The organism is Mobilisporobacter senegalensis (assembly GCF_003752155.1).
Lineage (GTDB): Bacteria > Bacillota > Clostridia > Lachnospirales > Lachnospiraceae > Mobilisporobacter > Mobilisporobacter senegalensis.
On record NZ_RJVG01000003.1, the window covers coordinates 57,672 to 173,014 of the forward strand.

The 115,343-nt window shown below is 33.0% G+C and carries 124 protein-coding genes, 1 pseudogene and 1 riboswitch (2 of these 126 cut by a window edge); of the genes and pseudogenes, 82 read left to right on the plus strand and 43 right to left on the minus strand.

Annotated elements, in window-relative coordinates; all coding sequences use genetic code 11:
- The 6 genes from dhaM to EDD66_RS05600 all read left to right on the plus strand — a co-directional run.
- Positions 1-33, plus strand: the final stretch of a protein-coding gene (gene dhaM / locus EDD66_RS05575) for a dihydroxyacetone kinase phosphoryl donor subunit DhaM (protein WP_123608584.1). It extends 360 nt beyond the left edge of the window; 33 of the gene's 393 nt are visible here — the last part of the coding sequence; the start codon falls outside the window, past its left edge; its stop codon occupies positions 31-33.
- A gap of 233 nt (positions 34-266) precedes the next feature.
- Positions 267-443 (plus strand): BhlA/UviB family holin-like peptide, encoded by a 177-nt coding sequence (locus EDD66_RS05580; RefSeq protein ID WP_123608585.1) that lies wholly within the window; start codon positions 267-269, stop codon positions 441-443.
- A 101-nt stretch (positions 444-544) separates the two neighbouring features.
- Positions 545-1,141 (plus strand): accessory gene regulator ArgB-like protein, encoded by a 597-nt coding sequence (locus EDD66_RS05585; protein ID WP_170164261.1) that lies wholly within the window; start codon positions 545-547, stop codon positions 1,139-1,141.
- Between the two features lie 43 nt (positions 1,142-1,184).
- Positions 1,185-1,895 (plus strand): LytR/AlgR family response regulator transcription factor, encoded by a 711-nt coding sequence (locus tag EDD66_RS05590; RefSeq protein ID WP_123608587.1) that lies wholly within the window; start codon positions 1,185-1,187, stop codon positions 1,893-1,895.
- On the plus strand, positions 1,895-3,199 hold the full coding sequence (locus EDD66_RS05595) for a sensor histidine kinase (RefSeq protein ID WP_123608588.1): 1,305 nt from the start codon (positions 1,895-1,897) through the stop codon (positions 3,197-3,199). Before EDD66_RS05590 ends, EDD66_RS05595 begins: the two co-directional genes overlap by 1 nt.
- A gap of 143 nt (positions 3,200-3,342) precedes the next feature.
- The gene (locus EDD66_RS05600; protein ID WP_123608589.1) at positions 3,343-3,495 is read left to right on the plus strand and encodes an AgrD family cyclic lactone autoinducer peptide; all 153 of its coding nucleotides are present in this window, start codon (positions 3,343-3,345) and stop codon (positions 3,493-3,495) included.
- 48 nt (positions 3,496-3,543) lie between these two features.
- Here EDD66_RS05600 and EDD66_RS05605 read toward each other — a convergent pair whose 3' ends face one another.
- Positions 3,544-3,816, minus strand: coding sequence for a hypothetical protein (locus EDD66_RS05605; RefSeq protein ID WP_123608590.1), 273 nt, complete (start codon positions 3,814-3,816; stop codon positions 3,544-3,546).
- 93 nt (positions 3,817-3,909) lie between these two features.
- Positions 3,910-4,410 (minus strand): RNA polymerase sigma factor, encoded by a 501-nt coding sequence (locus tag EDD66_RS05610; protein WP_123608591.1) that lies wholly within the window; start codon positions 4,408-4,410, stop codon positions 3,910-3,912.
- 369 nt (positions 4,411-4,779) lie between these two features.
- Between EDD66_RS05610 and EDD66_RS05615 the strand changes: the two genes are divergently transcribed.
- The 19 genes from EDD66_RS05615 (at position 4,780) to EDD66_RS05705 (ending at position 22,462) form a co-directional block, all read left to right on the plus strand.
- A complete protein-coding gene (locus EDD66_RS05615) occupies positions 4,780-5,097 on the plus strand; it encodes an ArsR/SmtB family transcription factor (protein ID WP_123608592.1) in 318 nt (105 codons plus the stop codon).
- Positions 5,088-6,737: an FAD-dependent oxidoreductase gene (locus EDD66_RS05620; protein ID WP_123608593.1), complete on the plus strand. Its 1,650-nt coding sequence runs from the start codon at positions 5,088-5,090 to the stop codon at positions 6,735-6,737. The genes EDD66_RS05615 and EDD66_RS05620 overlap by 10 nt, the downstream gene beginning before the upstream one ends.
- A 149-nt stretch (positions 6,738-6,886) precedes the next feature.
- Positions 6,887-7,234: an ArsR/SmtB family transcription factor gene (locus tag EDD66_RS05625; protein ID WP_123608594.1), complete on the plus strand. Its 348-nt coding sequence runs from the start codon at positions 6,887-6,889 to the stop codon at positions 7,232-7,234.
- Positions 7,235-7,247: 13 nt separating this feature from the next.
- Entirely contained in the window at positions 7,248-8,303 is a 1,056-nt protein-coding gene (gene arsB, locus EDD66_RS05630; protein ID WP_123608595.1) for an ACR3 family arsenite efflux transporter, read from the plus strand.
- A 105-nt stretch (positions 8,304-8,408) separates the two neighbouring features.
- Positions 8,409-8,801, plus strand: coding sequence for an arsenite efflux transporter metallochaperone ArsD (gene arsD / locus EDD66_RS05635; RefSeq protein WP_123608596.1), 393 nt, complete (start codon positions 8,409-8,411; stop codon positions 8,799-8,801).
- A 34-nt stretch (positions 8,802-8,835) separates the two neighbouring features.
- Complete coding sequence (gene arsA / locus EDD66_RS05640; RefSeq protein WP_123608912.1) at positions 8,836-10,596, plus strand: arsenical pump-driving ATPase; 1,761 nt, start codon at positions 8,836-8,838, stop codon at positions 10,594-10,596.
- A gap of 304 nt (positions 10,597-10,900) precedes the next feature.
- Positions 10,901-11,161, plus strand: coding sequence for a DUF4321 domain-containing protein (locus EDD66_RS05645; RefSeq protein ID WP_123608913.1), 261 nt, complete (start codon positions 10,901-10,903; stop codon positions 11,159-11,161).
- A gap of 75 nt (positions 11,162-11,236) precedes the next feature.
- A complete protein-coding gene (gene radC / locus EDD66_RS05650; RefSeq protein WP_243115308.1) occupies positions 11,237-11,941 on the plus strand; it encodes a RadC family protein in 705 nt (234 codons plus the stop codon).
- Between the two features lie 101 nt (positions 11,942-12,042).
- Complete coding sequence (gene mreB / locus EDD66_RS05655) at positions 12,043-13,077, plus strand: rod shape-determining protein (RefSeq protein WP_123608597.1); 1,035 nt, start codon at positions 12,043-12,045, stop codon at positions 13,075-13,077.
- A 1-nt stretch (position 13,078) separates the two neighbouring features.
- On the plus strand, positions 13,079-13,948 hold the full coding sequence (mreC, locus tag EDD66_RS05660; protein ID WP_123608598.1) for a rod shape-determining protein MreC: 870 nt from the start codon (positions 13,079-13,081) through the stop codon (positions 13,946-13,948).
- Positions 13,949-13,964: 16 nt separating this feature from the next.
- A complete protein-coding gene (mreD, locus tag EDD66_RS05665) occupies positions 13,965-14,471 on the plus strand; it encodes a rod shape-determining protein MreD (RefSeq protein WP_243115309.1) in 507 nt (168 codons plus the stop codon).
- Positions 14,472-14,473: 2 nt separating this feature from the next.
- Positions 14,474-17,320: a penicillin-binding transpeptidase domain-containing protein gene (locus EDD66_RS05670; RefSeq protein WP_123608600.1), complete on the plus strand. Its 2,847-nt coding sequence runs from the start codon at positions 14,474-14,476 to the stop codon at positions 17,318-17,320.
- 131 nt (positions 17,321-17,451) lie between these two features.
- Positions 17,452-18,117 carry a septum site-determining protein MinC gene (gene minC / locus EDD66_RS05675; RefSeq protein WP_123608601.1) on the plus strand — a complete coding sequence of 222 codons (666 nt, stop codon included), beginning with the start codon at positions 17,452-17,454 and terminating at the stop codon, positions 18,115-18,117.
- A 102-nt stretch (positions 18,118-18,219) separates the two neighbouring features.
- Positions 18,220-19,008: a septum site-determining protein MinD gene (gene minD / locus EDD66_RS05680; protein ID WP_123608602.1), complete on the plus strand. Its 789-nt coding sequence runs from the start codon at positions 18,220-18,222 to the stop codon at positions 19,006-19,008.
- Between the two features lie 17 nt (positions 19,009-19,025).
- Entirely contained in the window at positions 19,026-19,298 is a 273-nt protein-coding gene (gene minE, locus EDD66_RS05685; protein ID WP_123608603.1) for a cell division topological specificity factor MinE, read from the plus strand.
- Positions 19,299-19,310: 12 nt separating this feature from the next.
- Complete coding sequence (locus EDD66_RS05690) at positions 19,311-20,432, plus strand: FtsW/RodA/SpoVE family cell cycle protein (RefSeq protein WP_123608604.1); 1,122 nt, start codon at positions 19,311-19,313, stop codon at positions 20,430-20,432.
- 5 nt (positions 20,433-20,437) lie between these two features.
- Positions 20,438-20,836, plus strand: coding sequence for a methylglyoxal synthase (locus EDD66_RS05695; RefSeq protein ID WP_123608605.1), 399 nt, complete (start codon positions 20,438-20,440; stop codon positions 20,834-20,836).
- Positions 20,837-20,853: 17 nt separating this feature from the next.
- Positions 20,854-21,822, plus strand: a complete 969-nt coding sequence (locus EDD66_RS05700) for a D-alanyl-D-alanine carboxypeptidase family protein (RefSeq protein ID WP_170164262.1) — start codon at positions 20,854-20,856, stop codon at positions 21,820-21,822.
- A 220-nt stretch (positions 21,823-22,042) separates the two neighbouring features.
- Positions 22,043-22,462: a twitching motility protein PilT gene (locus EDD66_RS05705; RefSeq protein WP_207667755.1), complete on the plus strand. Its 420-nt coding sequence runs from the start codon at positions 22,043-22,045 to the stop codon at positions 22,460-22,462.
- 187 nt (positions 22,463-22,649) lie between these two features.
- On the opposite strand, the gene EDD66_RS05710 is transcribed toward EDD66_RS05705, so the two are convergent.
- Positions 22,650-22,850 carry a DUF378 domain-containing protein gene (locus tag EDD66_RS05710; protein ID WP_123608608.1) on the minus strand — a complete coding sequence of 67 codons (201 nt, stop codon included), beginning with the start codon at positions 22,848-22,850 and terminating at the stop codon, positions 22,650-22,652.
- Between the two features lie 150 nt (positions 22,851-23,000).
- Here EDD66_RS05710 and EDD66_RS05715 point away from each other — a divergent pair, with 150 nt between their 5' ends.
- The 12 genes from EDD66_RS05715 (at position 23,001) to EDD66_RS05770 (ending at position 34,616) form a co-directional block, all read left to right on the plus strand.
- Positions 23,001-24,410: an HlyD family efflux transporter periplasmic adaptor subunit gene (locus tag EDD66_RS05715; protein ID WP_123608609.1), complete on the plus strand. Its 1,410-nt coding sequence runs from the start codon at positions 23,001-23,003 to the stop codon at positions 24,408-24,410.
- Between the two features lie 97 nt (positions 24,411-24,507).
- The gene (locus EDD66_RS05720) at positions 24,508-25,200 is read left to right on the plus strand and encodes a YggS family pyridoxal phosphate-dependent enzyme (RefSeq protein WP_123608610.1); all 693 of its coding nucleotides are present in this window, start codon (positions 24,508-24,510) and stop codon (positions 25,198-25,200) included.
- A gap of 70 nt (positions 25,201-25,270) precedes the next feature.
- The gene (gene sepF, locus EDD66_RS05725) at positions 25,271-25,855 is read left to right on the plus strand and encodes a cell division protein SepF (protein WP_123608611.1); all 585 of its coding nucleotides are present in this window, start codon (positions 25,271-25,273) and stop codon (positions 25,853-25,855) included.
- A 24-nt stretch (positions 25,856-25,879) separates the two neighbouring features.
- A complete protein-coding gene (locus EDD66_RS19000; RefSeq protein ID WP_123608612.1) occupies positions 25,880-26,140 on the plus strand; it encodes a YggT family protein in 261 nt (86 codons plus the stop codon).
- Between the two features lie 21 nt (positions 26,141-26,161).
- Complete coding sequence (locus EDD66_RS05735; RefSeq protein ID WP_123608613.1) at positions 26,162-26,923, plus strand: YlmH family RNA-binding protein; 762 nt, start codon at positions 26,162-26,164, stop codon at positions 26,921-26,923.
- Positions 26,924-26,934: 11 nt separating this feature from the next.
- Positions 26,935-27,630, plus strand: a complete 696-nt coding sequence (locus EDD66_RS05740; protein WP_123608614.1) for a DivIVA domain-containing protein — start codon at positions 26,935-26,937, stop codon at positions 27,628-27,630.
- A 26-nt stretch (positions 27,631-27,656) separates the two neighbouring features.
- Positions 27,657-28,745: a 3-dehydroquinate synthase gene (gene aroB / locus EDD66_RS05745; protein ID WP_123608615.1), complete on the plus strand. Its 1,089-nt coding sequence runs from the start codon at positions 27,657-27,659 to the stop codon at positions 28,743-28,745.
- Between the two features lie 91 nt (positions 28,746-28,836).
- Positions 28,837-29,340: a signal peptidase II gene (lspA, locus tag EDD66_RS05750; RefSeq protein WP_123608616.1), complete on the plus strand. Its 504-nt coding sequence runs from the start codon at positions 28,837-28,839 to the stop codon at positions 29,338-29,340.
- Positions 29,333-30,256: an RluA family pseudouridine synthase gene (locus EDD66_RS05755; RefSeq protein WP_123608617.1), complete on the plus strand. Its 924-nt coding sequence runs from the start codon at positions 29,333-29,335 to the stop codon at positions 30,254-30,256. Before lspA ends, EDD66_RS05755 begins: the two co-directional genes overlap by 8 nt.
- A 66-nt stretch (positions 30,257-30,322) precedes the next feature.
- Entirely contained in the window at positions 30,323-31,582 is a 1,260-nt protein-coding gene (locus EDD66_RS05760) for an ATP-binding protein (protein WP_123608618.1), read from the plus strand.
- Positions 31,583-31,784: 202 nt separating this feature from the next.
- A complete protein-coding gene (locus EDD66_RS05765) occupies positions 31,785-32,150 on the plus strand; it encodes a BlaI/MecI/CopY family transcriptional regulator (protein WP_243115310.1) in 366 nt (121 codons plus the stop codon).
- 543 nt (positions 32,151-32,693) lie between these two features.
- The gene (locus EDD66_RS05770; protein WP_123608619.1) at positions 32,694-34,616 is read left to right on the plus strand and encodes an endonuclease MutS2; all 1,923 of its coding nucleotides are present in this window, start codon (positions 32,694-32,696) and stop codon (positions 34,614-34,616) included.
- 133 nt (positions 34,617-34,749) lie between these two features.
- On the opposite strand, the gene EDD66_RS05775 is transcribed toward EDD66_RS05770, so the two are convergent.
- Positions 34,750-35,565, minus strand: coding sequence for a LysM peptidoglycan-binding domain-containing protein (locus tag EDD66_RS05775; RefSeq protein ID WP_123608620.1), 816 nt, complete (start codon positions 35,563-35,565; stop codon positions 34,750-34,752).
- Between the two features lie 506 nt (positions 35,566-36,071).
- Here EDD66_RS05775 and EDD66_RS05780 point away from each other — a divergent pair.
- The 21 genes from EDD66_RS05780 to EDD66_RS05880 all read left to right on the plus strand — a co-directional run bounded on the left by EDD66_RS05780 (position 36,072) and on the right by EDD66_RS05880 (position 52,414).
- Positions 36,072-36,893 (plus strand): metallophosphoesterase, encoded by an 822-nt coding sequence (locus EDD66_RS05780; protein ID WP_243115311.1) that lies wholly within the window; start codon positions 36,072-36,074, stop codon positions 36,891-36,893.
- A 68-nt stretch (positions 36,894-36,961) separates the two neighbouring features.
- Positions 36,962-37,405, plus strand: a complete 444-nt coding sequence (locus EDD66_RS05785; RefSeq protein WP_123608621.1) for a L,D-transpeptidase — start codon at positions 36,962-36,964, stop codon at positions 37,403-37,405.
- Positions 37,406-37,463: 58 nt separating this feature from the next.
- Positions 37,464-37,937 carry a low molecular weight protein-tyrosine-phosphatase gene (locus EDD66_RS05790; RefSeq protein ID WP_123608622.1) on the plus strand — a complete coding sequence of 158 codons (474 nt, stop codon included), beginning with the start codon at positions 37,464-37,466 and terminating at the stop codon, positions 37,935-37,937.
- 214 nt (positions 37,938-38,151) lie between these two features.
- The gene (locus EDD66_RS05795; RefSeq protein WP_123608623.1) at positions 38,152-38,637 is read left to right on the plus strand and encodes a GNAT family N-acetyltransferase; all 486 of its coding nucleotides are present in this window, start codon (positions 38,152-38,154) and stop codon (positions 38,635-38,637) included.
- Between the two features lie 69 nt (positions 38,638-38,706).
- A complete protein-coding gene (locus tag EDD66_RS05800; RefSeq protein WP_123608624.1) occupies positions 38,707-39,303 on the plus strand; it encodes a type IV toxin-antitoxin system AbiEi family antitoxin domain-containing protein in 597 nt (198 codons plus the stop codon).
- Between the two features lie 62 nt (positions 39,304-39,365).
- A complete protein-coding gene (locus tag EDD66_RS05805) occupies positions 39,366-40,136 on the plus strand; it encodes an Imm63 family immunity protein (RefSeq protein ID WP_123608625.1) in 771 nt (256 codons plus the stop codon).
- Positions 40,137-40,233: 97 nt separating this feature from the next.
- Positions 40,234-40,596 carry a BlaI/MecI/CopY family transcriptional regulator gene (locus tag EDD66_RS05810; protein WP_123608626.1) on the plus strand — a complete coding sequence of 121 codons (363 nt, stop codon included), beginning with the start codon at positions 40,234-40,236 and terminating at the stop codon, positions 40,594-40,596.
- Between the two features lies 1 nt (position 40,597).
- Positions 40,598-42,640, plus strand: a complete 2,043-nt coding sequence (gene mreC, locus EDD66_RS05815; protein ID WP_123608627.1) for a rod shape-determining protein MreC — start codon at positions 40,598-40,600, stop codon at positions 42,638-42,640.
- A gap of 116 nt (positions 42,641-42,756) precedes the next feature.
- Positions 42,757-42,984, plus strand: a complete 228-nt coding sequence (locus tag EDD66_RS05820; RefSeq protein WP_123608628.1) for a hypothetical protein — start codon at positions 42,757-42,759, stop codon at positions 42,982-42,984.
- Positions 42,985-42,988: 4 nt separating this feature from the next.
- The gene (locus tag EDD66_RS05825; protein WP_123608629.1) at positions 42,989-43,273 is read left to right on the plus strand and encodes a DALR anticodon-binding domain-containing protein; all 285 of its coding nucleotides are present in this window, start codon (positions 42,989-42,991) and stop codon (positions 43,271-43,273) included.
- 529 nt (positions 43,274-43,802) lie between these two features.
- Positions 43,803-45,476 carry a 2-oxoacid:acceptor oxidoreductase subunit alpha gene (locus EDD66_RS05830; protein ID WP_123608630.1) on the plus strand — a complete coding sequence of 558 codons (1,674 nt, stop codon included), beginning with the start codon at positions 43,803-43,805 and terminating at the stop codon, positions 45,474-45,476.
- Positions 45,469-46,320, plus strand: a complete 852-nt coding sequence (locus EDD66_RS05835; protein WP_123608631.1) for a 2-oxoacid:ferredoxin oxidoreductase subunit beta — start codon at positions 45,469-45,471, stop codon at positions 46,318-46,320. Before EDD66_RS05830 ends, EDD66_RS05835 begins: the two co-directional genes overlap by 8 nt.
- A gap of 206 nt (positions 46,321-46,526) precedes the next feature.
- Positions 46,527-46,943 (plus strand): nucleoside-diphosphate kinase, encoded by a 417-nt coding sequence (locus EDD66_RS05840; RefSeq protein WP_123608632.1) that lies wholly within the window; start codon positions 46,527-46,529, stop codon positions 46,941-46,943.
- A 307-nt stretch (positions 46,944-47,250) separates the two neighbouring features.
- Positions 47,251-47,931 (plus strand): DUF4176 domain-containing protein, encoded by a 681-nt coding sequence (locus EDD66_RS05845; protein ID WP_123608633.1) that lies wholly within the window; start codon positions 47,251-47,253, stop codon positions 47,929-47,931.
- A gap of 5 nt (positions 47,932-47,936) precedes the next feature.
- Entirely contained in the window at positions 47,937-48,254 is a 318-nt protein-coding gene (locus EDD66_RS05850; protein WP_123608634.1) for a hypothetical protein, read from the plus strand.
- Positions 48,255-48,258: 4 nt separating this feature from the next.
- Positions 48,259-48,471: a hypothetical protein gene (locus EDD66_RS05855; RefSeq protein WP_123608635.1), complete on the plus strand. Its 213-nt coding sequence runs from the start codon at positions 48,259-48,261 to the stop codon at positions 48,469-48,471.
- Between the two features lie 35 nt (positions 48,472-48,506).
- Positions 48,507-50,075: a hypothetical protein gene (locus EDD66_RS18580; RefSeq protein ID WP_207667756.1), complete on the plus strand. Its 1,569-nt coding sequence runs from the start codon at positions 48,507-48,509 to the stop codon at positions 50,073-50,075.
- 13 nt (positions 50,076-50,088) lie between these two features.
- The gene (locus EDD66_RS05865) at positions 50,089-50,535 is read left to right on the plus strand and encodes a hypothetical protein (RefSeq protein WP_123608636.1); all 447 of its coding nucleotides are present in this window, start codon (positions 50,089-50,091) and stop codon (positions 50,533-50,535) included.
- A gap of 429 nt (positions 50,536-50,964) precedes the next feature.
- Positions 50,965-51,483, plus strand: a complete 519-nt coding sequence (locus EDD66_RS05870) for a hypothetical protein (RefSeq protein WP_123608637.1) — start codon at positions 50,965-50,967, stop codon at positions 51,481-51,483.
- A 160-nt stretch (positions 51,484-51,643) separates the two neighbouring features.
- A complete protein-coding gene (locus EDD66_RS05875) occupies positions 51,644-51,907 on the plus strand; it encodes a hypothetical protein (RefSeq protein WP_123608638.1) in 264 nt (87 codons plus the stop codon).
- Between the two features lie 261 nt (positions 51,908-52,168).
- On the plus strand, positions 52,169-52,414 hold the full coding sequence (locus EDD66_RS05880) for an Imm59 family immunity protein (protein WP_123608639.1): 246 nt from the start codon (positions 52,169-52,171) through the stop codon (positions 52,412-52,414).
- Between the two features lie 311 nt (positions 52,415-52,725).
- Here EDD66_RS05880 and EDD66_RS05885 read toward each other — a convergent pair whose 3' ends face one another.
- The gene (locus tag EDD66_RS05885; protein ID WP_170164263.1) at positions 52,726-54,732 is read right to left on the minus strand and encodes a carbohydrate-binding protein; all 2,007 of its coding nucleotides are present in this window, start codon (positions 54,730-54,732) and stop codon (positions 52,726-52,728) included.
- 634 nt (positions 54,733-55,366) lie between these two features.
- Between EDD66_RS05885 and EDD66_RS05890 the strand changes: the two genes are divergently transcribed.
- The 20 genes and pseudogenes from EDD66_RS05890 (at position 55,367) to EDD66_RS05990 (ending at position 73,045) form a co-directional block, all read left to right on the plus strand.
- Entirely contained in the window at positions 55,367-56,341 is a 975-nt protein-coding gene (locus EDD66_RS05890; RefSeq protein ID WP_123608641.1) for a DUF2971 domain-containing protein, read from the plus strand.
- Positions 56,342-56,708: 367 nt separating this feature from the next.
- On the plus strand, positions 56,709-58,232 hold the full coding sequence (locus EDD66_RS05895; protein WP_123608642.1) for a Y-family DNA polymerase: 1,524 nt from the start codon (positions 56,709-56,711) through the stop codon (positions 58,230-58,232).
- The gene (locus EDD66_RS05900; RefSeq protein WP_123608643.1) at positions 58,229-58,657 is read left to right on the plus strand and encodes a hypothetical protein; all 429 of its coding nucleotides are present in this window, start codon (positions 58,229-58,231) and stop codon (positions 58,655-58,657) included. Before EDD66_RS05895 ends, EDD66_RS05900 begins: the two co-directional genes overlap by 4 nt.
- 88 nt (positions 58,658-58,745) lie before the next feature.
- Positions 58,746-59,093 (plus strand): cupin domain-containing protein, encoded by a 348-nt coding sequence (locus tag EDD66_RS05905; protein WP_123608644.1) that lies wholly within the window; start codon positions 58,746-58,748, stop codon positions 59,091-59,093.
- A 181-nt stretch (positions 59,094-59,274) separates the two neighbouring features.
- On the plus strand, positions 59,275-59,583 hold the full coding sequence (locus tag EDD66_RS05910) for an MGMT family protein (protein ID WP_123608645.1): 309 nt from the start codon (positions 59,275-59,277) through the stop codon (positions 59,581-59,583).
- A 34-nt stretch (positions 59,584-59,617) separates the two neighbouring features.
- Entirely contained in the window at positions 59,618-59,935 is a 318-nt protein-coding gene (locus tag EDD66_RS05915) for a hypothetical protein (protein ID WP_123608646.1), read from the plus strand.
- Between the two features lie 462 nt (positions 59,936-60,397).
- Entirely contained in the window at positions 60,398-61,858 is a 1,461-nt protein-coding gene (locus EDD66_RS05920; RefSeq protein WP_123608647.1) for a HEPN domain-containing protein, read from the plus strand.
- Between the two features lie 432 nt (positions 61,859-62,290).
- Positions 62,291-62,536 (plus strand): hypothetical protein, encoded by a 246-nt coding sequence (locus tag EDD66_RS05930; RefSeq protein ID WP_123608649.1) that lies wholly within the window; start codon positions 62,291-62,293, stop codon positions 62,534-62,536.
- Between the two features lie 384 nt (positions 62,537-62,920).
- Positions 62,921-64,183: a HEPN/Toprim-associated domain-containing protein gene (locus tag EDD66_RS05935; protein WP_123608650.1), complete on the plus strand. Its 1,263-nt coding sequence runs from the start codon at positions 62,921-62,923 to the stop codon at positions 64,181-64,183.
- Between the two features lie 336 nt (positions 64,184-64,519).
- On the plus strand, positions 64,520-65,659 hold the full coding sequence (locus tag EDD66_RS05940; RefSeq protein ID WP_123608651.1) for an RNA-directed DNA polymerase: 1,140 nt from the start codon (positions 64,520-64,522) through the stop codon (positions 65,657-65,659).
- Positions 65,660-66,294: 635 nt separating this feature from the next.
- A complete protein-coding gene (locus EDD66_RS05945) occupies positions 66,295-66,972 on the plus strand; it encodes a DUF4176 domain-containing protein (protein WP_123608652.1) in 678 nt (225 codons plus the stop codon).
- 78 nt (positions 66,973-67,050) lie between these two features.
- Positions 67,051-67,290 (plus strand): hypothetical protein, encoded by a 240-nt coding sequence (locus EDD66_RS05950; RefSeq protein ID WP_123608653.1) that lies wholly within the window; start codon positions 67,051-67,053, stop codon positions 67,288-67,290.
- Positions 67,291-67,296: 6 nt separating this feature from the next.
- A complete protein-coding gene (locus EDD66_RS05955) occupies positions 67,297-67,509 on the plus strand; it encodes a hypothetical protein (protein ID WP_123608654.1) in 213 nt (70 codons plus the stop codon).
- A 37-nt stretch (positions 67,510-67,546) separates the two neighbouring features.
- Positions 67,547-69,361 (plus strand): hypothetical protein, encoded by a 1,815-nt coding sequence (locus EDD66_RS05960; RefSeq protein ID WP_123608655.1) that lies wholly within the window; start codon positions 67,547-67,549, stop codon positions 69,359-69,361.
- 15 nt (positions 69,362-69,376) lie between these two features.
- Entirely contained in the window at positions 69,377-69,643 is a 267-nt protein-coding gene (locus EDD66_RS05965; protein WP_123608656.1) for a hypothetical protein, read from the plus strand.
- Between the two features lie 46 nt (positions 69,644-69,689).
- A complete protein-coding gene (locus EDD66_RS05970; protein WP_123608657.1) occupies positions 69,690-70,376 on the plus strand; it encodes a hypothetical protein in 687 nt (228 codons plus the stop codon).
- Between the two features lie 548 nt (positions 70,377-70,924).
- Entirely contained in the window at positions 70,925-71,524 is a 600-nt protein-coding gene (locus EDD66_RS05975; protein ID WP_170164264.1) for a hypothetical protein, read from the plus strand.
- Positions 71,525-71,633: 109 nt separating this feature from the next.
- Positions 71,634-72,110: pseudogene (locus EDD66_RS19050) on the plus strand (transposase); the annotation flags it as partial.
- Between the two features lie 416 nt (positions 72,111-72,526).
- A complete protein-coding gene (locus tag EDD66_RS05985) occupies positions 72,527-72,778 on the plus strand; it encodes a hypothetical protein (RefSeq protein ID WP_123608660.1) in 252 nt (83 codons plus the stop codon).
- 129 nt (positions 72,779-72,907) lie between these two features.
- Positions 72,908-73,045, plus strand: coding sequence for an MGMT family protein (locus EDD66_RS05990; RefSeq protein ID WP_330510872.1), 138 nt, complete (start codon positions 72,908-72,910; stop codon positions 73,043-73,045).
- Positions 73,046-74,076: 1,031 nt separating this feature from the next.
- Here EDD66_RS05990 and EDD66_RS05995 read toward each other — a convergent pair.
- The 7 genes from EDD66_RS05995 to EDD66_RS06025 form a co-directional block, all read right to left on the minus strand.
- The gene (locus tag EDD66_RS05995; protein ID WP_123608661.1) at positions 74,077-75,258 is read right to left on the minus strand and encodes a cation:proton antiporter; all 1,182 of its coding nucleotides are present in this window, start codon (positions 75,256-75,258) and stop codon (positions 74,077-74,079) included.
- A 109-nt stretch (positions 75,259-75,367) separates the two neighbouring features.
- Positions 75,368-75,443, minus strand: a riboswitch (Fluoride riboswitch).
- A 74-nt stretch (positions 75,444-75,517) separates the two neighbouring features.
- Positions 75,518-75,697, minus strand: coding sequence for a small, acid-soluble spore protein, alpha/beta type (locus EDD66_RS06000; protein WP_123608662.1), 180 nt, complete (start codon positions 75,695-75,697; stop codon positions 75,518-75,520).
- Positions 75,698-75,856: 159 nt separating this feature from the next.
- Positions 75,857-76,594 carry a radical SAM protein gene (locus EDD66_RS06005; protein WP_330510874.1) on the minus strand — a complete coding sequence of 246 codons (738 nt, stop codon included), beginning with the start codon at positions 76,592-76,594 and terminating at the stop codon, positions 75,857-75,859.
- A gap of 113 nt (positions 76,595-76,707) precedes the next feature.
- Positions 76,708-77,232, minus strand: a complete 525-nt coding sequence (locus EDD66_RS06010) for a hypothetical protein (protein WP_123608663.1) — start codon at positions 77,230-77,232, stop codon at positions 76,708-76,710.
- Positions 77,233-77,258: 26 nt separating this feature from the next.
- Positions 77,259-77,657 (minus strand): hypothetical protein, encoded by a 399-nt coding sequence (locus EDD66_RS06015; RefSeq protein WP_123608664.1) that lies wholly within the window; start codon positions 77,655-77,657, stop codon positions 77,259-77,261.
- Between the two features lie 217 nt (positions 77,658-77,874).
- Entirely contained in the window at positions 77,875-79,908 is a 2,034-nt protein-coding gene (locus EDD66_RS06020) for a glycoside hydrolase family 10 protein (RefSeq protein ID WP_123608665.1), read from the minus strand.
- Positions 79,909-80,109: 201 nt separating this feature from the next.
- A complete protein-coding gene (locus EDD66_RS06025) occupies positions 80,110-82,752 on the minus strand; it encodes an N-acetylmuramoyl-L-alanine amidase (protein ID WP_123608666.1) in 2,643 nt (880 codons plus the stop codon).
- A gap of 209 nt (positions 82,753-82,961) precedes the next feature.
- On the opposite strand from EDD66_RS06025, the gene EDD66_RS06030 reads away from it, so the two are divergent.
- Entirely contained in the window at positions 82,962-84,011 is a 1,050-nt protein-coding gene (locus EDD66_RS06030; RefSeq protein ID WP_123608667.1) for a tyrosine-type recombinase/integrase, read from the plus strand.
- A gap of 95 nt (positions 84,012-84,106) precedes the next feature.
- Here EDD66_RS06030 and EDD66_RS06035 read toward each other — a convergent pair whose 3' ends face one another.
- From EDD66_RS06035 to EDD66_RS06120, 17 genes are all read right to left on the minus strand, one after another.
- Complete coding sequence (locus tag EDD66_RS06035) at positions 84,107-84,967, minus strand: metallophosphoesterase family protein (RefSeq protein WP_123608668.1); 861 nt, start codon at positions 84,965-84,967, stop codon at positions 84,107-84,109.
- Positions 84,958-85,359: a hypothetical protein gene (locus EDD66_RS06040; protein WP_123608669.1), complete on the minus strand. Its 402-nt coding sequence runs from the start codon at positions 85,357-85,359 to the stop codon at positions 84,958-84,960. The genes EDD66_RS06035 and EDD66_RS06040 overlap by 10 nt, the downstream gene beginning before the upstream one ends.
- A gap of 55 nt (positions 85,360-85,414) precedes the next feature.
- Entirely contained in the window at positions 85,415-86,380 is a 966-nt protein-coding gene (locus tag EDD66_RS06045) for a helix-turn-helix transcriptional regulator (protein ID WP_123608670.1), read from the minus strand.
- A gap of 93 nt (positions 86,381-86,473) precedes the next feature.
- Complete coding sequence (locus EDD66_RS18680) at positions 86,474-87,655, minus strand: GNAT family N-acetyltransferase (RefSeq protein WP_243115312.1); 1,182 nt, start codon at positions 87,653-87,655, stop codon at positions 86,474-86,476.
- 129 nt (positions 87,656-87,784) lie between these two features.
- Positions 87,785-88,594, minus strand: coding sequence for a nitroreductase family protein (locus EDD66_RS06060; RefSeq protein ID WP_123608671.1), 810 nt, complete (start codon positions 88,592-88,594; stop codon positions 87,785-87,787).
- A 63-nt stretch (positions 88,595-88,657) separates the two neighbouring features.
- On the minus strand, positions 88,658-89,065 hold the full coding sequence (locus EDD66_RS06065; RefSeq protein ID WP_123608672.1) for a DUF6608 family protein: 408 nt from the start codon (positions 89,063-89,065) through the stop codon (positions 88,658-88,660).
- A complete protein-coding gene (locus tag EDD66_RS06070; protein ID WP_123608673.1) occupies positions 89,062-89,757 on the minus strand; it encodes a leucine-rich repeat domain-containing protein in 696 nt (231 codons plus the stop codon). Before EDD66_RS06070 ends, EDD66_RS06065 begins: the two co-directional genes overlap by 4 nt.
- Positions 89,758-89,891: 134 nt before the next feature.
- Positions 89,892-90,452 carry an N-acetyltransferase gene (locus EDD66_RS06075; RefSeq protein ID WP_123608674.1) on the minus strand — a complete coding sequence of 187 codons (561 nt, stop codon included), beginning with the start codon at positions 90,450-90,452 and terminating at the stop codon, positions 89,892-89,894.
- A gap of 146 nt (positions 90,453-90,598) precedes the next feature.
- The gene (locus tag EDD66_RS06080; RefSeq protein WP_207667757.1) at positions 90,599-90,865 is read right to left on the minus strand and encodes a hypothetical protein; all 267 of its coding nucleotides are present in this window, start codon (positions 90,863-90,865) and stop codon (positions 90,599-90,601) included.
- Between the two features lie 60 nt (positions 90,866-90,925).
- Positions 90,926-91,258 carry a DUF1801 domain-containing protein gene (locus EDD66_RS06085; protein ID WP_123608675.1) on the minus strand — a complete coding sequence of 111 codons (333 nt, stop codon included), beginning with the start codon at positions 91,256-91,258 and terminating at the stop codon, positions 90,926-90,928.
- Between the two features lie 83 nt (positions 91,259-91,341).
- Positions 91,342-92,115, minus strand: coding sequence for an aminoglycoside adenylyltransferase domain-containing protein (locus EDD66_RS06090; protein WP_123608676.1), 774 nt, complete (start codon positions 92,113-92,115; stop codon positions 91,342-91,344).
- Positions 92,116-92,430: 315 nt separating this feature from the next.
- A complete protein-coding gene (locus tag EDD66_RS19005; protein WP_408632102.1) occupies positions 92,431-92,508 on the minus strand; it encodes a hypothetical protein in 78 nt (25 codons plus the stop codon).
- Positions 92,509-92,723: 215 nt separating this feature from the next.
- Positions 92,724-92,924: a hypothetical protein gene (locus EDD66_RS06100; RefSeq protein WP_123608677.1), complete on the minus strand. Its 201-nt coding sequence runs from the start codon at positions 92,922-92,924 to the stop codon at positions 92,724-92,726.
- A 107-nt stretch (positions 92,925-93,031) separates the two neighbouring features.
- Positions 93,032-93,406: a nuclear transport factor 2 family protein gene (locus EDD66_RS06105; RefSeq protein ID WP_123608678.1), complete on the minus strand. Its 375-nt coding sequence runs from the start codon at positions 93,404-93,406 to the stop codon at positions 93,032-93,034.
- 25 nt (positions 93,407-93,431) lie between these two features.
- Entirely contained in the window at positions 93,432-93,722 is a 291-nt protein-coding gene (locus EDD66_RS06110) for a VOC family protein (RefSeq protein ID WP_207667758.1), read from the minus strand.
- A gap of 157 nt (positions 93,723-93,879) precedes the next feature.
- A complete protein-coding gene (gene proB / locus EDD66_RS06115; protein WP_123608679.1) occupies positions 93,880-94,677 on the minus strand; it encodes a glutamate 5-kinase in 798 nt (265 codons plus the stop codon).
- A 5-nt stretch (positions 94,678-94,682) separates the two neighbouring features.
- Positions 94,683-94,889 carry a YbaK/EbsC family protein gene (locus tag EDD66_RS06120; protein ID WP_123608680.1) on the minus strand — a complete coding sequence of 69 codons (207 nt, stop codon included), beginning with the start codon at positions 94,887-94,889 and terminating at the stop codon, positions 94,683-94,685.
- Between the two features lie 122 nt (positions 94,890-95,011).
- On the opposite strand from EDD66_RS06120, the gene EDD66_RS06125 reads away from it, so the two are divergent.
- Entirely contained in the window at positions 95,012-95,902 is an 891-nt protein-coding gene (locus EDD66_RS06125) for a LysR family transcriptional regulator (protein ID WP_123608681.1), read from the plus strand.
- Positions 95,903-95,943: 41 nt separating this feature from the next.
- On the opposite strand, the gene EDD66_RS06130 is transcribed toward EDD66_RS06125, so the two are convergent.
- The 3 genes from EDD66_RS06130 to EDD66_RS06140 form a co-directional block, all read right to left on the minus strand.
- On the minus strand, positions 95,944-96,915 hold the full coding sequence (locus tag EDD66_RS06130; RefSeq protein ID WP_123608682.1) for a sigma factor regulator N-terminal domain-containing protein: 972 nt from the start codon (positions 96,913-96,915) through the stop codon (positions 95,944-95,946).
- Positions 96,912-97,403, minus strand: a complete 492-nt coding sequence (locus EDD66_RS06135) for an RNA polymerase sigma factor (protein ID WP_123608683.1) — start codon at positions 97,401-97,403, stop codon at positions 96,912-96,914. The genes EDD66_RS06130 and EDD66_RS06135 overlap by 4 nt, the downstream gene beginning before the upstream one ends.
- A 195-nt stretch (positions 97,404-97,598) precedes the next feature.
- Entirely contained in the window at positions 97,599-99,392 is a 1,794-nt protein-coding gene (locus tag EDD66_RS06140) for a glycoside hydrolase family 2 protein (protein ID WP_123608684.1), read from the minus strand.
- 196 nt (positions 99,393-99,588) lie between these two features.
- Between EDD66_RS06140 and EDD66_RS06145 the strand changes: the two genes are divergently transcribed.
- On the plus strand, positions 99,589-99,960 hold the full coding sequence (locus EDD66_RS06145; protein WP_123608685.1) for a hypothetical protein: 372 nt from the start codon (positions 99,589-99,591) through the stop codon (positions 99,958-99,960).
- A 190-nt stretch (positions 99,961-100,150) separates the two neighbouring features.
- On the plus strand, positions 100,151-100,465 hold the full coding sequence (locus tag EDD66_RS06150) for a hypothetical protein (RefSeq protein WP_123608686.1): 315 nt from the start codon (positions 100,151-100,153) through the stop codon (positions 100,463-100,465).
- Between the two features lie 60 nt (positions 100,466-100,525).
- Here the strand turns inward: EDD66_RS06150 and wecB are convergent, their stop codons facing one another.
- The 11 genes in view from wecB to EDD66_RS18855 are tightly spaced (at most 57 nt apart) and all read right to left on the minus strand, a layout consistent with a single transcriptional unit that may run on beyond the window.
- Complete coding sequence (gene wecB / locus EDD66_RS06155; protein ID WP_123608919.1) at positions 100,526-101,653, minus strand: non-hydrolyzing UDP-N-acetylglucosamine 2-epimerase; 1,128 nt, start codon at positions 101,651-101,653, stop codon at positions 100,526-100,528.
- Positions 101,654-101,675: 22 nt separating this feature from the next.
- Positions 101,676-102,785, minus strand: a complete 1,110-nt coding sequence (locus tag EDD66_RS06160; RefSeq protein ID WP_123608687.1) for a capsular polysaccharide biosynthesis protein CapF — start codon at positions 102,783-102,785, stop codon at positions 101,676-101,678.
- A gap of 2 nt (positions 102,786-102,787) precedes the next feature.
- Positions 102,788-103,801: a polysaccharide biosynthesis protein gene (locus EDD66_RS06165; RefSeq protein ID WP_123608688.1), complete on the minus strand. Its 1,014-nt coding sequence runs from the start codon at positions 103,799-103,801 to the stop codon at positions 102,788-102,790.
- 12 nt (positions 103,802-103,813) lie between these two features.
- Positions 103,814-105,310, minus strand: coding sequence for an oligosaccharide flippase family protein (locus EDD66_RS06170; RefSeq protein WP_148053928.1), 1,497 nt, complete (start codon positions 105,308-105,310; stop codon positions 103,814-103,816).
- A gap of 35 nt (positions 105,311-105,345) precedes the next feature.
- Positions 105,346-107,409 (minus strand): LicD family protein, encoded by a 2,064-nt coding sequence (locus EDD66_RS06175; RefSeq protein WP_123608690.1) that lies wholly within the window; start codon positions 107,407-107,409, stop codon positions 105,346-105,348.
- A 29-nt stretch (positions 107,410-107,438) separates the two neighbouring features.
- Entirely contained in the window at positions 107,439-108,596 is a 1,158-nt protein-coding gene (locus EDD66_RS06180) for a glycosyltransferase family 4 protein (protein ID WP_123608691.1), read from the minus strand.
- Positions 108,597-108,624: 28 nt separating this feature from the next.
- Entirely contained in the window at positions 108,625-109,683 is a 1,059-nt protein-coding gene (locus EDD66_RS06185; RefSeq protein ID WP_123608692.1) for an EpsG family protein, read from the minus strand.
- Positions 109,684-109,702: 19 nt separating this feature from the next.
- On the minus strand, positions 109,703-110,983 hold the full coding sequence (locus tag EDD66_RS06190; RefSeq protein ID WP_123608693.1) for a glycosyltransferase family protein: 1,281 nt from the start codon (positions 110,981-110,983) through the stop codon (positions 109,703-109,705).
- Positions 110,984-111,040: 57 nt separating this feature from the next.
- On the minus strand, positions 111,041-111,907 hold the full coding sequence (locus tag EDD66_RS06195) for an NAD-dependent epimerase/dehydratase family protein (RefSeq protein WP_123608694.1): 867 nt from the start codon (positions 111,905-111,907) through the stop codon (positions 111,041-111,043).
- Positions 111,904-114,009: an NAD(P)-dependent oxidoreductase gene (locus EDD66_RS06200; RefSeq protein WP_123608695.1), complete on the minus strand. Its 2,106-nt coding sequence runs from the start codon at positions 114,007-114,009 to the stop codon at positions 111,904-111,906. Before EDD66_RS06200 ends, EDD66_RS06195 begins: the two co-directional genes overlap by 4 nt.
- A protein-coding gene (locus tag EDD66_RS18855; protein ID WP_330510883.1) for an aldolase/citrate lyase family protein crosses the window boundary here: on the minus strand, positions 114,006-115,343 show its 3' portion. 111 nt of this gene lie beyond the right edge of the window; 1,338 of the gene's 1,449 nt are visible here — the last part of the coding sequence; the start codon falls outside the window, past its right edge; it ends in the stop codon at positions 114,006-114,008. The genes EDD66_RS06200 and EDD66_RS18855 overlap by 4 nt, the downstream gene beginning before the upstream one ends.

Consider the following 115,343-nt stretch of genomic DNA (forward strand, 5'->3'; position numbering starts at 1 on the left):
AAAGATTTAAAATTAGGAAAGATATCAGAATAAATAATATAAGTACTTTCAGGTGACAATTTGTATAAATTTGTCACCTGTTTTCTTGTTAATTGTTAATAATAGGGTTTCGTTTTCAATGTTTTCAGGGATGTATAAGTAGAAAGAAAAATAAGGAGGTGATTTAAATGATGATCTGATGAAACAGTACAAAAACTTATAGGTGTTTTCTTATTTCGTGAATTAGTTTAGTTGATAATTAAAAAATGGTAGAAAGGATGGTTTAAATGGAACAAATTTTAATAGAAGCCGTATCAAACCAGGGCATCTGGGTGGTTCTATCCGTATTTTTAATTGTTTATATTATAAAAAGGAATGAAGTAAAAGAAAAAGAGTATCAAACTAAACTATCTAATCTCGAAAAGAAGTATAATAGACTGAAAGAAATAAGAAAAAACAGATAGTTGATAGGTTTTCTAATATTTGACAATTCACCATTTCTATAGTATTCTTGAAGTAGATTATGTCCATTGATCCATGGAGTATATTGAAGGGGGAATTGTTAATGATTAGTGATTTATCGGTAAAAGTAACGGATGTACTGTTGAGCAATCGAATCATAGAAAAACAAGATGAGGACATATATAAATACGGATTAGAATTATTAATGTCAACTGTGATTAATCTTACATGTATTATATTTATTGGTTGTATGTTTGGTAAATTCATTCAGACGACAATATTCATTTTAGAATATTGTTTTATTAGAAGATATGCAGGAGGTTACCATGCCGACACACATGGAAGATGTATCGCTGCATTTAGTATTTTATATTTTCTCATGCTTGGAATAACAGAGATGTTTCATATTAATGAGGCGAATCTCATCTTAATACTTGCCAGCATAGTAAGTAATATAATTGTGTTTCAATTATCACCAGTGGCTGATCAGAATAAACCTCTAGAAGATCATGAGATAAAGCGTAATTCTTTAATGAGCAAACGATTAGTAATAATAAGCCTTGTAATCAATATTATATTATATCTATTTTTTAAAAATGAATATAGCCTCGTACTTTTTGCATTATATGCTCAAGTTTGGGTTGGTGCTGTTGTATTAGTTGGTTATATAAAGAACAGATATATAACAAAATTATTATAACAAATACTTCGTGCGATAAAGCAACAAAGGCAGGTGACCCATTTTGATAACTGTTGTAATATGCGATGATGAGCAAGCTTTTATTAACAGGATGAAAGAATATATAAAACGCTTTAGTGAAGAAAACAAAGAGGAATTTTCCGTTAGAGAATTCACGAGTGGACAGACACTTCTTAATTCGTATAATGCGAATTTTCAAATTATTTTTCTAGATATAAAGATGCCAGAACTTGATGGAATTGAAACAGCAAAAAGAATCAGACAAATGGATTCTAATGTCATCATTATATTTCTTACTTCTCTCGTTAAATATGTTTTAGCAGGTTACAGTGTTAATGCTGCAAACTATTTGATAAAACCTCTTGAATATAAAAAATTTAAGATTGAGATGGAGAAGGCAGTAATCAAGGCAGTAAGTATAAAGAATGGCTACATAACAGTAAAAAATGACAAGGGATTTTTTAAGATTTATCTGTCCACTCTAAAATATATTGAAACATATCAACGTAATACTATGATTCATACAACGAAAGAAGATATTATCAGTTATAAAAAAATGCAAGATCATGAGAAAGATCTGGAAGGGTATCCATTTGTTCGATGTCACACAAGTTATATTGTAAATATGCAGTACATCGAAAGTGTAGTGGGTAATGATCTTACCTTATCCTCAGGTGAAATCATCCCAATTAGTAAGCAAAAGAAGAAAGATTTGATGCAGAATCTTGCTGAATATCTAGGGAGTGAATTATAATGGTGAATATGAATGTTACAGATTTGTTGATTACGATTATTGAAACTTTAATAATGGAATATTTGTTATTTGACAGATCAATAAAGCATGACAAAAAATCCTGGCTGAATATAATCATATATTGTTTTTTTATGGCTACATGCATTCGCATTATAACGATTTTTCAAGTAACTGTTCCATTGAAGGTAATAATAATTCTTTTTTTAATTACATTTATAGGGTCAAAGGCAAATAAGAGAACATTAAAAAGTGGCGCATTATTAGGTACAATTTTTATGATAACAAATAGTATGTGTGAAATATTTGCTACAGGAATAATACACTTCATAACAAATTTTGAACAAAATCTGTCTGCTCCAACCATATATCATTTAATGGCGGTTGTTATTGCGAAATTAACGTTATTAATTATTATTATGATTTTAACAAAATTTCTTGATAAGACGATACATAATATTATTTATGGAAACTGGATGATAATAATTTTACCCAATCTATTAAACCTGACCTTTTCTATAATAATTGGATATCGTATTTATTATACAAAATATATTGAAAGAGTAGAAACTGCAATTTTGTTATTTATTATATTCATGATTTTGGTATCTACTTTGTGTTTTATTGTGACATCTGAGTATTATGTGCAGATGAAAGAAATCGAACATAAGAATAAGGTGAATATGGCACAGATTAAGTTACAATATGAATATTTCCGTAATAAGCAGGAAGATGATCTGAAATTAAGAGAATTATATCATGATATGAAAAACCATTTATTGGTGCTGCAAAATAATCTGGAAAATGACCAAAAACAGAATTACATTAAAAGTATTTTAAAAGAAGTTAAAGTTATTGATAGTTACATAGATACAGGTAATGATTTTTTAAATAGTATTATTAATGAAAAATATAAAGAAGCAACTGCAAAAGGAATTGATTTTAATGTCCAGATAGATTTTTCTGAAATCTCTTTTATGGCACCTATGGATATCTGCACTATATTTAGTAATGCATTAGATAACGCTATTGAAGCTTGTGAAAAAAATAATAACCTTGAGCAGAAAGTTATGAGTGTAAAGGCAAGAAAAATAAGAAATTTTTTGACTATAACTTTTGAAAATAGCAGTACAGAAAATCTTATGATGGAAAATGATGAAATTATATCTACAAAGCAAGATAAACTTTATCATGGCTTTGGCTTAAAAAATATTAGAAAAATTGTAGAAAAGTATCAAGGAGAATGTAAGATTAAAAAAGATTTGGAACAATTTATTTTATACTTGGTGATTCCGTGCTCTGTTTAAAGTAAAAAGATTCCAAATGCGCAATATAGCTGGCTAATTAAGCAATTAATATTGCTTGTATTAATAAACAATGTAATATTAATATGTACATGTACATATTATATAGAAACATAAAATATCTGAAGACATAGGGAGGTAGTGATATGAATAAGTTAACACAGCTTGGCTTACAAGCTGTAAGTAAAGCATCATTAGAAATCGCTGTTAGTTCTACTAGTAAATGTATGATTTTTATGCACCAACCTAAAGTAAGTCAGAGTTTAAAGAGACAGCTGGAAGAAAAGAAGAATAACTAATTTACAAAATTACAAAATAAATACTCCGGTACAATTGTACCGGAGTATTTATTTTTTTCTATTATTGTAAGGTGTGAGATTCATATTGTGCAGAGTATTAAATCTTTTCGCGAAATTTTCAATTGCAAATTCTTCAGGGATTTCTTCTAAGCCATCTAACCTGTCTAATGATTTAACAGAGTGACATATTTCTGTTGTATTAATGTCTTTATATTCTTTACAGATTTCATACTCTAAAATATTCATCAGCTTTTTCTTTAGAAAACGATTTGCCTTCTTTAAGTCAAGATAGGCTTGTGATTTTTGAACGCTATTTTCCATTATTATGTTCCTCCTATAGATACATCTACTTAACTATAAAAAAGGTAACATAATATTTAAAAAATCTTAAGATTTCCTTAAAATAAGTATGAATTATTTATATATCAAAGATTTGCGTAGTTTTTTTAAAATCCTGGACATTCTCATCTTACAGGCGCCGATCTGGATATTTTCTTCAAGTGCTAATTCTTCATAAGTATAACCTTCAATATAATGTTTATATAAGTAATTAAATTCTGACTCGGATAAAACCTCCTTATAGTCAGCATATGTAATGAAGTCGTATTGATCATGCTGTCCCAATTCCTGAACTTCTGAAAGGACTAGTTCCACTTGCTTATTATCTGTTTTACGGACTCTGCTATTTAATTTAAGAGCTTTAAACCTGGCAGTTTTATATATCCATCCTCGATAATTTTCATGTTCTATAAGAATGTCTATTTTTTTATAGGCTTCAAAAAATGTTTCTTGTAAGATATCTTCCAGAACACGGCTATCATTTGTTAATCGTCTTACATATCGAAAGATTTCTTCATACATTTCTAAAAATACTTTATTAAAAAAATCGTCTAACTCATATTTGGTATAATTCACTATAATCACACTTTCTACTTAAGAACATGAAGTTTCGAATCTTTTCAACTAGTTACATTTATGTAAGGTATTACCAATTATTTATAGTGATAGATTACATCAGTTCAATAGTATTCACAATGGGATATGCTTACTTAGGATATTAAAATGCCTATTTGATATATAATTGGAAATATTTGAAATATAGTGCTAAGTGTCGTAGTTTTTTATTAGAATTAAATAAGTTATTTGAAAAATACTAAGTAAAATAGGAGTATCTTAAGAGATATGTTAAATATATGTAAACACATTGACACTTATCTATATGAGGTTTATACTAAGATATAGATAAATATCTATATCTTAGATATGAAAGGAGTGAATCAGGAAATGTACAAAGGATATGTACTAATATTTAAGGCTTTATCAGATGAAACAAGATTAAAGATAGTTGAAATGCTATCTTGTGGTGAAATGTGTGCATGTGATTTGCTAGAATCATTTCAAATCACCCAACCAACATTATCCTACCATATGAAGATCTTAACTGAGTGTGGATTAGTGAATGGCAGAAAAGAAGGCTCCTGGATGAGATATAGTACTAATATGAAATCAGTTGAATCCATAAAAGAATTTTGGGAGCGGATAACAACGGAACATGAAAATTGTATATGTAAAACCTCTAAGGAGATGGGTAAATGCGATTAGTAATTATTGGTGCAGTAGCAGCTGGTACATCGGCTGCAGCGAAAGCAAGAAGAAATAATGAAGAAGCTGAGATAGTAATATACGAGAAAGATAACTTTATATCATATTCAGGATGCGGTATGCCATATGCCATAGGAGGAGAAGTGGATAGTGATGACTTGACTCCAAGAGATTCAGAATTTTTTAAAAGGAAGTATAACATCCATATATTAACATTACATGAGGTAACTTCTTTAAACTCCAAGAATAAAACTTTAGAGATCAAGAATTTGTCAACGGGTGAATTATTCACAGACACATATGATAAATTAATAATTGCCACTGGTGCCAGTGCTATTATCCCGCCAATAAAAGGAGCAGATGGGAAACATGTTTTTTCCTTAAGGAATATCAATGATATGAATAAGATCAAAGAACATATTCAAGTGCACCAGCCTAAAACAGCGGCTATTGCAGGAACTGGATTTATCGGATTAGAAGTATGTGAGAATCTAAAGAAACTTGGAATCAGGGTCACATTAATTGAAAAACTGCCTCAGGTTACACCTGGACTGGATAGTGATATGGCAGTTTATGTGAAAGATTATCTCATTAAGAATGACATTGTAGTTATTACTGATGCCTCTGTAAAAGAGATTACGCAAAATAGCGTAATCTTATCTGATGAGAGAGAAGTTCAGGCAGATATGATCCTTCTGTCTACTGGAGTACGCCCAAATACAGAATTAGCAAAGATGGCAGGAATAGAATTGGGAATTGCTGATGCTATTAAAGTGGATGAAACAATGAGAACAAATATTGAAGATATCTACGCATGTGGTGATTGTATTGAACATTATCATGTAGTTACAGGAAAAAGGGTCTATCGTCCATTAGGATCCACAGCCAATAAAACGGGAAGAATTGCAGGAGACTGCATAACAGGTGGAAATCTTAAGTTTCGTGGGATTTTAGGAACCGGTATCTTCAAAATTTTTGATATGGTAGTGGCCCAGACAGGTCTATCGGAAAAAGAAGCAAAAGAATCAGGTTATGATGTTGCCGTCTGCCATAATATAAAGCCAAATAAAGCTATGTATATGGGCGGGAAAGAAATGGTGATTAAAGGAATTGCAGATAAGAAGAGCGGAAGGCTCCTGGGAGCTCAAATTATTGGTTATGAGGGTGTGGATAAAAGGATTGATGTCTTTGTAACTGCAATAACATTTAAAGGGAAAGCAGATGATTTATTCCACTTGGATTTAGCATATGCACCTCCGTTTTCTACAGCGAAAGATCCAGTGATGTATACAGGAATGATTCTGGATAATGCAATATATGGAGCTCAGCCTTTAATAACAGCAATGGAGTTAAATGAATTAATAGAATCAGGGAAGGATTATACTCTAATTGATGCAAGAGCAAATTCCCAATATGAAAAAGAGCATGTTGAAACAGCCACTAATATACCACATGAAAAACTTAGGGAATCAATAAAAGATCTAGATAAGGAAGTCATTGCAGTTACTTACTGCAATAAAGGAGTTACTGGCAATGCAGCTCAAAATATCTTACGAAACCATGGTTTTAAGAAAGTATTTAATCTGTCTGGCGGACAGAGACAATTTATGAAAATAAAAGATAAAAAACCTGATATGTAACCTATAAAATATCTTTGCATAATATATGAATATATGCTCATATGCTTATATATTTATATCTCTATACAAATATATGCCCATCTAATATCTAATCTGTAAAAAGTGAAATATAAATATAATATAGATTAGATAGTAAGTGGGGTGGATTCATGACTGAGATCTTTAAAGCTCTGTCTGAAGAAAGCAGATTAAGAATACTGTCTTTACTAATGGATAAGGAAATGTGTGTATGTGAGCTAGAGGTTTGTTTAAAGATGACACAATCCAATGCATCAAGGCATCTGATGGTTTTGAAAAAATCCGGTATTCTTGAAAGCTGTAAGAAGGCACAATGGGCTTATTTTCGTATCAGTGATAAGTTCAAAGAAGAACATAGACATCTATGGGAATATTTAAAGATACATTTAAAAGAGCTAAGAACATATGAAAGAGATAATATGGAGAGAGAGAAGTATAAAGGGATTGATATTTGTTCATATATGAATGAACAACGTTAAGGAGAGAATAAAAATGAGTAATGATAACACACCGGGGATAGGATTTTTTTCAAAGTATTTAACTATTTGGGTAGCGGTTTGTATGATAATAGGTGTATTAATTGGTAAGTTCATGCCATTTATACCAGATTTTTTTGACCAGTTTGAATATGCCAATGTATCCATACCTACAGCAATACTTATATGGGTCATGATCTACCCAATGATGATGAAAGTAGATTTTCAAAGTATTAAGGATGTTCGTAAGAATCCAAAAGGATTATATGTAACATGGATTACAAATTGGATAATCAAACCTTTTACAATGTATGGAATTGCAGCAGCTTTCTTCTATGTAATTTTTAAAGGTCTTATTCCAGCAGAATTAGCAAAAGATTATTTAGCAGGAGCAGTTTTACTTGGAGCCGCTCCATGTACTGCCATGGTATTTGTATGGAGCCAATTAACAAAAGGGAATCCAGCATATACAATCGTTCAGGTGGCGACTAACGATCTTATTATTTTAATTGCATTTGTACCTATCGTTAAATTTTTACTGGGGGTAAGTGATGTATCTGTACCATGGGACACTTTGATTTTATCTGTGATTCTATTTGTTGTAATTCCATTAGCAGGAGGTATTATTACCAGGATGGTTATTACAAAAAATAAAGGTATTGAATACTTTGAAAAACAATTTCTGCCAAGATTTGATAGTGCTACAACAGTAGGATTGTTATTAATGTTAGTGCTGCTGTTTTCCTTTCAGGGAGAAGTAATATTAGGAAATCCTGTACATATTCTTCTCATTGCGGTACCATTAACGATTCAGACTATATTAATATTCTTTGTAGCTTATTTTACTTCAAGAATATTAAATTTACCTCATGATATTGCTGCTCCGGCAGGCATGATCGGGGCTTCTAATTTCTTTGAATTAGCAGTAGCAGTAGCAATTGCATTATTTGGCATGGAGTCACCTGCGGCGCTGGCAACAACGGTAGGTGTGTTAACAGAAGTTCCTATTATGTTACTTCTTGTTAAAATAGCAAATAATACAAAGAATTGGTTTCCCAACATAACAAAATAAGGAATCAGAATTAATCTTGGGATTCCATTGTTCTGTTTAATATGTAATATTTTAACTTATTAAATATCAGTATTAAAATCATAATAAAATGAATGGAGAGATAGTATGAAGAAAATGCAGATTTTTGAACCGGCCATGTGTTGTTCCACGGGAATTTGCGGAGTGGGTGTTGATCCTGAACTTTTAAGGATTTCTACAGTATTAAATACTTTAGAAAAGAATGGCATAAAAGTGGACCGCTTTAACCTTTCAAATGCACCTGATGAATTTATAAAAAATCAGACAATCAATAAATTTATTAATGAGAAAGGTGTGGAAGAATTACCAGCCATTATGGTTGATGATGAAATAGTACTTACGGGCAGATATCCTAAGAATGAAGAATTTGTAAAAATACTTGAACTCCCGGCAAATCTTCTTGCCATACAACCTAAAAGGGTCAGAGCAACAATTAGAAAATCAAGAGGTTGTGGCTGTTCAGGTGGGGATTGTTGTTAATGTGTTACGTGGGTATAGAGAGGATAATGAAATTATGAATAGTAAATCAGCTGGAAATTTATTTTATTTTGAACCAAAGGAACGAAATCTCACCAAATATCTTTTCTATACAGGAAAAGGGGGAGTGGGTAAGACTTCAGCTGCATGTGCAACCGCAGTTCATCTTGCTGACAATGGATATAAGGTATTTTTAATAAGTACAGACCCGGCTTCTAATCTACAGGATGTTTTTGAAACAGAACTTGATAATAAAGGAGTTTTTATTAAAGAAATTCCAAATCTTATGGTCGCCAATCTTGATCCGATTCAAGCGGCAGCAGAGTATAGGGAAAGTGTGATTGAACCATACAGGGGGAAATTACCTGATTCTGTCATCAATAATATGGAAGAACAGCTTTCGGGTTCGTGTACCGTTGAGATAGCTGCATTTAATGAATTCTCTAAGTTTATTACAGATAAAAAGGTGTATGATGAATTTGATCATATTATATTTGATACGGCTCCAACCGGTCATACTTTAAGAATGTTACAGCTTCCTTCTGCCTGGAGTAACTTTATTAGTGAAAATACTCATGGAGCTTCCTGCCTTGGACAGCTCGCAGGATTAGAGGATAAGAAAGAGATATATAAGAAAGCAGTGGAAACCTTGGCGGATGGAACTTTAACTACATTAATATTAGTTTCACGTCCAGAAATGACACCACTAAAAGAAGCATATAGAGCATCAAAAGAGTTAGAAGAGATTGGGGTTAAAAATCAATGGATGATTATTAATGGAATATTAACATCCTTTGATGACCCTGTTTCAGAAGGTTTATATAAGAAACAAAGAAAAGCATTAGAAGATATGCCGGAGGAATTAAAACGTTTGGAAACTTATATTATTCCTTTGCGGGCATATAATGTAACAGGAATTAAAAATGTAAAAGCATTCCTTACGGAAGATAATTATATTGCTGCAGATGATAAACTGCACACAGATAATTTATTTAATCTTCAGAATATAATCGATGATTTCATTACTACAGAGAAGAAAGTAATATTTACCATGGGAAAAGGAGGGGTTGGAAAAACGACCATTGCAGCAGCAATTGCCCTTGGGTTAGCAGCGAAAGGGAAAAAAGTACATTTAGCAACGACCGATCCGGCTGCCCATCTGAAATTTGTAATAAAAGAAAATAATAACATAACTATGAGCCATATTGATGAACAGGAAGAACTTAAGAAATACCAGGAGGAAGTTCTTTCAAAAGCCAAAGAGTCTATGTCACAAGAAGATATAGAATATGTAGAAGAAGATTTACGTTCGCCATGTACTCAGGAGATTGCAGTCTTTCGTGCATTTGCCGAAATCGTAGATAAGGCGGATGATAGGATTGTAGTGATAGATACAGCGCCTACAGGACATACATTATTACTTCTTGATTCAACTCAGAGCTATCATAAAGAAATTGAACGATCCTCCGGAGTCATACCTGAAGCTGTGAAGAAATTATTACCAAGACTTCGCAATGAGGAAGAGACACAAGTAATTATAGTAACCCTTCCAGAAGCAACTCCTGTCTATGAAGCGATGCGTTTAGAAGAAGATCTGACGCGGGCTGGAATTCATACAAAATGGTGGGTGATTAATTCTTCCCTGTATCAGACGAACACTTCTAATAAATTATTGGCTTCAAAAGCAAGTAATGAAATCAAATGGATGAATACTGTAGATAAACATTCTAATAGTAAATTTGCGGTTATTTCCTGGAGTGAGGAGGAAATCAAAGGAGATAAATTACTAAGGCTATAATATTGAATTCAAGTATATATTAACAGATTCAGATATTCAACAACCTCCAAATTGATCAAAGAGAACTACCATTTGGAGGTTGTTTTAATTATAAGTTCTTATAATATAGTAATAGCCTAAGAACAATAACTATTCATACATTCCATTGTGTTTCGGTTTCATTTGACTACAAAATAGTGTATAATTTTTTTGGTTTTAGTGTGTATACAAATAATAGTAGTTATGTTAAAATGTAGGTTGGAAAGTTACTATCAGATAAATAGGGGCGTTTACTTGATAAACCGGAGGTAATTAAATGGGAAGAATGAGTAGAACAAACGGTAAAAATACCTGGGCGTTATTCTTGCTAATACTTGCAGGCATTGTATTAGGTGGTTTTATAGGCTATCTTGCAAAAGACTTTTCCTATCTGTCATGGTTAAACTATGGACAAAAATTTGGCCTTAGTGAACCATTTGTTTTGAATTTAGGAATATTAGTTATTACTTTTGGCATTAATATTAAAATTACCATGGCAAGTATCATTGGCGTAATTATTTCGATCATTGTATATCGTACAATATAAGAAGTGTTACAAACTTATTCATAGTAAGTAAAATCATGGGGGATTTTGCTTAGGGAGAATGAATAAGGAGAAAACGTGAATAATAAGTATTTAACAGTCAAAGAATTACCAATGTCAGAAAGACCTTACGAAAAATGTGAAAAATATGGTGCTTGTTCTTTATCCGATGCAGAACTTTTGGCTGCTATCATTAAGACAGGTTCTAAAAATGTAAGGTCTATTGATTTAGCCCACCACATATTGAATTATTCGAAAGCCAATAAGGGACTTATTGGTCTTAATTATATGTCTATGAATGAGTTCATGAGTATCAAAGGAATTGGGAAAGTAAAAGCAATTCAAATGTTATGTATTGCCGAATTAACGAAGCGGATGGCAAAAGCAACCAATCAGGCAGGTCTGAAATTACTAAGTCCCGGTGCAGTTGCTGATTACTATATGCAGGATATGAGGCATATGACAAGAGAACAAATTCTTATTGTTTTTATTGATTCAAAGAGCAAAGTTCTTGGTGATATGGTTATTTCTTCAGGTACCGTCAATTCTTCTATTGTTGCTCCGAGGGAAGTTTTCTTAAATGCATTAAGGCATTGTGCAACTTATATTATAATGCTGCACAATCATCCCAGTGGTGACCCAACCCCTAGTAAAGAAGATGTTATTACAACAAAGAGGATAAAAGAAGCAGGTATATTAATTGGAATTAAGCTTATGGATCACATTATAATTGGTGATAATAAATATATAAGCTTAAAAGAGCAGGGAATTCTGGATACTTAGGCTTCATTGAAAGAAATCTTTGAATCTTGATCTGAGACTCAGATGGACATGCAGGTATGCTTCTTGAGCATGATCACAAAATTGAAAGGAGTTTTTATTTAATGGTTAAAAAAGCTTTGGGCATAGATTTGGGTACTAGTACCATTAAAATATATAAAAAAGGGGAAGGAGTAATATTAGATGAACGTAATATTATAGCGATTGCCAACAAAAAAGATATTATCGCAGTTGGTAATGATGCGTTTGATATGTATGAAAAAGCACCATCCAATATTAATGTTACCTACCCTGTAAAAAGTGGTGTTATAGCTGATATAGCAAATATGCAATCTTTATTGAACCATCTTTTAAGAAAAATAGGCCAAGGATCAAAAATTAGCGGAATGTCATATATTATCGCTGTTCCCACGGACATTACGGAAGTGGAGAAAAGAGCATTTTATGATCTGATTGCCAATTCCAGTGCAAAAGCAAAATCAATTTTAGTAGTTGAAAAACCTGTAGCAGATGCATTAGGTGTCGGATTAGACGTTACCAATGCCAGAGGTGTCATGACTGTAAATATTGGTGCGGATACTACGGAGATATCTATTATTTCCCTTGGTGGAATCGTTTTAAGTAAACTTATACCTGTTGGAGGGAATAAGTTGGATGAATCTATCAGACAGTATGTCAAGAAGAAATACAATCTTATTATTGGCGATAAAACAGCCGAGGTCATTAAGAAAGAATTAGCAAATGCAACTCCAGGTGATGAAAATACAATCAAAGCTTTCGGACGAAATGTTGTTCGCGGGTTACCAAGCCAGATGGATATAAGTTCAGCCATGGTTTATGAATCAATTAAAGAATACCTTTATACAATCATAGACAGTATAAAAATAATTTTAGAAAGAACACCACCAGAAATCTCTTCCGACATTATAGATACAGGCATATATATTACAGGAGGTTCTGCTAATATAAAAAACTTAGAAACTTTAATTAACAAAGAAACGGAGCTGCCAGTAAATATTTGCAAAGATGCAAGTAATTCTGTTGTTTTAGGTCTTGGAAGAATCATGGAAGAAGCTTCCCTATCGATGCTGGCAAATGATATCAGGCAAAGCACATATTCCACAAAGACGAGGGATTAAAATGAAACGAAGAACTAGAATTTCTATTGAACCAAAATATATTTTAGCAAGCTGCACCGCTTTGTGTCTTGTTATAATTTTGGTTTCGTTCAAGTACAGTGATGGACTTGGACCAATAAAAACTTCAGTTGGTACTGTACTTTCCCCAATGCAAAAAGGTATCAATTCCATTGGAAGATATATTTCTGATCGGGTTGATGACTTGAAGAATATTCAAAGTTTACAATCAGAGAATAAGAAACTGAAAGAAGAGCTAAGTACAATTTCCTATGAGAATAAAATATTGCAGCAAGATAAATATGAACTTGAAAATCTTCGAAATTTATATCAGTTAGATCAAAAATATGCAAGTTATCCTAAAGTAGCAGCAAGAGTTATCAGCAAAGAGACGAATAACTGGTATAATACATTTTTAATTGATAAGGGAACGGAAGATGGACTGGCTGTTGATATGAATGTACTTGCAGGAAACGGACTTGTGGGTATCATAACGGAAGCAGGAAAAAACTATTCCAGAGTACGTTCTATTATAGATGATAGTAGTAATGTAAGTGGAATGTTCTTAAAGACTTCGGATACTTGTATCGTAACAGGCAGTCTGAAATTAATAGACAGTGGCTTAATTCAGGTAAGCCATATTTCAAAAGATGCAGACGTTAAGGATGGTTATGAGATTGTAACTTCTAACATTAGTGATAAATATTTACAGGGTATTCTAATAGGATACATCAGTGATATCACTGTAGATGCTAATAATATGACAAAGTCAGGTTATTTAACGCCGGCAGTAAATTTTAATCGATTGGATACTGTATTAATTATTACTGAATTAAAAGAAAATACAGAAGAATTGAAAGAAATGATGAAATAATGAAAGGGTTTTGCGTATGAAACGTTTTGGCATCATGCTAATTATTATAATACTATGTTTTTTATTACAGAGTACTTTTTTTCAAGCATTGGCCCTTGCAGATGTTGTTCCTAATTTATTATTGATTATAACAGTTGCCGTTGGATATATGAGAGGACGCAAAGAAGGACTGGTCATTGGTTTAATATGCGGCCTTCTTTCTGATTTTGTATATAGTGATGTAATTGGAGTATGTGCTTTAATTTACATGGTCATTGGATATTTAAACGGTATTTTTAATATGCTGTTTTTTAGAGATGTGCTTACGATTCCTATTTTATTAATAGGGGTAAGTGATCTTGTTTACAATTTTATGTATTATGTTATGGAATTTTTATTAAGAAGCAGACTTAATCTGTTTTTCTATTTTAGAAGAATCATGATTCCTGAATTAGTTTATACTGTTTTAGTTTCTGTTTTGCTCTATAAGTTATTACATAATTTGAATGCCTTTCTTGAGCGCAGGGAAAATAAGGAGGTATAATATTGCTTGATAATTTTTTAGAAGGATTAAAACGAATTATAAAATCCAGATTAATGCCAGTTTCTATCATCTATTTTTTGTTATTCTTTACGATCATATATCAATTATTTCATTTACAGATTGTAAATGGTGATGAGTACAATAATGAGATGGAACTAAAAACTGAGATTAAGAGAGATCTTAAAAGTACAAGAGGGAATATACGGGATAGAACCGGTAAACTTTTAGCCTATAACGAACTTTCTTACACTGTAACATTAGAAGATATCGGTGAACTCCAGACCAATGAGGAAAAAAATGCAATGATCTATGATCTGATTCAGATCATAGAGAAGCACGGGGATACGATTGCCTATGATTTCCCTTTGGCATTTAATAAAAACGATGAAATTGAATTTACAGTAGATAAAAATGAAGAACTAAGATTTAAAAAAGATATTTATTATCATTCTAAAATAGAAGAATTAACGACAGAAGAAAAAAATGCAACTGCAAAGGAAGTTTATGATTATCTAAGAGGCTTCACTGATATAAGAAGTATGTTTGATATTACAGAGGAATATACAGATGAAGAAGCATTAAAGATAATGACGGTCCGATATGCTCAATTTATGAACACTTATCGTAAATATCTTCCAATTACTGTTGCGATGAATGTTGATGATAAGACAGTTGCTGCAGTCAAAGAGAATAGTGAAAAGTTACCAGGGGTTGATATTTTGCAGGAAACCCATAGAGTATATGCAGACAGTAAATATTTTGCCCATATATTAGGTTACACAGGATTAATTACTCAGGAAGCTTTGGATGAAATCAAATCCAACGGACAGGAAGATAATTATACTTTAACGGATCAGGTGGGTAAATCTGGTATTGAAAAAGAATATGAATCCTATTTACATGGGTTAAAAGGTTATGAGACCGTAACCGTAAATGAATCCAATCGGGTTCTTGAAGTAAAAGATACAGTGGAACCAGTTGCTGGTAATGATATTTATCTGACTATTGATAGTGACTTGCAAAAAACAACATATGATTTGCTGGAGAAACAAATAGCAGGAATCCTTGTGTCTAAGATCACGAATAGTACTAATGTTGGAAGTAAAGGAGTTAGTGCAGCAGATATTTTGATCCCTATTTATGATGTTTATTTTGCTCTGATCAATAATAATGTAATCGATATTAATTCCTTCAGCCAAAATGATGCAACGGCTTTAGAAAAGAGCGTGCACCAAAAATTCCTCAATGAACAAAAAAATGTTTTCCGGCAACTAGATTCTATCATGGCACTGAATAGCAAAACATTGAATATTTCAGTTTCTGATGAAATGGAAGGATATTTAACGTATATATTTGATTTATTGCAAAAAAAAGGGATTTTAATAAAAGACAGTATTGAAACAACTGATGAGAAGTATCTTGATTATAAGGGGAATAAAATCAGTTTAAGTGAATTTCTTCAACATGCTTTATCAAAGAACTGGATTGATTTAAATAAGTTAGATATTGACGAAAAATATTATAGCACTGATGAATTATATGGTAAATTAATGGAGTACACTGATAAAATATTAACTGATGATGGCGAATTCAACAAAAAAATCTATCGTTCTTTAGTATATTCGTACAAATTATCTGGAACTGAAATTTGTCTTTTATTATTTGACCAAGGTGTGTTAAAATATAATGAGGATGAAATTGCCAATTTACAGAATGGTAATATTTCCTCCTATAGTTTTTTAATAGATAAAATCAAAAAATTAAAAATTACTCCGGCTCAACTTGCATTGGAACCATGTTCAGGATCAGCTGTAATTACGGATACTAAGACTGGTGATGTGCTGGCTCTGGTTTCTTATCCATCTTATGATAATAACAAGTTAGCCAATACAGTTGATTCAAAGTATTATAACAAATTGTTTGATGATAAGGCATATCCTATGTTGAATAGACCGCTCCAGTCAAAGACAGCACCAGGGTCTACCTTTAAGATGGTATCAGCTACCGCAGGATTAGAAGAAGGGGTTATTTCACCAGGGGAAAAGATCATAGATAAAGGTGTTTTTGAAAAATTGTCCCATAGCCCTAAATGCTGGGTATATCCAAATAATCATGGTGCTGTTGATACAATTCATGCATTGGAAGTTTCCTGCAACTATTTCTTTTATGAAGTAGGTTATCGTTTAAGTATTACACCTACCGGCAAATTTGATAGTACCCTTGGTCTTGAGAAATTACAAAAATATGCTACTATGTATGGTTTTGATGCTCCATCAGGCTTGGAATTATCAGAATATAGTCCCCAGATTTCCGGAGAAGATTCTGTTCGTTCTGCCATTGGTCAAGGTACAAACAACTATACACCTGCTCAACTGGCCAGATATGTAACAACAATTGCCAATAGTGGAACTGCTTATAATTTAACACTTTTAGATAAAATCATGGACGTTGATGGTAAAACAGTTCTTAACAACAAAGCTACTGTTTATAATAAGCTGGATTTAAAAGCTTCTACCTGGGAGCAGCTTCATAAAGGTATGTTTGAAGTAGTGAATGGGCAGCAAAGTTCTATTGACCACTTATTTAAGAATCTGAATGTACAGGTGGCAGGGAAGACTGGTACGGCCCAGCAAAGTACTTTGCATCCAAATCATGCCTTGTTTGTATCCTACGCTCCTTTCGAGAAACCTGAGATTTCAGTGGTAACAACTATTCCTAATGGTTATGCATCAGGGAATGCGGCAGATTTTGCAAGTAAGATATATAAATATTATTTTAAAGCAGATGGGTATGAAGAACTCTTAGAAAAGGGAGTAACAGAAATTGAAAATACTCAGACAGGTGACTAATTACCTAGTTAAATGATTCTTAAGTACTATTATAATATATTTGATAGGTGAGTGTGAAAGGGTATCTTTCATACTCGGCTATTGTTCTAAAAATGGATAGACCATTCATTCTCGGAACTTGGAGGACTAATATGAATAATTCAGTTGTAATAAAGGCATATAATGGTGGAATCGTTGCAGTTTTAGATCCAGATTTAAGTTTTGAAGATTTAAAAGTGGAAATTGCATCAAAATTTAAAGCTTCCGCTAAATTCTTTAATAATGCACAGATGGCCATTAGTTTTGAAGGCAGGACTTTGTCAGATGAAGAAAAAATTGAAATTTTAGGTATCATATCAGAGAATTCAGACTTGCATATTGTATGCATTGTTGAGGATGATCCGGATAAAGATAAACAATTCCAAAAAAGCATTAACGAAAAATTAATGGAATTGAATACGAACACTGGACAATTTTATAAAGGAAATTTAAGATCAGGACAAGTTTTAGAAGTAGAAACAAGCATAATTATCATCGGCGATGTAAATCCAGGAGCAAAAGTAGTTTCTAAAGGCAATATTATAATATTGGGGTCATTAAAAGGTAATGTTTTTGCTGGTGCTACGGGAAATGAAAAATCATTTGTAGTAGCACTGGATATGAATCCTGTACAGATAAGAATTGCTGATGTAATTGCCAGAGCTCCGGACAAGCCGGTGAAAAATTCGGTAAAAGAGACCAAAATTGCATTTGTTGAAGATGGAAATATTTATATCGAACCTCTTGACAAGAATGTTATTGGAGAATTAACTCTATAAAATATTATTTATTTCAAAATTGATTTGCATTATAAGCGGTTAAAATTTGATACCAAGTATTAGATTAATATAAAAACAGAAATTAAGTTTGGAGGAAATGCAATGGGAGAAGTAATAGTTATTACATCCGGTAAGGGTGGAGTTGGAAAAACAACCACTACAGCAAATGTGGGAACAGGATTAGCAAAGCTTGATAAAAAAGTTGTGCTAATTGATACTGATATAGGACTTAGAAATCTTGATGTTGTAATGGGCCTGGAAAACCGTATTGTCTACAACTTAGTAGATGTTATAGAAGGTAATTGCAGAATTAAACAGGCTTTAATTAAAGATAAAAGATATCCTAATCTTTATCTGCTGCCATCAGCACAGACAAGAGATAAAACTGCAGTAACACCAGAGCAGATGAAAAAATTAGCAGATGAGCTAAGAGGTGAATTTGATTACATACTTATGGACTGCCCTGCTGGTATTGAACAAGGGTTTAAAAATGCAATTGCTGGAGCTGACAGGGCTTTAGTAGTAACAACACCAGAAGTATCCGCTGTTCGCGATGCGGACAGAATTATCGGATTGTTAGAAGCAAATGAAATTAAACAAACCTATTTAATTGTAAATAGACTAAGAAATGATATGGTTAAACGTGGCGATATGATGTCAAGTGATGATGTTGTAGAAATTTTAGCTGTTGATTTAATCGGTGTGGTCCCAGATGATGAGAATATCGTTATCTCTACGAATCAAGGTGAACCTCTGGTAGGTAATGAATCTCTTGCTGGACAAGCTTACATGAACATTTGCCGTAGAATTTTAGGAGAAGAAGTACCTTTCCTTGATTTAAATGGTAAAGCGGGTCTATTTGCAAGACTTTCAAGTTTATTCAAAAAATAATAGGGAGGAAAGTAATAATGGGTTTTTCAGATTTCTTTAAGAAAAAAACTTCTAGCAATGTAGCAAAGGACAGGTTAAAACTGGTTTTAGTATCTGATAGAGCAAATTGTTCTCCTGAAATTATGGAACAAATGAAAAATGACATTATTAATGTTATCTCAAAGTATGTAGAGATTGATACAGACGGATTAGATATTAAAATCACACAAACAGAGTCTGAAGGAAATAATGGTACTGTACCTGCATTATTTGCTAATATACCAATTAAAGACCTTAAGGCTCATAAATAAGGATGATAATTAATGTTTAATTTTAAGCAGTATAATTGGAAAAATTTTAATTTTCCGCTAGTTACAATTATATTGATACTCAGTGTGATCAGTGTAATTATGGTAGGTTTCGTCGAAGGAGATTCTAAATCCCTGAAACATATCCTGGGTATTATTTTCGGTATATTCCTTATGTTGGGAGTAGCTTTAGTTGATTACCATTTTTTATGTAGATTGATGTGGGTTTTCTATGGGATTAACCTTATATTATTGTTATTGGTTAAATTCAGCCCATTAGGGAAAGAACAATTTTCGTCGAAACGATGGTTAGATTTAAAGGTATTTGATCTTCAACCTTCTGAATTAACAAAAATCTTTATGATTATATTTTTAGCCCAGCTTTTTACCATAATGCGTGAAAAATTGGATAAAGTCTCAACAGCAGTTATTGCTTTGATTTTAATGGGAATTCCAACTTTTCTTATTTTAATTCAGACCAATTTATCAACGAGTTTGGTTTTAATGTTTATCTTTCTAGTTATGATATATACAGCTGGATTGGACTATAAGATTATAATTCCGACTCTGGCTGTTGGCATTCCTGTTTCTGTGGCAATGTTATGGTATATACAACAGCCATTTCAAAAGATTTTACAGCCATATCAGCAACGAAGAGTTTTGTCTATTCTGCATCCAGAACTTTATCCGGATGCTATGTATCAACAGAACAATTCAGTACAAGCCATAGGTTCGGGTCAATTATATGGTAAGTTATTATTTGATAATGGAACTGAAATTCGAGGCAGTAAATATGTAGCAGTTGCAGAAAGTGATTTTATATTTTCTGTAATAGGAGAGGAACTGGGATTTATAGGTAGTTGTCTTGTCATCGGCTTATTAGTGCTTTTGGTAATTCAATGTATTAATACAGCAAGAAGAGCCAATGATTATACAGGAATGTTAGTTGCGGTAGGGTTATCTTCCATGTTCGCATTTCAGGTATTTGTAAATATTGGTGTTGCCACTTCGATTTTACCTAATACCGGACTTCCACTACCTTTTTTAAGTTATGGTCTAAGTTCTTTAATGAGTAGTATGATGGGGATTGGTTTGATTTTAAATATTGGTTTACAAAGAAAAAATTACAGGAGGTAGAGACTATGAATATCGGAATGATTGCACATGATGCAAAAAAGAAATTAATGCAAAACTTTTGTATTGCATATCGAGCAATTTTGAGTAAAAATGAAGTTTATGCAACAGGTACAACTGGAAGATTAATAGAAGAAGTAACTAATTTAAATGTTCACAAATATCTTGCAGGACATTTAGGCGGTGAACAGCAGTTAGGCGCTCAGATTGAACATAATCAGATTGACCTGGTTATCTTTTTAAGGGATCCACTAACTCAAAAATCACATGAACCAGATGTTAATAATGTAGTACATTTATGTGATATGCATAATATTCCATTAGCAACTAATTTAGCAACTGCTGAATTATTGATTAAAGCGTTGGACCGTGGTGATTTAGACTGGAGAGAAATATTTAAATCATAGTTAAGGGGGATTCTAGTTTGAAGAAAAGAGTTTTGTGTGTATTGCTCACAATAACCTTACTTACAGGATGTTCAAATTCTTCTGATGCAATCATCCCTTATGAAGATAGTTTAAACCTTCATCAGAATAATTTAGTGAATCTTAGCAATATTCAAAGAGGAGATTTATTTGCAAAGGATTTAACAGTAATTTCTAAGGATTTCAATAGTCCCAAGGATAATAATTTAAATTCTCTTTCTTCATTATTAATTAATGTTACGGATCAGGAAACGATATATTCTAATAATGTGCACGAAAGACTATATCCAGCAAGTATTACAAAAATAGCAACTGCACTTGTTGTATTAAAGCATGCAGACCTTACGGAAACAGTGACAATCAGTAAGAATGCAAGTAATATAACAGAGGCAGGTGCTAAATTATGTGGTTTTAAAGAAGGAGATCAAATCGTATTAAAAGATTTGCTTACTTCTTTATTAGTTTATTCAGGAAATGACGCAGGGATAGCTATTGCAGAACATGTTGCAGGGAGCGTATCTGCATTTGCTGATATGATGAACGAAGAGGTCAGGAAGATCGGTGCGGTTCATACGAATTTTTTGAATCCACATGGATTACATGATGATGATCATTATACGACTGGATATGATCTATATTTAATTTTTAATGAATTGTTACAATATCAGGAGTTTTTGGATATAATTAAGTTAGGGGAATATACTCTTACTTATAAAGATAATTCGGGAAAAGAAGTAAAAAAGGAATTCTCCAGTACAGATAGATACTTAACGGGTGCTGCAAATGTACCAAAAGGGATTACGGTACTTGGAGGAAAAACAGGAACAACATTTAAAGCGGGTTCTTGTCTTATTCTTGCCAGTAAGGACAAAGACGATAAAGTATATATATCTTTAGTATTAAAAGCAGATAGCAGTGATAACTTGTTTTATCAGATGACATATCTACTGGAGCTAATCTCTAAATAGGAAATGAATTTATCTGTTCATACATAGCAGTTTGTTTAAAAATGTTTATTCAATTGCAATGTGGTAACTGGAAAGCATAAAAGTATAGTTTACATTTGGATATTTTGCCGAATCTATCCAAATATCTATTGAATATTAGTATTATATATACTATAATTAATTCATAGCTATAATAATTTTATGCATATAATACAATATAATTCCTAAGGAGGAGATTACAATGGTTCAGATTATTGCAGGTCAAAAAGGCAAAGGGAAAACAAAAATCTTAATCAACAAAGTTAATGATGAGGTAAGATCATCGACGGGTAGTATTGTGTATCTTGACAAAAGTAATAAGCATATGTATGAATTAAGCAATAAGATCAGACTAATCAATGTGCGTGATTTTTTAATTAATAACTATAGTGAATTTTTGGGTTTTATATGCGGGATTATTTCACAGGACAGAGATTTAGAGAGAGTTTATTTGGATAGTTTTTTAAGAATAGCTAATATTGAAGAAAGTGACATAGGAAATGTATTAGGGAAACTAACAAAGATTTCTGAACAATTTAGTATTGATTTTGTAATTAGTATTTCAGTCGATCCTGAAAATCTTCCGGAAGAATATAAAGATAAAGTTATAGTATCTCTATAATATATATGGCTCTTTTGCAAGTGATGGGTGTAAGTTGGATCACACCATATCTCTTGTAAAAGAGTCGTTTTAATATTTGTCTTTATAAGGCTTCGTGGCAGAGCCATGAACATGTGAAACCCCCAGGCTTATTATATGAGTCTGGGGATTCTTTTTACTGGAAATTCAATTTAATTTAAACTATAAACTAATCATTATTTGATAATCTACCAAAATAACTTATTGCATAGAGACCTGCGATACCTACAATGCCATATATAATCCTGGATACTGCAGTCATATCTCCAAAAATCATTCTTACTAGGTCAAATCCAAAGAAACCGATTAAACCCCAATTCACAGCTCCAATTACAACTAGTATTAATGCGATATAATCTACTGTTTTCAATTCATTACCTCCTTTGGTTTCTTATAATATTATTGACTTAAATTATATTATTATTCATTTAGGGGTTTAAAATTATGAAAAAAATAAGTATAATATTAATAGTATGAATACAATGTACGTATTTTCAATTACTTAAGGAGGACTTAAGTTGTGAAGCACAGAAACTATCAATCGAGAAAAGTTGTGAAATATAAAAGACCAGTAAATCTTAATATTGGAGTTATCATATTTGGCATAATTTTTTTATATATAGTAATAAATGTAATTATTTATTTAAATAAAGAGCATTTGTCTATTTATGAAGTGTCAGAGAATAATATTGCTGATGATAATATCTGCAAAGGAATCATTATCAGGGATGAAACTGTCTATAATACTGAAAATGCAGGATATGTAAATTTTTATATTAGAGAAGGTGAACGTGTTGCTAAAAATTCATTAGTATATACCATAGACGAAAGCGGAGAACTTTTTGATACACTTTCAGCCAGCGAAGATATGGACAAGTTGTCAAATGAGGAGAATGATAAGATTAAAAATAGTATTACATCTTTTCAAAAAACATATTCCAATGATACATTTAGTAATGTTTACAATTTGAAATATGATGTGGACAATATTTTATATGAAGCTACAAATTTTAACATGATCAAGAATCTGGATTCAATATCTTCAGACAATTCGTTTTTTCATAAATTTAAAATAAATAAGAGTGGAGTCATTTCATATTCTATTGATTCAATGGAAGGTTTAACTGCTGATGAAGTCAAGAAAGATACCTTTTCCAATGAAGCGTATAAAAGAGTCCAGTTAAGAACCGATGAACTTATTGAAAGGAACAGTCCGGTATTTAAGTTAGTTACAGATGAAAAGTGGTCTATAGTAATTTCTTTAACCAGGGAACAATATTCCCGTATCAAAGAAAAAGACAGAATTAAAGTAACATTTATTAAAAATGATCTGTCTACAGTAGCTAATATTGAATCATATAAAAAGGGAGATTCTTATTTTGCCAGGTTAGATTTAGATAATTATATGATTCGTTTTTTAAACGACAGGTATATTGATATTGAACTAACGATTAATTCAGCATCCGGTCTAAAAATACCAAAAACCTCAATTATTGAGAAAGAATTTTATAAAATACCTATCGATTACTTCACAACTGGTGGAGATTCCAATAAAAATGGACTTATTAAAGAAGTATACAGTGAGAATGGTGAATTAGAATTCAAGTTCTTTCCAACAGAAATTTATTATGAAGACGAAGAATATGGTTATGTAGATACACTGCTCACCCTGGAAGATGGGACGAAATTGGAACAAAATGATTATCTCCATAATGAGAAGAATGGAGAACGTTATCAGATTAGTGAAGTTGCTACTTTAGAAGGAGTTTATAACGTAAATAAAGGTTATGCAGTATTTCGCAGAATTGAGAAAGAATATGAAAATAAAGAATATTGCATTGTTAAGAAGGATACCTTATATGGCCTTTCTGTTTATGATCACATTGTCTTAAATGGGGATATGATTGAAGAACAATCCATTATATATTAAATCATGATAGTACATATTTTTTAGGTATATCGCATCATAGATAAAATATGAATAAAAAGTATAATTATAGTAAGTCTTAGAAAGGAAGTATTTTAGAATGCTAAGGGAGAATTTAGCTCTGGTTGAAGAGAAAATACAAGCAGCATGTAATAGAGCTTTAAGGAATAGAGAGGATGTTACATTAATTGCGGTTAGTAAAACCAAACCTGTCTCAATGATTCAGGAAGTCATTAATCTTGGTATCACTCATTTTGGCGAGAATAAAGTGCAGGAATTGTGTGAAAAGACGGAAGAGATCAAGGAATCATTAAACTGGCATCTTATTGGCCATCTCCAAAGAAATAAAGTTAAGTATATCATTGATAAAGCTTGTTTGATTCATTCTGTAGATTCGTTAAGACTTGCAGTAGCAATCCAGGAAGAGGCTCTGAAAAAGAATGTGATAGTGCCAATTCTCATTGAAGTAAATATTGCAAAAGAAGATACTAAATTTGGAGTAGCAGAAGAAGAAGTTCAGGAATTAGTCTTAGAGATTTCTAAGCTTTCCAATGTAAGAATTAAAGGATTAATGACCATAGCTCCTTTTGTGGAAAACCCGGAAGAAAACAGAGTTTATTTTAGGAAATTAAGACAATTATTAGTTGACATCAAAAGTAAAAACATTGATAATGTTGATATGAAGGTTCTTTCCATGGGCATGACCAATGATTATGAAGTTGCAATTGAAGAAGGAGCAACGATGGTTCGTGTGGGAACCGGAATCTTTGGAGAAAGAAATTATACTATTTAAGATTAAAAGTTTTCGTAAAATATAGTTTAAGAATCATAAGATTGAAAGATAATGGATAGGAGATAAGTATATGGCAAGTATAATAAAGAATTTTTTGGGTTTTATAAAATTAGGCGATGATGATGATGATTATGAAGATTATGTAAGTGAATTCGAAGAAAAAGAGGCAGAAAGATTAGAAAGGCTGCAAGCTGCAGAACTGAAGAAGCAAGAACGTGTAGAAAGAACAGAAAGAAAATATCAAAGACAAGAACTTAATGAAACTGATGAAAAAACACCAATTTCTCCAAAGAAAGAAAGGGGAACACGTATGGAAAGAACATCAACGAATAAGATCATACCTATTCGGAAAACACCATTAGGACTTGAAGTTTGTATTATGAAACCAACATCTTTTGATGATTCACAGGATATCTGTGATGTACTTTTGAACGGAAGAGCTGCCGTTGTTAATTTGGAAGGCTTTGATCCGGGAGAGGCCCAAAGAATCATGGATTTCATCTCTGGCGCTGTATATGCCATCAGCGGTAAATTGCATCAAATTTCAAAATATATCTTTATCTTTTCACCAGATAATGTAGACATCTCCGGTGATTACCTGGATTTAGTGCCTGAAGAAGGTTTTGGAGTACCTACCATTAATAAAGATTTCTAATAGAATTCGAAAGGTTGAGAATTTATGGATATTGTAATAATAAATTCCTTATATATTTTTTGTGTGGTGTTAGAAGGTATATTGTTTTTATATATTCTGTCTACATGGATTAGAATCAGTCCTAAGATTCAGGGGATATTCAACATACTTCTGGATCCTTTACTGGATCCAATCAGATATTTATTGAAGCATTCAATTTTTCAGGTAAGAAATTATGATTTATCACCTATTATTGGATTTCTCGTACTGTCTTACTTGCAGGAATTCTTTTATGCTTTAAGATAATAACAGTTTAGGAGAGTCCATATGCAATTAGACAGGCAAGATGATTTATTTTGTAAGAGATTACTTGAGCTAGCTAATATTTCTTACCAAAAAGGAATCTGTACATATACTGATTTTTTAAATCTTAATGATATAAATCTTTTTTTTAATATAAGATCAGAATTACCGCCAATTCAGACTATACTTTTTGGTGGATACCAGGATTCAGAAAGAAAAATTTTATGTTTTTATGATGAAAACTCTTTTTCTAAACCGGAGTTTCCAATTGATTGTATTTATATAAAACCAATTCATTCAAAATTCAGTGATAATTTAAACCATCGGGATTTTCTTGGAGCCTTAACTCATCTTGGTTTAGACCGTAGTAAATTAGGAGATATCTTAATTGATGAGAACCAATGTTATCTTTTTTGCAATAATCGCATCAGTCAATTTATTGCAGATCAATTAAATATGATCAAGCATACCAATGTATCATGTGAAATTGTAGATTTTAAAGAGGTAAATTATACTCCGAATTTTGTTACTATTACAGGAACAGTCCCATCAATCCGATTAGATGCGATTTTATCTGTTGCATTTAAAACATCAAGAAGCAGCTTAAGCGGCTTGATTTCTGGTGGTAAAGTATATGTGAACTCTAAACTGGTTCTTTCAAACAGCTATATGTTAAAAGAAGGGGATGTAGTATCTCTTAGAGGTCACGGCAAATTTTTATTTAAAGAAATAAACAATCAGACAAAAAAAGGGCGATTTTATATTACCCTTTTAAAATATGCTTAGGAGGAGATATTATGTTGACACCCATAGAAATTCAAGGAAAAGTTTTTAAATCTGGAATTGGATATGACAAAAAAGACGTGGATTCTTTTGTTAGAGAGTTATTACATAATTATGAAGTTCTTTATAAAGAAAATGTAGAGCTTCAAGATAAGATAGCTATTTTAAATGATGGGATTACACATTATAAGACGATTGAGAATACTCTTCAAAAAGCACTTGTATTAGCGGAAAAGGCTGCGGAAGAAACAAAACAGACGGCAAACCAAAAGGCTCATTCTATTGAAAAAGAGGCACATTTGCAAGCTAATTTAATCACAGCAGAAGCCAAAAATGAATTAAATAGAATTCATTTAAAAACAATAGAATTAGTTCAGCAATATAATAGATATAAGATTCAGTTTGAAAAGTTAGCTGAAACACAAATGGAACTTTTAAATTCCAATGGATTTAATATTGATATTGGAAATCTAGACGTAATGCTGGAGAAAGGTATTGCCAATTTAAATGATTATTCAAAGAAAGAATCTGATTTAGTAGAAAAGATGGATAAGGCAATTGATGAAAATGAATTAATGGAAGACACCGTAAGTGAGAAGGAAGAACCAGAAGAAAACAAAGAACTGGATGGTAAGGAATCAAAAGAAAATGATTTCAGGGTAGATCTGGGAGCAGATGATGGTTTTGATTTTTTAGATTTAGAAGATTAGTAAAGTATGACTAAAGGAGAAATTAGATGACTCAGGTTTTAACGGTTAATTATGATGAGAAACCAATATACGACATTCGATTAGAAGACAATTATGACAACTTGCTCCAAATCTTTGACAGAGTGCCTATTTCCAATAGGAAAGTATGTATTGTTACAGATACGAATGTTGGAAAATATTATCTTGATACTGTAAAACAGATATTATATAAGGATGGGGCAAAAGTAGAAACTTTTACATTCCCTGCAGGGGAAGAGAACAAGACACTAAATACTGTAAAAGATTTGTATGAACATTTAATTCTGTCAGGATTTGATCGAAAGGATTTATTAGTTGCACTGGGCGGAGGAGTTGTAGGTGATCTGACTGGATATGCCGCTGCAACGTATCTAAGAGGTATCTCATTTATCCAACTGCCAACGTCACTTCTTTCCATGGTGGATAGCAGCATTGGTGGAAAAACCGGAGTGGATTTTGACTCCTACAAAAATATGGTTGGGGCTTTTCATCAGCCGGGAGGGGTATATATTAATTTAAATACCTTAAAATCTTTAAGTGACAAACAATTTTTCTCCGGTCTTGGAGAGATTATTAAGCATGGCTTAATCAAGGATAGAGAATATTTTGAATGGTTAAAAACCAATCGTTTAAAAATAGAACAGAAAGATATTAAAACTTTGCAAGAAATGGTTTATCGCAGCTGTGTTATTAAAAGGGATGTAGTGGAAAAAGATTTTAGGGAAAGTGGAGAAAGAGCCTTACTTAATTTTGGACATACTATAGGTCATTCCATAGAAAAATTAATGGATTTCCAACTTTTCCACGGAGAATGCGTAGCCATAGGTATGGTTGCGGCTGCCTATCTCTCTTATAAAAGAGGGAATGTGTCTAAAGAAGATTTTGAAGATATCGTTCAAACTATAAAAGGATTTAATCTTCCTTCAAAAATTACAGGTATTTCTAAAGAAGAAATTCTTAGGGTGGCAAAGTCCGATAAAAAAATGAACGCCGGTAAAATTAATTTTATATTATTAGAAGAAATAGGAAAAGCTGTAATTGACAGCAGTGTTACAGATGAAGAGATTCTGGAGACGCTGGATTATATTATTTATTAAAGCAAGTGTAAAAGAAAGCACTTTCACACTTGAAATATGCGCTGGATAAAATCAGGCCAGCTTGATTTTATTTGGCTTTGGAGGACGATTTATGAAAAAATTTCTTGCTTTAATCTGGGTTATTGTTTTAGTGATTATAGATCAATATACAAAATTTCTTGCAAAGACAAATCTTGAGAATCAGGACTCAATTGCTATTATAAAAGGTGTATTTGAATTACATTATCTTGAGAATACGGGCGCAGCATTTGGAATGCTACAGGACCAGATACTATTATTTGTAATTATTACAATTATCACAATACTTATGATCTTATACTTATATTCAAGGATACCATATGAGAAACATTTTACTCCTTTAAGATATATATTAATATTTATTATTGCAGGGGCCATTGGTAATTGTATTGATCGTGTAGTTAACAGATATGTTGTAGATTTCTTATATTTTAAGCTGATTGATTTCCCAATTTTTAATGTGGCTGATTGTTATGTTTCAATATCGGCTGTTTTACTTATAATATTATTCTTGTTTCATTATAAAGAAGAAGACCTGGAATTCTTAAACTTAAAAAAGGTTGATAAACATGAGTGATCAGATTATTGATATATTGGTCGGGGAAGAGAATAATGGACTTAGAATCGATAAGTTCTTATCCATACAGGATATTGATTTATCCCGTTCCTATATTCAAAAACTAATGAAAGAGGAATCAGTCATTGTAAATTCAGTACCTGTAAAAGCCAGTTATAAGGTAACTACAGGAGATATGGTGGTTATTACTGTTCCTGAACCTACAGAAATGAAAATTGAACCTGAAAATATACCGTTAGATATTGTTTATGAAGATATGGATATTATTATAATTAATAAAGCAAAAGGTATGGTCGTCCACCCGGCGGCAGGACATTATTCAGGAACCATAGTAAATGCTCTTCTATATCATTGCAAGGAAGAATTATCCGGGATAAACGGTGTTTTAAGACCTGGTATCGTACATCGAATTGATATGAATACAACAGGTTTAATTGTTGTATGTAAAAATGATAAAGCTCATGCCTTTATAGCTGAGCAGTTAAAAGAACATTCCATTACGAGGCGATATAATGCATTAGTATATAACTCTTTTAAAGAAGAGGAGGGAACTGTGGAGGCTTCTATTGCCAGACATCCTATTGACCGTAAAAAGATGGCGATTACTACACATGGAGGTAAGAGAGCAGTTACTCATTATAAAGTACTTGAAAATTTCAGTTCTAAATATGCATATATTGAATGTACCCTTGAGACCGGCCGTACTCACCAGATTCGCGTGCATATGGCAAGTATTCATCATCCATTACTAGGTGATGATGTTTATGGTGTGGCGAAGGATCCTTTTAAACTGGAGGGACAGGCGTTGCATGCGAGAGTATTGGGATTTATCCATCCAACTACGAAAGAATATATTGAATTTGAAGCACCACTTCCTGAGTATTTTACAGGACTGATATCTAAACTTAGAAAATAAAGTGAACGTGTTACAGCCAGTAGTGATCAAATAAAACTAGTGAATCATATGGAGTTGTAGATTGGAATGAAAAGAAAATTAATTGATAAATTAATTGAATGGAAAGATAAAGGGAAGGATAGCAGATTAAAACCTGTTCTTATTACGGGTTCCAGAGGGGTAGGAAAGACATACCTTTCTTTTGATTTTGGAAAAAGTTTTTTTAAAGATATAATCTATATTAATTTTGAACGTGATAGTAAATTAGCAGCTTTATTTCATGAAAAAGATCCAGATGGAATTCTTGATAATATATCAGAATATTTTCAGAAACCAGTTAGTAAAGATACTACCATATTAATTCTTGATGAAATTGGAATTTGCGACCATGCAATTCAATTTATTGTTCAATTAAAAGATCGTAAAGTACCAGTTAATATAATCGCTACAAGCAGCAAACCATTAGAATATATAGAATATGGGCAGGAATTAAAAAAATGTGTGGAGCAGTTAATTTTATATCCATTTGACTTTGAAGAATATTTATGGGCGACAGGATATGAATGGTATTCAGATATAATCAGGGAACATTATATAAGCAATAAGAAAATTCCAGATATTGTCCATAAAGAACTCCTTGATATTTTTGAACAATATTTGATAGTTGGTGGTATGCCGCGGGCAATTAATGAGTATATTAACACAGAAGCTTTTATTAATATATCAGAACAGCATAACTCCATTTTAGAAGGCTTTTATTCCGATGCAGAAAATCTTATGAATGAAAATTTACATATTAAAGTAAAAAATATATTCGCCACCATGGATATGCAGATATCTAAAAAGAATAAAAAATTCCAATACAAATTAATTCGTAAAGGCGCTACAAAAAATCTGTATATGGATGGGATTGACTTTATGAATGCTTCCAATATGACCATCAAAGTCCAAAAAATTGATTCTGATCAGTTTAAATTATATCTGTGTGATGTAGGTCTGCAATTATCTATGATAAAAAAAGGTTCCATAAAGACAGATCAATTGGAGGCAAGAAAAGGATTGATTGAAAATTATATAGCACAAAATTTAATTTCAGGTCATAGAGAAATTTACTTTTGGGAATCTAATGCCCAGGCGAAAATTGATTTTATAATAAAAGATTGTCTAAATGTAATGCCAATAGAAGTGAGTACTGATAATAATACCCGTTCTAAAAGTTTAAGTATAATTAAGAATACATATGATATTCAGAAAAGTATTAAAATATCTACCAATAATTTTGATTTGAAAAATAATATAAAATATGTACCACTTTATGCAGTCTTTTGCATTAATGAAAATATATAATAATATTCTGATGAAAACAAATGGAAAAATATGTATTGACAATCCCTTTCTATTAATGTAGAATTGATTCGAGAGAGTAATCTACAATGGTAGACTATTCTTTTTGCTTGATAAAAATTATGCGATTTTTCGCTTTATTATATAGATTTATACATTCTACAGCTGTAGTCTTGGCTAATTATATTTATGAGGTGGAACAAAAATGAATGAAATTCATATTCACGAGGGCGAACTTAATATTATGGAACTCTTATGGTCTAATAAAGTACTGGCTGCAAAAGATATTGCGAAAATCATTAAAGAATATATTGGTTGGGAGAAAAATACAACATATACGGTCATTAAACGTTTGATAGATAAAGGTGCGATAAAAAGAGAAAATCCAGGTTTTTTATGTAAAGCAGCCATATCTAAACGAACAATTCAAAATACGGAAACAAACGCATTGATAACAAGGTATTATAATGGTTCTTTAAATAAATTTCTCACAGAGTATCTCAAAAATCAAAGATTGACTGTAAGTGAAATTCTGGAATTAGAGAGGATTATAAGTGAGCAGAAACATTAATAGGTTGACAATTTGATTCTGTCATGTATAATGAAAGAATAAAAAGTGAAATGAGGTAAATGTATGTTAAGTGTATCTGTAATGGAGATTGCAACTAAATAGTTGTAAAAGGGAAAGATTTTTCATGCTATAGGTCTACCCTTTTATGGTCATTTATATTTTAAATGCCCGCTTGTTTCTGCCTTACAGATTGCTTTATTACGTTTCGACTATAGGTCTTATATTATTGTATTATGATGGACTATTTAGAAAGTATGACTGTTTTGGTCATACTTTTTTTATTATCATTTTGGATGAAGTTCAATTATTTCTGACTTATAGAGGAAGCTTATAGACTTTGATTTATTATGGAATTTTATCTGAAAGCCTTTGATTCCAATGAATAGGTCCACGGAAGTAATTTAGCATAAATTATGGCTGAAACTTTCGTGGATTTTTATATCTGGCGATTAAATATGAATTGCAATCTTTTATTAGATTTAAATATCCAGTAAAAATATAAAACGATGAAATATAAAGATGTATTGTGAAAGAGGTATAAAAATGGATTATATTAATGAAATGTTAGAATTTAAAAAGATAAAAGAACAACTGAAAGAATATACAGTGACAATGAAGGCAAAAGATAAATTTGATGAATTAGTACCAATTATGAATGAGAGCGAACTTCGTGGGAAAATGAAAGATACCAGTGAAGCAAGATTATTGCTTGATGCCCAAGGGGCACCACCCTTATCAAAAGTGAATAATATCAGAGAATGTGTCATGAGTGCAAATAGAGGAGAACTTTTATCCATAGATGAATTAGAAAATGTAAAGCAGTTTGCTACCGGATGCAATCGAATTATACGTTACCTTAATAAATGGGAAGAAGGGAATCTTACCATATCAGAATATGGTAAAGGTATGATGGACTTAGAATTAATTAAAGATGAGATCGAACGATGTATACGAAATGGCAGAATAGATGATTATGCATCTAAAGAATTAAAAGAAATCCGCAAGAAAATTGGGACTCAATCGACTAATATTCGATTAAAATTAGAGAATATGTTAAAAAGCAAGAAAGAGTATTTTTCAGAGAGCTTTGTGTCAAATCGTAACGGACATTTTACTCTGCCGGTTAAGAAAGAGTATAAACATCAGGTAAGCGGCAGTGTCATTGATGTATCATCCTCAGGAGCAACCTACTTTATTGAACCAGGCACCGTGGCTAAAATCAAAGAGGAATTAAATGAACTAACGATTATAGAGAGTAATGAAGAACGCAAGATATTATATATGCTGTCTGCCTGTATCAGTGATTTTAGCAGCGATATATTGTTAAATCTTGATTATATCGAAGAGTTGGATTATATTTTCGCAAAAGGGAAATTAAGTGCCCAGATGGAAGGAAGGGAGCCCTCTATTAATACCAATCGGAAGATAAGAATTGTTAATGGGAAACACCCCCTTATCTTAAAGGAAATTTGTATTCCATTAAACATTGAGTTTGGTGATGATGTTCAAGGAATTGTTATTACGGGTCCCAATACCGGAGGTAAAACAGTGGCTTTAAAAACAGTGGGATTATTTTCTGTTATGACCCAGTGCGGTCTTCATATCCCTTGTGATGATGCTGATATTTCTATGAATTCTCAGGTTCTATGTGACATTGGTGACGGTCAGAGCATTTCGGAGAATCTATCTACTTTCTCTGCTCATATTAAAAATGTTATTGAGATCATGAAGACGGTTGATAGGGATTCTTTAGTATTGATGGATGAATTAGGCTCCGGAACAGATCCGGCCGAAGGAAAAGGAATTGCAATTGCAATCTTGGAAGAATTAAAGCTTCGTAATTGTAACTTCATAGCCACTACTCATTACCCGGAAGTGAAAGAATTTGCAGAAAAAACGGATCGTATCATAAATGCAAGAATGGCATTTGACAAGCAAAGTTTAAAACCTTTGTATCAATTAGAACTGGGGGAAGCAGGGGAAAGCTGTGCTTTATATATAGCCAAACGTTTAGGAATGTCAGAAACTATGCTAAGGAGAGCATACGAAGCAACTTATCCTAAATACGATTTTGAAGAGGATAGCAGCCAAGGAAATAGTGCTACTACCAGCAGCCCAATTAATACTAAGAATATCCTTCAGATTCAAAAAATGGAGCACAAACCAAAAGAAGGTAAAAGGTCGGATAAATTCCAGATGGGGGATAGTGTAATGGTGTATCCGGCCAAGAAGTCAGGTATTGTTTTTCAGAAGGCAGACGCCAATGGAAATGTAGGTGTTCAGATTCAAAAGAAAAAAATCTATGTAAATCATAAGAGATTACAATTAATAGCTGCTGCCAAAGATTTGTATCCGGAAAATTATGATTTCTCAATTATATTTGATTCTGTTGAGAATCGAAAAGCATCACATGCAATGAGTAAACATCATGATCCTGATTTAATGATCATTCATGAGAAAGAATGAGTTAAATCTAAGAAATAACGATATTTAATAGTATAATGAAAAGAAAATTTCAGATACAAAAAACAGGTTGTGCAGACTTTCCACAACCTGTTTTTGATATATAGTAGTTCATTCTATTATATATTTTATTTCTTTAATATACGAATACCATGTTGCCAATTTTTATTGCCAGTGGTTTTGACCATAACCATTCATTGGTAGCACTATCATCGAAGTAGAACATGGCGCCTTTTGTAGGATCAGATCCATTTAGGGCAGCTTTTGCCGCTTTTTTAGCAATATCAGTGGCTGGGTTTTTAATTGTTCCATTTAGGACTGGAGTAAATTGATAATATCCGGCAGGAACATGGTTAATGACTTTTGTTATATTTCCAGGCCATTCTTTACTCTGAACTCTGTTTACTACGACGGCACCTACCCCTACCATTGCATCGTAAGGTTGTCCGGAAGCTTCTGCCGTGATCAGTCTGGCTAATAGGTCGAATTGCTTTTGTGTATATGGTATTACAGATTTTGTGGCTGTTTTCTTTGCCTTTGTTGAAGCTTTCGTTGTTTTTGCCGCCGCTTTTTTTACTTTTGGTGCTTTATTTTTGGCAGGCAACAGTAGCTTTTGACCTGGTTCTATTTCATTGTTCCATTTATTATTTGCTTTCCTTAGAGCACCTATACTAATTTTGTGCTTCTTTGCGATCAGGAATAATGTATCCCCTTTTTTCACCTTGTGGGTTTTGGCTTTTACATCTATTACCTGACCAGGATAAACTGTATTCGATTTAAGATTATTATTTGACTTAATTGTTTTTACAGGCGTGTCAAATAAGCGGCCAATCTTATATAAAGAATCGTTCTTTTGTATTGTATAATCTGCAGCGGATGCAGATATTGTACTAAAGGTTACTGATAAGAGAACTCCAAATGCCAGAACTCCTGCTTTATTTAATCTTTTCATAAGTACCTCCTTATGGTTGGCTGTTTAAGTTGTATGCCTTGCCTGTGACCTTATTCTATCTTACATAAATGTTAAAGTATATAATAAATTGTTAACATTTTAGGATTATTTGACTATTAATGTAAAAATATGTTTGGTAATCGGCCTGTAAGGTAACCCCTGCAAAAAGAGAAAAAGCCTTTCATTTAGAGGATTAGAAGGATTTTATCAAGAAATCCGGATTAATAGATAGAGCAAAGAACTTTGTAATAAAAATGTAATATATTATAAATAGATCATAGATAATATACAAATTATGGTATAATATAAACACTTAGCAAGGTATTTTCGAGCTTAGTGAGAATATGTACCTATCCACTTAATGAGGTGTTTTCGAATTTAGTGGATATGGTATAATGATATATAAAATATAAAGACTTAGGGAAGAGACACTGATCAAGATCAGAGGGGAGAGTGATTGCATCCCTGGTCAAAAGGAAGACTTAAGAAAATGGTGGATTGTATTAATGAGTAAAATGAAAAGAAGATTAACAATATTGATTATTATAGTAGTCCTGCTTATCATCTTTTGCTTTTGGCAGAATAATGATATCGTAGTCTCCAAATACCAATTTAATAATACGAAAATAGCAAAGTCCTATAATGGCTTTGTGATTGTTCAAATTTCTGATTTGCACAATAAAGAATTTGGTGCCGGGCAACGACGTCTGTTAAAATGCGTGAAAGAACAATCCCCTGATATTATAGTGATAACAGGGGATCTAATAGATAGTAAACGTACGAATGTTGAGAAAGCTATGAATTTCATAAAAGGTGCAGTTGATATTGCCCCAGTCTATTTTGTCACCGGGAATCATGAATTATGGACCAATGAGTATCTTGTGTTAAAGGAACAGATGAAAAGAGCGGGTGTTATAATATTAAATAATCAAGTACAGGAGATTCAGAATATGAATGGAGATACGATCCATATTATCGGACTTGATGATAATTCTCTATACGATGATACTTTAAAGAATTTGATGGATTCATTAAATGGGGACAGTCTAAATATCCTTTTAGCTCATCAACCCGAGTATTTGTCCAATTATAGCATGAATAATGTCGACCTGGTTTTTTCCGGTCATGCTCATGGTGGGCAGATAAGGCTGCCTTTCATAGGAGGCTTGGTTGCACCTAATCAAGGACTTTTACCAAAATATACAAGTGGAGTATATGTTATGAATGATACCAGTATGATAGTAAGCAGAGGATTGGGAAACAGCATTATTCCGGTAAGAGTATTTAACCGGCCAGAAATTGTTACGGTGAAATTGAATTATAAATAGATGTAAATAAGTACGGTTATGTAAAATATTAATATAATAATATATCGAAACAAAATTGGAGCATTGATATGTTATTTAGTGAACACAATAATTATTATGATGGTTTTTATGATTACGCAGGTAATATTTTTAATCATTCCCAATATACTCAGGCAAACAAGTATACGCAGGTAAATAAATACAGTATAACCATAAATGTGAATAGACATACTCTTATATTATTTGAGAATGGTAAAATAAAAAAGTATTACCCGATTGCAGTTGGAAAACCTTCCACCCCCACCCCCAAAGGAATATTTAAAATTATTAATAAAGCTATAAATCCTGGTGGACCGTTTGGTGTCAGATGGTTAGGATTAAGTGCTCCAAATGGAGACTATGGTATTCGCGGGACGAATAATCCCAGTTCTATAGGCAAAAGTGTTTCAAATGGTTGCATCCGTATGTATAATAATGATATACTTGAAATAAGTAATCTTGTTTCAGTGGGTACAATCGTAAAGATTATTTAGTCTTTAGTTTTACTTTACAAGATTATTGGATCATCAAAAAGAACAGTAGGAGATATGTATGATAAATGTATTATTTGTCTGTCACGGGAACATATGCCGTTCGCCAATGGCAGAATTCGTATTTAGGGATATGGTTAAGAAAAGAGGTCTTGGGGATGCATTCCATATAGCTTCTGCGGCTACCAGTACAGAAGAAATCGGTAATCCTGTCCATCATGGAACCAGAAATAAATTGAAGCAGTATGGAATAGGAGTGGATGGCAAATATGCCATACAATTAAGCAAGAAAGATTATGAAAAATATGATTATCTTATTGGAATGGATCAAAGAAATATTATAAATATGAAGAGGATCCTAAATTCTGATCCCCAAAATAAGATTTTTAGATTTTTAGATATTACAAACAGCCCAAGAGATATTGCAGATCCCTGGTACACAGGTGATTTTGACCGTACATATGATGATGTTGTGGAAGGGTGCGAGGCATTACTGAAACATATAGAAGAGAATAAGAAGGAAAATATTAAATAATTGTAATGGGATAAGATCTTTTAGAGGAAAGAAACTAAGTAAAACACTCTAAAGGATCTTTTTTGTGTCTAAATAAGTAAAAAGTTTCTTTTAAACATGAAAACATTATGTGAAATAATAGGATATTATGGTACAATGTAACAAATAATTTGTATTTACAAGAAATTATTAGTATTTTGGGGTAAACTTTAACCTGCCATAAGGAGGTAAATAGATGAAAACTGAATTATTTGTTGCAACAAGGGATCAATTTAATATAATAAAAGAAATTGTTATTAAGACGATCAGCAGCATTTATCCTAAGTATTATCCAAAGGGAGCAGTTGAATTTTTCCTGGCTCATCATTCCGATAAAAATATTATGGATGCAATTGACAGGCAAGAAGTATATCTATTACGATCAGAGAATTCATATGTGGGAACCGGTGGTATAAAAGAAAATGAAATAAATCGTTTATTTATTCTTCCAGAATATCAAGGAAAAGGCTATGGAACAAAAATGATGGATAAATTAGAAGCCATTATATTAAAAGAATATAATGACATTATATTGGATGCCTCGTTACCTGCTTATGAAATGTATATTAAAAGAGGCTATATACCGATTGATTATCATAAGATCCTGACCCAATATGGTGATTACTTATGTTATCATGTTATGAAACTGGAATTATCACATAGTAAAAAGCCTATAACCTGATTAACATACCATTTACAAGTGTATAACATAATAATAAAATTGTTATACATTAGTTCGAGGAGTGAATATATGGATTACGAAAATATAATAATAGAATTATTGCAAAATCATAATGGTATAGTGAGGACCAAAGATATTGAAGGTGCAGGGATACCAAGACAATACATACCTAATTTTATTCAAGAGGGGATTCTGACCCGTAAGGCACAGGGAGTATACCTGGCTCCAGATACATTTATTGATCAAATGTACTGCATTGGAATTCGCTCTCCCCAAATAGTATTTTCCAATGAAACAGCATTGTATATCCACAAATTGACGGATATAGAACCTCCTATCTATTCAGTGACGGTACCCAGGGGCTATGCAACAAATCGCCTTAGAAAGTCGGGAATTGACGTTTCTACAGTGAAACAGGAACTATACCCAATTGGCATTATAAATGGGAAAACGAAATATGGAAGAGATATTCAGGTTTATGATAGTGAACGTACCATATGTGATATTATAAAGAATCGAAACAAAATGGATAAAGATATGTTTTATATTGCATTAAAGAAATATGCAGTAAGTAAAGATAGAAATTTAAAACTCTTATTTGAATATTCGAAACAATTAGGTATGTCAAATCAGGTACTTCAGTACCTGGAAGGGTTCCTGGTGTAAAGATTGAAGAAATGGTAATAACTTTTAGAATTATAAAATTAATAGAAGGGGAGATGAAATAAGTGATGAATTCGTTTGCTGCCTGCAAAGGTATGCAGGATTTGGTCGACAAAAAGGAAATAGATTTAGAATTAATTCAAAGTTTTGTTGATTCAGGTTATTTGAAACTGTATGCTGCAAATTGCATGCCGAAGGAAATTAATTATTGGATAGACAAAGGTAATCATTATACGATAGAGACTGTATATTATTGTGATAAGTGCGGAAAGTATTATTATGTTGGTTTCTGTTTATACGGGAGACCAATTATTAAGGAAATAACAAAAGAAGATGCCCTTAGACAGGGGAAACAGATGGGTTGGGGGTGCCTTGGGATATATTATGGAGAGAAAATTCAGAAGGCTCAGGACAGTTTTGCAGAATCTGTCATTAGGGAAGCAGAGATACAGTTAAAAAAGACCAATATTTATTATGAGAATGGTCACGCTTACCTGATATCAAAAATATTTGATAATACAACTCATTTTGATATGGAACCACATATTGAAACATATACACATTCCGCAAGATTATATACATATGAGCGGGGTAAATGTATTTACGAATTTCGCTCAAATGATTTAAAAGATGTTGTGTATTATATTTTGTATGATGTGATAACTACCATTGCTCATAGGATCATACAAGGAAAATATACAGATGTAGAAGGCTCTTTACGCTATACAGATGATATACGGAATGAAAATAAACAATTAATTTCCGATGCATTTGAAAATATAAGCGGTATTTATGAAATGTGGTATAAATCAGATAGAACAACACTTAATATGTAAATAAAAAATCCATAATATAGTCCTTGACAAAACAGGTCTATAGTTATAGACTAAAAACAGGTCGATAACTATAGACCTGTTTTTGGGAGGATGACAGATGGAAAATCTAAAATTATGTGACAGTGAATATCGTTTTATGCTTATTGTTTGGGAGAATGCTCCTATTGGTTCCGGCAGCCTGGTAGAGCTGTGTAAAGAAAAACTTGGGTGGAAAAAATCAACCACCTATACAACCATTAAAAAACTCAGCGAAAAAGGCTATATTAAAAATGAAAATGCAATTGTAACCATATTAATTCCAAAAGAAGAGGTTCAGGCGATAGAGACAGATTATTTTGTGGAGCGTACTTTTGAAGGTTCTCTGCCTCAATTTGTTGCAGCATTCTTAGGTGGAAAAAGAATATCCCATAAAGAAGCCCAGGAGATAAAACGGTTGATTGATCTCCATAAGGAGGAGTAATATGGATTTTTTGCAATCTTTATTTTTTAAAATATTTTATATGAGTATCACAGCAAGTTATATTATTCTTGCAATATTGCTGATTCGTATCATGATAAGGAGAGCTCCTAAAAAATTTTCTTATCTATTATGGAGTGTTGTGGGATTCCGTCTGGTATGTCCAGTTTCTTTTTCTTCGATTTTCAGTATCTTTAATCTGAATCTACAATTAAGAAAAACGATGGGAAACAATGGTGAGACGATAAATTATATATCGAATCAGATGGATATGATGGAAGTACCTAAAACAATAACAGGAGCAGCATCTCAAAATGAAGTCATAAACAGCGATTTACTGACAGTACCAACTGTAAATGTCAATCCTATAGAGATGTTAATTTACGGGGCAACACTGGTCTGGATCGCCGGAATAGCAATATTACTTATTTATAGCACAATATCCTATATAAAACTAAAAAAACGTATATCCACCGCAGTTATTTTAAAAGAAAATATATATGAATGTGATAATATACCAACCCCGTTTGTTCTAGGAGTCATAAGACCTAAGATATATATTCCATTCCATTTATGTGAGAATGAAATCAGCTATATCCTGATGCATGAACAGTATCATATAAAACGGATGGACCACATCATAAAACCATTTTCATTCCTTATACTATCCATATATTGGTTCAATCCCCTTGTCTGGATTTCGTATTATTGTATGAATAAGGATATGGAAATGAGTTGTGATGAAAAAGTTTTAAATGATATAGGTATATCTGTAAAGGGTGATTATAGTCAATCATTATTATCTTTTGCAGTAAACCGGAGATTTCCGGATTCAAATCCCCTTGCTTTTGGTGAAATCAATGTAAAAGAAAGAATAAAAAATATACTGGATTTTAAAAAGCCCAGACTCTGGGTTTCCTTGATCATTGGTTCTGTTTGCATGCTTGTTGTGGTTGCCTGTGCAGCAAATCCTTATGAACCAGATAAATCTGCACGGACAGTAGTATCTAATGAAAATCCAGATTATATTAACCAGTTATATGCTTATAGAAATCCGTATATAGGCAATGTATCGGCAAATGGAAAAATATTAAATATTTTAGGAGTTTCAGAAAGACTTGGGAATTTCACCATTGAAATGGAAACTTCAGAAAAACCATATATTCTAAGACTCAATTTTCAGGAAGAAGTAACAGATATAGATACTTTTGACATAGAGATGTCGGGATATGCAACACTGCTCCTTGCTTTAATTGATAATGCAGATGAAATTCAATGGAGTTATCCTTATACCAGAGATGAGTCAATGACAAGGTACACGGTATATTGGAATCAGCAGAATCTTCAGGTAATGGGAATTGATGATATAAAAAGTTATGGCAAATCTGCTGATAAGATCAGGGAGTTAATGGAGTTTATAGATAAAGAGCTAAGTACAATTTCCTATGAGAATAAAATATTGCAGCAAGATAAATATGAACTTGAAAATCTTCGAAATTTATATCAGTTAGATCAAAAATATGCAAGTTATCCTAAAGTAGCAGCAAGAGTTATCAGCAAAGAGACGAATAACTGGTATAATACATTTTTAATTGATAAGGGAACGGAAGATGGACTGGCTGTTGATATGAATGTACTTGCAGGAAACGGACTTGTGGGTATCATAACGGAAGCAGGAAAAAACTATTCCAGAGTACGTTCTATTATAGATGATAGTAGTAATGTAAGTGGAATGTTCTTAAAGACTTCGGATACTTGTATCGTAACAGGCAGTCTGAAATTAATAGACAGTGGCTTAATTCAGGTAAGCCATATTTCAAAAGATGCAGACGTTAAGGATGGTTATGAGATTGTAACTTCTAACATTAGTGATAAATATTTACAGGGTATTCTAATAGGATACATCAGTGATATCACTGTAGATGCTAATAATATGACAAAGTCAGGTTATTTAACGCCGGCAGTAAATTTTAATCGATTGGATACTGTATTAATTATTACTGAATTAAAAGAAAATACAGAAGAATTGAAAGAAATGATGAAATAATGAAAGAGTTTTGCGTATGAAACGTTTTGGCATCATGCTAATTATTATAATACTATGTTTTTTATTACAGAGTACTTTTTTTCAAGCATTGAAATTTAAAAGAACAGGCTGTTATTATGGAAGTAAACCATGATCTATATACTGCAGCAGAGATAGCAGAGGCAGAAGAAGCCGGTAAACCAATTCCTAAAGAGAAACAGACCAGTACAATGTATGAGATATATTTTGCAAGAGAAAAGGGCAAAGGGGCCTATTGTATCTTTCTGAATAAAGAATATTTTACTTTAGAGTCTGTAGAAGTATTGGCAGAAAGTGTAGAATTTACAGAAAAAGCTTTTCAATGAATGAATGGTAAAGAAGCTATTATCGGATAATGTCAGTTATAATCTTATTAAGAATATTGCATCATATCCAGAAAAGATAATTGAAGCAGCAAAACGGTATGAACCATCAATTATTTCAAGATATATTATTAATTTATCCTCGGCGTTTAATAAATTCTATCACGAATGTAACGTTATGAATGCAGAGGTTGAATTGAGAGAATCCCGTTTAATACTTGTTGATTTAACACAAAAGATAATTAAAGATACAATGGGGTTACTTGGAATTGAGTGTCCAGAGGAAATGTGATTCATTAAGCTTGATTCATATAAGAAATTTACAACAGTATAACAATTAAATGTTATTATTATACTGTTGTAAATGGAACTTAAGGATCTTTAGAAGAATTGACTGAGGAATCAGTATAAAATATAATATTCATACTTTATAAAGCATATTATTAACTCATTGGAGCTATTTAATATGCTTTAATTTTATAGTAAGAAGCAGTAAATACAACAGTATAACATATTGATTGCAATGTTATACCATAATTCCGTCATAAGAAAGGCTCGTATAGACATAGTTTATAAATGTCTATAAATCCAAGTATGGAGCTGTTAACTTATTTGCCATGAAAAATAAAATTGTTTTAAAATATTCGATGTTTGTCCAAAAAATTGTTGGAAAATAGAAAGTTAATAAAGATATTTAGGAAAATAGTGTATTTAATGGTAAAATAATCTGATTAATTGGTTGTAAAAAAAACTTAATCAGATTATAATAATAAAATAGAGTAATACAATACAAATAATATTATATAAAAAGGGGGAATTAAATGTACAATATTTTGATTGGAGGAGCGGCAGGTCAAGGTATCGATACAGCAGTAGGTATTTTAGAGAAATTACTTAAGAAATCAGGTTATTTCGTATACACTACAAGAGATTTTATGTCCCGGGTACGTGGAGGTCATAATTTTTCAGTCATTCGATTCGGTGATGAAATCATTACATCCCACATTGATCATTTTGATGGAATTATTGCATTGAATGGTGAAACAATTATATTACATAAAGATAAATTAAATGAGAACGGTTTTATTCTTTGCGATAATAAAATATTAACCGATGAACCAAAAGCGATTAAACTGGATATGGATAAAATGGCACAGGAACTTGGCAATATACGTGTCGCAGGCAGCATTGCAATTGGAGCTGTTCTAAAATTATTTGGAGAAAATCTGGATCATGTGGAAGAGGTAATGAAATCTTCTGTAAAACAGCCATATTTAGAAATAAATATAGAAGCAATCAATCTAGGGTTTGGCAGCGTGGATGAAAGGTTTAAACATATTGATGGAAATTTCAGCAATTGGATCATGTTATCAGGCAGTAAATCATTAGCACTGGGAGCGATTGCAGCTGGTCTTAAATTTTATTCAGCCTATCCTATGTCACCCTCTACAACGATTATGGAATATTTGGCTTCAAAAAGCGTTGATGCCCAGTTGGTAGTGGAACAGGCAGAAGATGAAATCGCAGCCATCAATATGGCAATAGGTGCTTCCTTTGCAGGGGCACGTGCAATGACAGGAACGTCTGGGGGCGGATTTTGCCTAAAAGTTGAAGCATTAGGGTTAGCTGGTATTGCAGAGATTCCTTTAGTAGTGGTAGATGTACAACGCCCCGGACCAGCGACCGGATTACCTACCAGAACAGAACAAAGTGATCTGAAGTTCGTAATATCGGCAGCACAAGGAGAATTTCCAAGAATGGTAATTGCATTAAGAAATCATAAAGATGCATTTTATCAAACAATCAGGGCCTTTTCTATTGCAGAGAAATATCAGATACCTGTCATCATACTAAGTGACCAGTATCTTGGTGATTCTACAGCAAGTGTGGAGCCATTTGATCTGGAATCCATAACGATGGATGAACCAAAGGTATCAGAGGAGGATTATGCTAATTATTTGCGCTACAGATTCACAGAAGATGGCATATCACCCAGACTCATTCCTGGTAAGACAAAGAATTTTGTGGCGGCAGATAGTGACGAACATGATGAAAGAGGCTGGATCACTGAATCAGCTAAAATGCGCGTGGATATGATGGATAAGCGAATGAAGAAGCTGATTAAATTAGAAGAAGAATTATTAGAACCTGATTTTATAGGCGGGGAATCTTGTGAAGTCTTAATAGTTGGCTGGGGTTCAACTTATGGACCAATTGCAGAAGCAATTAGGGTTTTAAACCAAAAAGAAGAAGGAAAATATGGTGCATTAGTCTTTGGAGATATATATCCACTTCCCAAAAAACTGTTGGAAAAAATGGCGTCATCTGCTAAAAAGGTCATTAATGTGGAACAGAATGCAACTGGTCAATTAGCAGGCTTAATCCGGGAGGAGACCGGAATCCAATGTTCCCACAGCATACTTAAATATGATGGAAGACAGATCTCCGGAGAAGAAATCGTAAAAGAACTTCTGGGAGGTGATATGAATGACTAATAATAATTTTCAAAAATATGAAACAGCCTGGTGTCCGGGGTGTGGAAACTTTAGCATTCTGGATTGTCTAAAGACCGCCCTTGAAGAATTAGAAAAAGACCCATACGAAGTGCTGATGGTGGCAGGTATCGGTCAGGCTGCGAAAACACCCCAATATATAAGTGCCAATAGTTTTTGCGGACTCCATGGAAGGTCATTGCCGGCTGCTGTAGCGGCTAAGATCGCAAATGAGAAACTTACTGTAATTGTAAATACTGGCGATGGGGATTCTTATGGTGAAGGGGGAAATCATTTTATACATAATATTCGCAGAAATGTGGATATCACTCATTTTGTCCATGATAACCAGATCTATGGACTGACCAAGGGGCAGGCATCCCCTACCTCAGGAGAAGGTCAGGTGACAGAGGTCCAGACTACCGGTAATATCAATACACCTCTTAATCCGGTACTTATGGCAATTGCAGCCGGAGCAGGGTTTGTGGCAAGAGCCTTTAGCGGTGACAGGGAACACCTTGTACGGATTATGAAACAGGCAATTCTACATAAAGGATATGCTATTGTTGATATTCTGCAACCATGTATCAGCTTTAATAAAGTAAATACATTTACTTATTACAAAAATCGTGTATATCATATTGAAGATGATTACGATCCAACCAATAAAATAATGGCAATTGAAAGAGCCATGGAATTTGATGATAAAATTCCAATTGGGGTTATCTATCAGGAAGAGAAGCAGACATATCATGAGAAGAATAAGGTATTATGTGAAGGAGAACCCTTATTAGACAGAAAAATAGATATGAATGTTATTAAAAAGTTTATTTCTGAATTGAAATAGACCACAAGAAATCCTATATAGGATACTATTTATGATATAATGAAATAGCTGATAATCCATAAAAACACAATGGTATAACTAATAAAGATATTTGTTATACCATTGTATAATTGAAAGATGTTTTAATGTTTTGGACAAGAACTGATGTATCAAGATAAGGGTAATAGTTAATAATTCTATTATAAATTGAAAGGTGAAGAAACGATATGGAAAGAACTCTTGTTATTATTAAGCCAGAAGCTGTAATTAAGAAGTTAGTAGGTAAAATTATTTCCATTTATGAGGATAATCGCTTAGATATTATTCATGCCCACAGAGTTTTGCCAACAAAAGAAGTGTTAGAAAAGCATTACGATGCTCATAAAGGAAAAGAATTTTATGATAGTCTGATTGATTTCATGTCTTCTTCCGAAGTAATGGTATTGATACTGGAAGGTGAAAATGTAGTAAACATTGTCAGAGAGATTAATGGCTCTACGAATCCTTTAAAAGCAAAACCAGGGTCAATACGATATATGTTCGGAGAAACAATCCAAAAAAATGCTGTCCACGGCTCAGAATCCATAGAGATAGCAGCTAAAGAAATTGATATATGGAGAGACTTAATAAGATTTGAAAGTTAAAGGCTTCAACATCTGACAGTGTAAATTATTTTAATCAATGAACCAGTAGATTTAAAAATCTACTGGCTTTTTTTATGTCAGGGTCATGAAGAATGCTTTATTTTGGGTAAAATAGGTCGGTTAATAAAAGAAGAATAGTATATTGACTTAAGACGGATCAAAAATTTATATTATTACATAAAAAAGTCCTTGACTTTAACAGATTAATTAGGTGCAAAATAATTATGTAAAAATATTACACAATATCAAAGGTTTCTCTGGTGTAATATATGTATTTTGATTAATAAGGAAAGAGGGGTAAACAGATATGGTAGAAATGAATAAGAATGATATGAATATGCTGATGTGGAAAGATAAAGTTGGCAGTTTAGGGTATTTTTCCAATAGCATTACTAAAAGTACAGCAGTCAATTTTGGCTGGTATTACCAAAGGGACTTAAACTTTTTATATGAGATCCTTGGAGGGCTGGAAGTAGGAGATGTGGTATTGCATGATCAAAAAAAGGGCATGAAATTTAAAAAGCAGAATGACAACTGTTTCCTATCAGTTAATAATCAACAACAGATTGAATTAAATAAAACGGATATGAAAGAATTTATAATTTCCCTTATTCTGATCATGGAAGATATTTTGCCATTAGGAAGTGTTGTAGATCTGAAAAAAGAATATTTTACAAATGAGATATTAAAAAGTAAAGCAGAAAAAGTAAGGATGATTATTACACATCGCTTTTTAAGTAAAGACGGAGCAGATATCTACTTCCCTTATGCAGGAGTTGTCTACCCGACAGGTATGCTGGGACGGGGTGAAGTACTCTATTTTACTCCGGGATTAATAGAAGCAGTAATATATAGAGGATTTGAGGATATACAGGAGGTAGCCTACGTCAGCCAGATGAAACGGGAATATATTCTGGAGAAAAATATGATCTCCTGTGGTTTTGTACATAAGGAGAAGGTCGAAGCATTTATGGGGAATGGGAGGTAATAAAATTGGGAAATACATCAGAGGATACGATAGTCATAAAAACAGAAGACCTGGAGGAACAGCTGATAATATTAAAAAATAGTATTGAACAGATCAGACCCTATAATGAAACTTATCTAAAGAAAATAATAACAGATATTGAAAATATGAACTCAGATTTTATATCAAAGATAGAGAAAGTACTTTCCAATATGACAGATACAAAAGCACCTGCATTAATGAATAAACTGGATACCTATGTTAACTATGTTGAAACAACAGTCAAAACCTTTCATGGTACAGACACTACAATAGCAGATGTAATAAATAAGGATGAGGAGTGATCATATGGCTGGATATACCCATGGAACATCAAGAAGATATATAAGTTTATACAGGGAATCAATAGAGAAAACGATAGCAGGTGTAAATAAAAATTTCAGACAGATGGATTTTGAAAATGCTGATGCGAAGAATGAGATGGAAGAACATATCAATAATATAATAACCTATTGCAATCAATTATTATATGAATTGGACAGTATTTTCCTTATGGATTAAGGAGGAAAATAATAACAGAAAAAGGAGGGGAAAAGTTGAAAAGAGATATACAAATTTGTTATAATGAAATTGAAATCATATGTAATTCTTTGAATTCATTTAAGACGGCATTAGAAGAGATCAAAGCTTCCATGAAAAAGTTTGATGGTTATATACAGATGAATTCCGGCAAGACCATAAATGAACTAATCGATAAAAATAGCATCATTAATGATGAACTTAATACTTGCGAGGAAGAAGTTAAAGATTTATATGATATATTTAAAGGATATATCGAAGCTACCAGTTATTACATAAAAGCCGTGAATCCATCAGCCATGATGAGAGTAGACAGAAACGATATATGGTGGAATCTGTTCTCGGTATCCAGTATAAAAGCTTCCTGTGATAATCTGGCATTTCTAAAATGCCGGCAATATAGCACAACATCGGCACCATTCTATCTCGATGAGGAAGAGAGAGACAGAGAGAATAGAAGGTTAAGACATAATTATAACGAAATGGAAGAATACCGGGAGAAGTTCTGCAGAGCCTATGAACACATACAGGATGAACTGGATGAGTTAGAGAGAATATATAAGAACAAAATCATCGAATTTGAGAATGCAGATGATCATTATGCGAGCAAGGCTTCGGAACTGTATGATAAATATTCAAGCCGTGGTGAAAAGATATGGGATTTTGTAGAGGGAGCCGGAAAAGCAATTTATGATTTACTTGATGGAGCCTTAACTGCAGTAGATGATCTGGTAACAGGAATTATAAATTTAATAGGAGGATTGGTAATTTTTACAGCAGCTGACCTTGTCTATTTAGCCACACTACCTTTTGGAGTAACACCAAAATGGGCATCAGATTGTGTTACAGAGGTAGATACTACGGTGAAAGCTATCTTAAAAGACCCCGTGCTGATAGTAGAAGGAATGGCCCAGGAGGGATCTGATGCTGTTGAAGAAAAAGGGATCGCATTTGGGATAGGGTTCGTTGGAGGAAATATTGCAGCAGATATACTTGTCAGCAAGGGAATAGGCAAGTTAAAAGCTCTGAATAAGATGGATGATGCTGCCAAAATAGCCTCAAAAACCGATGAAGCAGGGAACATAGCTAAAAATGCCAATATATTATCAGGCTCAGCGGATGATGTGGCAGAGGCAGGTGCCAAGGCGGGGGCAGTTGGAGGTGGTTCACCAACAAAATTGAATTATACAACGTCAAATGGTTTACAATTAGAGACAACACCTGGTAAAACAACTACTGTATTAGGAACATATAATAGTGATACGGGAGCTATATTAGATGAATTGGGAAATGTGAAATCATTGGATTTTGGACCAAAAGATGGAGGGTTCAATTTGCTTAATACACCAGATGAATTGTATGTTTCACCAAAACAATTTTGGAATGAATACAATAAACCATGGTTAGATAATGTAATAGCAAGAAATGATAGTATAAAGATAGCTACAGAACCTACATTTGGGAACTTAACACGGATTAATAAGGTTACTGGAAAAATGGAACTAACAGGATTTGGTAGAGAATTTACATATCTGAGGAAAAATGGATACTATTATGATACTATTACTAAAATGATGACGAAATAGGAGAGGTGAGATAATGGAAAATATTTGGACCAAAATTAATGACAATATTCCCGGATATATGCAGAAAATTAATAAACAATATAACATGACGTGTATTAAAATTTCTCCATTAAAGACAGCCATGATTGGCGAAGGTTTTGCTTTAATAATTGCTATAGATAGATTTGATGCAAATGTTTCGTATGTATATAAGGTCAAGGATGAATTTATTGTTCTGCTTTGTGATAACTATTTTGCTGAAAAATATGATACAGATGACAGGAAAGATTTGCTATCGGAAGATGGGGCAGAAACATCAGTTATTAATAATTTGATAGTAATTTCTAATGGATTAATAAGTAAATGGAACAATGTGCTGAGTGGAGAAAATGAGTGGATAGCTGATTATAAAAAGTCAAGATGGTATGCAGTTGGAAAAATGACACCGGATGAAATGAGAATAATAGAAAAATATATTTAATTAAGGTTATAAGAGTGATGGGATAGTGAATGGAATAAAATATCCCAATGGATTTATTAAAAAAAGCGCATGGGATGAGATTAAAAGATTTAATTTGGTGTGTAAGGAAGAATGTGGTATTGAGTTATTTTAATTATACCTAAAAGAGGAATGTGATAAATGTATATGATAAGCAAATAAAACTATACTACTTCAGTTGAAAGCTGATGAAGAATCAGGAAGGACGTGAAAAAACAGGAATAGAAATTAGCATTGTTGGACCACAAGAAAGTTAGGGAACTATCAGTGGAGATGCGCAATATTCTATAAAGGCTATTTTGTTGGATGGTGATTGGTTTACTGATATACATCGATTAGATTAGGAGGTTTATATTATACCAATGCCTGATTCAGATACATTAATGCAGAAGGTTATTCCAGCAAGCGATATTGAAAATATATGATGGCGCATACACACAAGTGGGAGGATATGTAACAAAGGCAGAGGATGTTGCACACTTAAATACTTATATTAAAAGACGCATATTTCAGCAAGTTTATACCAGTAAATTAGGAGGAAAAATGAACAATACTACTTTTGCAATATATAAAGGAATAAAGTATTCTGCGGGATTTAAGAATGATGGTTCTATTGTTTTGCACTCAAAAGATATTAAGGATTTAGGTATAGGATTCACTGAAAAAAAGGTTGGGAAAGAATGTATTTTTATAAAATATGTTACAAGAGATGAGATAGAAGAAATTTATGATATGAAAGTTAAGGCTATATACCAAGGTTATGAATTTGAAGTAATTGATGAAAAAGAAGATGAGGTATCGATTGTTACAATGACTGGCGATTACAGGGATTGGCTCAATCTTGACATGAAATGTATTGACAAGGGCGTATATCAGAAATGGATAAGTAAAGGAGATGCAGAAATAAAAATTGTGAAAGAAGAACTTTAAATCAAAAATATGAAACCGGATATAGCTTTTTAGCAGCATTATCCGGTTTTATACGTCTAATTAAAGCTGAGGGGAATATGCTTTTGCAAAAACTAATATGAATTTTTACTGACTATAGATAAATTAGAAAAATTAGGAAATACAATAGGAGGTTGGTATCATGACAAGGGAAGAAGCAATAGAAATAATTTTGGAAGAAAAACTGAGTAATTACAATCTTAATGAAGATAGGGAAAATAATGAAGATGAGGTGGTGATTAAAAGCAGAGATAACATGTGGGCGATATATGCTACGGATGAAAGAGCAAGTAAAGTACCGGGCTCAGAGAAAATATTTGAAAATGAGGAAACAGCATGGGATAATCTTATTAAACGCTTAAGAGCTGGTAAGAGATTAAGAAATAGCTATGCTGACACTAATTAGGCAAGAAGTAATGATCTTATATTCATTTTTTATACTCTCAAAACTTCATGTTACAATGGTATTTATTAGGGAGTATAAAGGGAAAACAATTATCTTAATTGCCAGATAAAAAATACAAAATTGGAGATATTTTACAGCTTCGAGCGATAAAGATAGTATAAAAGAGTATTTGCTGGAAGGAAAATAATTGATAGAAATTTAAAAAATGAGATACTTGGAGAAACTTGGATTATTGAAGGAAATAAAGTAGGGAGGATATAAATGACAGAATCAGATGTAAAGACGATTATTAAGGATGAAAACTTAAAAAGAATTAATTGGTATCAAGAGAATAAATTAGAAGAAAATCAAGTTGGAATCAAAAAGGACAAAAATAAATGGATTGTTTATATTACAGATGAGAGAGCGAACATAGTTGATGGTTCCATTATTGAATTCGATAATGATGAAAAAACATATGAGTTTTTGATTAGAAAAGCTAGATATGGAAAAAAGAAATTTGGGTAAGACATTTTTTGTAATAAAATTACCCTAATTCTTCTTTATACTCTTAAAAGTTTCATGCTGCAATGCTACTCACCAGGGGGATATAGGGGGGAGAAATAATCATTCTGATTACCAGGTGAAAAATATAAAAATCGAAGATATTCTACAGCTTTAAACTGCGAATATCTCCGATTTTTTTGATTATTATTTTAGATTTGTTAGTTGTACCAGCAGGGGAAAACAGCACTGCATCCCTGCGGAAAATAACCATTAGCTGTGCACTAATCACTTAGTGCAACAGCCTCATTATGATTTGTTATGCGAAAAAATTCTTATACCAGACTCCAGGAACTATCGCTTCCGGGAACAGTGTTGGTCCACCAGTTGGCACGCCATGTCTGCCCCTGGTATACAACAATATCGCCGCCTAAGTAGATCTTGCCCGGTACATATTCATTGGAATCGCTCTGAAGCTCCCAAGGACCACCCTTAGATGGGATATCTCCCTTTGTCCACCATTTACACAGATAGGTCTGCCCTTCATATATTACGGTCTGTCCGGCAGTGTAGACAGTATCGGCATTCCATGTATCACCTTCGGACGGTGAGTTTACCGTTACAGAGACTGCATTGCTCGTTGCCGCTGCAGTTTTCTTACCTGTAGCTGAGTTGTCTGTATTAGTGATAATACAGTAATAATAGTTTGTGCCGGCTGCACTTGAAGGAGCATTGTAGGATGGGTTTACTGCGCCGCTGATAGGGGTGCCGCCGGTATTAACCTTGCTGGAAACAGTATACCACTGATAGCTGAGCGTACCTTGTGAAACGTTGGCAGCTACCGAGAGGGTTGCGGTGGTACCCACATTGACCGTTTTATCAGAAGGCTGACTGGTGATGTTCGGGACTGGGGCATCAATCAGGGGATTATTACTAACTGCAACAGATACCGCCTTGCTTGTAGTTTTTGCAGTCTTGTTGCCTGTAGCCGAGTTGTCTGTGTTGGTGACAACACAGTAGTAATAGTTTGTGCCGGCTATGATAGTAGGAGCCTCGTAGGTCGCATTTATTGCGCCGCTGATAGGGGTGCCGCCAGTGTTAACCTTGCTGGGAACCGAGTACCACTGATAGCTTAGTGTACCTTTAGACACAGTGGCTGCTACTGTCAGAGCTGCCGTATCGTTTACACCTATGGATTTATCTGTCGGCTGCATGGTGATGACAGGCGTTTGTGCATCTGTAATCGGAGTGGTTTGACCGTTTGCTTTCGCTATGATTGGAGCAATTGTGTTAACAAAGTTGTTGCCGCCGCTTTCATCCCAACCGATAGACCAAGTCATAATTCCACGGTAAGAGGGATATTCGGCAATCAGGGCATTGAGGGCTGAAGCATAAACCGAGACGTTTTGTGCGCCATTGCCCGCACCGGTGCGGGCAGGAACCCCGAAAGCTACCTGATCAGGCCTTAATCCTGCAAAGGTTCCTTTGTCCATAGTTACGAAGCCTGTTATAAGCATCTGGGAAAGACGGATATAGCCTTCTTCAGAATAAACCTGAGTAAAAGGAGGGCCGGCATTTGCCGATGGTTGAAGCCATGTAAAGTCGCCGTTATAGCCGTTATAATACTGAGGATGAATATAGGTTAGGATATCACGGCAGGCATCAAGAACAGGCAGGAAAGCACCGAAATTACCCGTGCTGATAGCGCCGCCTTGAACGTAGCAGTATTCCGGAGCGGCCGAAATTATAAAATCAGGACCGTAAGTTGTTTTCAGGTCACGCAGGATATATTCCAAATTTATAGACTGCTGCGTGATGAGGTTGCCGATTTTGTCAGTATTCATACAGGCAATGGAACTGCCCTCAAAATCAACATCAAAACCATCAAAGTCGTATTCATTAATAATTGCCTTAACCCCGTTAAGGAAGATATCTCGTTGAGTAGCATTATCAAGGTGAACAACTCCATTTTGCCCACCGCAGGATATTACAATCTTCTTACCTTGTGCTTTCAAAGTTTGGATATCGGCTTTAAAAGCTTCTGTCTGCTGCGCCTCAGATCCAGTATAAACAGCTGAAAGGTCCATTGTAAGATTTGGTGTGTAATAGTTTCCTCTTGTTTCTATAAATGAGACGTTTATAACATCCCATCCCTGGCTTGCCTGAGCCAGCGTTTTGTTGCTTCCACCGTTTCCCCCAAGCCAGTAACCTATATTGAGATGCGGTTTGAGTGGTGTGTTCGATGCGGCATTCGCAGGTATTGTTGGTGCCGCCATAGGGGAAAGCAGAATTATTACGGCAAAAATTATAGCCGGAATACGCTTTCGAATGAATATGTTCATAAAAATTCCTCCTTTTTGGTAACGCATTACCTTATTGGTAAATATTAACATATATAAATTAAAAGGACAATCCATAATATTGAAAATGCAATAAAAAGTTTTTTTGCTGCCTGTACTTAATATTCATCATAGGCTGTCCCTCCTTTCTGATAACACACGATACTGTAAAAAGTGAAATACCAAAAGCAGTTAGCAAGAGGAAAGACCAAGCCACAGGCACTGATAGTAATTTCCAGATGATTAATCAATATCACCTAAGGAATGCTGAAAAATAAAACAGAATACGGAATGCCAAAGTACAGGAAACGTGAGACCAGATACTGGAATTTTGTAGTAAATGCAGAGAAAATATGGTAAAATTTTAAGCAGGAAAAGACTGTTTTTGGAAAGTGTTGTTTTTTAAAGGAAGAAAGATTTGCTTAATTCAGCATAAGATTTGTGTCAGAAAGACTCAAGGAGATAATGGAAGGTGAAAACATCACCGGAATATCTTTGTGAGAAATTAATGTAGCATGAAATAATTAAATTTATAAATATGTAGAGACGCATTGAGAAAAGTTTAAAAATCCAATTTGGGAAAAACAACAGGTTAGATTATTTACAAAAAATATTATTATTGAAGAGGGTGTAATTTATGGCAAAACCACAGATACGTTCGTTTTATCCAGAAAAAGATAGTTTAAATAAAGGCCGAAGTACCGTTACCTATCACTATACCTCCCCCACAGGCGTAAAGGCTATTTTGGGTTCACATAGCATCCGTTTCACTGACTGCCAATTTCTAAATGATAAATCGGAATATATACATATCCACAAGCCGTTGATGCGTGCACTGGAGGAAATTCAAGAAGACCTGTTTGATAATTCAATTCCTGAAATGATTCGCAGCATGTTTAATGATAATTACGAAACAGAGTTATTAGTAATAGTTCCTCGTTCAGATATTGACCCTAAGTTGAAGTTTCGTTATATTAAGCAGCGCTACTATATCTTTTGCACATCTCAACAGAGAGATGACTTAAATATGTGGAACTATTATGTAAAAGGTGGTAATTACCAAGGATATAATTTGGGTATTGCTGTCAATAGTATACTTAAGAGTTTTTCTGCTCTAAAAAACGAAAATATTGAGCTGCTCTATGGCAATGTGCTATACAATGAATCAGAACAAATCAGGTACATAAAAGAAGGTATTTTAAACATTGACCATTCTTTGCGAGATGAACTGGAAGGTATTGATAAAATACAATGGGGAGATAATATATATGATAACGCAAAGGGAGAAATTTTAGATTTTTTAGAAGGTGCACGACTGTTTTTTAAGGATCAGGCTTTTGAGGGTGAAAAAGAATTTCGCTTTATCATAAAACTACCTATAGAGTATGCAAAAAGAGACCACTCAGTGCTCAGCGTAGGTTATGATGTAAAAGGAGGTATTATTGTTCCTCATTGCACCTTAAATATTGAGAAGGCATCATTTAAGTCAGTGACGCTTTCGCCTATGTTAGACAAAAAACTTGCAGAGCAAGGGCTTAACAGATTTTTGACTGATTATGGATATGAAAATAGGATAGATATTAATCAATCTGATATTCCTATTCGATATTAATAGAGTGAAACTGATAAGTTTATTCATGAAATAGATTACTTACAAATAATACAGTAAAGGGCCGCTTCAATGAAGAGCGAATCACGCTAGTATATCAGGGTATGGGATAAACTCATGCCCTTTTGTTTTGCCATAGATAGCATTATATATGTGATTGATGCTGGTAAATTTATTCGATAGTGACAGCAATGGGATATTTGGGTTTATGAATCTTTGAAGTGGGCATCGAAAAAGAAGAGGGGGCATGTTATAATGAATACAGCTTTTTATAAAAACACACGGATATGGAAGTTGTGCATAGTGCATACTATGACAGGTATATAATCTTAAGTGGAGAACTTATGAAGGAGGTGACAGGAGAGTGAACATGAAAAACAGAATTTATTTTGCAATTGACTTAAAATCATTTTACGCTGCGGTCGAATGCATGGAGCGAGAACTTGACCCGATGACCACTAACCTTGTGGTTGCTGATGCAAGCCGTACTGAAAAAACCATTTGCCTCGCTGTCTCTCCCACACTGAAATCATACGGTATTCCCGGAAGAGCGAGGCTGTTTGAGGTTGTACAGAAGGTTAAGGAGGTAAATGCATCAAGACTGCAAAAAGCACCAGGACGAGCCTTTTCTGGAACTTCTTTCTGTGATACGGAATTGAAATCCACACCAAGCCTTTCCCTGGACTACATTATAGCACCACCGAGAATGGCACATTATATCCAGTACAGCACCCGAATTTACAATATCTACTTAAAATATATCGCACCTGAGGATATCCACGTCTATTCCATTGACGAGGTATTCATTGATGCTACCGATTATCTGGCAACCTACAATCTCTCTGCCCGTGAACTGGCTACAAAATTGATTCTGGATGTCTTTAAAACAACCGGTATCACAGCATCGGGGGGAATCGGCACAAATCTGTATCTTAGTAAGGTCGCTATGGACATTCAGGCAAAGCATATTCCAGTGGATGAAAATGGAGTACAGATTGCAGAATTAGACGAAATGAGCTACCGCCGTCTGCTATGGCCACACCAGCCTCTGACAGATTTTTGGCGTGTTGGAAGAGGATATGCAAAGAAACTGCAGGAACATGGTCTTTTTACTATGGGCGATATTGCAAGATGTTCTCTTGGTAAGAGCAACGATTATTACAATGAGGATTTACTGTATAAGCTGTTTGGTATTAATGCGGAGCTGTTAATAGACCATGCATGGGGCTGGGAACCATGTACGATGGACATTATAAAGGCATATAAGCCAAGCACGAACAGCATTGGTTCAGGCCAGGTGCTGCAATACGCCTATCCTTATAACAAAGCGAAACTGATTGTGCGGGAAATGACTGATCTGCTGGTACTTGATTTGGTGGATAAAAGGCTTGTGACCGACCAGATTGTACTAACAGTGGGGTATGACATTGAAAACCTAACAAATCCCGAGATAAAGAAATCCTATCATGGTACAATTACAACAGACCACTATGGGCGTTCTGTGCCAAAATCTGCACATGGTACTGCCAATCTTAACAGGCAGACATCGTCCACAAAGTTAATTATGGATGCCATCACAGAATTGTTTGAGCGCATCGTTGATAAAAATCTTCTGGTCAGGAGGGTCAATATTGCAGCGAATCATGTTGTGGATGAGAGCACCGTTCAGAAAAAAGACAGTTTTGAACAGCTTACCCTCTTTACGGATTATGCAGCTGAGCAGGCGAGAAAAGAGGAAGAAGAAGCCGAGCTTGAACGTGAAAAGAAGATGCAGAAAGCAATGCTGGAGATTAAGAAGAAATACGGAAAGAGTGCTGTTCTAAAAGGTATGAATCTGGAAGAAGGTGCTACCACATTAGATAGGAACAAGCAGATTGGAGGGCATAAGGCATGACAAAGACATATGACGATATTATTCATCTGCCACGCCATATCTCTGAGAAACACCCCCACATGTCACTTACTGACCGGGCGGCACAGTTTTCGCCATTCGCAGCATTGACCGGCCATAATGCCGCTATCAAAGAAACTGCAAGACTGACGGATGAGAGAGTGGAATTGGATGAATCCATGAAAGACGTTCTAAGCAATAAGCTACAGATTATTGGAGAACGGATTATAGAGAAGCCAGAAATTGTGATTACTTACTTTCAGCCGGATGAGAAGAAGAATGGCGGGGCTTATGTTACGACTGTGGGTACGGTTAAAAAGATAGACAAATATGAGAGAATTGTTGTCATGACCAATAGACAAGAGATTCCAATTAATGATATAATTGGTATAGAGGGGCAGATATTTGGAAATATATGTAATGAGTAGATGCCGATAAATTTTAATTGAAATTAGTTATTATATGCCCCAATTGGGGTATATTAAAGTTAACTTTAAATTAAAGGAGGATTTATCTATGAACAAGTTTATTTTCAATGATTATTTTCATGAGCCTCAGGGAAAAATCGCCAAGAGGATGCTTTTTAAAAGCGATAATGTAATTGCCTTTGTTCTAAACATTGCAAAAGGGGAAATACTACCGGGACATACACATCTGGAATCAACCCTTTTCCTGCAAGTCATGGAGGGTAATGCCAATGTTGTTACGGATGGCAATGAAACCTCGTTGCAGGTAGGCGAGTTAATGCAGGTTGATGGGCAGGAAAGCTTGCAGGTTATAAACACCGGTGAAGATGTCTTACGCCTTTTCGTTACAATTTCACCAATGGGTTCAGAGGCTTTTGCAACAGACGCAAATGTTTAATGAATTAACTGCTAAGGCTAAAACCCTCAGTATGCTGAGGGTTTTATTGGTGGAGAGTGTAGTGCTTTTGTCTAGATGTACAGAAAATGATCCTAGAATCCAGAAAATGAGAAGAACTTTTTAAAATATACATATTTTGGAATGGTATGAAAAAAGCATATAAGGAAGATATAGAGGTACTATGAAGAGAGTTTTAGAAGAAAATTTAATTTATGAAATTCTTTCTGTTGTAGAGGAAATTCCGAAGGGTAGTGTAGCTACATACGGACAAATTGCAAGGCTAATCGGTAAAGATAAAAACGCAAGACTTGTTGGAAAAGTCCTCAGCATGGCAGAATATTATGGAGAATATCCCTGTCATAGAGTAGTTAATCACGCCGGCAGACTGGCACCAGGATGGATTGAACAAAGTGCATTGCTTCGCAATGAAGGTATCCCTCTGAAAGATGAATGCCATGTTGATTTAAAGAAATGCCAATGGGATTGCTGACAGTAATTGGTTGCTTAGAGAGGATAAAAAGTATATGAATGATTGTACAATTAAAGTAATACGTGATGGTATATGCATGGGTGATGATATCGATGAACATAGTTTCACCATTTCATTTAAAACATATGACGGAATAGACATATTAAAAATATTAAAAATTATTGATGTGTGGCTAATAGAATTAGACAATGTCTCGTGGAAGGTATCGATTGGTAATACAGAACTTGGCTCTATCGAAATCATTAATGGAGTTCATGAATATAGGACAATATATGATAAACCAATTAGAACGATAGATTTTAGTAAACATATATGGTGTAAACATATTTATAATAAGGACAATCATGTGTAATTATGCTTTACAATGTATCCGTAGAAGATTTAAGAGATAATACACTGGAATCGTGGAGTATGGCGATAAAATATGGATAGAAAAGCAACACTTGATTATTGTTATATCTTAATGAAATTTAAGAAAATTATAAAACATCTAATATATTTTTATCAATCCTATTATTTATCTAGGTTTCAAATAATCTTTAAGGTTAAAGAAAATTGCATTAATTTATAATAAGTTAAATGTATAATTATTCTTATGGAATAGAGATTAATCTCTATTCTTTTTTGTATTATGATTAAAAATAATATTATTTTTTATTTTTTATGACATAATATGGTATAATATTTACTATAAAAAACATGAGTATAAATATTGAACTACTTATAATAGCAAAAATAAGAAGTTTGTAGAATAAAACTCTAAAGTCAATGAGGGGATATTTTAATTTACATTATTTGTATAAGGAGGATTTCAATGGAACGGCATATTGGTTTATGGAGAGATGAAAATGATGATACTCCATCAGTAGCTGAGTTAATTATAGATGGTAATCATATAGAGTTCTATCGTCGCGAAACGGATGTTGTATTTCCTCGTGCGTATGTAGGAAGTGATAACGACCATAGGTATAAGGTTTTTACAAATGGAGCTGCCGAATATGGTAAGTATAAAACCTTAAATAATGTAGCGAGTTGTAGAACTTTTTTTGTTTTACAACAAAACTGTGAATATAAAAAGGGATTGTCTATTGATGGTATTATAGTAGCATCATTTGTTATTCCAGAGTTAATTGATTGGCTTGCTCTGAAAACTGTTGACTGGGGTGCGACAGAGCAAAATGAAATGATAGCAGTTGAAAACAAGTTACCAAGTATTGTACTAAAAGATCGCAATCCCAAAATTGAAATCTATTTCGAGACAAATCATTCTCTTTTTGACCCTAATGTCGATGATAGAATTACTGTATCAATAAGCAAGCGTCCAAGAATCAAAGTATCTTATGACGAAGCTGTAGATGTCTATGCTTTACGCAATGATATTAGGTCTATTATGCAGTTTTTCTCTTTAATGATAGGGCATATTTCAGACGCTTTAGATATACGTCTTGATATTAAAGACCAAGAATTAAAGAGTTGGCTTTATATAAACGAAGATTTTTCATATAATTTGCGTACAATAGGTATCATAGACAAACCACGTACATGTCTGAAAAATATTAAAGAAAATATCAATTTATATTTTGAAAGCTGGTATAAATTTTATTACAATGATAAATTTGAACTGGTTAGGAGAATGTATTTTGAAGGTAATAAGAGAAAAGATATATATGTACAGGATATTTTGGTTCAATACGTAAGGATATTAGAGGGATATCATTTAAGAATTTCTGATGATGAGACAGTTGCCAGTACACTTGACAAAGACATCAAGAAAATGATATTTACCGATGAAGGACGATCTTTATTTAAACCCATTTTCCAAAAAGTGGATTGGGTTTTTAATTCAAAGCACGCAAATGATGTAGCATCTTGGATTACGTCTGGTTTTTTATCAAGAATGTCACTTTCACAAAGATTAAAACTCTTAGACGACCAGTATTTCAATATTATTTTGAAAAATGCTGATGTGGTTTCAGAACTTGATAGGTCTCAAAAGACTGATAAAAGTCTTGAGAAAGTGGAATTTAATTATTATCAGAGAATTGTTGTTACGCGGAATTACTATTCGCACTATAAAATTAATGATGATGGTATGCTTAACTTTAATCAAATGTGTGACACTGTAAATGTTCTTAAAGCTTTAATTATAATGATACTGTATACACATATGGGAATGACAAAAGATGATGCACGAAAAATAGTTATCTGGGATTCAGAGCTTCATTTTCAAACCATGTGCTTAAGAGCAGAAGGCGAAAAGCCAGAAAACATTTAGATTCCAATATTTATCGTAGAGTCAAGCAAACAAAAACTCTATTCTTGATGTTACTACAACGAATTATCCTATACATAGGTAATATGAATGGAGAATAAAAGAAAATTTGAATTTGAAGATATCTTGATAGAATTTAAATTTTTCAATGCTGTGCTATAGATAGAAAGGTTGTATTATGCAAAGTAATAGAGACGACTTTCCTCAGAAGATTAAGGATTTGCTTGCAAAACGTGCGGGTTTTAGATGCAGTAACCCTACATGTCGCCACAATATAATTGGTGCAAACAGCAATCCACAGAAATTGACAAATATTGAAGTCGCTTCACATATCAGTGCAGAGGCACAAGGTGGGCCTCGCTATAATCCGAATATAGTTCAAATGAACGTGCGTCAATTGACAAAGCCATATGGCTTTGTCAAACGTGTTCTGTATTGATTGACAAGGATTCAGATAAATATACTGTAGATATACTTAAGAATTGGAAGACAAATGCAGAAAAGGTATCAATGGATGCAGTTAATACTCCAGGAAACAGGGATATCTATTGCGATTGTAATGAATCATTATGTGATGACCAGATAGATCCTTGGAATGAAGATTTTGACGCTGAATATGAGAAAATGGAAAAACGTAGTTCAATACTTTGTAACATTACTTCATTGCTTGTAGCATGCTAAAGTTGTACTCGTGGTTAGGTGACCACTCTGAGGAAGAAATTGGTGGAGAGGATATTCAAGAACTTGAGATTATAAGGAAAAATATAATTGAGTATTTACTTCCTATTTGTGATTTTGATGGTTGTAGATGGATGAAAAACTGTGATTCTATCGACTCATTCGTTTGAATTTTTGCTAAGTGATTGTAAGAGTAGCTCTATGTATTCCAGCGTATAGAGAACATCAAATTTCAGTTTTTAGGGGAGGTGACTTCCCATTAACATAATAATGAGAACTTCCCATTATATTTATATGAAGGACAAGCGCATATTTACAATAAGAATACCGGTAAAACAATATACAATGATTACATATAAAATGATACTAGAAAGAAGGTTGTTATAAATGGGTTCGATGATAACACTTGGCATTGGACGTATGGAAATTGATTGGGGAAAGAATAACTCTTTTACAGATCATTCCTCTCTTTTTAAGCTGTCTGATATAAAACCAATCCCGTATTACTATGTCGATTTTGATACTGATGAGCCACTCGTAGAGATGAAAAATGGGTGTGCAAGGAAACTGTCCAGTGTGAAAAAACGTCTAGATTTACTTGGATATGACATTGAATCTATTAGGGGGATGTTTGAAGATACTATACGACAACATGAAAAATATGGATACAAAATCAAACTCTCATTCGATGTCTTTTATGATGTTTTGCGAGTCATCGATGTCTCGGAAATGGATACTGTTCAGTTTTCGGTTGAGTTTGAACAAAACGGGTATGATTTCGGAGAATATGCCAGAAGATGCGTTTTAGAAGCTCCTCAGATTAAAGATAAAATTCTTGTGGAGTATGAGGGTGATGGCGACATTGAATATAGAAATCCCCAATTTGAAGTGTCTGAATTTTTGGAAAATCTTGACCCCTACATCACACTCCGAATCTTGGCTGAAAACCCCAACAATGCAGATCAAGAAGTCCGATGGAGCTTTGCGGATGTTGTTGAAAATGGTTGGGTGCAAATGGATGAAGTTGTTCAAGTACTGGATTCTAAAAAAAGGATACTAATTGTAACCGAGGGTTCTAGCGATTCTTTTGTTCTCCGTAAATCGATAGATCAGCTATATCCAGATATATCCGACTTTTTTGACTTTGTTGATATGAATGAGAATTATCCTTTTACAGGAACAGGAAATTTATACAATTTTTGTATGGGATTATGCCGAATCAGTATTCAGAACAATATTATTGTGATATTTGATAACGATACTGCTGGTCTTGAAAAATATCACCAATCTCTATCCATTCCTAAGCCAGATTCTTTAGTAATAACAAAGTTGCCCGATTATCCAGAGTTCTCAAGTGTATGTACCATTGGCCCACAGGGGAGCTCGACGGAGGATATAAACGGAAGAGCAGTTGCCATTGAGTGTTTTCTTGACTTTGATAGTGTACAGAAACCTCCTTGTATCAGATGGACAACCTACAATAAAAACGAGAAGCAATACCAAGGTGAACTAGAATGCAAGGATGAATATGTGAGAGCTTTCAAACGGTGTAACCTTACGGATGGATCGTATGATGCGAGTAAACTGAAATATTTGGTTAACTATATTATTAGTGAATGGATTCAGCGAGACACACCCAACTGCCATTAGTATAAGCATAGTAGTTAATGTATTTGTGAATTTCAATACTACTTCATATTATATTTAGTTATGGTAACCGCAAAGCACAGTTTTGAAAGATTGTAATAATACAATTATCGCGAACAGAACTTGAACTAGATTTAATTAACAAATGTACCGATTCTTTCAGAGTAAGACATCTGACTATTCGCTTGGGTTGTTTGGGTGTTTCCAATTCCCTCGGCGATATTATTATCTAATAGATGAGCTTGGTTTTAAGATACTTCCGAAACTGTCGGATGGATATGATTTTTTTGTTCTTTGTACCAGGTGAAGAATGAAGAGTATCTTGACAGTAGGCTAGAAATGCATACATATCACCAAGAATATTTGCTAAAAATTGATTTAAGTAAATGTTATGAAAATATATATACTCACAGTTTAACTTGGGCTTTATATGGTAAAGAACAATCGAAACTTGAACTTAAAAAGAGTCCAAGCCATCGAAATCCAATATATATAAAATGTGATAATCTAGACAGGAAAGTTAGATCAATAAATAATAATGAAACAAAAGGTATACCTACAGGACCATTAGCTTCAAGAATAGTGTCTGAGGTAATATTATCATCAATTGATGAAATATTGAGAAGTAAAAATTACCATTTCAAAAGGTATGTAGATGATTATAATTTTTATTTCAGAAATGAGGTAGATGCATACGAGTTTTTACCCCAGTTTCAAAACATACTCTACGAATACAAATTGCATATTAACACTGAAAAAACAAAGTTAGAGAAATATCCTTATCAATTAAATCAAGATTTTACGAAAGAATTAAAAGCACATAACTTTAAAAATGAAGGATACTTAAGGTATATAGAGAGATTAATAGAATTACATAATGAAGGGAATAAAGGGGCATTAAAATATGGTCTTAACGTACTAGGGAAAAAAAGAATACCAAGTAAAGAGAATAAAGTTATTTTCTCGCATTTAATTAATATTATGATCTCGTTTCCTAATCTGTCTGAGCAAATTTATGCAATTATTATTAATAATAATTTCTCTTATGATATAAAGACTGAAGAAACTGTAAATAGCATTTTGATTCATTGTATTAAGAATAAATACGAATTAGAAACTATCTGGTTACTGACTGTTATGGGGTTCTTAAGAATGAAAGTAGATACAATAAATCTAATTAGCATCATTAACCATGCTGAACCATGTGCAACTATTATTGTACTTGATTATATATTTAAAAACACGCTTAGTTCTGATGTTGCTATTAAGGATGCAATGAACAACCTAAAATTATTATTGATAAATGAGAAAAGTTATGGAGAAAAATGGTTATTATTATACGAAATTAATAGAAATAACTGGATTAAAGGTCTACGAAAATGTCTTGATGATAGCCCATTTTTAAAGAATGCATATAAAGATAATATCTTTTTTTTAAAAGTCCTATTATGTAAAATGACAGAACAGACGGAGCCGTAAACCCTTATTTGTTGCTAACATTAGGCATTATTTAGCGCCAACCTTCCACAATTGCGGAGTAAACCAATTTCGCATTATGTTTATTTTGCATAATTTAAAACATTAGTCCAATTTAATAAAGGAATAATTCTGTAGTTGCGGTACTGGTGGATATAGTTGGTACAATAGGTCATGGACTATCAGAAGTTGGGATGATGGGACAACAGATGAATTGGATATTACTAAGGATAGGAAAAAGGAAATTCGACAGGCAATTTCAATTGTAGTTTAGCAACTTCGTTCTTATCATCCATGATGGACTTACATGCGTAACCTTAAACCCCATCTTTCATTGTGATTTAGGAATAAATGAATAAATGCATAATTATTCTAGATAAAATGGAAGGAATACTATATAACCCGATTCTATAAAAAGTTGATTAAGTTCAGCTAAGTTTGATGAGTCAGTAGACGCAAAAATCTACTGGCTATTTTTATGCATAAATCAAGGATGATATTGTAATTGTAATATTGGCGAAATAAAATTTTATATTATGCTTTAAAAAATACTTGACTTTAATTGGTTAATTAGGTGCAAGATAGTTGTGTAAATATTACATACGATATTAATTCGAGAAAGAGGGGCAACAGTAAACATGGAAGAAATCAATAAGAATGATATGAAAATAATGATGTGGAAAGATAAGGTAAACAGCTTAGGATACCTTTCCGATAGTACTAAATGTACAGGAATTAATTTTGGTGGGTACTACCTGGAACATTCAAAGTTCCTGTATGAAATTCTAGGAGGACTTGAAGCAGGAAGTATGGTATTGCAGGATCAAAAAAATGGTGCCAAATTTGAAAAACAGGATAATAACTGTTTGTTAACAGTTAACACTGAACAGATTGAATTGAGTAAAACAAATATGAAGGGGTTCATAGAATCTCTTATTACAATCATGGAAGATATTTTACCATTAGGAAGTATTGTTGATTTGAAAAGGGAATATTTTGCAAATGAGATATTAAAAAATAAGGTAGAAAATATAAGAATGGTAATCACGCATCGCTTCTTAAGCAAAGAAGGAACAGATGTTTATTTCCCTTATGCAGGAGTTGTTTACCCGACAGGCATGCTAGGCCGGGGTGAAGTACTATATTTTACACCAGGATTAATAGAAAATGTAATTCATAGAGGATTTGAGGATGTACAGGAAACAGCCTATGTCAGTCAGATGAAAAGGGAATTTATTGTAGAGAATAACATGATTTCCTGTGGGTTTGCAACTAAGGAGAAAGTCGAAGAATTTATTAGGGATAGGAGGAACTAAAAGTGGGAAATACATCAGTGGATACTATAATCATAAAAATAGAAGAGCTGGAGGAACAACTGATACTATTAAAGAGCAGTGGAACAGATTCGACCATACGGTGAAACTTATTTAAAGAAAATAATAACAGATATTGAAGATATGAATTCGGATTTTATATCAAAGATAGAGAAAGTACTTTCAAACATGACAGATACCAAAGCACCAGCTATGATTAATAAACTGGATGCTTATATGAACTATGTTAAAACAACTGTAAAAACCTTTCATGGTGTAGCTAGTGAAATACAAGATATAATAAGTGAAAGTGAGGAGTAATCATATATGGCAGGATATACATACGGAACATCAAAAAGATATATCAGTTTATACAGGAAATCTATAGAGAAAACTATAGCAGGTGTGAATAAGAATTTCAGACAGATGGATTTTGAAAATGCAGATGTAAAAAATGAGATGGAAGAGCACATCAACAATATTATTAATTATTGCAATCAATTAATATATGAGTTAGATAGTATTTATCTTACAGATTAAGAATGAGGGAAAAAATAGAAAAAGGAGAGAGAAAAAGTTGAAAAGGGACATACAGATTTGCTATAATGATATAGAATTAATATGTAAATCTTTGGATTTGTTTAGAACTGCAATAGAAGAGATTAAATCTTCCATGAAAAAGTTTGACGGTTATATCCAGATGAATTCTGGTAAAACCATAAATGAACTAATTGAAAAGAATAGCGTAATAAATGATGAGCTGAATGTTTGCATGGAGGAAGTTACAGATTTATATGATATATTCAGCGGATATATCGACGCTACTAGTTATTACATAAAAGCCGTAAATCCAGCAGCCATGATGAGGGTAGACAGAAATGATATATGGTGGAATCTATTCTCAGTATCTAGTGTAAAGGCTACCTGTGATAACCTGGAATTTCTTAAGTATCGACAATATGGAACCACATCAGCGGCTTTCTATCTTGATGAGGACGAGAGAGAAAGAGAGAATAGAAAGTTAAGGCATAATTATGAGGAAATGGAAGATTACAGGAGTAAGTTCTGCAGGACTTATGAAAATATCCAGGATGAACTGGAGGAGTTAGAAAGAATCTATAAAAACAAGATCATCGAATTTGAAAATGCAGATGATTATTATGCAGGTAAAGCAGAAGAACTGTATGATAAATATTCAAGTCGTAGCGAAAAGCTATGGGATTTTGTAGAGGGAGCCGGAAAAGCAATCTATGATTTTGTTGATGGAGTAGTAACATCAGTTGATGATCTAGTAACAGGAATTTTAAGCTTAATCGGTGGGTTAGTAATTTTTACTGCAGCTGATATTGTATATTTGACTACCTATCCTTTTGGAGTAACACCAAAATGGGCATCGGATTGTGTTACTAAAGTGGATACTACAGTAAAAGCTATCCTAGAGGATCCTGTGCTTATAGTAGAAGGGATGGCTCAGGAGGGATCCGATACCGTCGAAGAAAAAGGAGTAGCATTTGGGGTGGGATTCGTTGGAGGAAGTGTTCTGGCAGATATACTTATAAGCAAAGGGCTTGGGAAATTAAAAGTATTAAATAAGGCCGATGGAGCTGGGGATATAGCTAAAAATGCAAATATATTATCAGGTTCAGGGGATGATATAGCAGAGGCTAGTGCTAAGACGAGGGTAGTTGGGAATGGTTTAAAGACTACATTTAAGTCTTGGTATGATTTTGACAATTATATTAAAAGTATAGGAAAAAATTCGAGTCTTTCAATAGATGAAAAAGTATTAGCAATTCAAGAAGCATATACCAATGTCATTAATAAAACAGATATAAATATCCCAATAGATTCTAAATATGTAATAGGGTTTGATTCAAATGGCGCTGTTATTTATGATTGGCCAAAGTATTTAGGATTTAAAAAAGAAAGTATTTCATCAATTACACGTGATAGCTGTTTGCCAGATACTTGGGATAGAAGTGGATATATGGGTGGCAAGAATTTTTCACCAATTCCTGAAACTGGAGCATATTCTCATAGTGAAAAATCAATACCTTATGTAGTAAATAATGAAGCATACCATAGTGGGACATTTAATAATTCAACATATTTTGATAAAATTGATGCTATTAAAGAAAATGATATGACAAAATTAAATAGTATCTTAGTATCTGAAGATATAGAAAAAGTTGATACTAATACATTTAACGATTTGGTTGATACCTATAACGATTTTATCGAGGATACTCAAGAGGCTGTAGGAGATATAGATGCTACTTATGGGTTAAAGGGAATAGCAGAAGAATGGAAAGATTTAGAAGGTGGAGCAGAACAAATTACAACGCCTTTTAGTGGGACGATATTAAAAGCGTTAGGGATTTTAAAAGAGTAGGAGGATTTATAATATATGAAAAGAAATGATTTTTTAGAGAAAATTAAAAAATATGATGGAAAATTAGAAATGTGGCAATTAGAAACTAATGAATTATGTCATGGTGATTATATACTAGGGTGTTATTTTGATAATGACTCAAAGGTGTGGAAGGTATACATTAATAATGAACGAGGAAGACAACGTATAAAGTTATCTACTAAAGATGAAGATGAGGCTTTTGATAAATTGTTTTCGATGGTTCAATTTCAAGCTGAGATGATTAGAAGAAGTCAATCTTGAGTATATATTTAAGATATAAATAGTAGTGATAAAGAAGGTTTAGCATATGATAAATAAAATATTATTTGAATATAAAAACGCATTTAGCTTTAAAAATAAATATTTAAAGTATTTTAAAAAAAGAAGTGTTATAATTTCTTTTGCTATTGTTGTATTAGGTTTTACAGTTCTTACATTTTTAAGTTATATATTAGAAATGTCTTGGCCATTAATATTTCTTTGCATTCCCATTTTTTTTATAATGCCTATTTTAAATATTGAAATAAAGAGAATAGTTAAAGAGCAATATGACTGTAAAAATAAGTATGAAGTAAATAAATTATTTAAATTAGATTTTGAAAAAAGGCTAAGACAAAAATATATTGATGTTCTAAATATAGAACAAATAGATTATTTAATTCCTTTGATAGATCAAAACTTAGCAGAGTTAAAGCCAAGTTTATATATTAAAAGTGGAATATTTGCTGGAATCTTTGGTCCACTTTGGTTAAGTTATGTAACTACAATATTTAAATATACTAAAAGCATAGATGAAGCCACAAAAGTATTTGTCATTATTATTGTACTTTTTGCAATGATTTATGGTCTTTATTTTGGTTTTAAAGAAGGAATAATAAAGGATATTTTATATTCAGATTATAATAAAATGAAAGAGCTACGAAATTTAATGATAGAATATAGGCTAATTAACATGAATGAGAAATCAAAAATAACACCTACTATTAAAATATAAAAATAGAATATTATCGGAAACTACTAGTTCATAATTATCTTAACCATATTTCGGAAAATTATCTTTTAATAATAATATTAATGTCAACTAACGATTTTATTAATATTTTATTTTTCTTAAGTATAAGATATCATAGAAATTTTGACTTTAAATAATCTAGACCAATCTTTTTTTCAACATTTTATTCAATTATTATTACATAATATGGTATAATAATATAAAATCTAAATGATGATTGTGTTAAATTATAGGAGAGTAAATGTTGGCAAAACTCTAGATTTTATTAACTATGATATATCTTTATAGATAGTATAATAATTTAAATATTCTTTAGGAAGGTTATATGATTATGGCACAACTATTTGATAATAATTTTATTTTTGTTTATTTCTTTGCAATAATTACTATATTTAATTATTCATGTTTAAAGGAATTTCAGAAAATAGTGATCATTTATATTACTGTTTTTTCTTTGGGATAGTACTCTTAGCAATACCGTGATTGAACATGTAGCTGAGAAATATGTCATAAATGCAGCATATAAAAGTTTGGATGAATATTTAAAAATCTTTTGTGAATTACTTGGGGTTGAAAATATCGATAAAATCACAGCAGATAATCTTATCGAGAAAAAGGCGAGTCGCAACCTATTGACTCATAATAACATGAAAGTCAATAGTAAATATATAAAATCTGCCGGGAAAAATAGACGAAGCGATAAAGTTGGTACTGTATTAATTATTAATATAAGTTATCTGGAGGACACAATCAATACAATTATTGAAGTGCTAAATAAAATATTAGTAAATATAACAACCAAATACAAAGCTTATACTCGCAAAAAACTATTAATAGATGTGTGGAATTTTTTGTTTGATAGTCCTATGTTGAAGTTTGATGATTATTGGACTATTGATTCCAAAACAAGTTATATTAGCTTTAATAGTGAAAAGGCTGAAAGTTACATATCTAATTTATCATCATATGAGACAACGATGTTATCGATATGGATGCAACAGTTTAGTCAGACATTAGCTAGTGACTTTTTAGAGCCTAGGAGAACAAGAATGTGGATAAGCATGGAAGATGAGGTGGCATTTTTTGCTACTGTTGTAAAGAAGTACCCCAATTTATTTCAAAAGGTATAGTGGCAGGAATTTCGATGGTTAATGGAGGGACTTGAGATAGAGCAAAAAGGTGCAATTAGACCGGCACGCCCAGGTGCGTTTTGCTAGCGAAAAGAATAGCTTAAATCTTCAGTGTGGAACAGAACTTAGACCAGTCGGTAAGGAAACGATACGTGAGGAGCTGGAATACATTCCAGCAAAACTTCAGATTGTCCGTTATGTCAGAATGGCTTATGAATGTCCCAAATGTAAGCATACTAATCATCCATATATTCAGAAGGCAAATACCCCCACCTCTTTAATGAATCATTCTCTGGCATCTCCCAGTTCGGTAGCAAATGTAATGTACCAAAAGTATGTAAATAGTATTCCTCTTTACCGTCAGGAAAAGGATTGGGAACAGCTTGGTATCTCTCTGTCAAGGGCAACCATGGCTAACTGGGTAATCCGTTGTTCTGAGGATTATCTCATTCCGGTAACGGAGCATCTTCGAAAGGAACTGCTTATAAGAGATATCATTCATTGTGATGAGACTCCGATACAGGTTCTAAAGGAAGAAGGTAAGAAACCACAAACCAAGTCATACATGTGGTTATACCGGACCGGCAAACCATATAGTTATGATCAACGTTTATTACCTTATGTAGAAGATTTCAGTAAATATAAACAATACGAATTAACTGATGATTTAAGTAAATTAAAGAGTTATATAACAAACTGTAAAGATAAAGATTTGGTTCAAGATATACAAGATTATATGTCATATAAAAAAATAAAATCATATGATGATTTAATAGCATATAAAGGTGAAATAGCTTCAGGCTTTGGGTCGACAGGTGGAGGTATACAATACCAGTTACCATTGCCAGTAGATATTCTTGAAGACCTTGGTTTGCTAAAAATGATTAAGTAAGGAGAATGGAAAATGACACTAGAGGATGCAATAGAAATAATTGAAAAAGAAAATTTAAACAGATATAAAAAAGTATCATTTAATGGTGAAGATATTAGTGAAAATTAGCAATGGATTGGAACACGATTGGACAAGATATAATAAGTAGCACTATTAGTGGCATCCTTGTTGTTATTTTTGGTGGTATCACTGGATGGTTTGTATACATAACCGGAATAAAAGGAAAAGAAAAAGACCAGGCAGCTTCCGAACGTAAAAATCAAATATATATCCCGCTAAAATATGAATTAAATTCAATTACTCATACTTCAGACAATATTTGGAATAAAAATAGAATCTCCGGAAGCAAGAAAGATTGTTGAAAAAAATGATAAATTATTAACAAACAAAAAAATAACACCAGCTGAATATATGATAAGAGACTTGAGTTTTAGAAGAAAATTTGATTTATGAAATTCTTTCTGTTGTGGAGGAAATTCCGAAGGGTAGTGTTGCTACATACGGACAAATTGCAAGACTACAGACTGGCACTAGGATGGATTGAACAAGGTGACTTGCTTCGCAATGAGGGTATTCCTCTGAAAGATGGAACTCATGTTGATTTAAAGAAATGCCAATGGGATTGCTGATAGTAAAACTACAGATGGTTATTGTGGCTGGTTTTAAGGTGAATTCCAAAAGAACAGTAAAATACATGTAATAAGCTTTCTAGATTATGAAGAACTCAAATCTAAAAACGAACGATTGAGAAAACAATTAACAAACCGATAAATTGAAATTCGTATATAGTTGAACTAAAAAAGTCACAAGATAAAGTGGAGGAATGAATATGAATTGCCCATATTGTAGCGAAAATTTCTATAACAAATTACATTAGGATATAGATAATCGTAACTGTTTCAACTATTCGCAAAACGCAAGTTTAACGAAAAGTACGACAGTTTTTCAAAGGATATATACTGATCAATCCTAATTCATTCATCTGGACCCTAATTCATATATTTCTATGCTAAGCTTAAATTGTTATTAATATTGAATGATTCACTCTTCAATTTTGTAATTTTATATTTTTTATATCTATCAAATTAGTAAAACCCCTTTTGTATAATAATATATTACATTGGATTTTTCTTAAAAAATGAGCATTTATTATATAATAATATACATACTCCATATTGGTTTATTACTTTAGAATGGATTACTTTATTATTGCTTTGTTATAACTTTCATAATTATTTTAAAATATAAATAATTATATTTAGTATTATAAATCAATCCAGGTAAATATAATCAATAAATTAATCATCTTAAAGCTCATAAAGCTCATAAAGCTCATCTGTTGAGCATCCTTAATATTTTTTCTAAATATATTTTAATATGTTCCAACTCTTTATTTTTCTGTAAACCTTTAAATTATATTCTTATTAATATCTTTAATCACAACGACTTAATAATCTCCAAGAGTTATTGATAATAGTTCTCATTTAACAATGTTTTATATTTTCAAATCCGATTATTTTATCATCTTGTTCCGCCAGTTCAGTTCTTTTGAATGTGTCATCCTAGATTCTTTAGATATATTAATGACACATCATTTAATTGTATCCTGTGCTGTTATTTTATGTCTTTATTAAATTCTAAAGTCAGGATAAACGGATATCTACTCTCCTCTTGTCAAAAAACTTTTATAAGTCATATCTATCCCCAAAGCTCCAAGCGGTGCTGTAATTAAAATAGATAAAACGGCTACTGTAAGTACAATCGGCCCACAGGAAAGACCTAAGGTCAAGGGAATGGAACCAATCGCTGCCTGCACAGTTGCTTTAGGCATATATGCAATCATGCAGAATAACCTTTCCTTTATAGTCAGTTTTGTTTTAATCATACAGAAGAATACACCTGCCATACGGAAAATAAGCACACCCAATATTACTATGATTGCAGAAAATCCTGCTAAAATAGAATATTTTATATCTACAGTTGCCCCTACCAGCACAAACAGAAGAACTTCTGCACCAACCCATAACCTGGAGAATTTATCAGATAGGCGTTTTGATAAATCGAAATGATTTTTCTGTAAAGCAGCCCCTAAACTCATGACAGCCAATAAGCCCGAAAATGGAACAATACCTTTTAAAGACTGTTCTATAGCAACTAATAAAAAGGAAATACTTAATATAATTATAACTTTTGCAGAGTCTCTAAGATGTAATTTTTTAAATACAGCTGATAATATTATTCCTATCAGGATACCAATAATAAGACCAAAAATAATCGATATGGGAATCTGCACGAAGCTCATAGGTGATATCTGTTCTCCCTGGGCAAGGCCTGTAAAAGCGGTAAATAGTACGATTACAAATACATCATCTACAGAAGCTCCAGCCATAATTAACTGGGGTATACTTTTATTCATTCCATATTTTGTTTCCATTAAATGAAGCATTTTAGGTACTATAACAGCTGGAGAAACAGCAGCAATCACTGTTCCCATGATGGCCGCATCTAAAATAGAAATGTTTAATAATTTAGGTGCGATCAGTATCATTCCTGCAATTTCAAAGCAGGCTGGTATAAAACACATAAGAATAGCTGGTCTTCCAACCTTTTTTAAATCTTTTATATCAAGTGCCAAGCCGGCTCGGGTTAATATAATGATTAATGCTAATTGCCTAAGATCTGCTGATATAGATAATATGGAGTCGTCTAACCAATTTAGGGCATAGGGGCCTAATATGATTCCTGTAATTAACATACCTAATAAACTAGGCAATTTGAGTTTCTTAAAGATTGCTCCTAGGGACATTCCTAAAAGAAATATGAAAGCTAAACTTGTAAGCATGAGTATCCTCCTAAAAAATATATTTGTTTTTTATCACAGAAGGGCAGCTTTTTTATGAAATAGGATATGCATTTTATTCTACTACATAAAAAAAGCCAATGCATCTGTGAAAATCACAGAAGTCATTAGCTTAATAAGCGGTTTGGGCAATATTGCCATGGGAGAACTTCATTCCCTTTTTGTATTATAGTACTTGTTTCTAAATATGTCAATACAGGAAAGATTCTGCAGAATATTTAAATATTAATTTATTTCTTTATTATTTTTCATTATCTTTCATTGATCTTTCCATAATTTCTAAAGATTTTGTTACAATATTTCCGCAATCCTTTGAAGATACATCTTTCCAGCCATTCGTTTTGACTTTGTCATAGACTCCAAGTTCCTTTGCTATCTCTTCCATCTCGCTTTTTGGTATATTACTTTTATGATTACTCATCTCATTTCATATGATGTATTTATAGAAAATACATCACTACTCTCCTTTCAAAATCAATCTTCATTATCTCTATGTATGACAATTTCCGTCATTTTACATATCAGACAAAGATATTATGTGTAAAAGAAAGAGACTTATACATTTATAGTCTATGATACATTATAAGGATAAAAAATTCTCAACTTTATCTTTTTGTTCAAATAAAATACAACCTCCGATGTGATCTTCCATTAACATGTCACTATTTCTAAGATTGTTAAATAGTTTTGATTTCATAGCTTCCTTTAAGGAGGTATCTCTCACATTGATATCGGAATAAGGAGAAAAGGGACAAGGTTCAGCACCACCATGGGAATTAATATGAAAAAATCCTCTGCCAGCGGCAAGACACCCACCAGAACTTTTTTCATCACCAGGAAATGAAATAAATAGCATGTTTTCATATTCTTTACGATGAAGGCTTAATTTGTTACTTAAAAGTTCCCTTTCATCATCCCCAATAGCCAGATCCTTGCTGTCCTTAGAAACTGGTACATATTCCACGTAGATTACTCCTTTACAGCCATTTTCTAAAAGATGTTCAATAAATGGTCTTGATGTCACTTCTTCAAAGTTTGAGGTAGTGACAGTAACCGATGCTCCGAATAATATTTTATTTTTCTTCAATTTACCCATGGTTCCAGCCAGAATTTTATAAATACCTTCGCCACGTCTTTCATCCGTTTTTTCTTCCCGGCCCTCAATACTTAACACTGGAATTAAGTTTCGATATTTTCCAAAAACCTTAATATATTCATCATTCAATAAGGTTCCATTTGTAAATATGGGGAACAGGATTTCTGGTATGGTGCCAGCTGCTTTAATAATATCCTTACGGACTTTCTTTTGGATTTGCAATGGAAGCCTTAATAATTCCTTTCACTATATTTTCAATCCCTTTAGATAAATATTCTTCTAAATTAAAATCTTCCACTTCATATCTCCCTTAAATAATTTATATTTAGATTCTTTTAGTAAAACCATTTTGTAGGAAGATAGAAAAAGAATGGTGCCGTAAAAATTGCGATGGATAAAGCGATCTTTTTCTTTAGTGCATTTTCGATTTCAACCTTTCTTAGACTTATCTTATAATTAAAAATATAGATAAAAAGGGACGTAATAATAATAGCAAAGGTAACCCAAAGAAAAGAAAATATGCTTTCAAATGGATTATAAGATACTGCGTTTGTTAAATTTTCATACCACCATTTACCCATTGGTGATTCATAATCGAGAAAACCATCAATTAAACTGGGTGAGAACATTATAAATGTTCCAATAAAATCCGATAGAAAACCAAATCCCCAAACCTTAAAAATAATTTTTTTATAGATTCCTTGCCCAGATAACTTTAGTACCTTTAACGTAATTAAGACAACTATAGTATCAATAAGAAAATTTGAAGGTAAAATAACCAACCATGTCATTGGGAAAAGCCATAGCAGCCATATTGGAAATATGACATTATAGAGTTTTAAATTTGTTTTTTCATTCATTCCTATCCCCTCCTAATATTAAAATATTATATAAAAAATTGATTATATATTATCAGGAATAATCCACTAATAATAAAAATGATATTTATATGTCTGGATTTTTTAATAGAGTTTTTTAGTAAATGACTCCTGGTATCTTCAATTTTATTTTCTTCCTTTTTGGCTTCAAGATTAAGAAAAGAAGTATATTGGGCATTAGATTGTCCTAACCCCCAGAGACTTGCTCCGGATGGATTTCCATGTATAGACATAAGTCCTCCTATGATAATCAGTATAAGACCTCCCCCAAATAATATATCTTGAATATTATAATTAAACTGTTTTGAAATGAAAATAGCAATAACATAAATAATTATTGAAAAGATAAGGCTTAATATAACCAGTGTTAAAATTTTTTTAAGAATATTTAATAGATTTTGATTCATTTATGTTCTCCTTTAACTTTAGCATATAGAAAAATGATATCTATATCATTCTAACATTATATGTAAATTTTGTAAAATGAAACAAAGTATTTTATTCTGGTATGCATTTATATTGGAGTGCTTATATCATTAGATATCGCCCTATTCCATAAAAAATAGAGGTATAAACTAAAAAGCTTATACCTCTATTTTTTATCATTAATTATAATATTTACTTCTATTTCTTATCCAGAATCTCTATTAAATTATCAACTTCTACCTGCATCGCATCTTTGAAAAAGTGTTCATATCTAAAGAATAAGAATCCATCTACAGAGCCGGTTTTTCTACCGTACTCAACCTGACGTTTTAATTCATCATTTGCTTTCTTCCATTCCGGATCATCACTTATCGTAGCTTTTGCTTTGTAATTTGCAATTCCGATATACATTTTTACAGAATTCGCAGTTCTTGTATCCAGCCATCTTTGTACAGTATCATCAAATGGGCAGATTTTATGAGTAAATGACCAATAAATCTGTGGCGCAATATAATCTACATATCCATCTGTGGATAACCATTTTTCTACATCAACATAATATTTATCTTTGGCCATTAAATTTGATATATTTCCATGTGGGCTTATACCAAATTCTACAGAAGAATCAATCGCTTTAATGGATTTATATACATTACGAACCAATGTACTTACATTATTTCTTCTCCAGGCATCGATTGTCATCGGTGTTTTACCAGCTTTTGTGGTGCTCTCTTTATATGTATTGTATTCTTTATAATCAAAGTTTGATTTATAGCTGCTTCCAAGGGAAGGATAGAAATAATCATCGAAATGGATACCATCCACATCATATTTATTTACGATATTTTCAATGTCTGAAACAATCATGTTCTGTACTTCTTTTGATGCAGGGTTATAGTATAGGCTGCTTCCAAAGCTGAGTACATTTCTATCATTCTTTGTTGAACTATCTTCCTTCCAGATTCTGGCCGGATTATCTTTTGATAAAGTATTATAATCTGTTGTGCTTAAGGTGACTCTATAAGGATTTAGCCATGCATGGAATTCCAGCCCTCTTTTATGAGCGGCTTCTACCATATATTCTAATGGATCAAAACCGGGATCTTTTCCTTGCTTTCCAGAAACATATACTGACCATGGAAAATAATCTGAATTATATAGAGCGTCACCCATTGGTCTGACCTGAACGATAACGGCATTCATCTTAAGATCTACAGAGTTATCGAACATTTCATTGATCTTTTTCTTAAACTGACTTTCTGAATATCCCTTATTACTAAATTCAAGGTATGAAATCCATACAGCTCTTAGCTCCAATCTTACTTTTAAAGTTTCTACTGTTGTATTCCCCGCTTTATCAGTAATAAGAACACTATATGTTCCGGAAGTTTTCACTTTGAAATTCACGGTATCAAAAAGAGTGTTGCTATTATTCCATTTTTCAGAAGCAGGATCTGTTACAGTTCCTTTTAAATATTGAATGCTCTTAACTCCGGAAGTATCTTTGGTACTGACCTTGATAGTTGCAGCCTGATTTAAAACAGAATATGAAAGACTGGCTGCCGGAGCTTTATTATCTATATTAGATACTGCTATCTCAGAAATTCTTCCATTACCTGTTTTATCCATTGCATAAACAGTATAAGTTCCATTTTCTTTCACAGTAAATGCAGTTGTATTATTGGAATTGAGTTTTAAAGCGGTTCCATTATTTTTAAAATAGCTACTGTTTTGTTTGCCCGCAGCCCATTTCACAGTTTTGATACCAGCTCTGTCTTTAAGGCCAACGGTCACCTTAACGGATGTATTTGTAGGAGTTTTTTTATTTGGTGCTAAAGTGATTGCTGGAGCCGTTTTATCAATATTGCTTATTTTAATCGTGGATATTTTTTTGTTTCCCGCTTTATCAACCACATAAAAACTATAAATACCGTTCTTTTCTATTGAAACAGTTGCAATATTTTTGGCAAGTTTTAATGACGTTCCATTTTTACTAAAATAAGTTGCATCTTTTGTGCCACTGGCCCATTTAACTGTTTTAATTCCAGAAGTATCGGTTGCTTTAACGGTAACTTTTACTGCAGACTTGGTATACGTCTTCTTATCCTGAGTTAAACTTACAGCAGGTGCCTTCGTATCTTTGCTTGCTGCCTGTATTACAGTATCATTGGATAGCATGATTAAAAATGCAAATATGGTGAATAGATACATAATGTTCTTAATGTGTTTCATAATACACTCCTATCATTTTCTTAATTTACTATTATATGGATCCAAATCTTGATAATTAATAATCCATTTCTAATTATATAACCATAAGAAACACGGTTTCCGGGCTTCTTATGGTTATCGTGGTAAAAATCTCTTGCAAGCAAGCATTTTTACTTCCTGTAAATTAAAAATGGATTATTATATCATGAACAATATCATTTGTTATCTTCCGGTTGGATAGTTATCAAATACATATGCAGCAGATTCATAAATCGCCTTTGCTGTTTTATCTTGGAAAGTTGCACTTTTCATCTTATTTAAATCATTTGAATTCGTCATAAATCCAAGCTCAATCAATATTGCAGGTACTGTATTCTTCTTTACAACTACAAATGCACTATTCTTAGCTCCGCGATTAATTAAATCTAATTTGGTGCTTAGCTGGCTTGCAAATATTGTTGCGAATTTTGAGCTTGTCAAACCTGAGTCTGACACAGAACTATTTGATGAAGAATAATATACTTCCAGCCCTTCTGGTGTCTTTGAACCAGCTGCATTCATATGAAGACTGATGAATAAATCAGCGCCCATTTTTTTCGCATAGGCAGCTCTGTCATCCAGTGTAATAAAAGTATCATCACGTCTGGTCCAATATGCTTTAATATTAGAATCACTGCTATTAAAATACTTTTTGGCACATGTATAAAGGATCTTATAGTTAATATTTTTTTCTGAATAACCGCCGTATTGTGCACCTGGATCATGGCCGCCATGTCCGGCATCCAGTATAACGATATTTTTATAAATATCTTTTGGATTACCTACAGCTACTTTAATAGAATCGTTTTGTACACTTACTTTATAACCTTGAAGTTTTTTCGTCTTAACAAGGATATCCGTATTTCCATTTTGATTCAAAGAATAAGTTACACTTGTTATCACACTATTTGTATTAATAATAGGATTTTCAGCTAAAAATTGTGTTTGATCTCCCGGTAAGGTGATCTTAAACTGATTATTATAATATAAATCTTCATTTGTGATTTGAGATGCATCTATTCCCGAAGGTTTTTTAATCATTAAAGAATAATTGGAAACTGTTTCATCATAAAATGAGATGGTATATTTATTATCCGTACTGGATGTTACATAATTACTTCCGCTTGTTTTCACAATTGAAATTCTTGTAGTATCATAAGTCGGATTTGTTACTGTAATTTCTTTCATGAAAATACCATCTGATATCTGGTCGCTCTTAGTACCTATACCATTGATTGTATTTTTAAAGTCCAAATAAACATGAGTGGAATCTTCTGTAATGATTGGCGCTAATTTCGATAAGGAAGAAATAGCAATGGTATCATTCCCTGATTTATATCCTGCTTCTAACTCTGAAATATAATTATTATATACATTTACATAAAGAGTACATAAATCATTTGATAAATTAAGTTCATATTTTGCTTTTGGTGCATTTAATGATATATCAAGAGTTGTATTATTATTTGCAGGATCGTAATTGGTAAGTATCTGACTTGCAAGCCCATCATTCATGATATATGTATTATTTGATGCAGCTGTATTCGCTAATGTTACAGAAATCGTACTGTCGTTTTTGAAGCTGGATGTTATTTCTCCTAATGGACTACTTGAAGTAATCACATAAACATCTTTGTTCGTATATGAACTTCCATCCTGCCAAACAGATAATATAGATGAGGTATTATAGTTTGTTCCAGGAATATTCGTTTTATTGATCCCTTTTACTGAATTAAACTCAACTTCCATTGACGGAGAAATACTATGTTTCACATATGTTTTTTCTGGATTTAATGGAGATGTATCGTCACCATCTAACTCTGGATCCGTATTTGTTACTTTGGTATTTATCTCAGATGCTTTCGAGGTACCATTCCATTTATATCCGTAGCCCAGGAAATTTGTTACAGATTGTCCCGGAACCATAACATAAGACGCATTTCTTTCTTTGCTCTTTACCAGTCTTGGTGCTTCACTCATTGTCTTTTCAACACCATTTACCAGTGCTTTCTTGCTGCCCAGTGTCATAACAATTTCTTTGTCACCTTTTTTAAGAGTTACGGTGCCGGTAGAACTGTTATAATTATAGGTTGCTTTAATGCTGGAATAGCTGAAAACTCTCCAGGCATGAACCATTGCTGTATTATTAATAATAATGCTTGGCATGGTCAGAGGTAATTTCTTACCGTTAATCATTACGATTCCCTGAGTGCTTGTATAGTTTACCCATTTATTATCATAGTATAGATTAAGACCTTTTGTTGCTGAACTTTTCACAGGACTTGTAATTGTCACAGTAGAGATATTGCTTTGCCAATTATAGGTATAACCCAGAGACTCAAATACAAATCTTGCAGGCACAAGTACTTTACTGGAACCGGCTGGATATTTTACCAGCAGAGGTGCTAAAGAAGTTGTTTTTTTCACACCATTCACATAAGCTGTTTTGCTGCCTACAGTCATTTTTACTTCTTTAGTATCTTTTTTAATTGTGACAACACCAGATTTACTGGAATAGGAATATTTTGCCCCAATTGCTTTATTGGTAAATACATCATATGCAGAAACTAAGGAAGTTCCATTCATTATAATACCAGGACGGGCGCTATTATTAATGGCTTTACTATTATATTTATAAGTTACTTTCTGACCAGTATAATTAACTGTTTTCTTATTGTAATATAATTTCAGGCTTGAAGCTGCCTCAACGGTTGCTCCAGACATTAATATAATCATAAGAGTTAAAACGACCTTAATAAAATACTTTTTTACGCTCTTGGTATGATTTAATTTTTGTGCTACTGTTAATAATTTTCTTTCGTTCATTAGATTCTCACTTCACCCTTTTTTCCTATATGCTGTATTTTCATGTTGCTATCATTGATACTACTAATTAAAAGTGTTAGAATTGTGTCAAAGATTGATTTTATTCCTTAAATTATATATAATAAACTGGAATCTTACGATTTTTTAGACAAAATATTAAGTGTTTCTTAAGTTTTAAATTTATTTAAACAAAAAGGTGGGTGCAATCAATGAAAGAACATAATTATCACGACCAGGTAAACAAAGATAATGAATTAAAATTAAGAGATATCATAAATACTTTACCACATTTTTGTGCAGCGTATTTTAGAGGAATTGAACCTACTACTTCTTCAAGGACCAGACTTGGCTATGCTTACGATATAAGTGTCTTTTTTAATTTTTTATATAATCAGAATCCTTATTTCAAAGGGAAAAATATAAGGGAACTTAAACCTGAAGTATTGGAACAGTTAAAACCGGTAGATATTGAAGAATATTTAGACTACATAAAGTATTATAAAAAAAATGAAAAAGAATATGTGAATGAGGAAAGTGCCAGAAAACGTAAATTGATTTCCTTACGCAGTCTTTATAATTATTGTTATAAGAAAGAATGGATCGATACGAATCCAACTTCCAGAGTTGATATTCCAAAACTTCATCAAAAAGAGATCATACGGCTGGATGTGGATGAGGTGGCAATGCTGCTTGATGAGGTAGAAAGTGGCGAGGCACTGACAAAATCCCAGCAAAAATATCATAATAAAACCAAGCTCAGAGATTTAGCAATAATGACCCTGCTCCTTGGGACCGGAATTCGTGTTTCTGAATGTGTGGGCCTTGATATTTTTGATGTAGATTTTAAAAATAATGGAATTAAGATACGAAGAAAAGGCGGCAATGAAGTAGTTATCTATTTTGGGGATGAAGTATGTGAAGCACTTCTTGATTACCTGGATGAAAGAAATCATATCATACCAATGGAAGGTCATACGAATGCCCTCTTCCTTTCTATGCAAAAAAGAAGGATCAGCGTGAAATCTGTGGAAAACCTGGTAAAGAAATATTCAAAAACCGTAACTACCTTAAAGAAAATCACTCCCCATAAGTTAAGAAGTACCTATGGTACAAATCTTTACAGAGAAACGGGAGATATCTATCTTGTGGCAGATGTATTAGGCCATCAGGATGTTAATACCACAAAGAAACATTATGCTGCCATTGATGATTCCAGCCGTAGACGGGCTGCTAAAATTGTGAAATTGAGAGAAAAATAAGACCCAACATAAAAAACAACTAAGGCGTTAGAAAGTTTTAACATAAAACCTCTTACGCTTTAGTTGTTGCTCATAATTAATCTAAAAATTAGAATTTAAGCATCTATCATTTCTTCTACGGCTTGTTTCCAATATTTTTCTGGTATATCAGGCCATATACAATTCCCAGTTTCAGCACTGCATAAAGACATTGCTTTTGCTAACACTGCGCCATGAGATAAATTACCTTTACGCAATAGATTTTCCGTTACACGACACCAATAGGGTGCATGTTTGTCAAGTCCTGATTCATGAAGTTCTTCTATTACCCTATCTACATCATATTCCAGGCTAATAAATTCTTCCGTCCATCTTTTATCCATTCCATGTAATATCAAAAACTGTGACTCACCATTACTATGTAACGGAACGCCCACTGACCCAGCATTCAAAATTATCTTTCCATTATGTTCAATTTTATTTTGAATATGTGTATGACCGGATAAAATAATGGATGAATCTATCGTATCCATTATTTCATAAGTCCTGTCATTATTAGTTAATAACTTTTCGTTTGTGTTATAAGGTGAACCATGACAGATTGTAACCTGTGGCATACTATTGATGGTAATGGTATGAGCCAGTTGTAATTTCTGAAAAAAATCTAAATCTCTTCTATTCAAATGTCTATATGTATACAACATTGAACCGGTTGTAGAATTATTGTCCCGCCATATCTTATTATCATTCTCGTTAAAATTCAACCAATAATCTTCTTTATTTCCTTTTATAAAATAACACTTATATTTCGTATCTATATCATAAATTATTTGCATAGTTTTTTCAGGATATGCGAGTTCGCCAACATAATCGCCTAAAAATATATATTTATTTATGTTACGAGATAAAGCATAATCGATACATCTTTTCAAGGCAATATAATTACCATGAATATCTGACAAAACTGCTATATCCATTTTGGATCCTCCTTAACAGATCTTGACCGGGTTATTTTTTCAATCATTAGACCGATAACACAGCCGATAGCATATGTACCGATGCACCATGCAAACCCATAATGATATGGCATCGGGGGCAAATTATGATCCATAACAACCATCTGAGAACCGAACAACTCACCTAAAACAATACCAAAAGAGTAAAATCCAACTGTTATATAAGGGTATCTTTTCCAACCAATTAAGGCAGGTGCAGTAGATATAATTGCCGCAATTAACAGGATGTTTTTTGCAGTCCAGTCTGGTGTATATAAGTGGTAGGGCTTGCCTATAAAAAAGAATTGCCGGCATATGACGTAAATAAAGATATAGACGCTTGCAACAATTCCAAAATGTAAAAACTTTTTCATTTATAACACCTCCCATAATATACTGCACTTCAAGCGGATAGACCGTCGATTTTATTTACTTCCGTACTGGTCTGATATACTTCAAAAACCGTTCCGGATCATGATAAAAGTAAATTATTCTACCGGGGGAAGTATCAAAGCAGTGACCGGTGCCTGCAAAATCAAAAGTTGCCATTGCCCTTTCAAGCTTTTCCTCCACACTACGATTTTCCTGTTCATAATCGAATGGCCCATGTTCAAAAACAATATACTCGGCTTCGGGAACATCAATCATAAGCATTTGTGGTGGTACTTCGCCTTTATAATCAAAAGGAAGACGTACACCATAACACTCTGTACGTGGAATACCCCAATCACAAAGTCTGCCGACCGGGTCATTAATGTATGCCATAATCTGACCGCTGCCGCTGTTAGATTCGCTCCCGCCATCGTCATCCAATTTGCCCTTGATACTATCGAGTAAGCCGCAAATTGTTTCGCAATCCTGTCCCGGAATAAGACTTTGCTTGTGCCAAAAATCCCAATACCCATTACTCTCATAGTTTTTAATGTGTAAAAATTTGTGTGCGGGAATGGTTACAAAATAAATTCTAACATCATTTATAGATTCCATCATCCCAATCTCTCCCAATCCTAAAAAGTAGCGGTCAAAAGGGTTTATTTTTGTACGAAGAACGACAGGCTTAGGTTTTTTTCGGTATTCACTTGGAGTTACACCATATGTTCCCTTGAAAGCTCTGGTAAAAGCTTCGTGTGATGAAAAACCATAATCAAAAGCAATATCCAAAATGCTTTTTTCACTATCCCGCACCTCTTTTAGTGCAAATGCTAATTTTCTATGCCGCAGATAATCCCTGAATTGCATACCCGATATTTCTTTGAATTTTCTCGTTGTATAAAATTCGGAATAACTCAGCTTGCGAGAGAGAAAACGTAGTGTCAAGGCTTCATCATTATAATTTTTAATACATTTATCAATTTCATCAACGATTATTTGAATTTGCTTCTGCCACTCGTACATTCGTCTGTTCACCCCGTTTCAACCACCCTGCATTTATTATAGAGAAATAGAGAGATTACTGCTTGATTTTACTTGCTGTTATTTAATTTCAACTTAATCCCATTGTCCTGGAAATCTTAATTTTTGCAGCTTTGGAAATTTCTTATTATATTCTTCTACTTCTTCCTTCGAAAGATTTTCAAAAACTTTCGCTTCGTAGAATTTTCCCTTTATATCTTTCATGCCACCTTCTACCAATTCAATTCCCATAAATGCATCAAAGTTTTTACCGTCAGCAGTTGTAATATTAAAGTTATCACATGTTTTAAAACCTATTCGAGGATAATAATCTGGTTCTCCAAAGATTATTATACCTTTATATCCTTTGTCTGCAGCCAGATTCATTGTTTCTCTTAATAACAATTCTCCTACTCCACATCCCTGCCACTTAGGATCTACGCAAAGAGGCCCAAAAGTTATAATTTCATGTGTATCCGTACCATCAACAACACGTGATTTTGAATACATGATACATCCTATTACATTTCCATCCTTTAATGCTATTCTGCTTAGTTCAGGAAGATAGTCCTTATCCTGACGTAATTTATGAACGAGATAATGTTCATCACATCCGGGACAGTGTTTATTCCAAAAGGCATGTTGTGTCATCAATTCTACATCATACCAGTCATTCTCTGTTTCTATTCTGATCTCTATTTCATCCCGTTTTATTTTTTTCTTTTCTTCCGGAAACCATCCAAATTCTAACCTTACTTCTTTTCTTTGCAAATCATTATTCTTGTAGCAGCAGGTATCCATACCTATCAGGGTAAAGCCTTCATGCTGATAAAAATCTATTGCATTAACATTACAAGATTGTGTTTCCAGTATGATAGCACGACGACGTTCTCTTCTTGCCTGTTCCTTTGCTATGTTAATTAGCTTATGACCTATTCCCTGTTTTTGATACCCTTCTGATACCCAAAGTTCTGTAATCCTTAGGCGATTAGACCATAATTCTTGATCAGTTTCAATTGCAGCGACTAATTCATCATTAACTAACACTCCCCATGCATAAGCATTCTCCCAGTGGTCTTCATATAGTTTATCCGGAAAATCATATTCTTGTGGTGTATGAGTCACTGGCTCTGTAAAGTCTTTCTTTTCTATTTCAATAATAAACCCTTTCTCTGTATTATTTACTAAAACATCATAGTATTTATCTGTCTTATATCCAATTGGAATGATAGTTCCTTTCCATTTTTCTTTTGGTAAATGGACAATTTCATATTCCATAATCTTTATCCTCTCTTTTTTATATCAGTGATTCTCCTGGTATCCTATGATTCTAATCCATCATAAATATAACGGAAAGTAATCAACTGTTCGTAAAATTGAAATCTGTCGTGCTTATGCTCATAATCTTTACCACGCTTCGTAATGCAGTTTGCTCGGCTCAAATCGGTTTCGTTGGGGACTATCCTCATCTGTGTATCCAAGAGCAATCAGTGAAATCGGTCGTATATGGCAGGATAACCCAAACTCATTCACTATACTCTTGTAAAAATCCGAGCCTTGCTTTACACCACACCAAACACCGCCAAGCCCAAGAGAATGAATTGCAAGAAGCATATTCTGTGTTGCAGCAGAACAATCTTCCATCAGCCACTCGGGTATACCCTGCACAATTTTATCACCACATACAATGATACAAGCTGCTGCAGTTGTTAACATCCTTGCATAATGGGAATTACCTTCCATAATGTGCAGCATTTTCTCCCTATTCTGTGTGACGACAAAATGAAAGGGGCGCTTGTTTGTGGCAGACGGCGCACAAAGCCCGGAATACAATATCGTATCCAATACCATATGACTGACTTTTTTGTCGATAAAGGAGCGTACACTTGAACGTTCTCTGATGACTCTTATCGTATCGTTCTCCAACATCTTCGGCTCGACTGCTTCAGAAATGGCTATGTTTTCAAGTACTATATCCAGCGGAACATTAAAATGCTCCTCACCATTTAAGCCAAGATTTTTAAGAAGTTGCTTACTAAAAAAGATACAGTATTTTTTATTTCCCTTTGACATCAATTTTGATTTGAACTCCACTCCGCCAATGGTGCATATAACATAGATTGACCCTTTAGGAATTCCAAATTCAATTCTCGGGTTAAATGGAAGATAAGCCATAACAGAATTACCTTCTCTTTTAATATCTATTGTACACTTCATATAAACTCCCTCGTCTCTCATAATTTCATATAAATAGCCCTGGTTCAAAGCGGCCTGACAAATTCAGAATTTACTTTTCTTTTTCCTTGCAATATCAACAATATTATATATTATACAAGTGCATAAGAACATCATAGTATAGTTGATGAAAATATCACTATATGCATTTTTGACCAAAGGCTCCCGTAATCCTGCAAGCCATACATATCCGAATGCCAAAAGCAGCGTTGGAATATATCCAATAAATGCACTTATAATTCTATTCTTTACTTTGATATGAATACAAAACTCAAATGCAAGTACCCCAATAAGTACAATAATAGCACGGTCTAATTCATGCCAGTTACCGTTTGGGTCTTCATAGATACCTTGTGCAAGGTATAAAATGCTATTTAGTATCGTCGCAAAAGTATAAAGTCCACAATAAATCAGAAGAGTATTTTTTAATATCTTATTCCATAATTGCTTCATCTATCCAACCTCCATATGCAATCATTGACATCATACAAATTAGGTAAAGATATGCGAAGATTAGCAAGTTCTTTATAGGTATATTTTTTCATAATAGTTGTATTTGGAATCCAAATGGAAAGAAGACTTTTCATTTCGCGTAGAAACTCTAGATCTTTTATTGGTGTATTACCCAATATAGGTCCACTTATTACTAACTGCTCTAGCTGATCCAGTGCGGTTAGTGGAGAATAGTCTTCAATATCCTTAAAATTTTCAATATAAAGAACTATAAGATTTTTTAACTTTCCAAGACTTGTTATATCACGAACTCCTACACCGGATCCGATGTACAGAAATTTCAGCTTAGTTAAGTCTTCTAATGCTGATAAGTCAGAGTACGCTCCCCATTTAAATCGAAGCTCTTCCAAGTTTTCCTGGCAGCAGGCTGCATCAAATAGTTTCTGGGGTACGCGGGAATTAAAATGCAGAGCCTTTAAAGCTTTTGTATATGTCCGGAAAAAGTCAATCCACTCAGCTAAAATCCGCTTTTTATCACGTTCACTGTAATGATAGTCAAGTTGTGTACAGGCAACGCATAAATTAGCCTCGCCCTTGTAATCCTTTACTTCCGTAACAATTTTATCTGGTGGAAACCCTCCAATTTCTTTAAAATACCTACCTTTTATCTGTTCTTCGGTTAAAACCGCCATCGTTTACACTCCCATCCATCCTATGAAAACTTTTCCCGTTTTATATCATGAATATTATCATCTTTGAAAGTATCCATTTTATTAATAAACACAATGGGAAGACACAACAACTCAACAAATTGGAATTTATCTATTTACTTACATATTACAAAATAATCGCCATATTCTGTGCTATCAAATCCTATCAGTTTCTCTTCTGATAAGGCAAATCCTATTTTTGATAGCGCATCTCTTCTTTCAACCGCTTCTGCTTTCGCTTTAGTTGCGATTTTATCACAATCGAATAATTCAAACGTTTCGGAAACCATTAACGAAATAATGTTTTCGATTATATCTGGCTTTTCATAATCACTTCTAATATCAAGGCGAAGTAATCCGCAGTTGGTAAAATAATCATTTGCATCTCTATGGAAGAGTTCTATCGTTCCTATTACCTTGTTAATATATTTATCAATAATAGAAAAACGGACAAATCCACGATTTGTATATTCCACCAACCACCATTTGATGACGTCACACATTACATCCATCGTCGTAAAATGAAATCCGCCACTACAGCCATCAGAATTGCATAACGATACTGCCTTCTCATCTGAATACACATCCAACAGATCTGCTGCATCTTTCTTTAACAGCAAGCGTATCTGATAATGTTCATTTTCAAATTTAGGGCACATCTCATAAACATCTTTCATTTCAGTTCCTCCATAAATTCAAATTTCTTATCGCAACAATTTGGAATTGAGTGAGCTGTGCGAACAATGCTTCTTAAACGGTAGGTCAAGAAGATGTTTGCAAGATAACTTCAAAATTCTTGACATCTGAACAAATCAGAACTTATTTAATCATCATTTGACAAATACCATCCATGTTCACGATGCTTTGGGTATTTATACTCTTCATTTTCATGACCTTTGTTCGCTCTTTTTTTCATTTCATTATCAAATCTTCCTAAGATATTCCATGCCTTTTCGTCACCAGAACAATGATCTAATCTTACCTTTTCTCGTTCTGTTTCAAGTTCTTCATCAGATGCTGAATCAAGCCATTTTTCACTATAGCCTTTGCTTGTTTCGTCTGTCTTGAAAAGTTTGTCAAATAATCCCATGATATTTTCCTCCACAATTCTTTTACATCTACAAATTCCCATTTACAGTTATATTGGAGTTTATCCTATAAGTGTTTCATTAAAAATTGTCGCTAAAACATTACTCGGTATGCTCTGATTAAGATGAATCTGCAACATACCCTTTGGTGTAATCTTAAATTGTTCCAATTGATGTTTATGTTCCATAATAGCCCCAGCTTCAATATTTATATGATCTTTAAAGGGGATGATTCGAATGAATCTATCTCCAATATAATAGCTGGGTAACTTTGCCCATAACTTCTCTTCAATTTCGCAAGGAACACTCTGAATAATCAACCTCCTTAATTCATAAAAAAGTTTTTGTATCTCATCGCAATATTTCGTAATGTATTCCTGAATATCTCCATTCATCTGTTTACTCCTCCACAAATTCTTATTTATCGTATTTCATAGCAATGTTTTAGTTTTATATTGGTAAAAAACTTCTGTTTATTCTACTTTTCTATTTGCTCCTTTTCAGACCTGATAATTGTCAGCATTTCATCCGCAAACTGACCTACAATTTCAATGTCTTCCTGCATTATCTGATTTGTTTTATAGCAATCTAATGCCTGTAAAATAAGGGAATGATATCTTTCAGGCATATGTGCAATCCCCCACTCACCGCCTTTCTGCTTTGAAAGACATAAATCTTCCTTTAAAAGTGCCAATACTCTGCACAAATTAAGTGTCATATTCATAGGTTCATTTGCTATATCTTCTCTTGCATCTTCCACATCAAACCAGACGCTTTCTACATAATCCTTTTTCGATACCTCTCCAAATATATTTTCAATCTGTTCTCCGTATAGCATAATTCCATACCTGTTTATAATTGTAAAATGAGCCGCAAGGTCTTTATCTTCACCTTTCATGTTTTCCACATAATTCTCTGGATTGTCTCTAAACCATTCCAGATGAATTGGAGAAAAATGCAATTCAAATGGCGTTGGATACACAAATGGCTTGCAGTATTCTCTCTTCACAATACTGATTTCTAACCCTTTCCCAGGAGCCTGTTCATTCAGCTTCACAGTCTGTTTCATAAACTCCATTTTCTGCACATGGGTAATATCATTTTCAATCACTATGAGTAAGTCAATATCACTCTTTTCAGGATTAAAACAATTCATAGCCATTGAACCATGCAAATAAATTCCAGTCAATTTGTACCCGATTATCTCTTTGCTCATATCAATAAACTCATCAATTACATTTTGATACAACATATAAACCTTGCTCCCTATAATTTTCTGTTTATAGTTACATTAGAATTTACACTGTTATTTCAATAGGATTGTTCTCAATTCCAATAATACAACTTTCATAATATCCATCTCCAGTAGTTCTTGGACCACTAACCACTTCATATCCATCTTGTTTAAGCTATTTCGTGATTTCATCAACTTTTTTTTACTTCCAACACTTAATGTAATATGGATAAATTCAGTGCGAGCTAGTGCCTTACTTGTGTCTTCCATAATAGGTTTATTTGTGGACTATCTTCAAACATCAAAAAACATGACCTAAAATCCGTTTTAGTATTATGATAACCACTGTTCCTTTGCATTAAAATAAGTAACAAAGAATTCTTTTGCCTTTTCCAAATCATTTACATACATTGCAATATGTTCAATTTTTATTTGTGCTACCTCCGTAACTTGAAATTTGTCAGTTTCGTGTTATGCTCATTAAGCGAAGCTTAAATAAATAATCCGCAATTAAAAATTGCTCAACCAATTCAAATTCGCCTGTTACTTTTATTAGTTTAGTGTACAAAAAACTACCAACTGTATATTAATAGCTGGTAGCCAACAAATTCTTTAATCTTTTAATTCTATTTTGGATAAGCATACTCTATGCAAATTGCATATACTTTACCATATGCAGCAGAAGATATTCTTTGAGACTTATATTCAGAATAGGCTTCTTTACAAAGCTCCTGCAATTCAGGACAATCCCCTTTTTCCTTACCAATCTGTTCAGCAGCTTTTAAATAATGCAATTCTTTCTTAGTTAGTCCATCATAATAACTCATAATTATTCTCCTTAAATCTATGTATAAGTCCATTTATATACTAATATATCAACTATCAATATTCAGTTATCAATGTTCTTCATAATAAACCTCCACTAAATATTAATTTACCGAATAGGCTTACCTATATTTTTGTCTATTCGCCATTGAGGAGCTATATTATCATCACCCCAGTATTCGTCCAGAATCCTTATTTCCCCTTCTGTTATCTCAAAAAATGAAGTCACATGAAAAGAATTTTCTTCTGACCAGACATGAGTGGCGGTAATAATAATATTTCCAATGTGTTCTATTCGTTCAACTTCGCCGCTCCAATTTCCAGGATAGTCACAGTTGGCTCGCAAGAATCCGCTAACATTAAATTGCTCATTTGTATTATGCCAACGGATACAGGCATTTTCGTGAAAATACTTTTTCAATTCTTCTTCATTCTGAGCAGCAATATGATTCCAATACTGGATTACAAATTGATTTATGTCCATTAATAGTTCTCCTTCAATTTCTAATTCATTTCTGGCTGGGAGCTTCTTTTGCTGAAGATACAGTTACAGTTAATTTTATCATATTACCCTTGGACACCGGCTCTGCTATTTCATCTGCAAACCAAAAAACCGTATCACAGATATTCATTTCGGCATGCAAAATCCATTCTTTCAGATTTGCCGGTTGAGAAGTCACGCCCTCTGGTACGTAATCTTCATATGATTGTGACATCTGAACTTTACTGTTGAAAACCGTCTCATAAAATTTCAATGCTTCACTGCAATTTCCTGCAAATGTGATATAAGGTGTGACCATAGTGATACCTCCAGTTAGTTTCCGTTTCTCTTGTTTCATCAATGTTGTTTCATTCCAATTAGTAGTAATTTATATTAATTATTTTAAACTAAATTACAATATATTTCCATAAGTATTTTTGTTAATGGTAATGGCAGGCTGATTTGATATCCGTATATTATAATTTACCGGCAAAGAGTGTACCAACACTGCCTCCTTTGATGATTTCATACAGAGCAGACGGATGTTTACCATTCGTAATGATAGTATCAATTCCCTGTGCAGCAGCCAGTTTTGCCGCCTGCAGTTTCGTTTTCATACCACCTGTACCACGCCTGGAACCGGCTCCTCCCGCCAATGATTGTACCTCCTCGCCTATTACATTAATTCGTTCTATCCGTTTTGCATTGGGATGGAGACGGGGATCCCTGTCATAAAAGCCGTCAATGTCGGACAGGATAACGAGTTTCTGTGCTCTGCACAATATAGCTACAACTGCAGAAAGCATATCGTTATCTCCAAATAGTCTGTCTTCTGATTTGATTTCAGTATAGCTGACCGAGTCGTTTTCATTCACAACCGGGATAATGTCCATTTCAAGTAAAGCGTCAAAGGTGTTTGTGAGATTTTCCTTCTTTTCCTCATTTTCCATATCCTCGGCATTCAGTAAAATCTGAGCGATAGTTTTGTCATAATCATTGAAAAACTTATCATATAAGTTCATGATCCTGCATTGCCCTACCGCAGCGGCAGCTTGTTTCAAACGCATACTGGCCGGGCGCGTTTTCATTTGGAGCTTATTTGTGCCCACAGCAATGGCGCCGGATGAAACTAAAATAATTTCATGTCCCATGTTCTGAATGTCAGACAGTACACAGGCAATGCGGTCAAAGGAACGCAGATCGCTTTGACCTATATCATTTGTCAAGGTAGAAGTTCCTACTTTGACAACAATTCTGTTTTGATATAAACTCAAATCATTCACCTTCCTTTCGCTACCAGTGTTTTCACCATTTTCATATTAAGAGCCTCATTGATCTGAATACAATTATCCATTGTAATTGCCTCGTCGGTATCGATACGCTCAAATGGAATATGCAGGTCTTCCAGTGCTCTATATGTTTTTTTCTGGAGCTCCGTCTTAAAATTAGACGGTGCTGTTGTATAAATATCACTTACAAAGAACATAATCAATTTCCTTTCACTTGAGATTTTTTCATTTATAGTGTATCATGTTTTCATATATTACAAAAACGAATGTTTATCATGATTAGTATAACAAAACCAGATATAAAGAAGGTAAGAATTGTATGGACATGAATATCCAAAAATATATGGCTTTTGTCAAAACTGTTGAATATGGAAGTTTTACAAGAGCAGCAGAATTATTGAACTATTCTCAATCCGGCATTAGCCGGATGATTAACGATCTGGAAAAGGAATGGAGCGTATCTCTTCTTGAGCGTGGGCGCGCCGGTGTGCGCCTGACTTCTGACGGATTAAAGCTGTTGCCGTTTGCAGGGAATGTATGCAACGAATATCAGAAATTGCAGGCACAGGTGGATGAACTAAACGGCTTGCAATCGGGATTAATTCGGATTGGCACATTTTCAAGTGCAGCAACCCATTGGCTTCCGAATATCATCAAAGAGTTTCAAAAGGATTACCCTAATATTGATTACGAGCTCCTGTTGGGCGACTATACAGAAATTGAAAGCTGGATTTTAGAGGGGCGGGTAGATTGTGGTTTTCTCAGGCTTCCTACACACCCGGAGTTTGAAACAATATTTTTGCAGCAGGATAAGCTGCTTGTTGTTTTACCGGAAGATCATCCAATGGCTGAATGCCGAAGGTTTCCTGTAAACGCATTATGTGATTACCCTTTCATGCTTTTAGAAAAAGGCGCTAAGGCTGAAATATCGGAAATATTTGAAAAATGCAATATTGAACTAAAAGTACATTTTACTACATGGGATGATTATGCCATCATGTCAATGGTCGAAAGTGGATTAGGGATCAGCATTTTGCCGGAGCTTATTTTGCAGCGTATTCCATACCGAATTGTAATAAAGGAACTGGATATACCGGCGTACCGTAAGATTGGTCTTGCAATGAGAAATAAGAAATCGGTATCCCTTGCAGTGAAGCGGTTTTTAGCTTATCTGGAATATAGGAACAGCCATAAGATAAGTGTAACATGAAAACAAGGTCTGATTTTTCAGTCAGACCCTGTAATTTTCTTCTACCAGATTGTTAATTGTATATCGTCTACATGGATTGAATATACATCAGTTTTCTTTAGATATTCAATCACTTCCTGCTTTTTGCCTGAGAAACAATAGTTTTTTATGGTTAGTTCTTCCTGTGAATCAATGCTCTCTCTCGTTTTCTTAATCTCATCAAGTGTAAAGAATTGAAGACTTCCGGAATAAATACCTAAAGATTGAAAAAGGACGGGCTGAGTCATCAGTAAATCAAGATTTTGAAGAAATATTTCTTTCAATTCCTTGTCACTGAGTTTCTTTCGTTCATCCGTATCCTCATATAGAGTACAGAGATTCAGGCTAAGACCGCCTTGATACTGACTTACATTATTATAGAATTCTATCCAGTCTAATTGAATGTCCTCTTTTCGAAGCTCTGACAGAGGTATTGGTGTATTCACTCCAATAGAGAGATAAACCACGCTAGAGTCTGGAAGCTCTTCAAGGTCTTTTAGAAATTCATCTTTTTTCACCCAATTTGATTCAAATCTTCCAATGAGTGCAGTGGTCATACTTTTTACATCGGTAATTACAGAGGCTTTTCCTTTATCAATTTCCATTGTAACATTGGGAAGGCCAATCATAGTTTTCCCAATGTGATTTTGCATATCCAGATTCACTGTATATTTACCAAACCCCTGCTTATCAATTTCAACAGATACCACCTCTGCATAAGGACGCATGGTCTCAAAATAGGCTCTAAGATATTTTGTAAATCCCTTATCATTATTTTCTAACTTCTGGGGATTTAAATAACCATAATTCATGATGGGATTTATGACTAAATATAAAAATCCTGCAAGGAATAGAAGAACCCCGATAGTTTTTAAGCATATATTCCGGATTCGTCTGTTGATCTGCTTTTCTAATTGTTTCACCATGTCTTTTTCATCTAGATCAAGATCACTGATATCTTTTAATTTTGTTTCAAATTCATCAAAGTCTGTCATAAGGTATCCTCCTTTAAAATTTCAATCACTTTTCTCTTTCCCCTGGAACGTATCTGTCTAACATTCTCTTTGCTGATATTATGGGAACTGCTGATTTCTTCATCGGTCAAATTGAAATATATACTTTCTATCAATATTTCTTTCTGTAATATTGGAAGCTGCATAATCGTATAAAGCAATATACGTTTTTCTTCATTCTGTATTATTTCATTTAATACACACATATCACTTTCTAATATATCTAAATCAATGGAACCTTCATCTAGTATCCTTTTCTTGTTCTGGCATTGATTTAAAAATTCATTCCGAAGCACTTTTGTTAACCAGTAACGTATACTGCCTGTATTTTGATAGGATAATAATGCTTTTAAAAATGTGGACTGCACTAAATCTTCTGCATCCTGTTTATTTTTGGTAAGGGAAAGTGCATATAGAAATAAAGGTTTATAATATTTTTCATAGATTAATTTTAACTCGTGATTCTTCATTATTTCCCTCCCTCTAACTTATAACAATCCAGCAAAATATTTGTGACAGAATTTTCTTCATTTAAGTTTTTATGTTTTATGTTTCTGTATTTTAGCTATTAAATTTACAACATAATTTAATTATCTATATTCTACCATATTAACTCTGCAATAGATATTCAACTGAAAAAAAGGAGGATTTCTTGAATCCTCCTTTTAAAATGGTTTCATAGCCGTTACCTTGCATACTTTCCGGTCATAAGTTAAAAGGCCATTGACCTCATCTTCAACATCGGAAATCTGGGTATACACAGCAGCAGCCAATCCCTTTTTCTTCAATATGGCAATTTCATTCTGATATAGTTTCTGAAAATCATCATTTAAAGCTTCTTCATTTAAATAAATACGATAACCAAAGAGCTGCCAGGAAAAAGAATGCTCTTTTATGTAGCAGGCATATCCACCAAATTCAGAAAGTACTACCGGCCTTTTTCCGGGTTTTACTTTTAATGGATGAAAATAATTATGTATACTCCTAAAATCTCCACATTTCTGGTCGAACCAACCACTTGCGTGATCAATGAGTCTGGTGTGGTCTTTTTCCTGAATCATATCATATACTTTTTTGGAATCAAATTGCCCCCAGGCTTCATTAAAAGGTACCCACACAGCGATAGATGGGGAATTATAAAGAAGCTCTACGGTTTCCAGGCACTCTTCCAACCATTCTCTTCTGCCTCTTTCATTGGCTCTTCCAAGTAAACGATAATGTTTGTCTTTCACCCATCTGGCAGAGCAAGGGAAAAAGGTAGGAAGATACCCAACTAACAGCATATTGTATTTCTCCCCACCATTGACCATGTCCTGCCATACGATCATACCCATACGGTCGCAGTGGTAATACCAGCGGAGAGGTTCAATTTTAATATGCTTTCTTATCATATTAAATCCCAATTCTTTTGCTTTTTGAATATCATAAATCAGTGCTTCATCACTTGGAGCAGTATATAGTCCATCCGGCCAGTAACCCTGATCTAATACACCATTTTGGAAATAGGGCTTATGATTCAGAAATATTCTGGGTATTCCATCACTGTCCTTCTTCACTTCAATTGATCTCATGGCAAAGTAACTTTGTACCTTGTCTTCTCCTGCAGTAATGACCATATTATATAAATATGGATTTTCAGGACTCCAGTATTTGAATTTTTTCATTGGTATGAATATATATGTACTTTTACTTTTTACAGATTTGAGAAAGGTTCCTTCGGAAAAAATCTCAATTCGAAAATCATTTTTCTTTAATTCGCTGCTAAGTTCATCTTTAAAATTTAAATTTATAATTACTTCTACTCCTTTTCTTTTGATAAGGGGAGTGATTTTTAGAGAGGTTATATATACATAAGGAACCCACTCCATCCATACTGTTTGCCAGATACCGCTTTGGGCAGTGTAAAACATTCCTCCCCGGTTTAATTTCTGTTTTCCTCTTGTATGGTAAGAAGTATCACTGTCATCTGTTGCTTTTACGATCAATGTATTCTCGCCCTCAATCAGTTCCTTTGTAATCTCTACGGAAAAAGGAAGATATCCTCCGGAATGCTTTAAGATCTTTTGGTTATTTAAATATACTTCACAGAATTGATCCACAGCTCCAAAGTGCAGAATACATCTTTCGTTTTCGTAAACATTTTCAATCAGAATAGTTCTTCTATACCATAGAAATTCTCCTGGCATCAATTGCCTTTTTACTCCGGATAAGATACTTTCTGGTGAAAATGGAACGAGAATTCTACCTTCAAAATTTTCAGGAACGAAATCATCATCTGTTATACAATAATCCCAATATCCATTTAATATCGTATAATTGTCTCTTTTTAACTGAGGCCTTGGATATTCTTCCAGAACATGTTCCGGATTTAATTGTTCACCCCATATTGTATATAATTGATGAGGAGGTTTGTTATCTCCTTTAAATCTCATGGTACGAATCATGTCTTTAAAATTCATTGAATCACCATCCTGTTTTTATTTTTTATATATTTTATATTGAGTTTAATATGCTTATTTAAGAATACTATAATCTTTCAAATTTTATTCTCTTTATCAAATAAATAACAATTGTATTTTCGAATAACAAAACAGTTCACGGACAAAAATAATAAAGAGAAACATTTCTCTTATAAAGATAGAAAGGTGGAACAATATGGATAACAAAAATAAAGAGATGAAAGCCATTGAAAATGAGCGAAGGATCGATCATTTAAGAAATATAGTTGAAAAACAGACTCGAACAGAACGCCATTTAGAAGAACATTCTGATATTTCAAAATCTCCTGAAAATATTGCACATGCAAAAGAATTACAGTGGGAACGGGAAAATGAAATTCAAAACCTGAAAGATAAAATAGTCCATGGTGGCCAAAGCCAAAATAAACAATTGGAAAATACAGAAAAACGTCTTGTATATACAGAAGGTTATTTAAACCATAATGCAAGCCATATGGATAAAGAATCCTTTAAAAATACAAAGGAAAAACAAGAACATCGAAAGGAACAAATTGATTCTTTAAAGTAATAAAATAATACTTTAATTATATGATATAAAAGAACTGATTCGAAGATATCCGTAGTAATAAACGTCAGAATTTATAAGTTTATTACAGATTATTCGAATTCAGTTCTTTTTTTCTTCATTTTGTAACAAAATTCATGGTGTTGACGTATTATATACAAAAGGATATTTTGCTTTGAAAGGAGTTAAGTCTATGGATTTTTTAAGATTCTTTATAGTTCTTTTATTACCTGGTTTTATAGCAGCAAGATCATATAGTATTATAGCAGCTGACAGACGTAGAAATATGGTATTTAATGCATTAATATTTGATCTTTTGACTTTTATAATTAATATAACAGGATTGTTTTATTTTAAAGCAATTAATACTATGACCGAACTATTGACCAGTTTTGAATGTCTGAGCTTTACAAGAAAATATGCTTTGCTTAGTATTTTAGTAGGCATTATATTGTCAGTTATTTTTGGTGTAATAACTAGGTTTATTCCTAGATTTAGAAGAAACTAGCCAAATAGTAAAATTAGTGGTCGTACAGCAGGGAATACAGCAGTACGACCACATGATCATTTATTGTTTTCTCCACACGATCCGGTTGATATAGTCAGTATAAGACAAAATAATTCTTAGCACTTTTTCTGAGACATTAGTTCTACTGTAATCCGAAACCAATTTTAAGGTATTTCTATTCTGATTTTCAAGAATATCCAGACCCTGTAATATTCTTTCTTTTGATAATCCAACCATCATCACTGCTGCTTCTTCCATAGCTTCCGGTCTTTCATGAGCCTGCCTTATATTTAATGCCGGAAATCCAAGGATTGATGATTCTTCGCTTATTGTTCCACTATCACTTAAAACTGCTTTTGCATTTATTTGAAGATTAATATATTCAGTGAAATTAAAAGGTTTCATTATTTTAATGAGAGAATGAAATTCAATGTCTTTATTTTTGATCCTGTTCATTGTTCTGGGATGGGTACTGACAATAACCGGCAGCTGATACTTTTGGGCAATGGAATTCAAACTGTTTACCAAATTTATAAAATTATCTTCTGAATCAATATTTTCTTCTCTGTGAGCAGAAACCAGAAAAAATTTGCCCCCTGTCAGATTATACTTTAATAAAGCATCGGAATTATCAATATTAGCTTTTTGATTTTGAATCACCTCGTATAATGGACTGCCAGTCTTTATGATCCTATCGGCAGGAAGTCCTTCATGAATTAAATATTCTCTTGCTATATCACTATAAGGCATATTAATATCTGCTATATGGTCTACGATTTTCCGGTTGATTTCTTCCGGAACTCTTTGGTCAAAGCATCTGTTTCCCGCTTCCATATGGAATATTGGAATATGCTTTCTTTTGGCAGCAATTGCTGATAAACAGCTATTTGTATCTCCTAATATGAGAAAAGCATCTGGATTGATTTCATCTAAAACAGTATCTATTTTTAAGAGGATATTGCTTATAGTCTCCATAGCAGAATCTGTAGCAGCTTTCAGATAATAATCAGGTTTGTTTAATTGAAGATCCTGAAAAAATATATCATTCAATTCATAATCATAATTTTGACCAGTGTGTACAAGAGTGTGTTCTACTGCTGTAGAATCTGATAATCTCTTTATAACAGCAGATAATCTGATTATTTCAGGCCGGGTACCCACTACTGTCATAACTTTTAATTTGTTCATACCTTCTCCTATTCTTCCCATATTATACTTCTAAATAATAGGTATCAGGGTTCTCCGGATCAAAGACTTCATTGCACCATATTATTGTTATCAGATCAGTATTCCCAAGATTCTCAATGTTATGGGTATATCCAACGGGTATATCTACTACCTGCAGATGATTGGAGTCAACAAAATATTCTATTATGTGATCGGAATTGAGTTTCTTTAGACGGATAACGCCCGAACCACTGACCACAAGAAATTTTTCTACTTTTGTATGATGATAGTGGTTTCCTTTTATAATTCCCGGTTTGGTCACATTCACAGATATTTGACCACAGGACAGGGTCCTGATAAATTCAGTAAAAGAACCTCTGTTATCTATATTCATATTAAGATCATAATTGAAATTTTCTTCCGGTAAATAACTTAAATAGGTGCTGTATAGTTTTTTTGTAAAGTCATCGGATAAATCCGGGACCATCCCTTTTCTACGGATTTCATAAAATGTAGAGAGTAACTTTGATATTTGACCAAGAGTGTTTGAATAAACGGGTCCAATTTCATGAAAAAACTCACTTTTTACCGGTCTTGTATCTAATAAATGAATTAATTCCTTAACAACATCATCGATATATACGAGATGAATCACTTTATCCGGATCATCTACTGTAATTGGCAGATTGTTTGCAATATTATGGCAAAAAGTAGCAATGACACTATTGTAATTAGGCCTGCACCATTTGCCAAACACGTTGGGCAGCCGGTAAATATATGCTTTTGCTCTGGATTGTATGGAATAGCTTATAAGTAAATCTTCGCATGCTTTTTTACTTTTTCCATATGGATTCGAAAGAGATGCCTGAATGGATGAGGAAATCATAACAGGACATTTTTTATTATATTTATTCAAAATATCAAGCAAATCTGCTGTAAATCCAAAATTGCCCTCCATAAATTCTAAATCATCCAAAGTACGGTTTATACCGGCTAGATGATATATGAAATCTGCTTCTTTACAATACGTTTCTAAAATCGAAAGCTCCATATCTTTATCATATTCGAATATATTAAGGGTTTTTCGCTCTTTTAAATGCACTATTAAATTTTTAGCTATGAACCCTTTTGAACCTGTTACTAATACATTCATACTTACCACCCAATCAATTCTTCCCTGATATAGTCAAGCTTTAATAATATTTTCTTTATTTCTTCTAAATTTAAGCGTTTGGTATTATTGGAATTGTACTCCTCTTCTACAGACAATTGCTGATTGCCTTCAATAAAATATTTATTATAATTCAGGTCTCTTTTATCTGCAGGGATACGATAAAAATCTCCCATATCCTCTGCAACAAAATATTCTTCTTTGGTCATAAGTGTTTCATATAACTTTTCTCCATGTCTCGTTCCTATTATTTTTATTTCATTGTCGGCGTGAAATATTTCTTTTAACGCTCTGGCCAAATCTTCAATGGTAGATGCCGGTGATTTCTGAATCATAATATCCCCTGCCTCTCCATTCTCGAATGCATAAATAACAAGTTTTACAGCTTCCTCCAGACTCATTAGGAACCTGGTCATATTGGGATTTGTAATAGTAATTTCCTTTCCTTTTTTTATCTGTTCCACAAAAAGTGGAATTACAGAGCCTCTGGAAGCCATAACATTACCATATCTGGTGCCGCATATGATTGTTTTTTCAGGGTTGACTGTTTTGGATTTTGCAATATAGACTTTTTCCATCATTGCCTTTGAAATCCCCATTGCATTAATTGGATAAGCTGCTTTATCGGTGGAAAGACAGATTACTTTTTTTACTTCATGTTCTATGGCTGCAGTTAACACATTATCCGTTCCTAAAATATTGGTCTTTACAGCTTCTAATGGAAAAAATTCACAGGATGGAACTTGTTTCAGGGCAGCAGCGTGAAATATATAATCAACATCATACATGGAATTTTCAATAGATTTTAAATCTCTTACATCTCCAATATAAAACTTTATTTTATCATTGTTATAGAACTTTCGCATATCATCCTGTTTCTTTTCATCACGTGAAAATATACGGATTTCTTTTATATCTGTAGTTAAGAACCCCTTTAGTATGGCATTACCAAAAGATCCGGTTCCGCCAGTAATTAGTAATGTTTTATTTTTAAACATACCAAAATCCTTTCAAAAGATTTTAATAAAAGATTTTTCATAATGATTTAATGACAATTTCCACATTAATATGATATATAAAATTACAATAAATGTTCCTTTCATGACAAATCCTGTTATAGAATAGTATGGAAACAAATGATTCATGAAAATGCCGGCCAGTAAGGTGAGCACCATTGGTGGTGCCATATCTGCATAGCAATTCTTGAAAAATTGAAAGACATTAATATGCAGTACTTTATAATAAATCACATTCATAATGATCAAACGTATAAAGTACACAATGCAAATAGAGATTGCTGCCCCCAGAGTCCCAAAGTAACTGGAAAATATAGTGGATAATAGTACATTTAGTATGGCTACCCCAACATATACCAAAGCCTGCATCTTTACCTTATTCATAGCAATGATTGTTACACTTGCTATTTGCTGGGGGACACGAAAAACGCCAGGCAGCATCATTAATATGGCTCCATAATATGCTGCCTCAAAGCCATCGCCCATCCATAGACAGACAAATTCTTTACCCACAATGGAAAAACCAACAAAAATCAGCCCGATAATAATATATTGAAAACGGCCAACTTTAATCATCAGAGGTAAAACACTTCCACTATCTTCATTTTTTGTGATAATTCTAGATATTTTTGGAAGGAACATTCCATTAATTGCTCCTGATATGATATATGCATATCCTTCTAATGTACTTGCAATACCAAATATGGCTATTTGTTCTGAACCAGCTACTGCACCTAAAATAGATGGTGTAATATTAAATATAAACCGGTTTGCTATACTAATTACAGTTGCCCAGACAGAAAAACTAAAGATTTCCTTTAGTAAGGTACGATCCCAAAATTTAAAATGTACTTTTACAGGAAGATAACGCCTGATATAAAGCAGCTTAATAAAAATCAGGAATATACCGGCAAAGGCATTTACTAATACTAACGCATACAGTTTAAATCCTAACATTAATGCACCTACCATTAGTGTTAAAATCAATAATTTATGTATGAGTTCACATAATTTTAATGTTATAAACTTTTCATAAGAAGTTAAAATACCATTTAAGGTTACAAAAGGCAAAGAGATTATGCTAAAAGTAGAAGTTATGATAAATATAATTTTAAATTTTTCTATTTCACCAGAAGTTAATTCTGAATAAATCATTGGAATAAAGAAATATAAAATAATTAATACAGTAAGAATTACAAAGTCGATCAGTATATAAAGCTTATAAATTAGACCAAGAAAATCATTAACTTTATTCTGATCTCCTTCCGCATTATATTTGGATATAAATCTGGATACTGCTTCGCTAATCCCAAAATCAATAAGAAATACACTAATCAAAGAACTGGCTAATGTGTATAGGCCATAATCATTGACTCCTATCTGCTTGACCATCCATGGGGTATAAAGCAGACCAGATAATAAGCTGACGGTAATGGCCAGATATGATATGACTGCCCCTCTTTTTATTTGATTTGTTTCATTATTTTTCATTGGGTTCAAATGGATTCCCCCTATTATGTTTGGGATTATATATCATTTTTTTTAACATTACTTAATAACTCTTTATATACAGTAATGTAATCATTTAATCTATCTGTTTTATTAAAATGTTTCCTGGCATATTCAATACAATGTTCACTGTAATAAGATTTTTTATTACTGCATATTTCAATAATTTTTGTGTATAATCCTTTCATATCATTCCCTTTCACGACATAGCCACAATGCTCTCCTATTTGTTCAGGATTTGATGTAGAATTAAAAGCAATTACAGGAGTACCGCATGCCAATGCTTCAATAGTGACTTTTCCGCATGCTTCTTCCATAGAAAGATTCAGCAGTACATCTGCCATGGAATAGTATTTGACCAGAGTATCAATATCATGAGTTTCCCTAATATGTATGATATTTTTATAATTTTCTAAATCTTCCTCCATATTTCCTATCATAATAATCGAGATATTATCAGGCAATATTTGGGATAAATGAATAAAATTCCATAAGCCTTTGTCTGCCGTCCAAAAACTGGCCACACCAAGAATAATGAATTTCTTCATTAAATTCATATTTACACGTAGATCATCTGAATAAACCGGCCTGAATATATTCAAATCGGACCAGTTATATATTCGGGTAATAATTTTAGAATCAGACAAATAGGATTGTCTGGCTTCGTTGGTGATCCAGTCGGATACACCTACTACTGCAAGATGATTCATTCTTTGAAATAATCTTTTCTTATCATGGTACATTTTATTGCTTCTATCCAGGAACCAGCTTGGGTTATCCTTGCGTTTTCTGGGACAATGATTGCACCCGCTCTTCCATTTATAACATTGATCCACAGTATAATGGCAGCACTTACCTGTAAAGAACCAACAGTCATGGAGAGTTAATACAGTTGGTATATTATTTTTGATCAGATACTCCATTAATATTTTCAGATTTATGTAATTTCCATGTAAATTATGAAGATGTACTATATCTGGTTTGATTTTATCCAGATATTTCAGGAAACGAAAGGTTTCAATACGGGAGAAATATCCTTGTTTTCCGGTAAGCCTGGAGAATAAACTATGACATATCCGGTCAAATTTTGTTCCAATTTTATAACCTTTTAATGGGATGCCGTCAGAATAAGCGATATATCCCTTGTGGCCATTTTCTTTCAGGCAGTCAATAATTTCAGAGCATATCCTGCCTGTGCTTCGGATACCGCTCACAGCATTAATGTGAATGACTTTCATATGGATATCCTTTTTTCCAAGTTCTAATTTACACTTAATGATTTTATGGCTGGGATGTCTTTCTGCTAGAGGCAGTATTCTATGAATATTACCAAATCTTGATTTTAAAAAACTTTTATAATATTTTGATGCCAGAAACTTTTCACCCATAAATTCTAATTCTATTAATTCCTCATAAACCTTTCGATTTAATGGTTTGAATTTCAAATTGGGATTACATATTTCATAAACATACCTGGTCTGCAGGATATTAAATATTTTACATATTAACTCAGATACAATATTTATGAATAAAATCGGAAGTATTGCAATGATATGATATATAAATAACTTATACTTTCTATTACTTACTTCCATATTAATTTTATATTTTCTATTGATTTTTACTGTTCTTGCACCGCTAAGAACTCCAACCATAGCTGCCTGCAGCCTGAAAAACTTCTTAGAGACATTATCAACAGGAAAAAGATCTACAAATAACCCGTGATGCATATTGATATCTTTTATATCATCCTGTTTATACACTGTTTGATTCATATTAACTTTAGTATAATTTAATGGAAAATATTTCACTGTTTTATTATTTTGAATAAAGAAATCTCTATGTAATTCAGTTTTGCATATTCTTAAAAACCTTTCATAATCTTTTCTTAGCATTACAATGTCAATATCATCGTCCCAGGGAACAAATCCTTTATATTTAACGGCACCAAGTAAAGTGCCCCCTTCCAAAGAATATTTAATATTGTATTTTCTACAGATTCGGTCAATCTCTTTTAAGATCACCAACATTTTACTTTGTACTTCTTTGATATCATATTGACAGATTTTATATTCATTCATAATAAACCTCTTTATCTATTAAATATTCATTATTGAAACCAGTCTTGTTCTATAATATAGGCCATGCTGCATGGACCATTACGATAATATTTTGTCTTTTTAACCAGTAAGCTTCCAGAAAATTCAAGGAACCTTGAAGCAGCTACATCTGCATTCCAGGTATGATTCATGGTTTCATAAGCTTTCATACCAAACTCGTACTGCAAATCCGGGTCTTGAATCAAATGCTTTACTTTATAATATAATTCACTTATATTACCGGAACGATATATGAAACCATTCACCTTATTTTCAATCAGATAGGGAACACTGCCTACAGCATGACTGGCAACTATGGCACACCCACAGCTCATAGCTTCATTGATCACAGCACCCCAGCCTTCTTTGTAATTACTGGTAAATATAAATATATTTGCGGCTTCCATATGCTTTTTTACCTCTTCAGGCGGCATAGAACCTAAAAATCGGATTTTTTTTGTCAAACCCAATAATTTGACAAGTAATTTTAAGGGCTTTTCATAATTACCCATACCAATAATATCCATGGTAAACGGAACATTATTGAGCATTAGTCGTTTTGCAACGAAAATAGCATCTTTTGTGCATTTTCCGTTGATTAATCTTCCAACACAGAGCAGCTTATTATAATCTTTGTTTTTATTCTCCATTAAAGTTTTTATATCTTTCTTATCCAACTCCGGGAAATATCCCCATTTATAACATTTGTTAAAGAATCCACATAGGGATAAATCATAGGATGTATAAGCACTGGCACAAAGAACATACAGATTTTTATCTTTATATTTTATAATCCGTTCATATATTTTTCTTCGGGTCGATGGTATATATCTGCGCCAAAGTCCTTTTTTTAATAATCGTTCCGAATATATGAAAGATAATTTATTTTTTCTCATTCTCATATTTATGAATTTGGCAGGACATGCTCCAAAAATTACAACATCATAGTTCTTAATAATACTGTGCCCATACTTTTTTTGGTCTTCATTCTCATAGATTCGTATTACATAATCATAAATGGAATTCATATCATCATAACCCAGTTTAATTCTTGACTCGGGAATTGGTTCGGTGGCAATAAAATAAAACTCTTCACATTTATCCATTAAGTGGTTACATAGGAATAATTGATGATGATTTAAATAGTTTGAAACAAATGCTATTTTCAAAAATTATTATCCACCTTTCTGATTATATTTATGTTTGCCAAAAAAACATATAGGAAGGGTCATTCCTGATAAGCAGTAATATTAAAGTTGCTGCAGCTATAAGAAACACGAAATTTTTTTCTTTTTTTGAGAAAGTATTTAGGATTTCTGGGACTAATAGCATTATGAATAATGAAAAATACTGAATAACACGCATTGTGGCAGAATTAACAAAGGTAAATGGTGCAAGCATTACAGCAATCAATAAAGCATTGATATAATGTGTGGCTTGTGGATTACCCAAAAGTATCTTCTCTTTTTTTATTAATGCGGCAATCAGTATGATAATCAGAAAGGTGGTAAATGTCCAGGTTCCGGCTCCTTCATCTGGAAGGTATTGCTCATATCCGGCAACTTTACTGGCAAAATAAAATATACTTTCCTTAAAAATGAGTATGATGATCATTCCGCACCCTGCAAAAGTCAAATATTTATTTGTGATTTTTTTATTGGCAATAAAATAAAAAGGCAGATAACAGATGGCAGAAAAATGGATTGGCATTGCCAATAGCAGCAATATGAAAAATATCCAGAATCTTCTTTCTTTTATAAATTTGTATCCGATAAATACAGCAATGGAAGTCGCTACAGTCTGCCTTGTGCCTGTAATCGAAAAGAAAGAATAAAATAAACAGGAATATATTATAAAACTCATTAATGGATCAATAGAGTTTTTATATATCCATATTCCTAATGGTACTATAAATATGACAGCAATCATAATTAAATAGATCCGATAATTGGACGTAAATAATTGAACCAGCTTTTGAAATACAATATATCCGGGATCTTTTCCATAACTGCCCTTAATAAATATATTTATAAAATCATTCCATAAAGTATTCCAGGAAATCAATTTTGCCTGCTGAAATATATATTCGTATTTTATGGTATCTGCACCAATAGTCACATTACGCAGACCTGAAAGGAGTATCCAGTTTAAAGATGCCAGACAACAAAATATTTTTTTATATTTTAAGGAAGGATTTACAAGAAGGAAAAATCCGTATATCATCAATAATGCAATATTTATTAAATAAATAATCAATTTTCTTCACCTCTAATCATCATTGCTGTAATAATTCATTAAAGTCATTTTGTAATATTTTCTGTATCTCTTCTATCTGATGATTTTTTTTTCCGCATTCCCATGACCTATTGCTATACTTTTTTATTAAGCTTTGTGAGTAAATTATTTTTTCTAATCGTTTTTTTATTTCAGATTTATTATTCACTACAATAGCCCCATGATTTTTAGATAAATATTCTATGGAAGCAATATTTTTACTGCCAATAGCCAATATACATCTTCCGCTTTTAAAGTAGTCAACAAGTTTCGTGGAAAAGGATAATCTGACCTGTAATCTGTCTTTTAAATGAAAGGATTCTACATGAACTAAAATATCAGCATCCAGTTGAAGTTTTGCTATTTCTTCCGCTGATACGCTCCCTTGTAATTTAACGCTTTCAGGATAATATAATTTTTGTTTTATACGGTTACTGATAGGTGTAGCAGTATATATATATAGTATCCCTTTTGGTTCCTGCTGATTTATTTCATGTAAAGCATCACCAATGTAAGCCAGTGTCTTCCACCTTCCTGAACCTATATTTCCTGAAAAAACCAGTTTCAATGGATTATTGGATGGAATATATTCTGGTTTTTTATTAAAATCAAAACCTTTATATATCACCTTACAATTTCTTTTAAATATTTTAGAATATTCTATTTGTTGAAGCTCCGATATTACATACATATAAGAACTTATATTAGAGATATTTCTTAATTTTTTTCTTTGTAGGAATCGGTTCAGCCAAAATAATGGTGATATGGAAAATTGCTTCAAGGTATAAACATCATCCCAGGCATAAACGATCAATGGTTTTTTCGTATAATCTTTTAGAAAGAAAAGCATATCATTTAAATAGCTTCTATCTAAAAATTGTGCAAAGATAATATCCGGATTAAAATCATCTACAAACTTTTTTAGATCGTCACATATCCAGTTCTTAAAGCTCCAAATAATATCCCGAAACAGAAAAAACAGTTGAAAGCGATGCTTCCTCATGAAATCAAAGGCTCCGTTTTTACCAATAGGCTCCAGTACTTCCTCATGAATGCCATTCACTTCATAGCAACATTTATGGTTGGGATTGAATAAATTTCTGATAATATTTCTCTCACTGATATGCAAATGTTTTTTAACAAAATCTGTATCAGGAATTCCATTGCCACAGCAAATATAAGCGATTTCCAGATTATCAATTCCTTTAAAAATATTCGTATAAGAATTCCCGATATTATTATCATTTCTCCAGGGACTGCAAGAAACCACTAATATTTTCATAATCTGTTCCTTTCCTTTGATTTTGTTTGATTCCTTTATCCTCTGGGTCAAACAAAATCAAACTACGGTTTTTTTAATTCCGCTGCTAAAATCTACAATCGTATAATTTTCATATGGATATTCAGATAATACAGGATTGTAGGACAGGCCCCCAAAAATTTTAATTACAATCTCAAATTCTGAAAACACTCTTGCTACTGTTCCTAATGGGGCTGAAAAATATATCTTTTTACCAATTGCATTTGCTATTTCTGAAACCAGTTGGCAAGTGCTAAAGCCGGTGCCATCCTGAGGATGAAATACTCCTGCTCTTCTGTCGCTGATTAAAATTTCAATATATTTACACAGGTTATCAATATATAGAAAGCTCTGCTTGCTCTCTTCGTATACTTTAGGGAATACAGGTAATATTTTTACCATTTTAATAAAATGATTCATGTAATTTCCCGGACATCCATAACCGTATATATTTGGAGGCCGGACAATGGATATTATGAAATCCTTTGAATTTAATTTTTTGAGTTTTTTTTCGGCTTCTAATTTACTTCTGCCATAATAATTCTTAGGATTTAATGGGGTATTATCATCAATTACATTCCCATATGGCAATTTTTTATTTTGTCCGTATACAGCCATAGTACTAAAGAATATAAAATGTTTTACCTGGTTTTCTTTTGCCTTCCTGGCAACTTCCACCGTTAAATCTATATTTACCCTGCGGTAAGCTTCCCATGTTATTTTTTTATGTTTCTTATGTACGATTGCAGCTACATGTATCACTGCATCGTACTGTGTAAAATCATATTCCTTCCATTTGGCATCGATTAAATCTAACTCATCTACAATAATTCCACCTGGGTTTTCTAACCATTTTTTTAGATTTCCTCCCACATAGCTACCCTTACCGGTAATTAAAACCCTCATAATTTTTTACAGCCTTTCATTAAATTAAGTCTATTTCTTATTAACTTTTTAGCAAAAATTTCGTGGTCAAAATGACTTTTAACAAATTCTCTTCCCAATTGGCCAAATAATTTTCGTTTCAGTTCATCATTTATTAACTCTTCTGTAGCATAAACAAGTGCTTTCACATCTCTTACCGGAATGGTAAGACCGGTAACATTAGGTATCATTCCATTCACAGGTCCTGGGATATCTGTTACGATCACAGGTATTTCCATTGCCTGTGCTTCTACTACGGACATACCAAATCCTTCTCTATAACTTGGCAGAATAAAGATATCCATTGCCGCCATATATTTTTCAACATCAGTAACCCGGTCTGTTTTGATAATATTATCGTTTTGATAAAACCATCTTAACAAAGAAGGCTTTATTGTATTTTCTTTTTCAAGAGGGCCAACGAATAGAAGTTTTACTTTATAGTGTTTTCGTTCCAAGATCTTAAATGCCTGAAACAACTCGTTGCAGCCTTTCTCCATTCCCAGTCTTCCAACAAAACCCAATATTATATATCCATCGTCTATTTTAAAACGGTTTAAAATTTCCCGTTGATATATTGTTTTTTTATTAATATCGTATTTATTTAAATCTACTCCTTTGGCACTGCCATTCCAGATTACATGACTTTTTCTTATAGAATAAAATCTATTTTTTCTGCAATACATCAGATTCCCATAACTATCGGGCTGGATTTGAGTTGATAGTAAACAGGTAGTTCTCTCGATTAATTGAAATAAAAAACGTTTCCATCCTTTCATCGTTACAAAAACCATTCCCCATTGGCAATATAATCTCACTTTTATTTTTGCCAGATAAGAAGCGATTGCTGAGTAAAAACTGGCATTTGGAGTGGAATATTGAACCAGGTCATAATCTTCCCTGACAAATAAAAGATACAGATGATATAAAGCTTTTATAGATTTCAGGAAATGGATGCCTCTTGGTATAGATATATTTACTGTCTTTATATTGGGGTATTCGTTATGCATGTAATTAATATATTCTTCTGTCATATTACATACAATTGTGATATCAAAGTTATTATCATAGTATAATTTAAAGAATGGTTTGATCCAGTTTTCAATAGAGCTGGACATTGTTGTGACAATACAGTATTTATATCTCCTTTTACTTTGATTTACATTGATATGTTTCTTGTTTTGAATATAGTTTAAAAGATTACTATATATGAGTTCATATAATCGTTCTCTCACATTATCAGATTCATAAGAATTATGAGGGGTTATTATAACATTATCCATCTCCCATAACGGACTATCTGTGGGAAGGGGTTCCTCTTCAAAGACATCTAAAGCAGCCCCAATGAATTTCTCATTTTGTAAAGCTTTCACTAATGATGATTCATCAATAACGCTGCCACGGGATACATTTACTAATAAACAATTGTTTTTTAACCTGTTTATCCTATCCTCATTGATGAAATGATAAGTTTCTTTCGTTAATGGGAGTGTTAATATGAGAATATCAGCCTTTTCCAATGCCATATCAACTTCTTCCATAGGATAAAATTCATGTATAGTCTCTGAATGTACATAAGTTATATCTGTACCTATAATATGAATATTAAAAGCGTTTAAGCGTTTTGCGACTTCTTTGCCTACATTACCAAGACCGACAATAACTGCTGTTTTTCCTGAGAGCTCCAGTACATCATGTTGTTTTATCCATTGGTGATTATTCTGCAAACTATAAAAGGTTCTACTCTTCTTATATATTTGTAAGATCATAAGAATAACCCATTCTGCCATTGGAGCACTGTAAACTCCTTTTGCATTTTCAATTAAGATATTCTGTGATTTTATATATTCAAGAGGGATTTTATCGTAACCGGCACTTGTTAACTGAATGAATTTTAAATTTGTAAACTTTTGAATATCATTGTATAGGAAAAGATTATTACATACTACAGTCTCTATGTCAGATACCTCTATGGTAAGAGGTAGTCTTTCTTCTTTTATATATATGATTTCACCGGCGGTCTCTTTTAAAGTATTTAATTGCTCTTTATTGTAATGAAAAGCCCCAGTCAATAATAATTTCATATGATCTCCTTTTGTCTTTTCAAGATATTTTCTATTTGAATTACTTTCTTTTTTAAGATTCTTTGATTTTTTGCAAAATAAGAATAGTCTTTTGTAAGAATTTTTTCTTCAAAAGTTCGTATTTCCAATACTCCTTCTTTAAATACCTTTTCAATCATATCGTATTGTAAGATCTCATTTGCATTGCAGAAACTTCTTGATAAAATGACCATGCTTGAACCGAGTCTGTAAAATTCTCTTATAATGTATTCTGCTGGTAATGTACCATGTTTTAAACGTGCAATTCCTCCAAAGCCAAAAGGAATCCCTTTCGCCCTGAATTTATCACAAAGGGATTCGACTGTCCCGTCTGCCAGCAAATAAAACATAAAATTCATTTTATAACCCAGATGAAGATCATTTAGTCCAATGTACATATAATCAATCCCGGAAACGGACAGAATAGAGTCGATATTTTCTACAGCCTCAGGTGTTTCACATAAAAGGCAGGTTTTTACTCTCCCTCCTACAAGCCTGATAAAATATTCTACTTCTTTTTGGGTTTTAAAATATGGAAGCATAATGATGTCTGCTCCATATTCAATTATCTGATTAATTTCATTTTCAGAATCCGGATGGATTGGATTTACTCTTACAATTATCTTTGCCTGTGATAATATATTTTTTATTTTTTTTACATCTTCTCTTTCATGGTGTGAGATCACTGTATCCAGATGCCCTTGCCTTTTTTCTTTTCCTATAATTTCAAGATCAATAAAAATCCAGTCTACGCCGCTATTTTCTGCTATTTTGGCGATGGCTTCATCGTTTGTTATGTACATAAGTTTTAAAGACATTTTTTCTGCTTTACTTTTTACTGTCTCTTCAATATTCAGATTGTTTGACATGGTCAATCCTTTGATTAATGTAAGCAATAAGATTTTTATATCAAAAAGAAAGGATATTTTATTAACATATTCATTATCAAGTTCAATCCTTATATTCCAATCCAGGTCTTTTCTGCCGTTAACCTGGGCCCAGCCTGTGATTCCGGGAAGTACAGAAAATCTTTTTCTTTGCATAATCGTATATTCATTAAATTTCCATGGATGATATGTAAGCGGTGGTCTTGGGCCGATAAAGGACATGTCACCCTTAAAGATATTAATTAATTGAGGGAGTTCATCAATGCTGGTCAATCGTATGAATTTACCAACATTGGTAACCCTATTGTCTCCTTTTTTCTCATATACACCTTCTTTTTCGGCTCCGATAATCATGGAACGAAATTTATACATTGTAAAGACCCTGCCATTTAGGCCTAATCGTGGCTGTTTATAAATAATGGGACCTTT

What these genes read in the sequence shown, in the direction of transcription:
- EDD66_RS05855 (WP_123608635.1), top strand. Translation starts at nt 48,259, where the DNA reads ATGGCTGGATATACCCATGGAACATCAAGAAGATATATAAGTTTATAC.
- EDD66_RS05965 (WP_123608656.1), top strand. Translation starts at nt 69,377, where the DNA reads ATGAAAAGAAATGATTTTTTAGAGAAAATTAAAAAATATGATGGAAAA.
- EDD66_RS06010 (WP_123608663.1), bottom strand. Translation starts at nt 77,232, where the DNA reads ATGAATGAAAAAACAAATTTAAAACTCTATAATGTCATATTTCCAATA.
- mreC (WP_123608627.1), top strand. Translation starts at nt 40,598, where the DNA reads ATGGATTTTTTGCAATCTTTATTTTTTAAAATATTTTATATGAGTATC.
- EDD66_RS05900 (WP_123608643.1), top strand. Translation starts at nt 58,229, where the DNA reads ATGACAAAGACATATGACGATATTATTCATCTGCCACGCCATATCTCT.
- EDD66_RS05580 (WP_123608585.1), top strand. Translation starts at nt 267, where the DNA reads ATGGAACAAATTTTAATAGAAGCCGTATCAAACCAGGGCATCTGGGTG.
- wecB (WP_123608919.1), bottom strand. Translation starts at nt 101,653, where the DNA reads ATGAACAAATTAAAAGTTATGACAGTAGTGGGTACCCGGCCTGAAATA.
- EDD66_RS05880 (WP_123608639.1), top strand. Translation starts at nt 52,169, where the DNA reads ATGACAGAATCAGATGTAAAGACGATTATTAAGGATGAAAACTTAAAA.
- EDD66_RS18680 (WP_243115312.1), bottom strand. Translation starts at nt 87,655, where the DNA reads ATGGAATATGAAATTGTCCATTTACCAAAAGAAAAATGGAAAGGAACT.
- EDD66_RS05705 (WP_207667755.1), top strand. Translation starts at nt 22,043, where the DNA reads ATGGTTCAGATTATTGCAGGTCAAAAAGGCAAAGGGAAAACAAAAATC.
- EDD66_RS05940 (WP_123608651.1), top strand. Translation starts at nt 64,520, where the DNA reads ATGCATACATATCACCAAGAATATTTGCTAAAAATTGATTTAAGTAAA.
- EDD66_RS05760 (WP_123608618.1), top strand. Translation starts at nt 30,323, where the DNA reads ATGAAAAGAAAATTAATTGATAAATTAATTGAATGGAAAGATAAAGGG.
- EDD66_RS06015 (WP_123608664.1), bottom strand. Translation starts at nt 77,657, where the DNA reads ATGAATCAAAATCTATTAAATATTCTTAAAAAAATTTTAACACTGGTT.
- EDD66_RS05840 (WP_123608632.1), top strand. Translation starts at nt 46,527, where the DNA reads ATGGAAAGAACTCTTGTTATTATTAAGCCAGAAGCTGTAATTAAGAAG.
- EDD66_RS06040 (WP_123608669.1), bottom strand. Translation starts at nt 85,359, where the DNA reads ATGAAAAAGTTTTTACATTTTGGAATTGTTGCAAGCGTCTATATCTTT.
- EDD66_RS06150 (WP_123608686.1), top strand. Translation starts at nt 100,151, where the DNA reads ATGGATTTTTTAAGATTCTTTATAGTTCTTTTATTACCTGGTTTTATA.
- EDD66_RS05985 (WP_123608660.1), top strand. Translation starts at nt 72,527, where the DNA reads ATGGATTGGAACACGATTGGACAAGATATAATAAGTAGCACTATTAGT.
- minD (WP_123608602.1), top strand. Translation starts at nt 18,220, where the DNA reads ATGGGAGAAGTAATAGTTATTACATCCGGTAAGGGTGGAGTTGGAAAA.
- EDD66_RS05830 (WP_123608630.1), top strand. Translation starts at nt 43,803, where the DNA reads ATGTACAATATTTTGATTGGAGGAGCGGCAGGTCAAGGTATCGATACA.
- EDD66_RS05845 (WP_123608633.1), top strand. Translation starts at nt 47,251, where the DNA reads ATGGTAGAAATGAATAAGAATGATATGAATATGCTGATGTGGAAAGAT.
- EDD66_RS05765 (WP_243115310.1), top strand. Translation starts at nt 31,785, where the DNA reads ATGAATGAAATTCATATTCACGAGGGCGAACTTAATATTATGGAACTC.
- EDD66_RS05810 (WP_123608626.1), top strand. Translation starts at nt 40,234, where the DNA reads ATGGAAAATCTAAAATTATGTGACAGTGAATATCGTTTTATGCTTATT.
- EDD66_RS06100 (WP_123608677.1), bottom strand. Translation starts at nt 92,924, where the DNA reads ATGAGTTATTATGATGGACTAACTAAGAAAGAATTGCATTATTTAAAA.
- EDD66_RS05825 (WP_123608629.1), top strand. Translation starts at nt 42,989, where the DNA reads ATGGTAAAGAAGCTATTATCGGATAATGTCAGTTATAATCTTATTAAG.
- EDD66_RS05645 (WP_123608913.1), top strand. Translation starts at nt 10,901, where the DNA reads ATGAGTAGAACAAACGGTAAAAATACCTGGGCGTTATTCTTGCTAATA.
- EDD66_RS06000 (WP_123608662.1), bottom strand. Translation starts at nt 75,697, where the DNA reads ATGAGTAATCATAAAAGTAATATACCAAAAAGCGAGATGGAAGAGATA.
- EDD66_RS05780 (WP_243115311.1), top strand. Translation starts at nt 36,072, where the DNA reads ATGAGTAAAATGAAAAGAAGATTAACAATATTGATTATTATAGTAGTC.
- EDD66_RS06165 (WP_123608688.1), bottom strand. Translation starts at nt 103,801, where the DNA reads ATGTTTAAAAATAAAACATTACTAATTACTGGCGGAACCGGATCTTTT.
- EDD66_RS06085 (WP_123608675.1), bottom strand. Translation starts at nt 91,258, where the DNA reads ATGAATGGAGATATTCAGGAATACATTACGAAATATTGCGATGAGATA.
- lspA (WP_123608616.1), top strand. Translation starts at nt 28,837, where the DNA reads ATGAAAAAATTTCTTGCTTTAATCTGGGTTATTGTTTTAGTGATTATA.
- minC (WP_123608601.1), top strand. Translation starts at nt 17,452, where the DNA reads ATGAATAATTCAGTTGTAATAAAGGCATATAATGGTGGAATCGTTGCA.
- EDD66_RS06110 (WP_207667758.1), bottom strand. Translation starts at nt 93,722, where the DNA reads ATGGTCACACCTTATATCACATTTGCAGGAAATTGCAGTGAAGCATTG.
- EDD66_RS05790 (WP_123608622.1), top strand. Translation starts at nt 37,464, where the DNA reads ATGATAAATGTATTATTTGTCTGTCACGGGAACATATGCCGTTCGCCA.
- EDD66_RS06135 (WP_123608683.1), bottom strand. Translation starts at nt 97,403, where the DNA reads ATGAAGAATCACGAGTTAAAATTAATCTATGAAAAATATTATAAACCT.
- EDD66_RS05595 (WP_123608588.1), top strand. Translation starts at nt 1,895, where the DNA reads ATGGTGAATATGAATGTTACAGATTTGTTGATTACGATTATTGAAACT.
- EDD66_RS06030 (WP_123608667.1), top strand. Translation starts at nt 82,962, where the DNA reads ATGAAAGAACATAATTATCACGACCAGGTAAACAAAGATAATGAATTA.
- EDD66_RS05995 (WP_123608661.1), bottom strand. Translation starts at nt 75,258, where the DNA reads ATGCTTACAAGTTTAGCTTTCATATTTCTTTTAGGAATGTCCCTAGGA.
- EDD66_RS05920 (WP_123608647.1), top strand. Translation starts at nt 60,398, where the DNA reads ATGGAACGGCATATTGGTTTATGGAGAGATGAAAATGATGATACTCCA.
- EDD66_RS05785 (WP_123608621.1), top strand. Translation starts at nt 36,962, where the DNA reads ATGTTATTTAGTGAACACAATAATTATTATGATGGTTTTTATGATTAC.
- EDD66_RS05935 (WP_123608650.1), top strand. Translation starts at nt 62,921, where the DNA reads ATGGGTTCGATGATAACACTTGGCATTGGACGTATGGAAATTGATTGG.
- EDD66_RS05620 (WP_123608593.1), top strand. Translation starts at nt 5,088, where the DNA reads ATGCGATTAGTAATTATTGGTGCAGTAGCAGCTGGTACATCGGCTGCA.
- EDD66_RS06125 (WP_123608681.1), top strand. Translation starts at nt 95,012, where the DNA reads ATGGACATGAATATCCAAAAATATATGGCTTTTGTCAAAACTGTTGAA.
- EDD66_RS05865 (WP_123608636.1), top strand. Translation starts at nt 50,089, where the DNA reads ATGGAAAATATTTGGACCAAAATTAATGACAATATTCCCGGATATATG.
- EDD66_RS06190 (WP_123608693.1), bottom strand. Translation starts at nt 110,983, where the DNA reads ATGAAAATATTAGTGGTTTCTTGCAGTCCCTGGAGAAATGATAATAAT.
- EDD66_RS06065 (WP_123608672.1), bottom strand. Translation starts at nt 89,065, where the DNA reads ATGAAGCAATTATGGAATAAGATATTAAAAAATACTCTTCTGATTTAT.
- EDD66_RS06060 (WP_123608671.1), bottom strand. Translation starts at nt 88,594, where the DNA reads ATGAAGTGTACAATAGATATTAAAAGAGAAGGTAATTCTGTTATGGCT.
- EDD66_RS06045 (WP_123608670.1), bottom strand. Translation starts at nt 86,380, where the DNA reads ATGTACGAGTGGCAGAAGCAAATTCAAATAATCGTTGATGAAATTGAT.
- EDD66_RS05890 (WP_123608641.1), top strand. Translation starts at nt 55,367, where the DNA reads ATGGCAAAACCACAGATACGTTCGTTTTATCCAGAAAAAGATAGTTTA.
- EDD66_RS05720 (WP_123608610.1), top strand. Translation starts at nt 24,508, where the DNA reads ATGCTAAGGGAGAATTTAGCTCTGGTTGAAGAGAAAATACAAGCAGCA.
- EDD66_RS05690 (WP_123608604.1), top strand. Translation starts at nt 19,311, where the DNA reads ATGTTTAATTTTAAGCAGTATAATTGGAAAAATTTTAATTTTCCGCTA.
- EDD66_RS05735 (WP_123608613.1), top strand. Translation starts at nt 26,162, where the DNA reads ATGCAATTAGACAGGCAAGATGATTTATTTTGTAAGAGATTACTTGAG.
- EDD66_RS05875 (WP_123608638.1), top strand. Translation starts at nt 51,644, where the DNA reads ATGACAAGGGAAGAAGCAATAGAAATAATTTTGGAAGAAAAACTGAGT.
- EDD66_RS06075 (WP_123608674.1), bottom strand. Translation starts at nt 90,452, where the DNA reads ATGAAAGATGTTTATGAGATGTGCCCTAAATTTGAAAATGAACATTAT.
- EDD66_RS19005 (WP_408632102.1), bottom strand. Translation starts at nt 92,508, where the DNA reads ATGTATGTAAATGATTTGGAAAAGGCAAAAGAATTCTTTGTTACTTAT.
- minE (WP_123608603.1), top strand. Translation starts at nt 19,026, where the DNA reads ATGGGTTTTTCAGATTTCTTTAAGAAAAAAACTTCTAGCAATGTAGCA.
- arsD (WP_123608596.1), top strand. Translation starts at nt 8,409, where the DNA reads ATGAAGAAAATGCAGATTTTTGAACCGGCCATGTGTTGTTCCACGGGA.
- EDD66_RS05820 (WP_123608628.1), top strand. Translation starts at nt 42,757, where the DNA reads ATGGAAGTAAACCATGATCTATATACTGCAGCAGAGATAGCAGAGGCA.
- EDD66_RS19000 (WP_123608612.1), top strand. Translation starts at nt 25,880, where the DNA reads ATGGATATTGTAATAATAAATTCCTTATATATTTTTTGTGTGGTGTTA.
- EDD66_RS05625 (WP_123608594.1), top strand. Translation starts at nt 6,887, where the DNA reads ATGACTGAGATCTTTAAAGCTCTGTCTGAAGAAAGCAGATTAAGAATA.
- EDD66_RS05615 (WP_123608592.1), top strand. Translation starts at nt 4,780, where the DNA reads ATGTACAAAGGATATGTACTAATATTTAAGGCTTTATCAGATGAAACA.
- EDD66_RS05755 (WP_123608617.1), top strand. Translation starts at nt 29,333, where the DNA reads ATGAGTGATCAGATTATTGATATATTGGTCGGGGAAGAGAATAATGGA.
- mreC (WP_123608598.1), top strand. Translation starts at nt 13,079, where the DNA reads ATGAAACGAAGAACTAGAATTTCTATTGAACCAAAATATATTTTAGCA.
- EDD66_RS05945 (WP_123608652.1), top strand. Translation starts at nt 66,295, where the DNA reads ATGGAAGAAATCAATAAGAATGATATGAAAATAATGATGTGGAAAGAT.
- EDD66_RS06090 (WP_123608676.1), bottom strand. Translation starts at nt 92,115, where the DNA reads ATGTTGTATCAAAATGTAATTGATGAGTTTATTGATATGAGCAAAGAG.
- EDD66_RS05600 (WP_123608589.1), top strand. Translation starts at nt 3,343, where the DNA reads ATGAATAAGTTAACACAGCTTGGCTTACAAGCTGTAAGTAAAGCATCA.
- arsB (WP_123608595.1), top strand. Translation starts at nt 7,248, where the DNA reads ATGAGTAATGATAACACACCGGGGATAGGATTTTTTTCAAAGTATTTA.
- EDD66_RS05955 (WP_123608654.1), top strand. Translation starts at nt 67,297, where the DNA reads ATGGCAGGATATACATACGGAACATCAAAAAGATATATCAGTTTATAC.
- EDD66_RS05895 (WP_123608642.1), top strand. Translation starts at nt 56,709, where the DNA reads ATGAAAAACAGAATTTATTTTGCAATTGACTTAAAATCATTTTACGCT.
- EDD66_RS06170 (WP_148053928.1), bottom strand. Translation starts at nt 105,310, where the DNA reads ATGAAAAATAATGAAACAAATCAAATAAAAAGAGGGGCAGTCATATCA.
- EDD66_RS05775 (WP_123608620.1), bottom strand. Translation starts at nt 35,565, where the DNA reads ATGAAAAGATTAAATAAAGCAGGAGTTCTGGCATTTGGAGTTCTCTTA.
- EDD66_RS05835 (WP_123608631.1), top strand. Translation starts at nt 45,469, where the DNA reads ATGACTAATAATAATTTTCAAAAATATGAAACAGCCTGGTGTCCGGGG.
- EDD66_RS06020 (WP_123608665.1), bottom strand. Translation starts at nt 79,908, where the DNA reads ATGAAACACATTAAGAACATTATGTATCTATTCACCATATTTGCATTT.
- EDD66_RS06070 (WP_123608673.1), bottom strand. Translation starts at nt 89,757, where the DNA reads ATGGCGGTTTTAACCGAAGAACAGATAAAAGGTAGGTATTTTAAAGAA.
- EDD66_RS05885 (WP_170164263.1), bottom strand. Translation starts at nt 54,732, where the DNA reads ATGAACATATTCATTCGAAAGCGTATTCCGGCTATAATTTTTGCCGTA.
- EDD66_RS05695 (WP_123608605.1), top strand. Translation starts at nt 20,438, where the DNA reads ATGAATATCGGAATGATTGCACATGATGCAAAAAAGAAATTAATGCAA.
- EDD66_RS05915 (WP_123608646.1), top strand. Translation starts at nt 59,618, where the DNA reads ATGAATGATTGTACAATTAAAGTAATACGTGATGGTATATGCATGGGT.
- EDD66_RS05970 (WP_123608657.1), top strand. Translation starts at nt 69,690, where the DNA reads ATGATAAATAAAATATTATTTGAATATAAAAACGCATTTAGCTTTAAA.
- mreB (WP_123608597.1), top strand. Translation starts at nt 12,043, where the DNA reads ATGGTTAAAAAAGCTTTGGGCATAGATTTGGGTACTAGTACCATTAAA.
- EDD66_RS05795 (WP_123608623.1), top strand. Translation starts at nt 38,152, where the DNA reads ATGAAAACTGAATTATTTGTTGCAACAAGGGATCAATTTAATATAATA.
- EDD66_RS05585 (WP_170164261.1), top strand. Translation starts at nt 545, where the DNA reads ATGATTAGTGATTTATCGGTAAAAGTAACGGATGTACTGTTGAGCAAT.
- EDD66_RS06160 (WP_123608687.1), bottom strand. Translation starts at nt 102,785, where the DNA reads ATGAATGTATTAGTAACAGGTTCAAAAGGGTTCATAGCTAAAAATTTA.
- EDD66_RS06145 (WP_123608685.1), top strand. Translation starts at nt 99,589, where the DNA reads ATGGATAACAAAAATAAAGAGATGAAAGCCATTGAAAATGAGCGAAGG.
- arsA (WP_123608912.1), top strand. Translation starts at nt 8,836, where the DNA reads ATGAATAGTAAATCAGCTGGAAATTTATTTTATTTTGAACCAAAGGAA.
- EDD66_RS06140 (WP_123608684.1), bottom strand. Translation starts at nt 99,392, where the DNA reads ATGAATTTTAAAGACATGATTCGTACCATGAGATTTAAAGGAGATAAC.
- EDD66_RS05740 (WP_123608614.1), top strand. Translation starts at nt 26,935, where the DNA reads ATGTTGACACCCATAGAAATTCAAGGAAAAGTTTTTAAATCTGGAATT.
- EDD66_RS05800 (WP_123608624.1), top strand. Translation starts at nt 38,707, where the DNA reads ATGGATTACGAAAATATAATAATAGAATTATTGCAAAATCATAATGGT.
- EDD66_RS05770 (WP_123608619.1), top strand. Translation starts at nt 32,694, where the DNA reads ATGGATTATATTAATGAAATGTTAGAATTTAAAAAGATAAAAGAACAA.
- EDD66_RS06175 (WP_123608690.1), bottom strand. Translation starts at nt 107,409, where the DNA reads ATGAATGAATATAAAATCTGTCAATATGATATCAAAGAAGTACAAAGT.
- EDD66_RS06200 (WP_123608695.1), bottom strand. Translation starts at nt 114,009, where the DNA reads ATGAAATTATTATTGACTGGGGCTTTTCATTACAATAAAGAGCAATTA.
- EDD66_RS06195 (WP_123608694.1), bottom strand. Translation starts at nt 111,907, where the DNA reads ATGAGGGTTTTAATTACCGGTAAGGGTAGCTATGTGGGAGGAAATCTA.
- aroB (WP_123608615.1), top strand. Translation starts at nt 27,657, where the DNA reads ATGACTCAGGTTTTAACGGTTAATTATGATGAGAAACCAATATACGAC.
- EDD66_RS06120 (WP_123608680.1), bottom strand. Translation starts at nt 94,889, where the DNA reads ATGTTCTTTGTAAGTGATATTTATACAACAGCACCGTCTAATTTTAAG.
- EDD66_RS06080 (WP_207667757.1), bottom strand. Translation starts at nt 90,865, where the DNA reads ATGGGATTATTTGACAAACTTTTCAAGACAGACGAAACAAGCAAAGGC.
- EDD66_RS06025 (WP_123608666.1), bottom strand. Translation starts at nt 82,752, where the DNA reads ATGAACGAAAGAAAATTATTAACAGTAGCACAAAAATTAAATCATACC.
- EDD66_RS05910 (WP_123608645.1), top strand. Translation starts at nt 59,275, where the DNA reads ATGAAGAGAGTTTTAGAAGAAAATTTAATTTATGAAATTCTTTCTGTT.
- EDD66_RS05905 (WP_123608644.1), top strand. Translation starts at nt 58,746, where the DNA reads ATGAACAAGTTTATTTTCAATGATTATTTTCATGAGCCTCAGGGAAAA.
- EDD66_RS06130 (WP_123608682.1), bottom strand. Translation starts at nt 96,915, where the DNA reads ATGACAGACTTTGATGAATTTGAAACAAAATTAAAAGATATCAGTGAT.
- mreD (WP_243115309.1), top strand. Translation starts at nt 13,965, where the DNA reads ATGAAACGTTTTGGCATCATGCTAATTATTATAATACTATGTTTTTTA.
- EDD66_RS06105 (WP_123608678.1), bottom strand. Translation starts at nt 93,406, where the DNA reads ATGGACATAAATCAATTTGTAATCCAGTATTGGAATCATATTGCTGCT.
- sepF (WP_123608611.1), top strand. Translation starts at nt 25,271, where the DNA reads ATGGCAAGTATAATAAAGAATTTTTTGGGTTTTATAAAATTAGGCGAT.
- EDD66_RS05605 (WP_123608590.1), bottom strand. Translation starts at nt 3,816, where the DNA reads ATGGAAAATAGCGTTCAAAAATCACAAGCCTATCTTGACTTAAAGAAG.
- EDD66_RS06035 (WP_123608668.1), bottom strand. Translation starts at nt 84,967, where the DNA reads ATGGATATAGCAGTTTTGTCAGATATTCATGGTAATTATATTGCCTTG.